Source organism: Mycobacteroides chelonae CCUG 47445 (assembly GCF_001632805.1).
In the GTDB taxonomy this organism is placed as follows: Bacteria; Actinomycetota; Actinomycetes; order Mycobacteriales; family Mycobacteriaceae; genus Mycobacterium; species Mycobacterium chelonae.
The window spans coordinates 4,939,727-5,029,817 of sequence record NZ_CP007220.1 but is presented as its reverse complement, the minus strand read 5'-3'; the positions used below and the strand labels follow the sequence as shown (position 1 = coordinate 5,029,817).

The 90,091-nt window shown below is 63.8% G+C and carries 86 protein-coding genes and 2 pseudogenes (1 of these 88 only partly in view); 48 read left to right on the top strand and 40 right to left on the bottom strand.

What is annotated here, in order from left to right:
* Window positions 1-75: 75 nt before the first annotated feature.
* Window positions 76-480 (bottom strand): annotated as a pseudogene (locus tag BB28_RS24850) (hypothetical protein).
* Window positions 481-553: 73 nt separating this feature from the next.
* Between BB28_RS24850 and rpmH the strand changes: the two are divergent.
* The 9 genes from rpmH to BB28_RS24275 all read left to right on the top strand — a co-directional run bounded on the left by rpmH (window position 554) and on the right by BB28_RS24275 (window position 6,810).
* Window positions 554-697 carry a 50S ribosomal protein L34 gene (gene rpmH, locus BB28_RS24845; protein ID WP_030097696.1) on the top strand — a complete coding sequence of 48 codons (144 nt, stop codon included), beginning with the start codon at window positions 554-556 and terminating at the stop codon, window positions 695-697.
* 24 nt (window positions 698-721) lie between these two features.
* The gene (gene rnpA / locus BB28_RS24840; protein WP_075874121.1) at window positions 722-1,105 is read left to right on the top strand and encodes a ribonuclease P protein component; all 384 of its coding nucleotides are present in this window, start codon (window positions 722-724) and stop codon (window positions 1,103-1,105) included.
* A complete protein-coding gene (gene yidD / locus BB28_RS24835) occupies window positions 1,102-1,386 on the top strand; it encodes a membrane protein insertion efficiency factor YidD (RefSeq protein WP_057980052.1) in 285 nt (94 codons plus the stop codon). Before rnpA ends, yidD begins: the two co-directional genes overlap by 4 nt.
* Window positions 1,379-2,464, top strand: a complete 1,086-nt coding sequence (yidC, locus tag BB28_RS24300; RefSeq protein ID WP_030097693.1) for a membrane protein insertase YidC — start codon at window positions 1,379-1,381, stop codon at window positions 2,462-2,464. Before yidD ends, yidC begins: the two co-directional genes overlap by 8 nt.
* Window positions 2,465-2,506: 42 nt before the next feature.
* On the top strand, window positions 2,507-3,052 hold the full coding sequence (locus BB28_RS24295; protein ID WP_030097692.1) for a Jag family protein: 546 nt from the start codon (window positions 2,507-2,509) through the stop codon (window positions 3,050-3,052).
* A gap of 49 nt (window positions 3,053-3,101) precedes the next feature.
* Entirely contained in the window at window positions 3,102-3,815 is a 714-nt protein-coding gene (rsmG, locus tag BB28_RS24290; RefSeq protein WP_046255392.1) for a 16S rRNA (guanine(527)-N(7))-methyltransferase RsmG, read from the top strand.
* Between the two features lie 22 nt (window positions 3,816-3,837).
* A complete protein-coding gene (locus tag BB28_RS24285) occupies window positions 3,838-4,782 on the top strand; it encodes a ParA family protein (protein WP_046256157.1) in 945 nt (314 codons plus the stop codon).
* A gap of 64 nt (window positions 4,783-4,846) precedes the next feature.
* Window positions 4,847-5,839, top strand: a complete 993-nt coding sequence (locus tag BB28_RS24280) for a ParB/RepB/Spo0J family partition protein (protein ID WP_046255391.1) — start codon at window positions 4,847-4,849, stop codon at window positions 5,837-5,839.
* A 254-nt stretch (window positions 5,840-6,093) separates the two neighbouring features.
* A complete protein-coding gene (locus tag BB28_RS24275) occupies window positions 6,094-6,810 on the top strand; it encodes a hypothetical protein (protein ID WP_046255390.1) in 717 nt (238 codons plus the stop codon).
* Between the two features lie 10 nt (window positions 6,811-6,820).
* Here BB28_RS24275 and BB28_RS24270 read toward each other — a convergent pair whose 3' ends face one another.
* Both BB28_RS24270 and BB28_RS24265 read right to left on the bottom strand, forming a co-directional pair.
* Window positions 6,821-7,732, bottom strand: coding sequence for an MBL fold metallo-hydrolase (locus BB28_RS24270; RefSeq protein ID WP_046255389.1), 912 nt, complete (start codon window positions 7,730-7,732; stop codon window positions 6,821-6,823).
* Window positions 7,733-7,770: 38 nt separating this feature from the next.
* Entirely contained in the window at window positions 7,771-8,412 is a 642-nt protein-coding gene (locus BB28_RS24265) for a TetR/AcrR family transcriptional regulator (protein ID WP_046255388.1), read from the bottom strand.
* Window positions 8,413-8,552: 140 nt separating this feature from the next.
* Between BB28_RS24265 and BB28_RS24260 the strand changes: the two genes are divergently transcribed.
* From BB28_RS24260 to BB28_RS24250, 3 genes are read left to right on the top strand one after another with little or no spacing between them, the layout of a single operon-like run.
* Window positions 8,553-9,401 (top strand): hypothetical protein, encoded by an 849-nt coding sequence (locus BB28_RS24260; protein WP_046255387.1) that lies wholly within the window; start codon window positions 8,553-8,555, stop codon window positions 9,399-9,401.
* Between the two features lie 29 nt (window positions 9,402-9,430).
* The gene (locus tag BB28_RS24255) at window positions 9,431-11,041 is read left to right on the top strand and encodes a cytochrome P450 (protein ID WP_081252423.1); all 1,611 of its coding nucleotides are present in this window, start codon (window positions 9,431-9,433) and stop codon (window positions 11,039-11,041) included.
* A 2-nt stretch (window positions 11,042-11,043) separates the two neighbouring features.
* The gene (locus tag BB28_RS24250; RefSeq protein ID WP_046256156.1) at window positions 11,044-11,265 is read left to right on the top strand and encodes a ferredoxin; all 222 of its coding nucleotides are present in this window, start codon (window positions 11,044-11,046) and stop codon (window positions 11,263-11,265) included.
* Here the strand turns inward: BB28_RS24250 and BB28_RS24245 are convergent.
* The 8 genes from BB28_RS24245 to BB28_RS24210 all read right to left on the bottom strand — a co-directional run bounded on the left by BB28_RS24245 (window position 11,262) and on the right by BB28_RS24210 (window position 22,441).
* Window positions 11,262-12,449 (bottom strand): N-acetylmuramoyl-L-alanine amidase, encoded by a 1,188-nt coding sequence (locus BB28_RS24245; protein WP_046255385.1) that lies wholly within the window; start codon window positions 12,447-12,449, stop codon window positions 11,262-11,264. The two genes, BB28_RS24250 and BB28_RS24245, sit on opposite strands and share 4 nt — an antisense overlap.
* Before the next feature lie 135 nt (window positions 12,450-12,584).
* Window positions 12,585-12,914, bottom strand: a complete 330-nt coding sequence (gene trxA / locus BB28_RS24240; RefSeq protein ID WP_046255384.1) for a thioredoxin — start codon at window positions 12,912-12,914, stop codon at window positions 12,585-12,587.
* A gap of 30 nt (window positions 12,915-12,944) precedes the next feature.
* On the bottom strand, window positions 12,945-13,922 hold the full coding sequence (gene trxB / locus BB28_RS24235; protein ID WP_046255383.1) for a thioredoxin-disulfide reductase: 978 nt from the start codon (window positions 13,920-13,922) through the stop codon (window positions 12,945-12,947).
* 152 nt (window positions 13,923-14,074) lie between these two features.
* Complete coding sequence (locus BB28_RS24230; protein ID WP_046255382.1) at window positions 14,075-14,974, bottom strand: hypothetical protein; 900 nt, start codon at window positions 14,972-14,974, stop codon at window positions 14,075-14,077.
* Between the two features lie 85 nt (window positions 14,975-15,059).
* Window positions 15,060-15,644, bottom strand: a complete 585-nt coding sequence (gene sigM / locus BB28_RS24225) for an RNA polymerase sigma factor SigM (RefSeq protein ID WP_064393611.1) — start codon at window positions 15,642-15,644, stop codon at window positions 15,060-15,062.
* Between the two features lie 250 nt (window positions 15,645-15,894).
* Window positions 15,895-19,332 (bottom strand): lipid II flippase MurJ, encoded by a 3,438-nt coding sequence (locus BB28_RS24220; RefSeq protein ID WP_075874123.1) that lies wholly within the window; start codon window positions 19,330-19,332, stop codon window positions 15,895-15,897.
* Complete coding sequence (locus tag BB28_RS24215; RefSeq protein ID WP_046255380.1) at window positions 19,320-21,635, bottom strand: DUF6049 family protein; 2,316 nt, start codon at window positions 21,633-21,635, stop codon at window positions 19,320-19,322. Before BB28_RS24215 ends, BB28_RS24220 begins: the two co-directional genes overlap by 13 nt.
* A complete protein-coding gene (locus BB28_RS24210) occupies window positions 21,632-22,441 on the bottom strand; it encodes an NUDIX hydrolase (protein WP_075874124.1) in 810 nt (269 codons plus the stop codon). Before BB28_RS24210 ends, BB28_RS24215 begins: the two co-directional genes overlap by 4 nt.
* 62 nt (window positions 22,442-22,503) lie before the next feature.
* On the opposite strand from BB28_RS24210, the gene BB28_RS24205 reads away from it, so the two are divergent.
* Window positions 22,504-23,940, top strand: a complete 1,437-nt coding sequence (locus BB28_RS24205; RefSeq protein WP_046255378.1) for a CCA tRNA nucleotidyltransferase — start codon at window positions 22,504-22,506, stop codon at window positions 23,938-23,940.
* 6 nt (window positions 23,941-23,946) lie between these two features.
* Here the strand turns inward: BB28_RS24205 and BB28_RS24200 are convergent, their stop codons facing one another.
* Entirely contained in the window at window positions 23,947-24,693 is a 747-nt protein-coding gene (locus BB28_RS24200; RefSeq protein WP_046256153.1) for a sulfite exporter TauE/SafE family protein, read from the bottom strand.
* A 168-nt stretch (window positions 24,694-24,861) separates the two neighbouring features.
* On the opposite strand from BB28_RS24200, the gene BB28_RS24195 reads away from it, so the two are divergent.
* A complete protein-coding gene (locus BB28_RS24195) occupies window positions 24,862-25,410 on the top strand; it encodes a hypothetical protein (RefSeq protein ID WP_046255377.1) in 549 nt (182 codons plus the stop codon).
* On the opposite strand, the gene BB28_RS24190 is transcribed toward BB28_RS24195, so the two are convergent.
* Genes BB28_RS24190 through BB28_RS24180 form a run of 3 tightly spaced genes read right to left on the bottom strand, consistent with a single transcriptional unit; the run spans window position 25,378 to window position 28,653 of the window.
* A complete protein-coding gene (locus BB28_RS24190; RefSeq protein WP_046256152.1) occupies window positions 25,378-26,532 on the bottom strand; it encodes a phthiocerol/phthiodiolone dimycocerosyl transferase family protein in 1,155 nt (384 codons plus the stop codon). The genes BB28_RS24195 and BB28_RS24190 overlap by 33 nt on opposite strands.
* A gap of 41 nt (window positions 26,533-26,573) precedes the next feature.
* Window positions 26,574-27,353: a TIGR03084 family metal-binding protein gene (locus BB28_RS24185; RefSeq protein WP_046255376.1), complete on the bottom strand. Its 780-nt coding sequence runs from the start codon at window positions 27,351-27,353 to the stop codon at window positions 26,574-26,576.
* Entirely contained in the window at window positions 27,337-28,653 is a 1,317-nt protein-coding gene (locus BB28_RS24180; protein ID WP_046255375.1) for an MFS transporter, read from the bottom strand. Before BB28_RS24180 ends, BB28_RS24185 begins: the two co-directional genes overlap by 17 nt.
* A gap of 127 nt (window positions 28,654-28,780) precedes the next feature.
* Between BB28_RS24180 and BB28_RS24175 the strand changes: the two genes are divergently transcribed.
* A complete protein-coding gene (locus BB28_RS24175) occupies window positions 28,781-29,407 on the top strand; it encodes a YqgE/AlgH family protein (RefSeq protein WP_046255374.1) in 627 nt (208 codons plus the stop codon).
* Window positions 29,408-29,409: 2 nt separating this feature from the next.
* On the opposite strand, the gene BB28_RS24170 is transcribed toward BB28_RS24175, so the two are convergent.
* From BB28_RS24170 to BB28_RS24155, 4 genes are all read right to left on the bottom strand, one after another.
* Window positions 29,410-30,246, bottom strand: a complete 837-nt coding sequence (locus BB28_RS24170; RefSeq protein WP_046255373.1) for a DUF4393 domain-containing protein — start codon at window positions 30,244-30,246, stop codon at window positions 29,410-29,412.
* 36 nt (window positions 30,247-30,282) lie between these two features.
* Window positions 30,283-31,659: a DUF445 domain-containing protein gene (locus BB28_RS24165; RefSeq protein ID WP_030097666.1), complete on the bottom strand. Its 1,377-nt coding sequence runs from the start codon at window positions 31,657-31,659 to the stop codon at window positions 30,283-30,285.
* A gap of 126 nt (window positions 31,660-31,785) precedes the next feature.
* The gene (locus BB28_RS24160; protein ID WP_052740352.1) at window positions 31,786-32,151 is read right to left on the bottom strand and encodes a hypothetical protein; all 366 of its coding nucleotides are present in this window, start codon (window positions 32,149-32,151) and stop codon (window positions 31,786-31,788) included.
* Between the two features lie 30 nt (window positions 32,152-32,181).
* The gene (locus BB28_RS24155) at window positions 32,182-33,165 is read right to left on the bottom strand and encodes an LpqN/LpqT family lipoprotein (protein ID WP_064393556.1); all 984 of its coding nucleotides are present in this window, start codon (window positions 33,163-33,165) and stop codon (window positions 32,182-32,184) included.
* A gap of 248 nt (window positions 33,166-33,413) precedes the next feature.
* Here BB28_RS24155 and leuS point away from each other — a divergent pair, with 248 nt between their 5' ends.
* Window positions 33,414-36,272, top strand: a complete 2,859-nt coding sequence (leuS, locus tag BB28_RS24150) for a leucine--tRNA ligase (RefSeq protein ID WP_046255370.1) — start codon at window positions 33,414-33,416, stop codon at window positions 36,270-36,272.
* On the opposite strand, the gene BB28_RS24145 is transcribed toward leuS, so the two are convergent.
* Window positions 36,269-36,934 (bottom strand): SDR family oxidoreductase, encoded by a 666-nt coding sequence (locus tag BB28_RS24145; protein WP_046255369.1) that lies wholly within the window; start codon window positions 36,932-36,934, stop codon window positions 36,269-36,271. The genes leuS and BB28_RS24145 overlap by 4 nt on opposite strands.
* A 120-nt stretch (window positions 36,935-37,054) precedes the next feature.
* On the opposite strand from BB28_RS24145, the gene ggh reads away from it, so the two are divergent.
* Window positions 37,055-38,395 (top strand): glucosylglycerate hydrolase, encoded by a 1,341-nt coding sequence (ggh, locus tag BB28_RS24140; protein ID WP_046255368.1) that lies wholly within the window; start codon window positions 37,055-37,057, stop codon window positions 38,393-38,395.
* Between the two features lie 4 nt (window positions 38,396-38,399).
* Here ggh and BB28_RS24135 read toward each other — a convergent pair whose 3' ends face one another.
* Window positions 38,400-38,873, bottom strand: a complete 474-nt coding sequence (locus tag BB28_RS24135; RefSeq protein ID WP_030097660.1) for an Lrp/AsnC family transcriptional regulator — start codon at window positions 38,871-38,873, stop codon at window positions 38,400-38,402.
* A gap of 163 nt (window positions 38,874-39,036) precedes the next feature.
* Between BB28_RS24135 and pdhA the strand changes: the two genes are divergently transcribed.
* From pdhA to BB28_RS24090, 9 genes are all read left to right on the top strand, one after another.
* Complete coding sequence (gene pdhA, locus BB28_RS24130) at window positions 39,037-40,116, top strand: pyruvate dehydrogenase (acetyl-transferring) E1 component subunit alpha (RefSeq protein ID WP_046255367.1); 1,080 nt, start codon at window positions 39,037-39,039, stop codon at window positions 40,114-40,116.
* An 11-nt stretch (window positions 40,117-40,127) separates the two neighbouring features.
* Window positions 40,128-41,096 (top strand): alpha-ketoacid dehydrogenase subunit beta, encoded by a 969-nt coding sequence (locus BB28_RS24125; RefSeq protein WP_081252422.1) that lies wholly within the window; start codon window positions 40,128-40,130, stop codon window positions 41,094-41,096.
* A 16-nt stretch (window positions 41,097-41,112) separates the two neighbouring features.
* The gene (locus BB28_RS24120; RefSeq protein ID WP_046255365.1) at window positions 41,113-42,363 is read left to right on the top strand and encodes a dihydrolipoamide acetyltransferase family protein; all 1,251 of its coding nucleotides are present in this window, start codon (window positions 41,113-41,115) and stop codon (window positions 42,361-42,363) included.
* A 108-nt stretch (window positions 42,364-42,471) separates the two neighbouring features.
* Complete coding sequence (locus BB28_RS24115) at window positions 42,472-43,101, top strand: sensor domain-containing protein (RefSeq protein WP_225421966.1); 630 nt, start codon at window positions 42,472-42,474, stop codon at window positions 43,099-43,101.
* Window positions 43,101-43,781 (top strand): sensor domain-containing protein, encoded by a 681-nt coding sequence (locus tag BB28_RS24110; RefSeq protein ID WP_046255364.1) that lies wholly within the window; start codon window positions 43,101-43,103, stop codon window positions 43,779-43,781. Before BB28_RS24115 ends, BB28_RS24110 begins: the two co-directional genes overlap by 1 nt.
* A gap of 77 nt (window positions 43,782-43,858) precedes the next feature.
* Entirely contained in the window at window positions 43,859-44,596 is a 738-nt protein-coding gene (locus tag BB28_RS24105) for an SDR family NAD(P)-dependent oxidoreductase (protein ID WP_046255363.1), read from the top strand.
* Window positions 44,593-45,258: a TetR/AcrR family transcriptional regulator gene (locus BB28_RS24100; protein WP_046255362.1), complete on the top strand. Its 666-nt coding sequence runs from the start codon at window positions 44,593-44,595 to the stop codon at window positions 45,256-45,258. The genes BB28_RS24105 and BB28_RS24100 overlap by 4 nt, the downstream gene beginning before the upstream one ends.
* Window position 45,259: 1 nt before the next feature.
* Window positions 45,260-46,549, top strand: coding sequence for an acyl-CoA dehydrogenase family protein (locus BB28_RS24095; protein WP_046255361.1), 1,290 nt, complete (start codon window positions 45,260-45,262; stop codon window positions 46,547-46,549).
* Window positions 46,549-47,598 (top strand): phosphotransferase family protein, encoded by a 1,050-nt coding sequence (locus tag BB28_RS24090; RefSeq protein ID WP_046255360.1) that lies wholly within the window; start codon window positions 46,549-46,551, stop codon window positions 47,596-47,598. The genes BB28_RS24095 and BB28_RS24090 overlap by 1 nt, the downstream gene beginning before the upstream one ends.
* On the opposite strand, the gene BB28_RS24085 is transcribed toward BB28_RS24090, so the two are convergent.
* Entirely contained in the window at window positions 47,588-48,973 is a 1,386-nt protein-coding gene (locus BB28_RS24085; RefSeq protein WP_075874125.1) for an amino acid permease, read from the bottom strand. The genes BB28_RS24090 and BB28_RS24085 overlap by 11 nt on opposite strands.
* 102 nt (window positions 48,974-49,075) lie before the next feature.
* Here BB28_RS24085 and BB28_RS24080 point away from each other — a divergent pair, with 102 nt between their 5' ends.
* On the top strand, window positions 49,076-49,906 hold the full coding sequence (locus tag BB28_RS24080; RefSeq protein WP_046256148.1) for an LLM class F420-dependent oxidoreductase: 831 nt from the start codon (window positions 49,076-49,078) through the stop codon (window positions 49,904-49,906).
* Window positions 49,907-49,960: 54 nt separating this feature from the next.
* On the opposite strand, the gene BB28_RS24075 is transcribed toward BB28_RS24080, so the two are convergent.
* The 5 genes from BB28_RS24075 to BB28_RS24055 form a co-directional block, all read right to left on the bottom strand.
* Window positions 49,961-51,052, bottom strand: a complete 1,092-nt coding sequence (locus tag BB28_RS24075; RefSeq protein ID WP_046256147.1) for an inositol-3-phosphate synthase — start codon at window positions 51,050-51,052, stop codon at window positions 49,961-49,963.
* Window positions 51,053-51,081: 29 nt separating this feature from the next.
* Window positions 51,082-51,627, bottom strand: a complete 546-nt coding sequence (locus BB28_RS24070; protein ID WP_046256146.1) for a PadR family transcriptional regulator — start codon at window positions 51,625-51,627, stop codon at window positions 51,082-51,084.
* Window positions 51,628-51,728: 101 nt separating this feature from the next.
* On the bottom strand, window positions 51,729-52,574 hold the full coding sequence (locus BB28_RS24065; protein WP_046255359.1) for a DUF1707 SHOCT-like domain-containing protein: 846 nt from the start codon (window positions 52,572-52,574) through the stop codon (window positions 51,729-51,731).
* 28 nt (window positions 52,575-52,602) lie between these two features.
* On the bottom strand, window positions 52,603-53,388 hold the full coding sequence (locus BB28_RS24060; protein ID WP_046255358.1) for a DUF1707 SHOCT-like domain-containing protein: 786 nt from the start codon (window positions 53,386-53,388) through the stop codon (window positions 52,603-52,605).
* 44 nt (window positions 53,389-53,432) lie between these two features.
* Window positions 53,433-53,807 (bottom strand): hypothetical protein, encoded by a 375-nt coding sequence (locus BB28_RS24055; protein ID WP_075874126.1) that lies wholly within the window; start codon window positions 53,805-53,807, stop codon window positions 53,433-53,435.
* A gap of 130 nt (window positions 53,808-53,937) precedes the next feature.
* Between BB28_RS24055 and BB28_RS24050 the strand changes: the two genes are divergently transcribed.
* The 8 genes from BB28_RS24050 to dnaB all read left to right on the top strand — a co-directional run bounded on the left by BB28_RS24050 (window position 53,938) and on the right by dnaB (window position 61,946).
* Entirely contained in the window at window positions 53,938-54,360 is a 423-nt protein-coding gene (locus tag BB28_RS24050) for a DUF5318 family protein (RefSeq protein WP_046256144.1), read from the top strand.
* A gap of 19 nt (window positions 54,361-54,379) precedes the next feature.
* A complete protein-coding gene (locus BB28_RS24045) occupies window positions 54,380-56,749 on the top strand; it encodes a transglycosylase domain-containing protein (RefSeq protein WP_046255357.1) in 2,370 nt (789 codons plus the stop codon).
* 28 nt (window positions 56,750-56,777) lie between these two features.
* Window positions 56,778-58,370 (top strand): glycosyltransferase family 87 protein, encoded by a 1,593-nt coding sequence (locus BB28_RS24040; RefSeq protein WP_046256143.1) that lies wholly within the window; start codon window positions 56,778-56,780, stop codon window positions 58,368-58,370.
* Between the two features lie 112 nt (window positions 58,371-58,482).
* A complete protein-coding gene (rpsF, locus tag BB28_RS24035) occupies window positions 58,483-58,773 on the top strand; it encodes a 30S ribosomal protein S6 (protein ID WP_030097640.1) in 291 nt (96 codons plus the stop codon).
* Between the two features lie 72 nt (window positions 58,774-58,845).
* Window positions 58,846-59,346, top strand: coding sequence for a single-stranded DNA-binding protein (locus BB28_RS24030; RefSeq protein WP_046255356.1), 501 nt, complete (start codon window positions 58,846-58,848; stop codon window positions 59,344-59,346).
* Window positions 59,347-59,390: 44 nt separating this feature from the next.
* Window positions 59,391-59,645 carry a 30S ribosomal protein S18 gene (rpsR, locus tag BB28_RS24025; protein WP_005064619.1) on the top strand — a complete coding sequence of 85 codons (255 nt, stop codon included), beginning with the start codon at window positions 59,391-59,393 and terminating at the stop codon, window positions 59,643-59,645.
* A gap of 17 nt (window positions 59,646-59,662) precedes the next feature.
* Window positions 59,663-60,118: a 50S ribosomal protein L9 gene (gene rplI / locus BB28_RS24020; protein WP_046255355.1), complete on the top strand. Its 456-nt coding sequence runs from the start codon at window positions 59,663-59,665 to the stop codon at window positions 60,116-60,118.
* Window positions 60,119-60,569: 451 nt separating this feature from the next.
* The gene (dnaB, locus tag BB28_RS24015) at window positions 60,570-61,946 is read left to right on the top strand and encodes a replicative DNA helicase (protein WP_030097637.1); all 1,377 of its coding nucleotides are present in this window, start codon (window positions 60,570-60,572) and stop codon (window positions 61,944-61,946) included.
* Between the two features lie 391 nt (window positions 61,947-62,337).
* Here dnaB and BB28_RS24010 read toward each other — a convergent pair whose 3' ends face one another.
* Together BB28_RS24010 and BB28_RS24005 are read right to left on the bottom strand one after the other, a co-directional pair.
* A complete protein-coding gene (locus tag BB28_RS24010; RefSeq protein ID WP_046253786.1) occupies window positions 62,338-62,946 on the bottom strand; it encodes a hypothetical protein in 609 nt (202 codons plus the stop codon).
* Window positions 62,947-63,384: 438 nt separating this feature from the next.
* Entirely contained in the window at window positions 63,385-64,824 is a 1,440-nt protein-coding gene (locus BB28_RS24005; RefSeq protein ID WP_126315450.1) for a hypothetical protein, read from the bottom strand.
* 956 nt (window positions 64,825-65,780) lie between these two features.
* Here BB28_RS24005 and BB28_RS23995 point away from each other — a divergent pair.
* Window positions 65,781-66,827, top strand: a complete 1,047-nt coding sequence (locus BB28_RS23995) for a hypothetical protein (RefSeq protein ID WP_046253789.1) — start codon at window positions 65,781-65,783, stop codon at window positions 66,825-66,827.
* 73 nt (window positions 66,828-66,900) lie between these two features.
* On the opposite strand, the gene BB28_RS25670 is transcribed toward BB28_RS23995, so the two are convergent.
* From BB28_RS25670 to BB28_RS23980, 4 genes are all read right to left on the bottom strand, one after another.
* Window positions 66,901-67,023 carry a hypothetical protein gene (locus BB28_RS25670; RefSeq protein WP_263854174.1) on the bottom strand — a complete coding sequence of 41 codons (123 nt, stop codon included), beginning with the start codon at window positions 67,021-67,023 and terminating at the stop codon, window positions 66,901-66,903.
* Between the two features lie 589 nt (window positions 67,024-67,612).
* The gene (locus BB28_RS23990) at window positions 67,613-69,268 is read right to left on the bottom strand and encodes a SulP family inorganic anion transporter (protein ID WP_046253790.1); all 1,656 of its coding nucleotides are present in this window, start codon (window positions 69,266-69,268) and stop codon (window positions 67,613-67,615) included.
* 61 nt (window positions 69,269-69,329) lie between these two features.
* The gene (locus BB28_RS23985) at window positions 69,330-71,204 is read right to left on the bottom strand and encodes a phosphoenolpyruvate carboxykinase (GTP) (RefSeq protein WP_263854236.1); all 1,875 of its coding nucleotides are present in this window, start codon (window positions 71,202-71,204) and stop codon (window positions 69,330-69,332) included.
* A 109-nt stretch (window positions 71,205-71,313) separates the two neighbouring features.
* The gene (locus BB28_RS23980) at window positions 71,314-71,682 is read right to left on the bottom strand and encodes an ArsR/SmtB family transcription factor (protein ID WP_046255805.1); all 369 of its coding nucleotides are present in this window, start codon (window positions 71,680-71,682) and stop codon (window positions 71,314-71,316) included.
* 219 nt (window positions 71,683-71,901) lie between these two features.
* Between BB28_RS23980 and BB28_RS23975 the strand changes: the two genes are divergently transcribed.
* From BB28_RS23975 to BB28_RS23965, 3 genes are all read left to right on the top strand, one after another.
* Complete coding sequence (locus BB28_RS23975; RefSeq protein ID WP_046253792.1) at window positions 71,902-72,318, top strand: DUF5313 domain-containing protein; 417 nt, start codon at window positions 71,902-71,904, stop codon at window positions 72,316-72,318.
* 16 nt (window positions 72,319-72,334) lie between these two features.
* Window positions 72,335-73,030, top strand: coding sequence for a carbonic anhydrase (locus tag BB28_RS23970; protein ID WP_046255806.1), 696 nt, complete (start codon window positions 72,335-72,337; stop codon window positions 73,028-73,030).
* Window positions 73,031-73,407: 377 nt separating this feature from the next.
* Entirely contained in the window at window positions 73,408-75,633 is a 2,226-nt protein-coding gene (locus BB28_RS23965; RefSeq protein ID WP_064393608.1) for a S9 family peptidase, read from the top strand.
* A 324-nt stretch (window positions 75,634-75,957) separates the two neighbouring features.
* Here the strand turns inward: BB28_RS23965 and bla are convergent, their stop codons facing one another.
* Entirely contained in the window at window positions 75,958-76,869 is a 912-nt protein-coding gene (gene bla / locus BB28_RS23960) for a class A beta-lactamase (protein WP_046255353.1), read from the bottom strand.
* A 151-nt stretch (window positions 76,870-77,020) separates the two neighbouring features.
* On the opposite strand from bla, the gene BB28_RS23955 reads away from it, so the two are divergent.
* Window positions 77,021-77,899 carry a LysR family transcriptional regulator gene (locus BB28_RS23955; RefSeq protein WP_064393554.1) on the top strand — a complete coding sequence of 293 codons (879 nt, stop codon included), beginning with the start codon at window positions 77,021-77,023 and terminating at the stop codon, window positions 77,897-77,899.
* A complete protein-coding gene (locus tag BB28_RS23950; RefSeq protein WP_046255352.1) occupies window positions 77,896-78,801 on the top strand; it encodes a serine hydrolase in 906 nt (301 codons plus the stop codon). The genes BB28_RS23955 and BB28_RS23950 overlap by 4 nt, the downstream gene beginning before the upstream one ends.
* 458 nt (window positions 78,802-79,259) lie before the next feature.
* On the opposite strand, the gene BB28_RS23945 is transcribed toward BB28_RS23950, so the two are convergent.
* Window positions 79,260-80,402 carry a glycoside hydrolase 5 family protein gene (locus BB28_RS23945; RefSeq protein WP_046255351.1) on the bottom strand — a complete coding sequence of 381 codons (1,143 nt, stop codon included), beginning with the start codon at window positions 80,400-80,402 and terminating at the stop codon, window positions 79,260-79,262.
* A gap of 3 nt (window positions 80,403-80,405) precedes the next feature.
* On the opposite strand from BB28_RS23945, the gene BB28_RS25215 reads away from it, so the two are divergent.
* Window positions 80,406-80,615 (top strand): hypothetical protein, encoded by a 210-nt coding sequence (locus BB28_RS25215; protein WP_109559292.1) that lies wholly within the window; start codon window positions 80,406-80,408, stop codon window positions 80,613-80,615.
* Here the strand turns inward: BB28_RS25215 and BB28_RS23940 are convergent.
* A complete protein-coding gene (locus tag BB28_RS23940) occupies window positions 80,583-81,197 on the bottom strand; it encodes a carbonic anhydrase (RefSeq protein ID WP_064393553.1) in 615 nt (204 codons plus the stop codon). The genes BB28_RS25215 and BB28_RS23940 overlap by 33 nt on opposite strands.
* 671 nt (window positions 81,198-81,868) lie before the next feature.
* Between BB28_RS23940 and BB28_RS23935 the strand changes: the two genes are divergently transcribed.
* A complete protein-coding gene (locus BB28_RS23935; protein ID WP_046255350.1) occupies window positions 81,869-82,957 on the top strand; it encodes an MlaD family protein in 1,089 nt (362 codons plus the stop codon).
* The gene (mug, locus tag BB28_RS23930; protein ID WP_046255349.1) at window positions 82,954-83,526 is read left to right on the top strand and encodes a G/U mismatch-specific DNA glycosylase; all 573 of its coding nucleotides are present in this window, start codon (window positions 82,954-82,956) and stop codon (window positions 83,524-83,526) included. The genes BB28_RS23935 and mug overlap by 4 nt, the downstream gene beginning before the upstream one ends.
* Here mug and BB28_RS23925 read toward each other — a convergent pair.
* The 3 genes from BB28_RS23925 to BB28_RS23915 all read right to left on the bottom strand — a co-directional run bounded on the left by BB28_RS23925 (window position 83,477) and on the right by BB28_RS23915 (window position 86,793).
* Window positions 83,477-84,289: a DUF1906 domain-containing protein gene (locus BB28_RS23925; RefSeq protein WP_046255348.1), complete on the bottom strand. Its 813-nt coding sequence runs from the start codon at window positions 84,287-84,289 to the stop codon at window positions 83,477-83,479. The genes mug and BB28_RS23925 overlap by 50 nt on opposite strands.
* Before the next feature lie 128 nt (window positions 84,290-84,417).
* A complete protein-coding gene (locus BB28_RS23920) occupies window positions 84,418-85,818 on the bottom strand; it encodes a serine hydrolase domain-containing protein (protein ID WP_046256141.1) in 1,401 nt (466 codons plus the stop codon).
* A gap of 78 nt (window positions 85,819-85,896) precedes the next feature.
* The gene (locus BB28_RS23915) at window positions 85,897-86,793 is read right to left on the bottom strand and encodes a LysR family transcriptional regulator (RefSeq protein WP_046255347.1); all 897 of its coding nucleotides are present in this window, start codon (window positions 86,791-86,793) and stop codon (window positions 85,897-85,899) included.
* A gap of 136 nt (window positions 86,794-86,929) precedes the next feature.
* On the opposite strand from BB28_RS23915, the gene BB28_RS23910 reads away from it, so the two are divergent.
* The 4 genes and pseudogenes from BB28_RS23910 (at window position 86,930) to BB28_RS23895 (ending at window position 90,014) form a co-directional block, all read left to right on the top strand.
* Window positions 86,930-87,847, top strand: a complete 918-nt coding sequence (locus tag BB28_RS23910; protein ID WP_046255346.1) for an alpha/beta hydrolase family protein — start codon at window positions 86,930-86,932, stop codon at window positions 87,845-87,847.
* A 143-nt stretch (window positions 87,848-87,990) separates the two neighbouring features.
* A pseudogene (locus BB28_RS23905) lies at window positions 87,991-88,803 on the top strand (LLM class F420-dependent oxidoreductase).
* Between the two features lie 49 nt (window positions 88,804-88,852).
* A complete protein-coding gene (locus BB28_RS23900; RefSeq protein WP_046255345.1) occupies window positions 88,853-89,662 on the top strand; it encodes an SDR family oxidoreductase in 810 nt (269 codons plus the stop codon).
* A gap of 19 nt (window positions 89,663-89,681) precedes the next feature.
* On the top strand, window positions 89,682-90,014 hold the full coding sequence (locus tag BB28_RS23895; RefSeq protein WP_046255344.1) for a hypothetical protein: 333 nt from the start codon (window positions 89,682-89,684) through the stop codon (window positions 90,012-90,014).
* A gap of 24 nt (window positions 90,015-90,038) precedes the next feature.
* On the opposite strand, the gene BB28_RS23890 is transcribed toward BB28_RS23895, so the two are convergent.
* Window positions 90,039-90,091, bottom strand: partial view of a helix-turn-helix transcriptional regulator gene (locus BB28_RS23890; RefSeq protein WP_081252324.1) — the final stretch only. The gene runs 802 nt beyond the window's last position; the window shows 53 of its 855 coding nt (coding positions 803-855); the start codon falls outside the window, past its right edge — the gene reads right to left on this strand; its stop codon occupies window positions 90,039-90,041.

Here is a 90,091-nt window from a genome sequence, read left to right as displayed (position 1 = left end):
TTTTCAATGATCGGTCGTGGGTTTCCACACGGTTATCCACACCTGTGGACAACAAAGCAGACCACCCCGTGGTGGTCAGTGTGCGCATACCAGGAGATCACGTTGGATCACCTGTTCCGGGGGACCGGCTAGTCGGTGTCCGACCGCGATCGGCATCGGCCCGCGTGGGTGGTTCCGATGCATTCGCCCGGTGGAAACGGCATTCGCAGAAGCTAACAGTTTTTGTGCCGCCCCGCCAACCTATCCCGTGACTGCGGTGACAACTTTCGTAAAGGTGACAGACTGCTGTGCAGAGGGGATACGCGTGTGACGGTTGGGATCAGTTTGACCGGCGACGAGCAGGTCAGTACCCTCAAACAGTCGCCCGAACGTTGGCGGCACGGCCGCGACCCGCACGTCATCAGGGGTGAAACCCAAGATTCCGTAGGCACCGCGCCGGTGGCGAGTGAGCAGTACCAACGGACTGATGCGTCTCAGCACATTGCATGCGTCGTGAACGGGCGGCGTGAGTGATGTCAGTTGAGCACGTGACGGACATAAAGGAGTAGTAGCGGTGGCAAAGGGCAAGCGGACCTTCCAGCCAAACAATCGGCGTCGCGCGCGTACCCACGGTTTCCGGTTGCGCATGCGCACCCGCGCCGGTCGCGCAATCATTGCGGTCCGGCGTCGTAAGGGCCGCAAGGAACTGACCGCCTGAGTTTCGGGCGCAGGTAGGTAGTCGGTGTTACCGACTCGACACCGGATGACCAAATCATCCGAATTCCGGCAGACCGTCAAGCGTGGAGTGCGAACTGCCCACGCGGACTTGGTGATTCATCTGCAACGTGGCTGTGTGGGTTCTACATCGGCCGACGTCGAGGGTCCCAAGGTCGGTTTGATCGTCGGGAAATCGGTAGGCGGCGCGGTAGTGCGCCATCGGGTGTCTCGTCGACTCCGGCATGTTGCCGCCGAGGTGCTCCCCACACTTGAACCCGTGGATCGCATGGTGATCAGAGCGCTGCCTAGTAGCAGCACTGCACTCTCGGCGAGTCTGCGTCAGCAATTGCGAGATGGAGTCCACCGGTCGATACACCGGTTGGAACCCGCACCAGAGCGGCAGCCATGAAAAGCCGTCCCGCACGCGCGGTGATCTTCCTGATTCGCCTGTATCAAACCTGGGTCTCGCCGATGCGTCTGCCCAGTTGCCGGTTTATGCCGACCTGCAGCCAGTACGCGGTCGAGGCATTGACCGTGCACGGACTGGTCCGCGGCGGATGGTTGGCCACGATCCGCCTACTGAAGTGCGGGCCCTGGCACCACGGTGGATGGGATCCGATTCCTGAACGCCATACCAAGCACGAAGACGTAGAGCACGTAAGCGTGCGGAGGAGTACAGCGGATGTTTGATTGGTTCAGTCTCGGGTTCATCTACTACCCCGTCTCGGCGATCATGTGGGTTTGGTACAAGCTGTTCGCGTACCTGCTGGGCCCCAAGAACTTCTTTGCGTGGGCGCTGTCGGTGATGTTCCTCGTGTTCACCCTCCGCGCGATTCTGTACAAGCCGTTCGTCCGCCAGATTCGGACCACCCGCCAGATGCAGGAGCTGCAGCCACAGATCAAAGCCCTGCAGAAGAAGTACAAGAACGATCGTCAGCGCATGGCGCTGGAGATGCAGAAGCTACAGCGCGAGCACGGTTTCAATCCGATCCTGGGCTGCCTGCCGATGCTGGCCCAGATTCCGGTGTTCCTAGGTCTGTTCCATGTACTGCGTTCGTTCAACAGAACTACCGGTGGCTTCGGTCAGGTGCATATGTCGGTGGAGGCGAATCGCGCCACGGGTAACTACATCTTCAGCGCCGGCGACGTGGCCAACTTCCTGGACGCGAACCTGTTCGGTGCGCCGCTGGGCGCCACGATGATTCAGACGACGGGTCTGGACGCGTTCACCGAATTCAACAGGTGGGCCGTCGCGGGTGTCTCGATACCGTTGATGGTCATCGCGGGTATCGCGACTTACTTCAACAGCCGGGCCTCCATCGCGCGGCAGAGTCCTGAGGCCCAGGCCAACCCGCAGACCCAGATCATGAACCGGCTGGCGCTGTACGTGTTCCCGCTCGGTGTGGTCGTGGGTGGTCCGTTCCTGCCGATCGCCATCATCCTGTACTGGGTGTCCAACAACATTTGGACGTTTGGTCAGCAGCACTACGTCTTCAACCACATCGCCAAGGAAGAAGAAGAGAAGAAGCAGGCGGATCTGGAGCGACGGGCCGCCAATGCCCCGAAGCCAGGTGCCAAGCCGACGCGCGGCGGGAAGAACCAGCCGGCGAAACAAGCAGACGAATCCGATAGCACCGAGATTGTCGAATCGGGTGGCACGGACGAGGACACCGGGGGACAGGCTTCCCCGGACTCCACCAATGGATCAGGTACGACGAGCCGCACCCCGAAGCCGGGTGCTCGGCCCGATCGTCGCCGCAAGCGCTAACCGCCCGCGATTCTGCACGGGCGTGACAGAGGGAGAAGAACGATGACCGATCTGGACACTCAAGCCGAAGAGACCACCACCGAGGTCGACGCCGCACCGGAGGGTGAGACGCGCACGGTGGATCTCGAGGAACGTCTGGTTGCCGAAGGTGAGATCGCCGGCGACTATCTCGAGGAGCTCCTCGACGTCCTGGACTTCGATGGCGACATCGACCTCGATGTCGAGGGAGACCGCGCGATTGTGAGCATCGACGGCGGCGGCGACCTGTCCAAGCTCGTGGGCCGCAAGGGCGAGGTGCTCGATGCGTTGCAGGAATTGACCCGGCTGGCGGTGCAGCAGAAGTCCGGTGAGCGCAGCCGCTTGATGCTGGATATTGCGAACTGGCGTGGCCGTCGTCGTGATGAGCTGGCGGCGCTGGGCACCAAGATCGCCAAGCAGGTGCTGGAGTCCGGTGAGCGCGAGGAGCTCGCGCCCATGACTCCTTTCGAGCGCAAGATTGTGCACGACGCCGTTGCAGCGATCGACGGTGTGCACAGCGAGAGCGAGGGCGTGGAGCCGTCGCGCCGTGTGGTCGTCCTGCACGACTGATCACCACCAAATCCCATCCATGTAATTCTGTGGCCGCGCTCCGGGAGGAATGTTTCACGTGAAACACGGCGAGACCCTCCCGGTGCCGGAGGCCGCAGCCGAGGTCTTCGGCGAGCGGCTGCCCGTGGCGGTCGACTACGTTGACGCGCTCGCGACGATTGGAGTGGAGCGCGGCCTGATCGGTCCGCGCGAGGCCGATCGATTATGGGAACGCCACATCCTTAACAGCGCCGTGCTGGGGGAGTTACTCGACTCCGGTGAGCGGGTGATCGATGTCGGAAGCGGCGCGGGTCTGCCGGGCGTCCCGCTAGGTATCGCACGCCCCGATGTCGATATCGTTCTGGTCGAGCCGATGCTGCGGCGCACCGACTTCCTCCGTGAAATGATCGAGCGGCTGGGACTCACCAACGTATCGGTGATGAGGGGCCGGGCGGAGCAGCCGAGTGTTATCGCGGAGGTTGGCGGGGCGGACGCGGTCACGTCGCGGGCCGTCGCGGCACTGGACAAGATCGGCCGCTGGTCCCTTCCGTTGGCGCGGATCGGCGGACGCATGTTGGCGATCAAAGGCGATCGCGCCGATGAAGAAGTGCAGCAGTACGGTAGCGCGCTGAGCCTGCTCGGCGCCGACGATGTGAGGGTGGTGCAGTGTGGCACGCGGTACCTCGATCCGCCCACCACGGTGGTGGTCGCGCGGCGGAAAGAATGCGACGGAGGCCGTCGACGGGGAAGCTCCCGTGGCGGTACGCGGAAGCGGAGCCGATGAGCATCCGATCAAGGAGACGACAGTGACTAGCGACGATGTTTCACGTGAAACCGGAGCAACGGGTGACGGCCACCGATCGCCCGCGAACTTCGAGGAGTCGGAGACTCCCATCGGTGCAGCCGCTCAGCGCGCCACCCAGATCAAGCAAGGATCGGTCCGTCTTCCGAAGCCGGCTCATCGCCGGATGCTGACGATCGCCAACCAGAAGGGTGGCGTCGGCAAGACCACGACTGCGGTGAACCTCGCCGCCGCGATGGCGATGCAGGGCCTGAATGTTCTGGTGATCGACCTCGATCCCCAGGGCAACGCAAGCACTGCCCTGGGCGCCGATCATCGGGCAGGCACCCCGTCGTCATACGAGGTCCTACTCGGCGAGATACCCATCAAGGACGCGATCCAGTCCAGCCCGCAGAGTGAGCATCTGTTCTGCGTTCCGGCGACGATCGACCTAGCCGGTGCCGAGATTGAATTGGTGTCGATGGTGGCTCGTGAAGGCCGGCTGCGCGGTGCAATCGCCGGGCTACCCGCCGACGATTTCGACTTCGTGTTCATCGACTGCCCGCCTTCGCTCGGCCTGTTGACGGTCAACGCACTCGTGGCGGCGAACGAGGTGCTGATCCCGATCCAGTGCGAGTACTACGCGCTGGAGGGCGTCGGTCAGCTGCTACGCAACATCGAACTTGTCCAGGCCCACCTGAATCCCGCGCTGCATGTGTCGACGATTCTGCTCACCATGTACGACGGCAGGACCAAGCTCGCCGACCAGGTGGCCGACGAAGTGCGTAGCCACTTCGGTCCGAAGGTGTTGGGGTCGGTCATCCCGCGCAGCGTCAAGGTCTCAGAGGCTCCGGGATACGGAACCAGCGTCCTCGAATACGACCCGGGTTCACGGGGAGCCCTGAGTTACTTGGATGCCGCGCGCGAACTCGCGCAGCGGCCGAGCCCGTCGGCGAGTGATCCACAATGAGCGTTGTGCACTGCGAGAAGATGATCATGTGCGTAAAGCGGATGCGAAAAGGGAGAAGTAACCGATGAGTCAGTCGCCATCATCACGGCGTAAGGGCGGACTCGGCCGCGGCCTGGCATCCCTGATCCCGACCGCACCGGTGGATGGTGCACCTACCCCTGCGGGCCCGCGCCTGGGTGACGCGGCCGCCGATGTGATCATCGGTGGCGGCCCAGCGGCTCCGGCTGCACCGGCTGCACCGGCCACCGATATCGGCGCGGTGTATCGCGAGATCGCGGTGACGGCCATCAAGCCCAATCCCAAGCAGCCGCGTCAGGTGTTCGACGAGGAGGCACTCGCGGAGTTGGTCCACTCCATCCGCGAGTTCGGCGTGATGCAGCCGATCGTGGTGCGTGCGGTCGAGGGCGGTGACTACCAACTCGTCATGGGGGAGCGGCGGTGGCGCGCTACCCAGGAGGCCGGTTTGGACACCATCCCGGCGATCGTCCGGGAGACGGCCGACGACAATCTGCTTCGAGACGCGTTGTTGGAGAACATCCACCGGGCACAGCTGAACCCCTTGGAAGAGGCGGCCGCGTACCAACAGCTTCTCGATGAGTTCGAAGTGACGCACGAAGAGTTGGCGTCCCGGATCGGTCGATCGCGCCCGGTGATCTCCAACATGATCCGACTGCTGCGCCTACCCATCGCGGTACAGCGCAGGGTCGCGGCGGGTGTGCTGTCGGCTGGTCATGCACGAGCGCTGCTCGCCCTTGAGGGTGGAGCCGAGGCGCAGGAGGAGCTTGCCGCCCGGATCGTGGCCGAGGGAATGTCGGTGCGTGCCGCAGAGGAAGCGGTGACGCTCGCGAACCGCAGCGACGCTCCCAAACCGGCGCCGCGGCGCAAGCCGATCCAGATGCCGGGTCTGCAGGATGTCGCCGAGCGACTGTCGGGCACCTTCGACACCCGCGTGACCGTGAGCCTGGGCAAGCGCAAGGGCAAAATCGTCGTCGAGTTCGGCTCGGTGGAAGATTTACAGCGAATTGTCGACATGATGTCCGGCGAAGCCACGTCCTAACCCACGGGGGAGAAACGTCACTGTGACGCGAAAACCCGCCAGACTCGGCTTCTGCGCGAAAACACTTGGCAAGTAAGAAGATTCGGCTCCACAGGGGAATCGTCGGCACGGTGACGGGTCCGGCCGTGGATTCCCGGTATCCCGGCAAGGTCGCCGGGTGCCAAACCAGAAATTTCGCATATCCTTGAAGGGTTGCCGGATGCCTGAGGCGTTCCGCGCACCATGTGGACCTGACGTGGAGGCGTACAAGACCAGTGTCGGCTCGGATCGTTCCTTTGCGGCTCGATGGTTTCGAGCAGCTGCCCAAGCACGCCCGGCGGTGTGTCTTCTGGGAAGTGGACCCCGCTACCGTCGGAGACAGCCAGCACCTGTCGGACCCAGAGTTCGAGAAGGAAGCGTGGCTGTCGATGGTCATGCTCGAGTGGGGGTCATGCGGTCAGGTCGCCATCGCCGGCCCACAGTCCCGACCCGCCACGGTGGGATACGCGTTGTATGCCCCGCCCGGGGTGGTGCCTCGTGCGCGGTTGTTCCCGACCGCCCCGGTCAGCGCGGATGCAGTCTTGCTGACGTCCTTGGGTGTGGAGCCGGGTCACGAGTCAGACGGATTGCCGCACAGCATCATCGCCAATGTGGTCGCCGAGTTGGTGCGCCGCGGTGTGCGCGCGCTGGAGGCGTTCGGCCGGACCAGTGAGGCGCTGGATCTCTGCGAAGGATCGTTGGTCAGGCATTCAGAAGCGGCAGATGTGCTGGGGGAGTGCACCATCGAGCAGTGCATGATCGATGTCGAATTCCTGAAGGATGTGGGCTTCACGGTGGTCGCACCGCACCAGCATTTCCCGCGACTGCGGTTGGAGCTTGATAGCGGGCTCGGCTGGAAGGCCGACGTGGAGGCCGCGTTGGAGCGACTCCTGGAGTCGGTGCGGATTCCGCAACCTGCAGGGGCCGGCCCGGTGGTGAGCGCGGCGTTCTAGCGGCAAGGGTTCATTGCCCGGTTGGAGGGTACGTCCATTCAAATGTGGTGCCGCTCCGGCGGACACCCATCGGTAGATGCTCGGGGAAGTGGGCGGTCACCAGGCGCAAGCCTTCGTCGGCGCAGCGTCCGAGCAGTGCGCGACGGGCAGCGGTACCCATGGCAGGATCGGCGTCCGCGAAAAAGGGCAGATCTGGAAACTGGGCCTGCATGGGGTGATGCAACGCGTCACCGGAGATGATCACACCGGTGCCCGGAGCACTGATTTCGATGGCGAGGTGCCCCGGCGTGTGCCCGGCCGTGTCCAGGGTGGTGATGCGGGTGGAGCCGTGCGCGTGGATTTGATGCCCCGGCGCGACGAAGCGGTGCGGAGAATGCTCAAGGACCGGAAGGACACTGTCCTGATAGACCCAGCCGCCGCCCTCGGCCCACTCACCTGCCGGAGACGACTCCCATTGTGCCTGAATGTATTTGAGCTCAGCGGCATGGAACAGGTACGTGGCGTTCGAAAAAGTGGGCTGCCAGGTGCCGTTGATTAGCCGGGTGTTCCATCCGCAATGGTCCAGATGGAGATGGGTATTGATGACGACGTCGACGTCCTCGGGATCAAATCCTGCGTGCTTGAGGTGATTCAGGTAGTCGGTATCGAGCATGTGGAGGTCTGGGAACAGGGGCCGGTTCTTGTGATTGCCCGAGCAGGTGTCGACTACCACGACGGTGTCGCCCAGCTCGATGAGGTAGTTGTGGATGGAGAAGATCAGATCAGCACCGTCTGTCGAGACGGCCGATGGTGCGTACGTGGCTCGGGCGAACGCGAGCTGTTGCTCGCTGATGGCTGGATACCAATCGTGCGGCGGGATCGGCCACACCGCGAGTTCGGTGAGCTGTGTGACGGTCGCATCACCGACGGTGAATGTGTTCACAGCGGCCGGAAACGCTCACCGGGAGCGGCGTATTCCCGCTACGGGGCGATCCCCCGGCAGACGAGGTCGGCGGTCGCGCGTACACGCGATGCGAGAACGTCCTGATCGGGGTCGTGCCCATAGCGGGCAAGTATCCCGAGCGGGATGCCCGCCACCGAATCGGCGACGGCCTCAACGTCGATACCCGGCCGGACATAACCAGATTCGATCCCATCACGTAATAGGCCGGCGAGAACCGAAGCACCGGCGTCGAACACCTGGCAGAACTGCGCAGTCATCTCCGCATCCACGGCCGCACCCTGTTGCAGCATCAAGCGCGACAGTCGAGGATCTGCCACCACCATCCCGATGTAGGCAAGCCCGAGATTCACTGCAAAATCGTGGAATTCGTCCAGCGACGTGATGCGGCCGGGCAGCGTGTGGCTGAGAGTTTCGACGGTGCGCTGGGTGGCGTGCTGAACCACGTGTTCGAGGATGTCGCGTTTGTTGGTGAAGTATCGATAGAACATCGAGTGACCGGTGCCGAGCCGTTCCGCGATGTGCGCAATCGATGTCTGGTGGTACCCGCGCTCGGAGAATTCCGCGAGGGCAGCCTCCACCACCTCTTCTTTGACGAGCTCGCTGCGTCGAGCGCGCTGCCGTTCTGCCATGCGGATCGGCGGCTCCGCGGGGTCCTCCATGCGGCTGAGAATAGTCGACGGCGCAGGCAATGGTCGAGGTGTGTCGTCTTGCGGAATGATTTGTCTTAAAATGATTGACTTATTCTCAAACCAGACATTACTGTCCGAAAGAACCGCTTACCGACGGCGAAAGGACACTTGTGACGACACGATGGAGCGCCGGTGCGCAGTGGGGTCCACCACCAGTCATTCACGGTGAGCCGTGGTGGGCGTGGACTGTTATTGCGATACTTGTTGCGTGCCTGGCGATTTCGCTGATCTGGGTGGGATGGATGACCCTGCGCAGGCACGAAGACGCACTGATGTACTGGCTGATCATGCTCAGCGGGGTGACAATCCTGCCGTACTTTGTCGAGCCGTGGCTCGACGTCATCGGCGCCACCACCTATATGACCAACGCCCTGCCCTACGTCACGATCGCCGACCGGCCCCTCCCGATCTTCGTTCCCCTGGTCTGGGTGGGCACGGCCCCGACGGCGCTACTCGTCTACGAGATGATCAAAAAGGGTTGGGCCGCATGGACACTCATCGTGTTTGCGGTGGTCTTCGGGATTGGCGAATGCATCGGCGAGATGGTCAACAGTCATTTCGGCCTGATGCGGTACTACAGCAACAACGCACTGGTCTACGGAGTGCCACTGCCCAGCCTCGTGCAGAATGGCGGATTCTTGGTGATGATCGCCTGGGTACTGGTAGTGATCCGACCGCATATGCGCGGATACCGTTGGGCGATAATCCCATTCGTCGCCCCTGGGGCGTATCTCGCCTACACCATCATCTGCACGCTGCCGAACTATTTCGCCATTCATCTGGGACTCGGGCCCGGACCGTCGTGGTCGATCGCCATCCTGTGCACGGCCCTCAACCTCTTGGCAGTCGTGATCGCGGCGTACTCACCTACGTGCCAGCGTTACCGCGATGCGGTCGGAGCCACGGTGTTGGGACCGGTCCGTGGCGCACCTACCAAACAGCCTGTGCCCGCGGCGTAGTCACACCTCTGGAAAGGAGACCGATGAGCATGCCGCAGCTCCCCACTACCGAGAACACGACAGAAGCCTGTCCATTCGAGGCTTCCGTTGGGACCCAATCCCGAGGTACTGCACCAGATGTGACGGTGCCACGTGAGCTGACAGGAGATTGGGGGCCATTGCCGATCAATCCGACAGTGCGCGAAGTCAACGAGATCGGCAGACGACACGGAGGATCCGCCTCCCGTAGGCATGACCCATGGAGGATCACCCGGGCAGGCATTCCGCTGGCGGCTAGCGCGGTCCGGGGAGTGGGGAGATCCGAGCTCACGCCACCGGGCCCCGTTGGCCGGCCCTTCGTCGGGAGCGTCCCGGAGATGAGGCGTGAACCCTTCGAGTTCTTCCGGCGCTGCGCCAAGGAGTTCGGGGACATCTACAGCGTTCCATTTCCGTTGGGCGGCAACATTGTTGTGGTGAACCATCCGGATTACGCCAGCCAGGTGATGGACGACCCTGTCGGCCGGTACAGCATGATCGGACCAGGGCAAGCGGCGATGGGCATGATCGGTGCCGCGATTCCGATGCTGGAAGGAGACAAGTTCCGGCAGCGGCGCCGGATGCTCATGCCAATGTTCGGACGCCGTCATCTGGCGCGGGTGGCAGAGGTGATCGCCGACGAATTCGTGAGCCGAGTCGATAGCTGGGAACGGTGGGCAGACACCGGTCAGGAGGTGGACTTGCAGCACGCCATCGCACAGGTGACCTTGCCCGCGTTCCTGCGCGCGATGTTTTCCTCGTCGATCACCGAGCAGGAGATCCACGAAACCGATGTGGACTTACGGACTTTCATGTCGCTGATGGCGTCGGTGACGCTGATGAGCCCGTTACCGAACCTGCTGCCGATGCCTGGGCGCGAGAGCGCGCCCAGGTCCATGTGGAGACTGTGGCGATTGACGAGGCGGCTGATCAAGGACCGCCGCAGGCACCCGGTCGAGACTCCGGATCTGTTGAGCCTGTTGTTGGAGGCCACCTATGATGACGGAAGTCCTTTGTCGGAGCGGGATCTCAGCATGGAACTGATGATCTTGATGGCGGGTGGGTACGAGACGGTGGTGGCGTCGCTTTCGTGGACACTCGCGCTATTGCTGGCACACCCGGATCACCTCAACCGACTGTACGCAGAGGTCGACGCGCTGCAGGGCGGAGTGCCGACCCCGGATGATCTCCCCAAGTTGTCCTGGGCGAAAGCATGTTTCGACGAGGGGCAGAGGCTTCAGGGCCACCCGCTCAATCCTCGATTCGCGATGGAAGACGACGTGATAGGCGGGTACTTCATCCCGCGGTACACCATCGTCGGTCCGTCGCTGTACTCGATGCACCGTGATCCACGCTGGTGGGTGAACCCAGACTCTTACGACCCGAATCGATTCATGGACCAGGCACTTGTCAGGGAGCGTCCCAGACTGGCATTCATGCCGTTTGGGTCGGGCAGACACCACTGCCTCGGCACCGGCATGGCGTACATGAACGCGCAGTTCTTGTTGGCGATCATTTTCCAGAGGTATCGGTTGACGCTTCCGCAGGGCTGGAAGCCCAAGCACCACTTCAACTTTTCGGTGACGCTCGAGGGTGGGCTGCCCGTTACCCTAACGAGGGCGTGACCATGGCCGAGGCCCACGCAGGGTTGAGGGTGATCGTCGACCAGGATCTGTGCATGGGGTCGGGATATTGTGTGGCGCAGCATCCGGAGTTGTTCAGTGCGGATGCGGATGGCACCGCCGTACCGAGGGCCGCTGGGGTGTTGAACGAGGACCAGGTGGCGAAGGCCGATGAGGCGGCGCACCTCTGCCCGGCGAGTGCGATCGAGGTGGTGAGCCGGGATTAGCTCCCGGCGGACAGCTCGTGGGCCAGCAGCTCGTCGAAAGTAAATGTGCCAGTGGGCCTGTCGTTCTTACCGAGCAGGTACACACGCTTGACCGCGGCCAGAATCGACTCGGCCACCACATCGCGATAGTGGGCGGCGCTCAGAATGGAGACATCGTTCGGCGAGGTGATGTACCCGATGTCCACCTGCACGGTGGGCATCCGGGTGAGGCGCAGCAAGTCCCACGTGCGGCCGTGCGCCCTGCAGTCACGTAATCCCGTGCGCGCAGCCACTTCTCGCTGAATAAAGTCGGCCAGCATGTGTCCGATGGTGGACACCGAGCCGTGCAGATTGCCGAAGTGATAGGACGCGACGCCGCTGGCGGCCACGGTGGGCTGCGAGTCGAAACGCAGGCTGATCATCAGATCGGCACCCACATTGTTGGCATAGGTGGCGCGGTCGATGTCGGTGGGGTTGTTCTGGATGGCGCGCGAGATATAGGTGTCCATGCCGATCGCGGTCATCCGCCCCTCGAGGCGACTGGCCAAGTCCCACAGGATGTCTGCTTCGCTGGTCGGGCCCTCGCGGCCCGGAACGATGACTCCGCGGTCGGCGCCGCCGAGACCGGGATCGATCACGATGCGCTTGCCGGACAGCTGCGGGCCGGCGTTACGGACATGTTCGGTCTCGCGTATCGCATGCGCAGACCCACCGGTGACGTGTCGACCCAACAACTGGAACGAGCGCAGGGTCTCCGGCCCACAAATGCCGTCCGCCGTCAGCCCGTACTCCCGCTGGTACGACATGAGCGAGTTGTAGGTCTGCAGCCCGAAGTTACCGTCGACCAGACCCGTGTAGAACCCGAGATCCTGCAGACGCTTCTGCAGAGTCGCCACATCGTCGCCGTACATGGGTGCGGAGAACTGGTGGAAAAGGGTGCGAGCCCCGAGCCGGTAGGAGGCTTCCTTGAGGGTGCGATAGGTCGCGGGTCCGACGACACCATCGACCAACAGGCCGCGGCGCTGTTGGAACGCGCGCACGGCGTCGTCCAACGTCGGGTCGAAGTGGTCCGGCATGACGTGCCGACCGGTCGCCAGCGTCTCATCGGGATCCTCCAGGAACCCGAGTGCGGTGAGCACCTCGCGTACCTCGCTGACGGCGGGGCCTCGATCGCCGTGGCGAATGTTCGACGCGCCTGTCGTCATACTCCGCCTTTCGCAAGAAACCGCACTGTCACCGACCGGACACGGGCTGCCCGTCGTCGGGACGGCACTATTGTCTCAGATGCCTAGGCGATGAGAGAAACTCCCGGCCTTGTCAACCGACCGGTGTCGAGCCGGTTAGACGACCCCGTCCAGCTCACGCAGCAACGCCGACTTGCTCTTGGCGCCGACGATACGCTTGGTTGCCTCACCGTTCTGGAAGAGGATCAGGGTGGGGATCGACGTCACCTGGAAGGCGCGCGCGGTCTCCGGGTTGGCATCGACATCAAGCTTGGCGATGGTTAGCGTTTCGCCATGGTCCTTGGCGATCTCCTCCAGCACGGGGGCCACCATCTTGCAGGGCCCACACCAGGTCGCCCAGAAATCCACCAGCACGGGCTTATTGCTGGAGACGACGTCCTCCTGGAAGGAGTCGTCGGTGACGGTAACGGTCGCGTGGTCGCTCATGGGTTCTCCTTGTGATGGGTGGCGGTGAGGCTAGGCCTCGACGAGGGTCTGGGAATGCGCCGTCTCGGCAAGCCAGCGCTCGGCGTCGATGGCTGCAGCACAACCACTTCCGGCGGCGGTGACGGCTTGCCGATAGGTTCGGTCAACGAGGTCGCCCGCGGCGAACACGCCTTCCAATGAGGTGTAGGTGCTTCTGTCGCGCACCAGCACGTACCCGTCTGAATCGACGTCGACGACATCCTTAACGAGTTCGCTGCGCGGATCGTGCCCGACGGCGACGAACATCCCGGTGACGGGCAGCTGCGAGGCTTCCCCGGTCACCGTGTTCTCGAGCTTGAGCCCGATCACCGAGTCGGTGCCTTCGACCCCGAGGATCTTGGTGTTGGTCAGGACGTTGATCTTGGGGTCCGCGTACGCGCGCTCCAGCATGATCTTGGACGCGCGGAACTCGTCACGGCGATGGATGAGTGTCACGCTGCGGGCAAACCGTGTGAGGAAGGTCGCCTCTTCCATCGCGGAATCGCCGCCGCCGATGACGGCGATGTCCTGATCCTTGAAGAAGAAACCGTCGCAGGTGGCACAGGAACTCACGCCCCGGCCCAGCAAGGTGTCCTCGCCCGGTACCCCGAGATACCGCGGAGCGGCGCCCATGGCCAGGATCACCGCGCGGGAACGAAAGATTTCGCCGCCCACCGTGACGGTCTTCACAGGGCCCTGCAGGGAGACCTCGTCGACATCCTCGGTGCGCAGGTCGGCACCGAAGCGGATGGCCTGCTCGCGCATCTGGTCCATCAGGTCGGGACCCATGATGCCCTCACGGAAACCCGGGTAGTTCTCGACCTCGGTGGTGGTCATGAGTGCGCCGCCGAACTGGGTGCCCTCGAAAACAATCGGCTTCAGCTGGGCACGGGCTGCGTAGACCGCCGCGGTGTATCCAGCGGGTCCTGAGCCGATGATGATGAGCTCGTGGATGTCCGATTCGGACTCGGTCGATACAACCTCCGACATGCGGTTCCCTTCTGATCCGATCTGAGTGCCTGTTGCAGACAAAGGCCATGCGAGTGCTGAAACAACAGCCTAGAGCGGGATGTTCCGCACTGGGCGGGCGGTGGGAGGTACAGCGGGCGGGCGGTGGGAGATATGGGGTGCGGTCCGGCCTTCTAGCGGCCGGGTGTCGCGCCGATTCGGGTCTGTGCGACCCGCTGGGGATCGGACTGGCTGCAGCCGGGCCGGACGGCCACCGCCAACAGTTCACCCGGCCGTTCGGCGGGTAGCACCATCAACACCGCGGGGCCGTCGACGTCGAGAGTCTGTGCTCCGAGCACGGGCGTTGAGGCGGAGAAGCCGAGGCCGGTGAGGCACGACGCGCGCAGTGCAGGGTCCTCGAGGGCGCCGAAGGTGGGGGTGCGACCGACGAGGGCGGCGATCTCGTTGCCAGAAATCGGGAAGGCGGTCTGGCCCAGGGCACCCTGCGGCGGCAATTCCGGCGCCATGGGGGCAGCGGTCTTCGGCGCGATGTACTGCGACAACGACGGGCCCGCCACGGTGGCGGTGGTCTCAGACGTGCGCTGGTTGTTCTGGGTGACCACGGTGATGGCCACCGCGATGCAGGCGGCCGCAGCCAACCCTGCGCCCGAGAATGCGAGCCAGCGGCGCTTTGCCGCGGGGCGCCGGCGATGGTCCAGCGGGACGGGGCCGGTCACCAGGTTGAGGCGCGGGTCTGCGGGCCGGACGGCATGCGCAGCTACCGCGGGCAACGTCGATTTGGCCGACTCGGCGTGCAATGCGGCAACGATGCCGTCGACGACGGACGCGGGCACATCGGGGGCAGGGCTTTCCATCCATGCCACCAGGTCGGCACGTACCTGGTCGAGGGCAGCGAGGGTCGTGCACGCGTCCGGATCCTGCTCTGCCCGTTGCCGAAGTACGTCGGCATCGCCTGCGTCATAGACGCCGGCGTGTAGGTCGGCCAGGACCTCAAGGGACAGCGGTACCTCGGCGAGGTTCACCTTGTCGAGGTTACCTTCGCCATCGGGGGTGTCCGGCGGATTGTTGACCATGTGAATTCATTGTTCCCGTACCCAGCTACCGCTGGCCACGCCTGTTGCCCAATTCGTAGGCGGATCGTGACACGGCGGTACACGGTTAGTAGTCGATGGTTTCCGGTTCGACGGAGCCGGCCTTGTCGAGATAGTGCAGGGCGACGGCCAGGCGTGCGCGGGCTCTCGCGCAGCGGCTCTTCACCGTGCCCTCGGGCACGCCGAGCAGCTCAGCGGCATCGGCCACCGAGTATCCGTGCATGTCGACGGCTATGACCGCGGCGCGCTGTTCGGCGGGCAGCCGGAGCAGGGCCTTCTGGATGACGATCGAGGTGTCGACACTGGTCGAGGGATCCTCGAGGGTGTAGACGTCCTCTTCGAGTTCGATCGGGCTGTGTGCCTTGGTACGACGCAGACGGTCAAGACAGGCATTCACGACAATGCGGTAAAGCCAGCTGGTGACGGCGGCGTCGTTACGGAAATTGGCGGCACCACGGTGCGCCGACAGCATCGCTTCCTGCAAGGCATCGGCGGCATCCTCGGGGGTGCGGCTGGTGGCCCGAGCGAGCCGGTAGAGGCGACGGTGATGACGGCGGAATAGCTCCTCGAAAGCGGAAGGGTCGCCGGCGACGTGGGCAGCCAACAGCTCGGCGTCCGAGTGTTGAGGAGTCGTGAGAACCCCCTGAACCATGCCCACACGCGCACAGTAATCAAAAACGGGGGGTGGCGTCGACCACAGGATCACCCCACAGCAAACTGTTATACAACTTTCAACAACCTGTAACGGCAATATGCGTAACTGAACGGCATGAACCGCAGCTCAACGAGCAATTTTGAGGTTGCCATCGGGTTTCAACTACTGCGAAAAATATAGGGGTGAAAATTGTGGAGCGATACTGAAAGCCGTTCGATAACCGCTCGACTGCCAGGCGATCCCGCAGCTAGGAAGCAGTCGTGACAGTGATTTCGCCGATCTCCGCATGGTGATCACCGTTGGTGGAACCCAGCTTGTTGATCCACACCAGCACATGAGAGACCGGAGAACTGCTGGTGATCGGGATCGTTGTTTTGCCGGGCTGCAACGTCGTGGAAGCGGAGATTTCCTTGGTGTCGTTGACGGAGCCAGGCGTGGCCGAGTCGGCAGAACGAATCTGTACTTGCGTTCCGACACTGTGAGATTCGATCGTGACGCTGCTCAGAGCACTGGCGGACTGGAGATCGAGCAGTAGGCCAACCCCTGGTTTGAAGATCACCGGGAAGGGATCAGCATCGGTGTAGGTGTCGGTCGACCATGACGTGGAAGCGTTGCCGTCCACCGCCAGATTCGCCTTGCCGGGTTGATCGGCGTCCGGGCCCGGAGGGAACACGGTCGCCTGCACGATCTTGGCCGGGCTACCGGGCTTGGCGGTGTCACCGTTGGCGGACTGGGTGGGCAATCCGATACCGATGTTGATCTTGTCCAACGGGCCGACATCGCCGAAGATCCGCGTGACCCAGACGCCCAGCGCGATGCACAGCGAGATGACCAGGACACCGACCACGCCGAGCCCGATCAGGAAGATCTTCCGGTGCCGGGCCGCTTCCTCGGGGTCCTCGTCGTCGTCGACATCGTCGTAATCGTCATCGTCCGCGGGGTCCCCGGAATCCTGGAAACCCTGGGGGCGGCCGATGCTGAACGACTGCGTGGGTGCTGCGGCGGCAGGCTCCAGCATGGTGGTGTGATCGACGCTCGCGATGGCCGATTCCAGGCCATCGAGCAGCTCGGCGGCAGAACCGGGATCATCGCTGAGCGCGCGGGAGGCGACGTCCGAGATCTCCGCGGGGATGGTCGGGACGATCACTCGTGGCTCGACGGGGCGACCGTCGGGTGCGCGATTTGCGCCGGGCAGCCCACTTGGCTGGCCAGTTTCAGCTAGCGGCCAGCGGCGGGTGGTGAGTGCGTACAGGGCGGCGCCGAGGCCATGGACGTCCTCGTGCGCGCTGGCCGAGGAGAGTGTGGCGGGGAACGCGAGCACGGCATCCCCATCGATGCTGATGCGTACGCGATCGGGGTGGTCGATACTCAGCGCCGACCCGGCCTCGAAAGCAGCATCGGCGGCCTCGGCCAGGGAACGGACGGCCCGGCTGGCGCCTACGGCAGAGGGTTGGGTGTCGGCAACTTCGCGCAGCGAACCGCCGCGGACCCACTGCGCGACGATGATGCCGCCGGTTCCTTCGCGTACGGCGTCCAGCACACGCGCTAGGCCAGAGGACCCAATCTTACTGAGCCGCAAGGTATTCGACAGGATATCCTGCACCTGATCGGAGGTGAAGGTGGCGCCGTCGATGATGGTGAGCGCTACCGGGCGATTCAGCTCGGTATCGGTGGCCTGCCAGAACTGCAGCCCGTCCGGGCCCCCGTGTGAGGTGAGCAGACGGTAACGGCCGTCCGCGATGCTGGCACCCGGCATCACGGAGGTGGGGACTGCGCCCCCGGAGGGGGACTCGGTGGAAACAGACCGGGTCGATGACCCTGGGGTGTCTGTCACGGCCCTGCCCTTTCTCGTATCAGCGCCGCCCCCGTGCACTGATTTGTTTGCGGTTGTCAGGCCGACAGCGTCGCCGCCGCCGACTCGATCACCCGAATCAGGGTACGGCAGGGATGGCGGCGGGGAGTTGCCCATGACCGAAGCGTGATCTTGGATGCCGATGCCGAGCCGGCTGCCCAGGCGGCGCTGCAGCAGCGAGACGATGCTCAGTGCCTCGGGAAGCTTGACCGCCACCATGGCCGCGAAGGTGACGGTGAGCATCACGGTACCGAGGATGACCAGCCGCAGAATCGAACCGAGGCCGCCGCCTGCCCGGGTGAGCAGATCCAGGTCGAACCCGCGGTCGATGCCGAGGCCGACGGCCGCCGCCGTACCCGAGGCGGCGAGGGTGATCAGCACCGTACGGACCACGCCCGGACCGATGAGCGGTCCGGCCGCGCGCCCGATGCTTCGGCGCAACAGCAGATACCCACACACGGCGCCCGCCACGAACCCGAGTCCGTTGGCGGCACCGAGATAACCGGCGACCAGGCTGGGGTCGTCGGTGAGGTGCGGGGCAATCACCGAGCAGACAATCTTCACCGCAGTGATCACGATGATCATCAGCGTGGGCGTCCACGCCTCATGGCGCGCATAGAACACCCGAAGCTGAAGCAGCACAAGGGCATACGCAATGAGAGTGAAGGAGGAAAGTGAAATCGAGAGCCCGAGGTAGTGGGCGTTACCGAGGGTGAAGTGCCCGTACGCGGAGAGCGCCGGGCCCATCGCCGGACCGGCGACGGTCATGACAGCAACGACCGGGATCAGGACAACCATCGTCAGCCGCGTGGCCAGAGATATGTCGGCCACCACCGCGGAGGTGTCCTCGGCCGCGGCGTTGCGGCTGAGCCGCGGCATGATCGCCGTCAGGATGGTCACCCCGACTACCCCGTAGGGCAGCTGCAGGATCATCCAGGTCTGGTTGTAGATGATGGGACCGGAATCGGCTGCGCCGGCGGCGATCCGGTTGGTGATGACGAACCCGAGCTGGCTGATGGCCACGTACGCGAACATGGCCGCGGCCATACCGGCGAACTGCTTGAGCCGGTCGTCAACTCCCCACAGGGGTCGCAGGGGGATCCCCTGGCGACGAATGGCGGGAATCAGCACCGTGGCCTGGGTGACCACGCCGAGCGTGGTGCCGATGCCCAGCACCAGGAGTTTGGGATCGCTCATCCGGGTCGGATCGAGGGTGAGTTCCCCGGGCATCAGCCAGAACAGAATCAGGGCGGCGATCGCGACAACGTTGTTCCACACCGGAGCCCACGCGGGTGGTCCGAACACATTGCGGGTGTTCAGGATCGCCATGAACACCGAGGACAGTCCGTAGAACAGGATCTGCGGGAGCAGTAGGTACGCCAGCGCGGTGGTCAGCGGCGTGCTGACCTTCGGGTCATCGCCGAGCATCAGCGCGGCCAGCAATGGCGCGGCCAGCACCGACAGCACCGTCGTCACCACCAACACCGATGTGGCGATGGTCAGCAGCTTGCGCATGAATGCCTGACCGCCGTCGGCATCCTCCCGCTCGGCGCGCGTGAGTACGGGGATGAATATGGCGGTGAAGGTGGCCTCGAGTACCAGTGCGGCAATGATGTTGGGCAGCTGGTTGGCGGTCGAGAATGCACTGGCGGACGCGGCACCGAGCGCAGCGGTGATCAACAACAGCTTGATGAATCCGGTGATCCGGCTGACCAGGGTGGCCACCGCCATCGAGCCGGAATGCGCTACGACGGCCGCGTCCGAGAGCTCTTCGATGGTGTCGTCGGATTCCGGATCGGGTAGCGGGTCCAGCGGCTTTCTCACGGTTGCCACTGGCTGCCCCTCCCGCCGGCGGAAAGCTCGTTCTCGCGGTCGAGATCGGCGCGGTCGGGCTGGCCGCGGAAGCGATGCCACAGGCGCCGGCCCGTCAGCGCGAAGAGCACCGTGGCCGCGCCGATGGTGATGAAGAACAGCGGCTTTCCGTATGCGTTGGAGTGCACCGACAGACGTACCGGATCACCCAAGGGCAGACCATCGGGGGTGTGCAGGGTTACATCGACAGCCATGCGCTGGGAGACATTGACCTCCACGGGCACCTTCACCGGCAGGAACCCGGGCGGAATCTCTTGAACGCCAACATCTGTGGCACTCATACCGGCCGGTGTTTCGACCCGCAGAGCGACCCGGATAGGCACCGGAAGCTCGTTGCGCAGCACCAGCGGTAGCGGGCTGTGTTCGGTGGCCAGGGTGTAGGAGCCACCCGGATTGACGACGGTGACGGCGTTGAACAGGTCACCGACAGTGCGGCGGATGGCCGAGAGCCGTTCCTGGGCGGTGTCGTCGCGAGCGTCGGGCGGAACGCTCTGGCTCACCGCCCGCAGGGCGTCCTGGCGCAACGGATCGGTGTACTGAACACCGGTGAGTCCGGTGCGGGCATCCACGGTCAGCGCTGCGGTGAGCCCCCATAGCCGCCGGACCTCGTCGCCCAGCCCGAGCGACACCCCATCGTCCACGGCGCCCGGCGAATCCACTCCGAACGCGGTGTCCACCGGGTTGGGCTGGGCACCGGCGCGCGCTTCGCCGATGACGGTCGGCAGCGGGCGCGGTATGGCGAGTCCGGCGTGCAGAAGCGTGGACGTGGTGGAAAGGATGGCGCGGGCCTCGCCGTCGGACAGATCCCAGGTGGCGTCCGGCAGCAGAATCGTCTGACGGGGAGTCTGCTGGGGTGTCAGCGCCTGCCAGGCCATCGCCCCGAGCGCGTCCTGCATCCGCGCTACGCGCGAATCATGTTGCAGGGTAAAGCGAAGCGACCGGGGCACGTACTCGGGCGTGGTGGGGGTGCGCCCGGCGGCGCTCAGTGCGGCGCCCACCGATGGGTCGAAAGGTGCCGCCACGACGGTGTCGGACACCCGGCGCGGGTTGAAGTCGGGCGGTGTCTCCTGATCCGCGGGCAGGGCCGACACCGCGACGGTGGGGCCCTGTCCGGTGAGCAGACCTATGCCCGCCTTCGAGAGATGACCGTCGCCGAGGAGGGTGGCACCGCGCAGGCTGTTGATTCCTAGAATCTGGTCGAGCACATCTGCGGTGCCGGTGGTGGCTTGATGGGCCAGACCCTCATCGGCCATCTGAGCAACAGCATCCAGACCGGCCTGTGCGTAGGGCAGCGGTGTGACGCAGGTGCGTTTGGCCAACGCGCGCAGCCTGTCGAGCCAGGCCGCCGCGAGCCCCTGCCCGGTGCCGGGGTGCACCGGACCGGCGGGATCGGCCGAATTGTCGAGAACCTGGTAACCGAGTGTCATCTCGTTGACCGTCACCAGCAGATCGGGGTCGACAGCCAGGCAGACTGTGCGGGCCAAATCCGCCTTGGGGTCGACGACCGGCTCGGTCGCGAACTCCAGGGCTCCCAGCAGCGCGTCCAACCGGCCTCCGGGTGACAGGGAGCGTTCGAGCTGATCGTCGAGCAGCCGCACCGGCGCCGGCCCACCGGGCTGACCGGGCGCCAGCCGCGGGCGGTCGGCCAACGGCCACAACAGCGTTAGACCCACGGGGCGAGAGGTGTCGGGTGCGACCTCGGGTTCGGAGGCAGCACCGGCGGGGGGCGGAACCCCGAGAACCGGGAGCAGGAAGCGCGCGTCATCGAGCCGGGCAGCGGCCCCGTAGTCGGGGGTGCCGTTGACGTTCACCAGGGCGGGATACACCCCGGGCGTGGAGATGTTCCACGTTGGTCCGGTGCCGCCGCGCAGCGGGAAGGCGAGGGTGAAGGGGCGCTGCTGACCCTGCTCGAGAGTGCCTGCGAGAGTGACAAAATCACCGATGGGCTGGTACTGGTCGTGGCGGCCATGAAGATTGGCGCGTAACTCGGCGCTGGTCGCGACTGCCTCGGCACGCTCCAGCCGAACGACCACGTCGGTCACCGGGCGATCGCCGACGTTGACCACCGTTCCCCGCACCGTCACGGTCGAATCGACGGTGGTGACGGTTTGTGGGGTGACCTCGTCCAGGACGACCTTGAGGAACTGCCCGTCCCGATAGGCGTGGGCGCGGGGTGCGGCCCAGGGAGCACCCAGCAGGACAAGTGCGAGGACGGCGAGTACCGCCGCCACACGCGTCGCGTTGCGAAGCGTGATTCGAGTCATTGCTGTGGTCCACGCCCGGTTCGTCGGCCCGGTGTCCTATGGGTGCTGGAGTGCGTCTGCGGGCGGCGTCTCGGGGTGGACGGAGGTAAGGGGGGCAGCGATTCGGGCCCGTCGGTGTGCAGTTTGTCGATGAGGTCGCCGGCCACTTGGGCCAGCCGCCGCTCATCGGCGTACGCCAGCCGGGTGGGCAGTTCCTCGAGGGGGACCCAGGCGACCTCGGTGACTTCGACATCGTCATCGGAGAGCTCTCCGCCCAGCGAGCGCATCAGATAGTGGTGCACGGTCTTGTGCACTCGGCGGCCCTCGGTGACGAACCAGTAGTCGATGCTGCCGAGTGCGGCCAGCACGCTTCCGCGGATACCGGTCTCCTCGGCGACCTCGCGGATGGCGGTCTGCTCGGCGGTCTCGCCCTGTTCGATGTGGCCCTTGGGCAGCGACCACAGCATTCGGCCACGCCGGTCCGTCCGTCCAATGAGGGCGGCCACCTGGCCGTCCTTGGGACCGTCGATGCCGGCGATGACCAGGCCACCGGCGGAGGTCTCACGGACGGTGCGCAACGAGGTTCCTGTGGCGCCGCCTTTCGGGCGCCCGCGCCCGCGGCCTTTTGCACCCGCAGCACCGGTTCCGTCGGTTCCGTGAGGAGTGCCCGCGGCAGGGGAGGCCGCCGGAGTGCCAGCGCCTTGCGCCCGGCCCTGCGATCGGTTGCGCCGACCGCGTCGCGACCCCCTGCCGCGCGCTGAGGCGGGGTCCGAGCCGGGTTCATCCGACGACCCACCCGTGCGGGAACCGCCGGAGGAGTCAGACACCCATGTGATAGTAGTTCCCGCTACTGAGAGCTCCCGCGATACGCGCCGGTAGGCTGCCCGACGTGCCCGAATCGATACCGTCCGCCGAGCTGCTGGCCACCGCCGCAGTGACCCTGAACCGGCACAAGAAGATGCTGTCGGAACTGGGTGCACTCTTCGATTCGGCAGGCTTTGACCTGTATCTGGTGGGCGGTACCGTCCGCGACGCCTTGTTGGGCAAGTCGGGCACCGATCTGGACTTCACCACCGATGCCCGTCCCGGGCAGGTGCAGGAATTGGTGGCAGGCTGGGCCGAGGCCATCTGGGATGCCGGTATCGCCTTCGGCACTCTCGGCGTGGTGCGCAAGGGGCAGCGGGTGGAAATCACCACATACCGCAGCGACAGCTATGACCAGCAGTCGCGCAACCCCGAAGTGGTGTTCGGCGACAGCCTCGAGGGCGACCTGGTGCGCAGGGACTTCACCGTCAACGCGATGGCGGTGAAAATCGGGCCGGACGGGCCGGGAGAGTTCTGTGATCCGCTGAACGGACTGGAGGCCTTGCGTGTTGGGGTGCTGGACACCCCGTCGGCTCCGGAGATCTCCTTCGGTGACGATCCGTTGCGCATGCTGCGCGCGGCTCGCTTCGTTTCTCAGCTGGGTTTCACGGTGGCGCCCCGGGTGTTGAAGGCGCTGGACGCGATGGCCGGCCAGTTGGGGCGGATCACTGCCGAGCGGGTGCAGGTAGAGCTGGACAAGCTGATCGTGGGTGCCAATCCGGTCGCCGGAATCGATTTGTTGGTGGAGAGCGGCCTCGGCGCGGTGGTGCTGCCCGAGGTCGGTGAGATGCAGCTGACCATCGACGAACATCACCAGCACAAGGACGTCTACCGGCACTCGCTGACGGTGTTGGAGCAGGCGATCGATCTCGAAGACGATGGCCCGGATCTGGTGCTGCGGTGGGCGGCGCTGCTGCACGACATCGGCAAGCCGGCCACCCGTCGGCACGAGGACGGCGGCGGGGTGAGCTTTCACCACCACGAGGTTGTCGGGGCCAAGATGGTGCGCAAGCGGATGCGTGCCCTCAAGTACTCCAAGCAGATGGTCGACGACGTGTCGCAGCTGGTGTACCTGCATTTGCGGTTCCACGGCTACGGGGACGGCAAGTGGACCGATTCGGCGGTACGCCGGTATGTCACCGATGCCGGCCCCATGTTGCCGCGGCTGCACAAGCTGGTGCGCGCAGACTGCACCACGCGGAACAAGCGGCGCGCGGCCCGGCTGCAGGCCAACTATGACGGGCTTGAGGAGCGCATCGCCGAACTGACCGCCAAGGAGGATCTGGCGCGGGTGCGGCCCGACCTCGACGGCAACGAGATCATGGAGCTGTTGGGCGTTCCGGCCGGGCCGATCATCGGCCAGGCGTGGCGGTTCCTGAAGGAGCTGCGGCTGGAGCGGGGACCGCTCGATCACGACGAGGCGGTTGAGGCGCTGCGCGAATGGTGGGCGAGTCGTACCTGAGCGCGCTCAGCCGATCATGTCGTAGCCGAGCTTGCCGACCATGACCACGACGACCACCAGCAACACCACGCGGACAAATCCCGCGCCGCGCCCGAGTGCCATGTGTGCGCCAAGCTGAGCTCCCGCGATGTTCGCGACACCGAGTGACAGGCCCAGAAGCCAGAGCACGTGACCCTGCGACGCGAAGACGATGAGAGCCCCGACATTGGTTCCGGAGTTGAGCACCTTGGCGGTGGCCGAGCTTTCGAGGAAGGTCATTCCCGCGATGGCCGTCAGGGTGATGATCATGAACGTTCCGGTGCCCGGGCCCATGATGCCGTCGTAGAACGCGATCAGGATGGCCGCGACGGCGAGCGCGGCAACAGTGGTGGCCCTGGTGCGCGCGGTGCCCTGCGTCGCGGTGCCGAACTGTGGACGGGTCGCGACGAACACTCCGACGGCCACCAGCAGCACGAGCACCACGGGTTTGAAGACAGCTACCGGTAGCCGCGAGGCGGTGTAGGCGCCGGCGCTGGAGCAGGCCGCGGCGAGCACGAATGCCCCCAGGAGCGCGCGCCAGTTCAACGGGGTGCGGGGGAAGAGCCGGACGGCGGCCGAGGATGTACCGGCCAGCGCGGCGAGTTTGTTGGTTCCCAGCGCGGTCGCGGGAGTCATCCCGGGAAAGACGAGCAGCAGCACGGGAATGAGGACGAGCCCGCCACCACCCACCACCGCATCGACCCAGCCCGCGGCGGCCGCCGCACTGAGAAGCAGCGTGAGCGTAGGGGCATCCACGGGGTCAGAGATTACGGACGGAACCGATTGACCTCGAATCCCCTCCTACGTTATGTGAACCGATATCGACGCAGTTTCTGCCTCCGTGGTTATCCACATGCCCCAAGAAGGCGGAACGCCCGGCGTCGTCGCGGCCTCGTATCGGGTATGGACTACTGCTTTGGTACCGGGGACGGGAGCGTCACCGCCTGGGACGTACCACCCAACGCCGATCTGGACGGCGATGGAGTCATGGACGCGGTGCGTCTGGATTTCGACGGCGACGGGTTGTTCGACGACGTGATGTGGGATGCGGACGGTGATGGCTCGGCGGACCACAGCGTCCTCGACGTGGACAACGACGGCAGGCCGGAGACGTACTTCACCGATGATGGCTTGGGCACCTGGGCGTTTCACGTGGAACGAAGCGGATCCATCAGCTGGTTCGGTCTTGATGGGATTGAACATGCCGGTGGCGCAGCAGATATCGATGGGGATGGGAAACCCGAGCAGCTGGTCGATGCGGACAACGACGGAAATGCTGAAAGAGCTTTCCGGACAACCGATTCAGGTACTTCCGTGTATGCGGACACCACGGGTGACGGCCGCTGGGATGTCGAACTCACCGACACGGACGGCGACGGGACTGCCGATGCGGCCCGGCCCCTCGGACCGCCGCGCCCGTCAGCTCAGAATGCGGTCGAAGGCGCGCCCTAGCGCCTCCGCCCACGCGATAGTGGGGTCGGACTCGTCGGCAACCCACGCGGGATGGTCGATGCTGAGCCGTCCGTCACAGGTGGTGATGAAGAAGCTCGGTGGAAGTGTCGTGGCGCGTAACCCAATGTGTCGACCGCGCACGGTGGCGCGGAAGTCGTGTACGCGCAGCCCCTCCGGCAGAGGCAGCGTCGGTATCGGCCCCCAGTTCGTGACCATGAGTGGATTCTCGACGCACTGTTGCTGTAGCGGCGGTTGGTGCAGAAATACCTGGTGCACAGTGTGATCCGCGAGGCCGGCGACCAGAGAATCCAGTACGGCACGAGCCAGGCGCAGCGGGTCATCATCGGGTAGGACAGCCAGAATCGCGGTGTCGGCTCCCTGGATCACCGTCCCTTGCGCCGCGGCGATGGGAGCCTCTGTTCGCGTGCGCAGGTCCACCGATGATGTCAGGCTAAACGTGACCGGGCCCTGCGACGGTGAAAGTGAATGAGCGGCCAGCAGAACCGCAGCACACGCGACTCCGTGCACGGTGAGGGAGGCCGCGCGGGCCGCATCGAACAACCGCGTGGTCTGCTCGCGCCCGAGCCGGGTGCGCCCATGCCGAACCACGACCGCCGCGTCGACTGTCGTTTCTGCGCGTTGCGCCGGGGGCGCGCCGGCCTCGGGTATGACGTATCCGCGTGCGGCAAGGAACTGCTCAAGGGAGAGGGCGAGTGGATGCGAGCGGATGGGCCCGGCCGACCCCGTCTCGACCACACGGGTGTAATACGCGCACAACACTTCCAGATAGCGCAGCGCGGCCCCCGCGTCGGCGATGCTGTGGTGGGTCAGCAGCGTCAACCGAAAGTCATTGCCGGCCTGCGCCACGTCGATGGCACAGACCGCGTCGGGGTGGACGACGGTGAACCCTGCCCGGGGTAGAGCCGTGCATGCACCGATCTGCAGCGCGGGCGGATGGGGAGAGTATTGAAGCGCGTACCCGTGTCCAGCAGGCACGACCTGCGTGGAAAGTATCGGGTAGCTCGTCAACAGCGCACGGAAAGCCGTTGTCAGAGCATCAATTTTGAGAGTGCCGGTGCCGAACGCCGAGTACGCCACGGTGCTGCGGTTGCCCGCGAACATCGCTTCCGAGGGATACAGCGGGCGAATCGTGGTCCCGGTGTTCACCCCCGGCCGGTGCCGGGCGGGCCGGCGAAGGCCTGTGCGATGGAGAGCCACTTCTCTGCGTCCTCGCCGTTGGCCTGCAGATCCAGCTCGGCGCGCGGACGGCGTTGGGTAACCAGGTAGCAGAAGTGCAGTGCCGATCCGGTGACGCGCTGGGCGGCGTCGTCGGGGCCCCAGGTCCACGTATCGCCGTCGGGGCCGGTCAGCTCGACGCGGAACGGCTCAGCGGGAGCAGACAGTGCGTGCACGGAATACGCGTAGTCACGGGTCCGAACACCCAGGTGTGCAATCGATTTCAGGCGCGCGGTAGGCGCCGGGACCACGCCGAGCGCGTCCGCGACATCAAGGGCATGGGCCCACGTCTCCATGAGGCGTGCGGTGCCCATCGAAGCGGAGCTCATGGGAGGCCCGTACCAGGGGATCTTCACGCCATCGGGCACCGCGCGCAGCGCCGCATGCAGTTGGTTACGGGTATCGCGCCAGTGGGCCAGCAGCTCGGCCGGGGGAGTCTGGGCAGTCTCCTCGGCCGCCTTGTCTACGAACCCGAAGGGATCGGCCATCGCCTTGGGCAGCTCGTTGGCGAAGCCTTCAGGATCGGTGACCGCCAGTAGGGACTGCGCGTCGGTCCAATGCAGATGGGCGATCTGATGGGCGATGGTCCACCCGGCGGCCGGGGTGTCGCGGGCCCAGCCCTCTGCGGAAAGCGGAGCTACCAGTGTGTCGAGTCCATCGCTCTCGTCGCGCAGGTCATCGATCACAGCGTCAGCGGTCGAGGTCACGGGCGTGTCCTTCCGGGTCGGGTTGGCTGGATTCGGCCGGGCTGGGCCAAAGAGTTCGGGTCATGTGCACGATCAGGCCGATCAAGTAGACCACTGCCCCGGCGAAGGCCAGCCAGTGCGACTGCGTGATGAACGCGGCGGCCACGCTCATCGCCCCGGTGAAGGTGACCCAGAACAGCGAGTCCTGCACGGCGAAGACGTGTCCCCGCAGCGCGTCATCGACATCGGTCTGCATGCCGACGTCGGCGCACAGCTTGATCACCTGCCCGGCCAGCCCGAGTCCGAACGCGGCAACGAGCACGATCGGTACATACAAACTCGAGGCGATCAGCTGCAGCACGACGGCGCTGCCGAGTGCCATCCCGAGGGTGCGACCGCGGCCGAAGCGCCGGAGCAAGGCAGGGGTGGAGACCGTTCCGAGGAATGAGCCGATGCCGGTGCACGCCAGGAACAATGCCGCGGCCCCGATCCCCGCGAACAGGGAGGCGTTGTCGCGCACCAGCACCAGGACCAGCAACGTGTTGATACCGAAAACCATGCGGTGTGCCGCTAGACCGATGAGCGCGTCGAACACCGAGGGCGTGCCGACAATGGTGCGTGCACCATGTAGCCACCCGGTGGCTACCGCATAGAAGGCCGAGCCGTGCACGGCGCGCACACTGTCGTCGGGACCCAATCGATCGCCCGGAAAGCCGGTGGCCACCCATGCCGCGGCGAGGGTCGGCACGATCACCAGGAAAATGACTGTGGCAGAACCCAAGTCCCCCGCCCCGAAGACGGCCCGCAGCATCAGCATGAAGTTGGCGCCGACGAAGGTGGCGGTGGCACCCACCGCCGTGGCCACCGAGTTCATGGTCGCGACCTGGTCGCGGGGCACCACATGGGGGAGTGCCGCCGAGAGACCCGATGTCACGAACCGGGTGACCCCGTTGACGATCAGCGCGCCCAGCAGCAGCACCACGTCGTCGGCGCTGAAGGCCAGCTCGATACCGACGAGGGCCACCAGCAGGACGCGGATCAGGTTGGCACAGATCAACACCGTGCGCCGGTCCCAGCGGTCCAGTAGCGCACCGGCGAAGGGACCGATCGCGGAGTACGGCAGGAACAGCACCGCGAACGCACCGGCGATGGCCCACGGCTCGGCCTCACGTTCGGGGTTGAACAGCAATGCTCCGGCTAGTCCGGCCTGGAAGAGACCATCACTGAACTGGGTGAGCAGCCGCACCCAGACCAGCCGCCCGAAGTCGGGGAGATCGTGGATTGCGTGCCACAGGCTCAGCGGCGAGTGGCGCGCAGTCATGTGAGTCGCTTTCGTATGTCTGGATCGAGCTACGGGAAATAGGCGGAGCGCTTACGCCCACACTACAAATGTGTAGCGGTTGGCCGAGCACAAGTCATGAAACGGCAAACGGTGTCATGATGTTCAGGTGGCGCACGGGGACGAGCCCGATGAGGGCGAGGCATATGGCGAGGGTTATATGGCGCCGCCCGCACACCGTCTGCGGGCGGGCACCTTGCTGGTCGCCAACACCAATCTGTTTGAGCCCACGTTTCGGCGCAGCGTGATCTTCATCGTGGAGCACAACGACGGTGGCACCTTGGGCGTGGTGCTCAACCGCCCGAGCGAAACCGCCGTGTACAACGTGCTGCCGCAATGGGCCAAGCTCGCCGTCAAGCCGAAGACGATGTTCATTGGCGGGCCGGTCAAACGCGATGCGGCCCTGTGCCTGGCGACCCTGCGGGCCGGTGTCAGCATCGACGGTGCGAAGGGTCTGCGTCACGTGGCGGGCCGCATGGCCATGGTTGATCTGGATGCCGAGCCCGAAGACATCGCCCCGCTGGTGGAGGGCATCCGGGTCTTCGCGGGCTATTCGGGGTGGACGATCGGTCAGCTCGAGGGTGAAGTCGAGCGCGACGACTGGATCGTGTTGTCCGCGCTGCCGTCCGATGTGCTCACCGATGCGAGTGGTGACCTGTGGGCGAAGGTGCTGCGTCGTCAGCCGCTGCCGTTGTCGCTGTTGGCGACGCACCCCATCGACGTGAGCCGAAACTAGGCCTACAGGTCGTCGCCCACCGACGGATCGGATGGGATGACCGCCCGGCAGAAGTCCTCACCGAACGGCGTCAGGTGGATGCTGCGGCGAACGGTCTTATGCGCGCGGCCCGCGCGGCGGCAGGCCGCCACCACGTCCGGCTGCACCTCCAACACTTGATAACGCTCGGCAGCAACTGATTCCGGAGACGCCCGGACCAGGCCGAGCCGTACCAGGTTGTTGGTGTAGGCGTTGTTGCGGTCGGTGTAGCGGCAGCCGGAGCGCTCGGCCACCATCGAGAGACCCTCGGCGATCATCTCCGAGCCGACGTCGAACGGGCGGCTGGTGCGGACGTCCACCACCGGTTGCGCGCCGTGCGCGGCCAGGAACCGCAGGATGCGCGCCTCATCGGGTGCCAGCTGATTGATAATCCGGGCGTAGGCAGGATGGGTGTCCTCTACGTCGGTGACATCGGCTGAACGCCGCAGCAATTCGGCACCGCGTCGGCGCAGTTCATCGCAGTCGGCGGAGCCGGACTCGGTGATGTCGATGGTGACCCGTGACGGGGCGGGCCGTTGCGGCTTGGCGAGGGTGAGCCCTGCGGAATCGTTGGCCGGCAGCTGCAGCGCGTCGCGGACGGCGCCCAGCACATGCTCGGTGGCCGACAGGGCTATGTCGGTGGCCGAGCGGCCCGCGCGCACGTCGTCGATGATCTTGGTGCCGGTGGTGGTGGCGATATCGGCCGACCACTTCACCCCGCGCCACCAGGTTTTCGCGGCCAGCATCGCGACCCCTTGGACCACGCGATCGGGCCGGAGCTCACGATTGTTGTGCGCGGGAACGGGCGTGTTATCGGTCATCGGGCATCATCTTGTCAGGTCGATTCGGGTCACGTGTCACCCCGCTGGCGGGAAGATCAGCAGGTGCGCCAGGCCGCCGGCCGCGCCAAGGACCGCGCCGTGTACGAACAGCAACCACTCGTCCTGTTTGACCGCCGAGCGCAGCAACTCGTTGAAATCGTCGAGTGAGAGTTTGTGCATCTGGGTCGAGACGAAGGCGCCGATCTTGCCTTGGCGTTGCTTGTTGAACTCGGGATCGGAAAACGCAAGGGGCGCAAAGCCGGTTGCCTCGATGGTGACCGATTCGGTGATCTGGTCGTATTGACGCCGGCCCACGGCTACCCGGATAGCACGCCGTGCGGGCCCGAGTGCTTGCTCCAGTGCGGGCCGGATACCGTCGGCCAGCATTTGTCTGGTGCGGTCCGACCGTGGCCCGTTGAGCATCTCGTTGCCGATGTTTTCCAGGGTGATGACGTTCTCGGAGATGGTGCGCGCGTACTCCTCGGAGATCTCCGACTTGCGCTTGATGAACAGACCCTGGCGCCACGGCACCCACTTGTTGGGATGGACGGGTTCGAAAATCATGGTGATGCCGAGGTAGTTGACGATGTACCCGATGATGATGCCGCCGAGCGGCAGCACGATCCACGGAGTCCACCAGTGATGCGGAACCGAGTGCAGGATCGCGACGAGTACGAAGCCCATGGGATAGCCGAAGTAGAAGCCGAAGTTCTGCATGAACTGCAGCTCCTTGTGCCCCATGGTCCGGAAGATGTCGTTGAGCAACTTGGGATGAGCGGTGAGGTACCGGATGATCATCAGCTTGGCGTCGACGAGCTGCCCGATGTTCTCGCCGATCTGATCGGTCATGTTCTTGACGATCTGCGGCAGCTGATTCTCGATGCGCTTGAACATCATCTCCCGCAAGGCCGGCGGCAGGTTGTGCCACAGCTGCGGGTCCTCGCGCTCCATGATTTTCGTGATGACGCTGCGAATCTCTGATTTGGCAATCAGTGCAAGGTGATTGGCAATGAGGTCCGGTTCGAGCTGTTCGTAGAAGTCCGAGATGCTACCGAGCTTGGCGAGGCTCTTGTCGACGGCGATGCTGGCCATCTTCTCCGCGCGCGATGGCACGATGCCCTGCCACCCGAATCGCCCGTCGGAGGTGATGGCGGGGATTACCTGTACTCGCCGGGGCAGGAACGCGTACAGGGTGCGCAGCCCGGGAATGCGCCAGCCGTAGAAACGCAAGGGTGCGAACAGCATCAGCACGCCGGTCCAGTTGGTGATGTAGCCGATGATGCCGGTGAACAAGGGCACCGTGAGCAGGTCCACGATCAGCTGGTCGTCGCGATAGATGTACGCGGCGATAGCGGAGGCGAGCGTGAGAACACCAACGAGGATGAACTTCACCATCTGCTTGGTGTCTTTCACGGCTCCCTTTCTGACCACGCCTGTCTACGAGTGCCCGGGAACATAACACCAAAAAATGGGTCGACATGGGCGAATACGGATCACATTCAGATGAGGTAGCGCCGATGTGTCTAAAGATTGGACACGTCAGGGCCGAGCGCACACCGAGGAGTCGGCACGTCCCGCGCTAGGGCATCCGCCGCAGGAACTGCCGCATCCGCCGCCCGAGGACGACATCTGTTGTGCAGCGGTGGTGTAGCGCGCCACCTGCCATGCGGCCGCACCCACCGTCACGATGGCGGCAGCGCCGCACACCATCAGTCCCACCAAACCGATTGCGGTGGAACCGAATAAGGCCGCGAGTGCGCCCGCCGCGAGGATCAGCGCGGCGGTGGCCTGCGCAGGCGCGAGCATGCGCTGAGGGCTGCCGTGCGGTGCCCGTAGAAAAGCCGCCGCCGACAGCGCACCCAGTAGCCCGGCGAGGGCAATGGTCACGATGGCGGCGATCAGCACCCGCTCAGTTTAAGCGGGCTGCGAGTGCGCTTACGCCGCGGGCGGTGCCGGTGGCACCAGCGGAGGCAGGGTGGGCAGCGGTGGCAGCCCCGGGACTGCCGGCGCCGGTGCAGCCGGAGCGTTGGGGTCGGTGCCCGGAGCAGGCGTTACGGGTGCCGCGGGCAGCGCATCCGGATCGGCGAGCGCGTTGGGGTCGGCTACCGGGGCGGTAACCGGGGCGCCCTCACCGAAGCGCAAGCCGTTGACGATGAGGTCGGTGGCGGGAGCCTCGGCGATGGCGTTGCCGACTGTCGTGGTGACGGCCAGCTGAACCAGGTACCGGTCCTTGCCCTGCGTGATGATCACGGAGCGGCGCGAGGTGTTGAGGGTTTCACCGTCTTGACGGAAGGTGCCTTCCACAATCGAAGACGGGAAGCCCTGATAGGCAACCAGCGAGGCATCGGTCGGCTGCCAGCCCTGCAGTGCCTTGACCTCGACGGGGCCGTGCGAGATGGCCTCATTGGTGTCGAACTCACCGACGAGCTTGCTCATCGTGACCTGCGCGTTGGACTGGTACAGCCCGGTGCCGTTGGCCTTGCTCACGATCACCTGGTACGCGTTGGGAACGTTGGGATCCGGCACGTTCGCCCAGTTCGCCGGAATCGGGACGCTGACGCGCGGTGCCCCATGGCTGTTCTTGGTCAGCGGCTCCAGCTTGACGTTCTTGGAAGCGAAGAACTCCGTCAGCGTGCCGTCGGTGGCGGGTGCGACCCCATTGATCGGTGGGGCGGGCTGGAGGGGGTTCGTCGACGCGGTGGGTGCGGTCGCCGGAACGGCGGCGGCGTTCGGGGTGGCGGGGGCGTTGGGGGCCGCCGCCGGTGCGACGGGAGCCGAGGTGGCGGCGTTCGGAGTGGCCACCGGTGCTGGAGGCGCCGGCTGGGGGTCCGCCAGTGCGATGGCGGTGGTCCCGGCGAGCAGTGCCGCGACGGAGGCCGTGGCCGCCGCGAACCTGACTGAATACCGTGTGGTCGTCACCTTCTCTGTCCTTCCGGCTCTGTCTGATGCGTGGTGTGTGAGTTGTGGACGACAACCGCGAGCGCGGGCACGCCGACCGCTATGTCGACAGGTGGGCTCTCGGTTGTAGCGGTCCCGAAGTTAATAAGCGCAGCTGAGAAAGCACCCCGGACACCCCCGGAAGTGGCCGGATTGTGACCAGAGTGATTAACTCTCGTCGCCAAACCGGCGATTTCTGTTCGCTGAGCTGCCGCATTTACCCTTGATGCGTGACTGAAGCCCAGCAAGACGCCACCGATACCCCCGAGCATCGCTACACCGCGCAGCTCGCCGGGCAGATCGAGCGTCGTTGGCAACAGAGCTGGGCCGACCGCGGCACGTTCCACGTCCCGAATCCTGTGGGCTCACTCGCGCCGACCGATGGCACGCCGATTCCCGCTGACAAGATGTTTGTGCAGGACATGTTCCCGTATCCCTCGGGTGACGGGCTGCACGTCGGACATCCGCTGGGTTATATCGCGACGGACGTATATGCCCGCTTCCACCGGATGCGCGGCGCCAACGTGCTGCACGCGCTCGGGTTCGACGCGTTCGGTCTGCCCGCCGAGCAGTACGCGGTGCAGACCGGCACCCACCCGCGGGTCCGTACCGAGGCCAACATCGTCAACTACAAGCGGCAGCTTGGGCGGCTCGGATTGGGCCACGACTCGCGCCGCAGCTTCGCGACGACCGACGTCGACTTCTACAAGTGGACACAGTGGATTTTCCTGCAGATCTACAACGCCTGGTACGACGTCGAGGCCCAACGTGCCCGCCGGATCGATGAGCTGGTGGCCGAGTTCGATTCCGGTGCGCGTACGCCGGCCGACGGCACGGTGTGGGGGGAGCTGAGCGACGGCGCGCGTGCCGATCTGATTGACTCGTATCGTCTGGTTTACCAATCGGATTCGGTGGTCAACTGGTGTCCGGGACTGGGTACCGTGCTGGCCAATGAGGAGGTCACCTCGGACGGTCGCAGCGAGCGCGGTAACTTTCCGGTCTTCCGTAAGCGGTTGCGGCAGTGGATGATGCGGATCACCGCGTACTCCGACAGGCTGATCGACGATCTTGAATTCCTGGATTGGCCCGACAAGGTCAAGACCATGCAGCGCAACTGGATCGGTCGATCGCAGGGCGCGTCGGTGTTGTTCGCCGTCCCCGGTGCGGGCGATATCGAGGTGTTCACCACCCGGCCCGACACGCTTTTCGGCGCCACCTACATGGTGCTGGCGCCCGAGCATCCGCTGGTCGACGCGCTGACCGGTGACACCTGGCCGGAGGGAACGGACGAGCGCTGGACCGGCGGGCAGGATTCGCCGCGCGCGGCGATCGAGCAGTATCGCCGCTCCATCGCCGCCAAGAGCGACCTGGAACGTCAAGAGAACAAAGAGAAGACGGGTGTATTCACCGGCGCGTACGCCACCAACCCGGTAAGCGGCAAGCCAGTGCCGGTCTTCATCGCCGACTATGTGCTGTTCGGTTACGGCACCGGGGCCATCATGGCGGTGCCCGGCCATGACCAGCGTGACTGGGACTTCGCGCATGCGTTCGGTTTGCCTGTGCAGCAGGTCATTTCCGGTGGCGATATCACCGAGGCCGCGTACACGGGCGACGGTGCGCTGGTGAACTCCGATTACCTGAATGGGTTGGATATCGCCGCTGCCAAGACCGAGGTGACGCGTCGGCTGGTGCAGGACGGCCGCGGTGAACCGCGCATCGAATACAAGCTTCGCGATTGGCTTTTCGCACGCCAGCGCTATTGGGGCGAGCCGTTCCCGATCGTCTACGGCGAGGACGGGCGACCTCGCGCGCTGGGTGAGGGTGCGCTCCCCGTCGAGCTGCCGGAGGTCGAGGACTACGCACCGGTGTCCTTCGATCCCGATGACGCATCGAGCGTGCCGTCGCCGCCGCTGTCGAAGGCCACCGATTGGGTCAACGTTGAGCTGGATCTGGGCGATGGACTCAAGCGGTACACGCGCGACACCAACGTGATGCCGCAGTGGGCGGGTAGCTCGTGGTACGAGCTGCGCTACGCCGACCCCGATAATGCGGATGCGTTCTGCGACAAGGAGAACGAGGCCTACTGGCTGGGCCCGCGCCCGGCCGAGCACGGCCCGGATGATCCCGGGGGCGTTGACCTGTATGTCGGCGGCATGGAGCACGCCGTGCTGCACCTGCTGTACTCGAGGTTCTGGCACAAGGTTCTCTACGACCTCGGACATGTCAGCTCCCGCGAGCCGTACCGGCGGTTGCTCAACCAGGGCTACATCCAGGCGTACGCCTATACGGATGCGCGCGGTATGTACGTGCCCGCCGCCGAGGTGGTCGAGGAGAACGGAACGTTCTTCTGGCCCGGTCCCGACGGGAAAGTCGAGGTGAAGCAGGAGTTCGGCAAGATCGGCAAGAGCCTCAAGAACTCGATCTCGCCGGACGACATCTGTGACAACTACGGTGCGGACACCCTGCGGGTGTATGAGATGTCCATGGGCCCACTGGAGTTGTCGCGGCCGTGGGCAACAAAGGATGTCGTTGGCGCGCACCGGTTCCTGCAGCGGGTGTGGCGCGTGGTGGTCGACGAGGAGACCGGCAAGATCCGTGTCACCGAAGACGACTTGACGAGCGAGGACACGCTGCGGGCGTTGCACAAGACGATCGCCGGTGTCACCGAAGACTATGCGGCCCTGCGCAATAACACCGCAGCGGCCAAGTTGATCGAGTACACCAACCACCTCACCAAGGAGTACCCGGAGGGTGCCCCGCGGGCCGCGGTGGAACCGCTGGTGCTGCTACTGGCTCCGCTGGCGCCGCACCTGGCCGAGGAGCTGTGGAGCCAGCTCGGACGCGATGAGACCCTGGCTCACGGCCCCTTCCCGGGATTCGATGAGCGATGGCTGGTGGCCGACACCGTCGAATACCCGATTCAGGTCAACGGCAAGGTGCGCGGCCGGATCACGGTGGCTGCCGATGCACCGGCGGCCGATATCGAGGCGGCGGCCCTTGCCGAGGAGAAGGTGCTGGAGTTCCTGGCGGGCGTTACCCCGAAGAAGGTCATCGTGGTGCCCGGGCGCATGGTGAATCTGGTCGTCTAGTTCTGGCGCACCACAATTTGGTGCACCCGAGCGTCGCGCGGCAGCCGCACGGCATCGACGATCAGCTGCGCGACGGACTCGGGACGCATGTACTCATCCGGGTTGTAGACGCGCCCTTCATGTTCGGTGAGTTCCTGCTGCATCGGGGTGCTGATCCGGCCGGGATGCACCGAGGTCACCCGCAGCTGTGGCTCCTCTGCCCGCAGCACATCGGCCACGCCGCGCAGTGCGAACTTGCTCGCCGAGTACGAGCCGATGCCCGGGTGTGCGTTGATCCCAGCTCCGGAGTTGACGAACACCACGTCACCCTGTGCCGCGCGGAGAGCGGGAAGCAGGGCCTTGGTCAGTGCCACCGGCGCTAAGACGTTGACATCAAAGGTCTTACGCCAGTCGGCCAACTGCGAGTCGGTGATCGTCGCCGGATAGGACACCCCGGCGTTGTGCACCAGCACATCGAGTGCGTCGATGCCGGCGGTGGCCGCCAGCAGTGCGCTCTCATCGCCCAGGTCCACCGGCCATGCGGTGGCCTGCAGTTCATCGGCCAGTGCATCCAGTCGCGGGGACGGGCGGCCTCCCAGCAGGAGTGCATGGGTGGGGGCCAGGGCACGTGCGATGGCAGCACCGAGACCGCCGCTTGCGCCGGTGATGAGAGCGAGGGGCATGCGCGCCAGGCTAGCCGCCTTCCGTCGAATGTCGACTTTTGGCGGCGTCTACTCGTACTTTCACACCAAAAGTCGACTTTCGACGAGAGGGAATGGCCGGGTACGCCGCACAATGGACGGATGCCGTCCCACCCGATGTTCACCCCCACGCAGTTGGCCGCACGTGCGGCATACCTGCTGAGGGGAAATGACAGGGGGACGATGACCAGTGCCGCCCCCAAGTTGTACCCACATATGTGGAGCTGGGACGCGGCTTTCGTGGCGGTCGGCCTGGCGCCGCTGAGTGTCGAGCGCGCCGTCACCGAATTGGACACTCTGCTTTCCGCGCAATGGGCCAACGGGATGATCCCGCACATCGTCTTCGCCAACGGGGTCGACGGCTACTTTCCCGGACCCGCGCGTTGGCGCACCTCGGAACTGGCGGTGAACGCGCCGTCGAACTACCAGACATCGGGCATCACCCAGCCGCCGGTGCATGCCATAGCGGTGCAACGCATCTTGGATCACGCGCGCCGCCGTGGCCGGAGTGCGCGCGGTATCGCGGAAGCCTTCCTGGACCGGCGCTGGGCAGACCTCATGCGGTGGCATCGGTGGCTCGCCGAGTCCCGCGATCAGAACCAGCACGGGCGCATCACCCTCTATCACGGGTGGGAATCGGGAATGGACAACTCGCCGCGCTGGGATGGCGCGTACGCCAATGTTGTTCCCGGAGAGCTGCCGCCGTATGTGCGGGAGGACACCGCAATCATCACCGACGCCTCGCAGCGCCCCAAGGACGCCGAGTATGACGTCTATCTGTGGCTGCTGGAAGAGATGAAGTCGGTGGGGTACGACGACGCCCGGTTGCCGGACGTCATGAGTTTCGTCATGGAAGATGTGTTCGTCTCGGCAATCTTCGCGGTGGCCTGCGAGGTACTGGCCACTATTGGTGAGGAGCACGCGCGCCCGCGAGCCGATGTGCGTGAGCTGCACGGTTGGGCCGAGCGGTTCCGTGCCGGGGTAATCGACACCACCGAAGAACGTACCGGTGCGGCAAGGGATTTCGATGTCAAGACCGGCAAGTGGGTGGCGACGGACACGGTGGCCATGTTCGCCCCGCTGCTGTCCGGGGGGCTGCCGCGTCCGCAGGAGTTGGCGCTGCTGCGACTGCTGGAAGGACCACGCTTCTGCGGCCACCCCGATCTGCGGTACGCACTGGTGCCGTCGACGTCGCCGGTGTCCCGGGACTTTCGTCCGCGCGAGTACTGGCGTGGCCCGGTGTGGCCGGTGCTCACCTGGCTGTTCTGTTGGGCGTTCGAGCGGCGTGGATGGAGCGAACGTGCGTTCCTGCTCCGGCAGGAGGGTTTACGGCAGGCGGGCGACGGCTCCTTTGCCGAGTACTACGAACCATTTACCGGTGCACCGCTGGGCAGCATGCAGCAATCCTGGACTGCCGCAGCGGTTCTGGACTGGCTGGGCTGAGCACTCAGTCTTGTCCGGCGAGGCGCCTCAGCAGTGGGGTCATCCGGAATGCCACCAACTCGTGCATGGCAATCGCGATCGACGTGCGAGTGATGCCGGGGATATCGAGGATGTTCCCGGCGATTCGGTATAGGTCGTCGCTGTCGACGGCCACCACCTTGATCATCAGATCGTCGGCGCCCGCCAAGCCGTGCACCTGCACCACCTCCGGCACATCGGCAAGCGCCACGCCTATCCCCTTGAGCTGATGTTGGTCGATGCGCGCGGTGACGTAGGCCGTCATGGGATAGCCCATCGCGCGCGGCACGATCTGGTGGTCGATACCGGCCAGCGCCTCGTGCTGGTCCCAGCGGGTCAGCCGGGCCTGCACGGTGTTGCGGGACAGATTCAGTCGCTGCGCCAGCTCCACGCCGGACGCGCGGGGTGTTTGCGTGAGCGCGAGTAACAACTTCGCATCAGTGGCGTCCAGAGTGGTCATAGAGCGCAGTATCGCACAGAATTGATCGACAAATATGGGCACTATGCACAATGCAACACGCATCGGTTGCGCAGTATGACTATCTGATGCACTGTGAAGCAAGACACACCTCTGTGGTGACGGTCAGGCATGGACAGCGCATCAGATGGTTAGCGAGGCGGGTATGGAAACCATCCAGCTCCTGGATCCGGAAGGCAACCGGGTCGAGGATCCGGCGTACGGGCCGCTGGTCGCGGATATCGACGACCAGCAGCTTCTCGCGCTGTATGAGGACATGGTGGTGGTCCGCCGCATCGACACCGAGGCCACGGCGTTGCAGCGTCAGGGTGAGCTCGCGCTCTGGGCGCCGCTGCTGGGTCAGGAGGCCGCTCAGGTCGGCTCCGCGCGTGCGCTGGCATCCGATGACTTCGCCTTTACCAGTTTTCGTGAGCACGGCGTCGCCTACTGTCGCGGTGTCGAACCCACCGCCATGCTCCAATTCTGGCGCGGCTCAACACAGTCCGGCTGGAATCCGCGTGACCACAACGTCACCGCACCCGCGATCATCGTCGGAGCGCAGTCGCTGCACGCCACCGGATATGCGATGGGTGTCAAGTTCGACGGAGCCGATTCCGCGGTCATCGCGTACTTCGGCGATGGGGCGACCAGTCAGGGCGACGTGTCGGAGGCTTTCGCCTTCGCATCGAGTTTCGGTGCGCCCGTGGTCTTCTTCTGTCAGAACAACCAGTGGGCCATCAGCGAGCCGGTGCGGGTGCAAAGCCATCTGCCGCTGGCCGCGCGCGGCACCGGATTCGGTGTGCCGGGAATCCAGGTGGATGGCAACGACGTGCTCGCGGTGATGGCGGTGACCCGTGCGGCCCTGCGGCGCGCGCGTGAGGGTAGCGGGCCCACCCTCGTCGAAGCGGTCACCTACAGGATGGGGCCGCACACCACCTCCGATGATCCGACCAAGTACCGCAATTCCGCGGAGCTTGAGGAATGGCGTGCCAAAGACCCGCTGTCGCGGGTGGAGAAGTACTTGGAAAGACTTGGCATGCTGACAGATTCGGAGAAGCAGCGCGTCGTGGCCAAGGCCGACGCGGTGGCCGCCGAAATGCGCGCGGGATGTCTCGGCACCATCGAGCCGACGGCCGCCGACATGTTCAATCACGTGTACGCAGAACCGCATTCGCTTGTCGCTGCGGAACGGCGCGACTATTTGGAATATCTTGCGGGCTTTGAGGATGAAGGGATCGCATCATGACCAGAATGACGATGTCCGGCGCCCTGAACGCGGGTCTGCGTGCATCCCTGGAAGACGACGACAAGGTGATCGTCATGGGGGAGGATGTTGGCAAGCTCGGCGGGGTCTTCCGAGTCACCGACGGGCTGCAGAAAGACTTCGGCGACCATCGAGTCATCGATACACCGCTGGCCGAATCCGGAATCATCGGCACGGCGGTGGGTTTGGCCATGCGTGGATATCGCCCCGTGTGTGAGATCCAATTCGACGGCTTCGTGTACCCGGCCTTCGATCAGATCGTCAGTCAGGTGGCCAAGCTGCACTACCGCACCAAGGGGGCGGTGGGCATGCCGCTCACCATCCGCATCCCGTTCGGCGGTGGCATCGGTGCGGTGGAGCACCATTCGGAATCGCCTGAGGCCTACTTCGCCCACACGGCGGGCCTTCGGGTGGTGGCGTGTGGATCGCCGCAGGATGCCTACGACATGATCCGCCAGTCCGTGGCGTGTGATGACCCGGTCATCTTCTTCGAGCCCAAGCGGCGCTACTGGGAGAAGGGTGAGGTGAACCTGGAAGACACGGCGGCCACAGCCCTTTCCCTGTCGTCCGCCCGCATCGTCCGGTCTGGTACCGCGGCCACGGTGGCCGCATATGGCCCGATGGTCGCCGTCGCCACCGCGGCGGCGGAAATGGCCGCGGCCGAGGGGATGTCGATCGAGGTAGTCGATCTACGCTCCCTTTCGCCGGTTGACTTTGAGACGCTGGAGGCCTCGGTACGCAAGACGGGCCGGCTGGTGGTGGTCCACGAGGCATCGGTGTTCATGGGATTGGGGGCCGAGATCGCAGCACGCATTACCGAGCGGTGCTTCTACCACCTGGAGGCGCCGGTGCTACGGGTCGGCGGTTTCGCCCTTCCGTACCCCGCCAACAAGGTGGAGCATCACTTCCTGCCCGATGCGGAGCGGGTGATGGACGCCGTCGACCGCGCTATCGCCGCATAGGAGAGGTGCGAAATCCATGGCAGTCAAACAGTTTCTGCTTCCGGATCTCGGTGAGGGACTCACCGAAGCCGACCTGATCTCCTGGAAGGTGAAGGTCGGCGACGAGGTGAAGCTCAACCAGGTGCTCGCCGATGTGGAGACCGCGAAGGCGATGGTCGAGCTGCCGTCGCCTTACGAAGGAACGGTGGTGGCCCTGGAGGCGGCGGAGAACTCGACCCTCGCGGTCGGGTCGCCGCTAATCTCGATCGAGGTCGCCGGTGCCGAACCTGACGAGCCCGCCAACCTGGTCGGTTACGGCCCGTCGGAGACGACGGGCCAGACCCGCCGCCGGCGTCGCGCGGGCGTGGGCTCGGCCGCTCTCGCCCTCGTCGAACCCGAAGTGCCGGTTGCCCCACCGGAACCGGTGCGAACCGCCGCGAAACCATCGGTGCGCAAACTGGCCGCCGAACTGGGCGTGGCCCTCGACCTGATCAGCGGCACGGGGATCGGGGGCAGCGTCACCCGGCAGGATGTGGAGGCTTACACCCGCAGCCTCACGGCGCGTGCTCCGCAGGCTGAGCCGGTGGCCCCGGTGGGTGGGGACACGCGGATTCCCATTGCGGGCGTCCGCAAGCACACGGCGGCCGCCATGGTTCGCAGCGCCTTCACCGCGCCCCATGTCACCGAGTTCCTCACGGTCGATGTGACCGCGACGATGGAGCTACTTGCCGAGCTGAAGTCGAAATACCCCGACCTCAAACTCACGCCCATGACGCTGGTCGCGCGGATGGTGCTGTTGACTCTGCGGTCGCATCCCTCACTCAATTCCAGCTGGGATGAACAAGCCGGCGAGATCGTCATCAAGCATTACGTGAATCTCGGTGTGGCGGCGGCGACCGAGCGGGGACTGGTGGTCCCGAACGTGAAGAACGCCAACGGGATGTCGCTGCGTGAACTGGCGATTGCTTTCGCGCAGTTGGTGACTACCGCACGCGAGGGAAAGACAGCGCCCGCCGATATGGCCGGGGGAACGTTCACACTGACCAACATCGGAGTGTTCGGCGTCGATGCGGGCACCCCGATCATCAATCCGGGCGAAGCGGCCATCCTGGCATTGGGCTCGATTGCCAAACGTCCCTGGGTGGTGCACGGAGAACTCGCCGTCCGCGACGTCACCACGCTTGCGCTGTCCTTCGACCACCGACTGGTCGACGGCGAACAGGGGTCCAAGTTCCTCGCGGATCTGGGTGCGCTGCTTACCGACCCGCGCATGGCACTGGTGGTGTAGCTTCGCTTCTAGCAAACCTCGAGTGGGAATGCTGGGACAGGGGGTGCAGCGGTGCGGGCGGCGGCGGTGTTGTTCTGCGTGATGGTTGCCTGCGGCGGCTGCTCCCGCGTGGCTGACGGACTCGCCACCTCGCCGCCCGAACGTGCCGGCCTTTATCCAGAACTGCGTGCGATCGGAGACAAGCTTCCCGGTGGCGTGTTGCTTACAGGGTCGGAGATGCGCGAGATATCGGAGTTGCCACGGCTAGAGCCGGGGCAGGCGGTGGACGCGATGTTCCGCTCGACCACCGACGCCACCGTGTGTGCGGCTGGCTACTCACTGGCCGAGATCGCTTCATACGAGAAGTACGAGGCGGCACGCATCGAGCTGTATGTGGAGGAGAGCGATGTCGCGCGGCTGCACACGGTGGGAAACGCGGTGGTGACCTTCTCCGACGATGCCACGGCTCGACAACAGTTCCAGCGGTTCAACGGTCTGATGGCCAGGTGCGACGCGATCACGAGCGCCACGCATACACAGCGCGATCCCTCCTCATGGAAGCTGAGCATCACCAGTGCCGACACCGCCGACGAGGTGGCGTGGACGCGCAGCGTGGTCGACTCGAGCTGGACCTGTTACATGGCTGCACGACAGCGGGCCAACTTTGTGGCATCGTCGATGTTCTGCACCCATGGTTCGGACAACAAGGCGGGCGATGTGCTGGACCGATTGACGCTGAAGCTCTCGGGGGCACGGTAATGCGCGGGGCGCCAATCGTTTTACTGACAGTCGCCGCGATGTTGGCCTCGTGCACGCATGCGGTTGAGGGCGACGCGGCGGCCCCCGCCAGGCCGGAGCAGTTGTATCCGGTGCTGCCGCCCAGGCAGGCTGACCTCGAAGATCGCCTTCTGTCGGCGTCGGATATCCGTGCGGCAGTGGGCCTTCCGGATATCAAGACAATTCCCGCTGTCGAAACTGTGCTCTCGACGGCCAACACGGTGTCCGATTGTGCCTACGGATACTCGTTGGCCACGCGGCAGCAGTACCTGAGCTTCGGTGCGGCGCGGATCCAGGCGTATTCCGAGACCGTCGGAAGGGTTCGCCGGCACACCGTCGGGTCAGCGCTGATTGTCTTCGAGACCGCTACCTCGGCAAGTCAGCAGTTCGAGCAATTCGCCCAGCGCATGTCCAGATGCGATGGAGTACATGGGGTTACCTCGGTCAACGGCATCGCGGAGAATTGGACGCTCAGCATCGGGCACAGTGGTCAAGACGAGGTGAACTGGACGCGAACCACCGACCGTTCACCGTGGTCGTGCCGCCTGGTGGCGCGCCAGCGCGCGAACTACGTCGCCTCGGTGATGTTCTGCCGACGCGACCCCAGCGATGACAAGACCGAAGCGATGTTCACGCTGCTGCTGGACAAGCTCGCCCGCTGATCCAGCCCACGGACTCTTGCGCTATCGGCATCGCTTCTTTAATGTATCGATCGCCACATTAATCAGGGAGGCGCTGGATGCTGCAGGACAAGGTCGTTGTCGTCACCGGTGGTAGCCGTGGGCTGGGCCGGGCGATGGTGCAGGCGTTCGCCGCTCACGGTGCCGATGTGGTGATCGCGAGTCGCAAGATCGACTCCTGTAAAGAGCTGGCCGCCAAGGTGGAGGCCGAACACGGCCGCCGTGCGCTCCCGGTGGCCTGCAATGTCAGCTCCTGGGAGCAATGCGATGAGCTGGTCGACACTGTGTATCGGGAGTTCGGGCGGGTGGACGTCCTGGTCAACAACGCCGGACTGTCCCCGCTGTATCCCAGCCTGGACCAGGTCTCGGAAGCATTGTTCGACAAGGTCATTGGGGTCAATCTGAAGGGACCGTTCCGGTTGTCGGCCCTGATCGCCACGAAGATGGCGGCAGGAGCCGGCGGTTCGATCATCAACATCAGCTCGATCGAAGCGGTGCGACCCGACGCCACCGCGTTGCCGTACGCAGCGGCAAAGGCCGGTTTGAATGCGCTGACCCTTGGCCTCTCGCACGGCTTTGGGCCGACCGTGCGCACCAACACCATTCAATGTGGACTATTCAACACGGATATCGCGGCGGCCTGGCCGGAAGGATTCGCCGAGGCGCTCATTCCCAGCATTCCGTTGCGCCGCGTGGGCGAACCGGAAGACATCGTCGGCGCGGCGCTGTATCTCGCGAGTGAAGCATCGGCCTACTGCACGGGGACGACGATTCGTTTGGACGGCGGCATCCTGTGACCGAGGCCGGTGCCAAGCCCCGTCGGGGCCGTCCGCCCGCGACCGATGGCGATGCCGCGGCGACACGCCGGCGGATCATGGATGTAGCGACGGAACTATTCGCCGAGAAGGGATTTCACGCCACCGGTGTCGCCGAGATCGGCGCCGCGGCCGGTGTCCGGGGTGGCGCGCTGTATTACCACATCGGGTCCAAGGAAGAGCTTCTCTGGGAGATCCTGCGCAGCTACATCGACGAAATGCTCACCGAGGCCGCCCACATCGCGGGCATGAATACCCCGCCCGCCAAGCGTCTGCGCACTCTCATCGGCTCCTACGTCATCCTTATCGTCAAGTACCGCAAGCAGGTTGCCATCCAGGTCCGCGATGGTTCCGCGCTGACCGGCGAGCGGGCCGCCGAGTTGCAGGGAATGCGTGATGAGTTGCAGCGCTGCTGGCAACGGGTTCTCGACGAGGGGCACGAGGCCGGGGTGTTTCGCACGAGCGATCACCTGATCACCAACGCGATCCTCGGGATGCTGAACATGGTGGCGGTCTGGTACCGCGCCGACGGCAAGAGCCCGGCGCAGATCGCCAAACGCATCGCCGACATGGTGGTGGACGGTGTGCATACAGACCGTCCGCATGAACTTCTCATTGAACCCGAACCGACAGGAAGTAACTGACATGGCATGGGATTTCGAGACCGACCCCGAATACCAGGAGCTGCTGGACTGGGCCGAGGAATTTGTCCGCACCGAGGTGGAACCGCTCGATTACGTGTTCCCCAACCCGTACGACAAGTCCGACACCGAGGCCATGGACTACGTGCGACCGCTCAAGGAAGAGGTCAAGCGCCGCGGGCTGTGGGCCTGTCACCTCGGCCCCGAGCTGGGCGGTCCGGGCTTCGGGCAGCTCAAGCTCGCGCTGCTCAACGAGATTCTGGGGCGCTCGGTGTGGGCCCCCTCGATCTTCGGATGCCAGGCTCCCGATACCGGCAATGCCGAGATCCTCGCGCACTACGGCACCGAGGCGCAGAAGGCGAAGTATCTGCAGCCGCTGATGGACGGCGACATCGGGTCCTGTTATGTCATGACGGAGCCGCAGGGCGGGTCCGATCCGACGCTGTTCAAGACAACCGCGGTGCGTGACGGTGATGAGTGGATCCTTAACGGGGAGAAGTGGTTCAACTCCGAGGCGCGGCACGCTGCCTTCTGGATCGTCATGGCCGTCACCAATCCGGATGTCAGCCCGTATCAGGGAATGTCGATGTTCATCGTCGATCCGAACGCGCCCGGGGTGGAGATCGTCAGAAATATCACCGTGCATGGGTTCAGCGAGGACGAGGCCTACACCCGCTTCACCAATGCCCGGATCCCCGCCGAGAACATGCTGGGTGCCGAAGGCGCCGCGTTCGTGATCGCGCAGACTCGCCTCGGCGGTGGTCGCGTGCATCATGCGATGCGGACGGTGGCCCAGGTGCGTAAGGCATTCGACATGATGTGCGAGCGTGTCATCAGCCGGGAAGCGCGCGGCGGCACCATCGCCAAGTTGCAGATGACGCAGGAGCGCATCGCCGACAGCTGGATCGAGATGGAGTCATTCCGTCTGCTGGTGCTCCGGACCGCCTGGCTGATCGACAAGCACCAGGACTACCTCAAGGTGCGCAAGGACATTGCGGCCATCAAGGCCGCCATGCCGAAGGTCATGCATGACGTCGCCCAGCGTGCGCTGCATCTGCATGGCTCACTCGGTGTCTCCGAAGAGATGCCGTTGGCCAAGATGTTCCTGTACTCGGAGGTGATGGGTCTGGTCGATGGCCCCACCGAGGTGCACAAGGTCACCATCGCCAAGGAAGTCCTCAAGGACTACACCCCGTATGAGGGTCTGTTCCCGCCGAGTCACATCCCGGCGTTGACGGAGAAGGCCAGGGCACATGTGGCGGCCCGCCTCGAGCACCGGGTGGGCAACCTGTAATGGCGGCTCCGCAGCATGTCGACCCGAAAAGCGTTGATTTCGGTGTTGTTTCGCGCTGGATGGATGAGCAGGGACTTCCGGCGGGTGAGGTGGCGGACGTCTCGGCGATCACGGGCGGCACGCAGAACATCATGGTGCGGTTCACCCGGGGCGGCCGCGAGTATGTGTTGCGCCGGCCCCCGAAGCATCTACGTGAGGCCAGTAACAATGTCATCCGCCGGGAGTCGCGATTGCTGGGAGCGTTACGCGGACAGGGAGTTCCCGCTCCCGAGCTCATCGCGGCGTGCACCGACGAGACGGTGCTGGGCGGCGCGGTCTTCTATCTGATGGAGCCGGTCGACGGATTCAATGCCTCGGTCACCCTGCCGGAGCTGCATGCGAGCAGTCCGCAGATTCGGCACCAGATGGGGCTGGAGGCGGTCAGCGGTATCGCCGCCCTGGGGGCACTGGACTATCAGGCGCTGGGACTGGACGGGTACGGCAATCCCGACGGCTTCCTGGAGCGTCAGGTACCGCGTTGGCTCAAAGAGCTCGACTCGTTCAGCAAGCACGAGGGGTACCCGGGCCCGGACATCCCGGGTCTGCAATCCGTCGCCGATTGGCTTGAGCAGCATCGGCCGTCGCAGTGGAAGCCCGGGATCATGCATGGTGATTTCCACCTGGCGAACATGATGTTCCGCAATGACGGTCCTGAGCTCGCCGCCATCGTGGACTGGGAGATGTCGACGATCGGTGACCCGCTGCTGGACTTGGGCTGGCTGTTGGCGACGTGGCCCTCGGATGGCGACGATGCTTCACTGGGTGGAGCACTGGTGCAGGCCGGAGGTCTGCCCACGCCCGAGGAGCTCGTCGCGCACTACGCGGAACGCACGGACCGTGATCTCAGCGCGATCCACTGGTACACCGTGCTCGCCTGTTTCAAGTTGGGCATCATCTTGGAGGGCACGCACGCTCGCGCCTTCGCCGGGAAAGCGCCTGTGGCGGTGGGTGATTACCTGCACGGTCTCACGCTGCAGCTGTTCCGGCGGGCCAGGGCGATTACCGGGTAACCGGTTCGTCGGGCACCGGTGCGCGGCGCCGGGTCAGCCGGAGTGCCACGAAGGCGAGGAGGATCACCGCCCAGGACAGCAGGCTGGTCCACAGCTGCGAGCGGGTGCCGTCCTGAAAGCCCATCGCGACCAGAATCGCGACGATCGCACCGGCGGTGAGGATCGTCAACACCGGATAACCCCACATCTTGACGATCAGCTTCTCCGGGGGTGTGCGGGGCCTGAGTACCAGCTGCGATACCGCAATCATGAAGTACACAAACAGGATTACCGCGCCGGAGGAGTTGAGCAGGAAGAGAAAGACGGTATCTTCGGCGACGTATGCCAGCACCACGCAGACGAATCCGATGAATGAGGACGCCAAGATGGCGTGCACGGGAACACCGCGCGAGTTGACGCGCAGCCAGCTGCGCGGTGCCTCGCCCCGGCCTGCCAAGACGAACAGCATGCGGGAGGCGGTGTACATCGCCGAGTTGAGACAGGACAACACGGCGGTAAGCACGACTATCCGCATGATGTTGTCGGCGTGCGGAATTCCCATGGTCTTGAATGCGGTGACGAAGGGCGAGGTGCCCAGAGTGGGGCTATCCCACGGCACGATCACCGCGATCAGGAAGATGGAGCCCACGAAGAAGAGCCCGATTCGGTAGATGACCGAGTTGGTGGCCCTGCTGATGGCCCGCGCGGGGTCCTTGGATTCGGCGGCCGCGATGGTCGCGATTTCCGGGCCGACCATCGAAAACACCACGACCACGATGGCGGAGAAGATCGCACCGGTGCCATTGGGAGCGAACCCGCTCTTGGTGAGGTTGGAGAAGTCCATGTGCTTACCCGGCCACCAGCCCAGTACGAACATCGTGCCGAGGACGAGAAATGCAATGATGGCAAGTACTTTCACACTGGCGAACCAGTATTCGAACTCGCCGTAGGACCGCACCGAGAAGAGGTTGGTGGCGGTCATGGCCACCATGAGGACAAGAGCGATGAGCCACAACGGAAAGTGCGGCCACCAATCTTGGACGATCTTGCCGCCGGCGACTGCCTCGAACCCCACGACGATTACCCAGAAGTACCAGTAGAGCCAGCCGACAGAGAATCCTGCCCAGTCGCCGAGGGCGCGGCGGCTGTAGTCGGCGAAGGAGCCCGTCGACGGATTCGCCACGGCCATCTCGCCGAGCATGCGCATCACCAGCACGATGAGCACACCGGTGATGGCATAGGTGAGGAAGGCCGCCGGGCCAGCCGCCTTGATCGTCGCACCGGACCCCACGAACAGGCCGGCGCCGATGACGCCACCGATCGCGATCATCGTCAGGTGGCGCTTCTGCAACGAATGCTGCAGGCCGCCCTCGCTGGACGATTCCGTGGTCGCCATGGATTCTCCTTACAGCCGGGTAGGTCGATGTTGCACCCCGCAATCAGATCGTGCAGCGCGTTGCCAGGAATTTCGGTGGCGCCCGGGTGGTTCCTGGAGGTCATGACCGGCTTCGGTATCTCTACCTCATCGGCCGACGGATACGTGGCCCCCGACGTGCTCGCTCGCGCTGTCGAGGAGCGGGGCTTCGACTGGCTGCTCTTCGACGACCATTCCTACTTTCCGGTCGACACGCCCGATGACATCGATCCGGAGTTCCGGGCGCGGCTCCCGTTGATACGAGATCTTCCGGTGGTGCTCGCCTACGCCGCCGCGGCCACCGAGCATTTGGTGGTCGGGTCCGGGGTCGCGCTGCTACCTCAGCGCGATGTGCTGCACACCGCCAAGGCCTGGGCGACGCTGGCGACACTGTCGGGTGGCCGCGCCGTGCTGGGAGTCGGCGTCGGATGGAATCTGGGCGAGCTGCGCAACCACGGCACCGATCCGACGCTGCGCGGTGCGAAACTCGACGAACAATTGGTCGCCCTCAAGCAGCTGTGGACCGAGGATGTGGCGGAATTCCATGGCGAGCACCTCGATTTCGGGCCCGTCGCCGCGAGCCCGCGTCCACCGACGCCCATTCCGGTGTACGTGGGTGGTCCGAGCCGGGCCGCTCAATCACGGGCGGTGCGGTTGGGTGATGGGTGGTTGCCGTACGCGGCGACGTCTACCCCCGAGGATGTGCGGGTGGCGCGCCGCCGGTTCGCCGAGCAGGGACGCGCGGATCTGCCGGTCGGTGTGAGCGGTGTGTCCGGGGAGCGGGCTGCCGCCGCATATCTGGATGCCGGCGTGGAGCGTGTGCTCTTTCATCTGGATCCGTTGCGCGAGGACGAGACCCTTGCCGCGCTCGATCAGCTAGCCGCAGTCGCGAATCGGTGGCGGGCCAACAAATAACACCGAGGGCACACCTGACGGTGTGCCCTCGGTGGGTAGAACGACGAAACAGGCTCAGCCTTCGATGAACTGCTCCAGCTGGGTGCGCGCGATGTCGTCGGCGAGTTGCTTCGGCGGGCTCTTCATCAGGTAGGCCGAGGCCGGAAGAATCGGGCCACCGAGTCCGCGGTCGAGCGCGATCTTCGCCGCACGCACCGCGTCGATAATGATGCCGGCCGAGTTGGGGGAGTCCCAGACTTCGAGCTTGTATTCGAGGTTCAGCGGCACATCGCCAAAGGCACGGCCTTCCAGGCGCACATAGGCCCACTTGCGGTCATCGAGCCACGCGACGTAGTCGGACGGGCCGATGTGCACGTTCTTGTCGTACACCTTGTCGGCCAGCGAGCCGTTGAGGTTCGACGTCACGGCCTGGGTCTTGGAGACCTTCTTGGACTCCAGGCGCTCGCGCTCGAGCATGTTCTTGAAGTCCATGTTGCCGCCGACGTTGAGCTGGTAGGTGCGGTCCAGGGTGACACCGCGGTCCTCGAACAGCTTGGCCATCACGCGGTGGGTGATGGTGGCACCCACCTGGCTCTTGATGTCATCGCCGACGATCGGGACGCCGGCGTCCTCGAACTTCTTGGCCCACACTGGGTCCGAGGCGATGAACACCGGCAGCGCGTTGACGAACGCGACCTTGGCGTCGATGGCGCACTGGGCGTAGAACTTGTCGGCTTCTTCCGAACCCACCGGAAGGTAGGAGACCAGGACGTCAACGTTGTTGTCCTTCAGCACCTTCACGACGTCGACAGGGTCCGAGTCGGAGACCTCGATGGTCTCGGCGTAGTACTTGCCGATGCCGTCCAGGGTCGGGCCGCGCTGCACGATCACATCGGTCGGGGGCACGTCGGCGATCTTGATGGTGTTGTTCTCGGAGGCGGCAATCGCCTCGGAGAGGTCGAAGCCGACCTTCTTGGCGTCCACGTCGAAGGCGGCGACGAACTTCACGTCGCGCACGTGGTACTGGCCGAACTTGACGTGCATCAGGCCAGGCACGTTCGAGTTCTCGTCCGCATCCTGGTAGTACTGCACGCCCTGGACCAGCGAGGACGCGCAGTTGCCGACGCCGACAATGGCGACCCGCACCTCAGATGATGTGTTGGACATGGACGGTTCTCCTTTACCGATGGACATACTTAACGCTCGTCGACTCGTGCCTGCGCGGTGCGCTCGGCGGCGATCAAGTCGTTGAGCCACTTCACTTCTCGTTCGCTGGATTCCAGACCAAGCTGGTGCAGCTGCTTGGTGTACCGATCGAACGAGCTACTTGCCCGGGCGATGGCCTCACGCAGCCCTTCCCGGCGTTCCTCTACCTGACGGCGGCGGCCTTCGAGGATCCGCATCCGGGCCTCGGCCGGGGTGCGGTTGAAGAACGCGAGGTGCACACCGAAGCCGTCGTCGGTGTAGTTCTGCGGGCCGGTGTCGGCCACCAGCTCGCTGAACCGGGCCCGGCCGGCGGCAGTCATTCGATAGACCCGCTTGCCGCGCAGCAGCACCGTGGTCCCGGCCGGAGCAGAGTCCTCTTCGATGAGCCCGTCGGCCTGCATCCGGCGTAGCGCCGGATACAGCGAGCCGTACGAAAACGCCCGAAAGGCGCCCAATAGGCCGGTCAGGCGCTTGCGCAGCTCGTAGCCGTGCATGGGTGATTCAAGCAGCAAGCCAAGGATGGCCAGTTCGAGCATGAAGTCACCTCCCACCACCGAATATGACGCCGGAGCATCTCTCGTGCACCGATCGGGTCATAGTATCGCCGCGATATATGCGGGCGCCACACGGGGGAGGTTTAGTTCCCGGAGGGGTACATGGTCCGAATGGGTGTGCCGTCGGGATTGACGTAGATCGAGCCGTTCTGGAACTCGCCGCTGATCGAAATGTCGATCTGAACGGTGTCCGGCGGTGCGGTCTTGTCCTCGCTCGGCTTGATGAACAGGTACGTGTTCTTGACCTCGCTCGGTTTGATACCGAGGGTCTCGGGCGCGCCGCGCATGATGCCGATGATGGTCTTGACGTCGAACTTCGCGAGGTCAACCGTGCGGTCGGCGTGGCTGCCCGACGAGTCGTCGGGATGGTCCCAGCCGCCCTCGTAGCGGTACCGCAGCGTGCGGCGCGGTTCGCCGGGATCGGGTCGGGTGAGTAGGGCGTACTCCCCGTAGATGTTCAGCTCATATCCGGTGGTGTCACCGAATTTTTGGCGCATCTGCTCAAACAGTCCCGTCAAACCTCCGAGTGACATCAGTTGGCGTGGCGGGGTCAGCACGATGGGTGCCACCCCGTCCGGTTTCGCGCCGGGATCTGCGGTGAAGTCCAACGGGGAGCTGGTGTTTCCGTAGGCGCCCCACCCGATGAGGACACCAAGGAGGACCAGGGCGGCGGCCACACCGGCGGGCGCGTACCACCGTCGCCACCAGGGGCGATGCGGACCCTTCAGCACCGGCATGTGGGCGGCCGCTTTGGCGTTCTGCAGATCCGAGACCAGCGAGCTGAGCTGTCCCAGCGTCGAGGCGGTCGTGGCCGAGGCAACGCGTTCGCGGTGCTCCTCCATGGACAGCTGTCCGTCACTCAGCGCGTCGTCGAGCAGCTTGCAGGTGTCGTTGCGGTCGCTGTCCTTGGCCCGGGTGCCTGTCGCCATGCGAGGAATCGTAGAGCGATCTTGATGGTCAGGATGCGGGCACGACCTCTTTGGGCTCGCCGTTACCCGCGACGACCATTCGCCCTGTCCGGTCCCGCTCCGAGACGGTGATGGTGATGTCGACGCCCTCGTCGTTGGGCTTGATCACCATGACGGTGCCGCCCTCGCCGGCGCCGGGCACATTCAGGGTGTCGGGTGCTCCACGAAGAACCCCGATGATTTTGACCGGATCGAATCGGCTGAGGTCTCCGATCCGAACGTTGCGCCAGGTACCGGGCATCGCGCCGCCATCACGAAACCCGCCCTGATACGGGTACGTGATGGGCAGGTTCGGATCGGTGGATTCGATGCGGACCAGCGCCGCGTTGTTGGAGCGGACCGTCAGTTCGATGCCGACGGTGTCGCCGAACTTTGCGCGCATCTGGTCCAGCAGGCCGGACAGTCCCGGGACGGAGAACAACTTCGTCGGGGCGATCATGACGGGAGCGATGCCGTCGGCGGCTGCCCCCGGGTCCGGCGGCACCGGCCGCGTGACATAGGCACTCACCCCGGCGCCGAGGGCGGCGGCAACGACAGCGGTGACGACGATGGCCGGCCAGCGGCGCCGCTGCGGCGGGGGAATGGGTACCTGGGCCGGGAGGGCGGCGATTTGCAGATCGGAGACCACGCCGTTGAGCTCGCCGAGAGTCTGTGCACGGGTGGCGACGGCGATCCGCTGACGGTGTTCCTCCGAGGAGAGCTGGCCGTCGCCGAAGGCGGCGTCGAGCGCCTTGCACGTGACGTCTCGGTCGGAATCCTTGGCACGGGTCGCCATGCGAGGAATCGTAGAGCGACTCGGTCCCTCGGGGCCCGGGTGCGTCAGCCCCAGTACGCGAACTCGCAGACCGGGTTCGGCTCGCTCTTGAACGACACCAGCATGTCGCCCATGGTGATCGTGCAGCCGGTGGCACCGGCCCCGCTGGCCCGGACTTCGGAGTTCGCTTCCTCGACGACGTCGATGGTGTGCTCCCAGGGCAGCGCGGCATCCTTCTCGACGTGGGCCGCGCCGCCGTTCTCTTTCCAGGTCACGGTCGCCGTCCCGCTGCCGATCACTTTCAGGACTGCCGTTCCGACAATCTTTCCGGTGCCAACCGGTGGGGCGGCGGTTGCCGCGGGAGGGTCGATGGCTACGGATGCGATGACGGCCAAGGCCGCAAAGCCGCCGAGCACCGGTGATAGTCGACGGAATGTCATATGTCCCCCTCTTCCTGACAGCCGCCCCATCGTAACGAGCGGAACGCGGACAGAGATCGGCTTCGCAAAGTACGTGCTGTCTGTGTGGCCCGGGCTCGGCCAGCGCGTAATCGGACGTACTCTGGTTACCGTGCGATTGCAGAGACAGGTGGTGGATTACGCGCTCAAGCGGCGATCCCTGCTGGCTGAGGTCTATTCCGGGCGTACCGGCGTGGCCGAAGTCTGCGACGCGAACCCGTATCTGCTCCGTGCGGCCAAGTTCCACGGCAAATCGAGTGCGGTGGTCTGCCCGATCTGTCGCAAGGAGCAACTGACGCTGGTGTCGTGGGTTTTCGGCGAGCATCTGGGCGCGGTATCCGGCTCGGCCCGTACGGCCGAGGAACTGGTGCTGCTGGCCACGCGGTACTCGGAGTTCGCCGTGCACGTTGTCGAGGTATGCCGGACCTGCAGTTGGAATCATTTGGTGAAGTCGTATGTCATGGGCGCCCTCCCGGCGCCGAAGGGGACCACCCCACGTCAGCGAACAACTCGTGCCCGGACGGCCAGTGAATAGGCCACAGGGTGAGGGCGGCGTGGTTGGCGGACAGAATCCGGTAGCTTCCGGCGGCTCGGATTCACCGCGCACCCCCAGCATGGACGATCGGCCGACGTCGATCCTCGACCCCGTCGAGGATCTGCCGCTGTACCGGCGCGATGAGGACGCCGTGGCCGCGGCTCGCGCCGCGCTGGAACGTGATGACGAGGGCAATGGACATGAGCCGCCGCCCCCATCCAGCAGGCCGGGTGGTTCGTCGCGTCCGCCACAGCGTCGCCGTAGGCGAAAGAGCAACGGCTGGAAAATCTTCCGTCGCGTGATGATTGCCCTGGTGCTGTTGGCCATCGTCATCCCGCTGGCGACGTTCGCACTGGCGTATTCGGTGGTAGACATCCCGAAGCCGGGCGATATCCGTACCAGTCAGGTGTCCACCATCTTGGCCAGCGACGGCACCACCGAACTGGCCAAAGTTGTTCCACCGGACGGAAACCGGGTCGACATCAAGATCGACCAGGTGCCCCAGCACGTGCGCGCGGCGGTGATGGCCGCCGAGGATCGCGATTTCTACGGCAACCCGGGCTTCTCCTTCTCGGGTCTGCTGCGCGCGGTCAAGAACAACATGTTCGGCGGCGATACCCAGGGTGGTTCCACGATCACCCAGCAGTACGTGAAGAACGCGATGGTGGGTGCGCAGCGCGCCGGCCTCGGCGGTCTGACCCGTAAGGCCAAAGAGATCGTCATCTCCACGAAGATGTCGCAGTCCTGGTCCAAGGATCAGGTGCTGGAGGCCTACCTCAACATCATCTATTTCGGACGTGGCGCCTATGGCATCTCGGCGGCGTCGAAGGCCTACTTCGACAAGCCCGTTGAACAGCTCACGGTGTCCGAGGGTGCCTTGTTGGCCGCGCTGATCCAACGGCCGTCGCGCCTGGATCCCGCGGTGGATCTGCCCGAGTCGACAAACCGCTGGAACTGGGTGCTCGACGGCATGGTCACCATTGGCGCATTGTCCGCCCAGGATCGGGCCGGGCAGGTGTACCCGGCAACGGTGCCGCCCGAGCAAGCCGCGGCGCAGAACGCGACGACGGGCCCCAACGGCCTCATCAAACGTCAGGTGATGGCCGAGCTCACCGATCTGTTCAACATCGACGAGCAGACCTTGAACACCGAGGGCCTGCAGATCACCACGACCATCGACACTAAGGCGCAGCAGGCCGCCGAGAACGCGGTCAACAGCACCTTGCAGGGCGAGAACGCGGACCTGCGAACGGCGGTGGTGTCCGTGGACCCGCGCACAGGTGCGGTCAAGGCGTACTACGGGGGCTCCAACGCGCAGGGCCTGGACTATGCGCAGCAGGGCCTGCAGACCGGTTCGTCGTTCAAGGTGTTCGCCTTGGTGGCGGCGCTGCAGCAGGGAATCGGACTGGGCTACCAGCTGGACAGCTCGGAGCTGACCTATCAGGGCATCACCATCAAGAACAGCGAAGACGCTTCGTGCGGAACGTGTTCGGTGGCCGAGGCGCTGAAGCGCTCGCTGAACACCAGCTTCTACCGGCTCATGCTGAAGCTGAAGAACGGGCCCGACGATGTGGCTACGGCCGCGCATGCCGCCGGTATCGCCGAGAACTTCCCCGGTGTCTCGCACACCCTGTCCGAGGACGGTCAGGGCGGTCCGCCGAATAACGGTGTGGTGCTGGGCCAGTACCAGACACGGGTGATCGATATGGCCTCGGCGTACGCGACCTTGGCGGCGTCCGGGACCTACCGCAAGCCACATTTCATCCAGAAGGTCGTGAACGCGGACGGCCAGGTGCTTTTCGACGCGGGTTCCTCCGACAACACGGGCGAGAAGCGTTTCTCTGATGATGTTGCGAACAACGCGATCTCGGCGATGAAACCGATCGCAGCCTACTCACGCGGGCATGGCCTGGCGGGTGGACGAGAGTCGGCCGCCAAGACCGGTACCGCGCAGCTGGGCGACACCAAGGACAACAAGGACGCCTGGATGGTCGGCTTCACCCCGTCGCTCTCGACCGCGGTGTGGATAGGGACCGACGACGGCAAGCCGATCAGAAACAGCTGGGGTGGACCGATTTACGGCTCCGGACTGCCGTCGGATATCTGGCAGAAGACCATGAATGGCGCGTTGGACGGCTCCACCAAGGAGACCTTCCCCAAGCCGGGCGCCATCGGCGGATACGCCGGTGTGCCGGTCTACGTGCCGCCGCCGCCGGCTCCGAACGGTCCGCCGGCGCCCGCGCCGGGCGGTGGCGGCGAGGTGACGGTCATCCAGCCGACCATCGAGATCGCACCGGGTATCACCATTCCGGTGGGACCGCCGACGACGATTCCGGTGGGCCCGGCGGCGCCACCGGCGGGTGACGCGCCGCCGCCTCCGGGGCAGTAGGCAGGTGCCGGCCGAATCCCGTGCGACGGTGTCTCCCGAGAAGCTCGCCGATGACCTGCGCAGTGCCGACGATCGCGACTTCCCTAGTCGCACCGATGCGATGGGTGCCGAGCTATCCGAGGTGATCGGCGGGCCCCTGGGTGGGCACGCCCTGGTCGGGCGCCAGCCGTTCTGGACACCGCTGCGGGTGGTGTTCATCATCGCGTTGGGCTTTCTCATCCTGGGGTGGACTAGTAAGGCGCCCTGCCTGCAGCAGAGTGGTTCGGGCAATGGCGCTCAGCGCGTGGCCAATTGGGACAACAACCGGGCCTACTACCAGTTGTGCTACTCGGACACCGTGCCGCTCTACGGCGCGGAGCTGTTGAATCAGGGGCGCTTCCCGTACAAGTCCAGCTGGCTGGAGACCGACTCGGGCGGGCATCAGAAGATTCAGTACGACGGCACTCCGGCGGTCCGGTACATGGAGTATCCGGTGGTGACCGGGGTGTATCAGTACACCGCGATGGCGCTGGCCAAGACCTACACCCAGGCCAGCGATCTACTGGGGCTGCCCATCGTCGCCGAAGTGGTGATGTTCTTCAACATCGTGGCTTTCGGATTGGCGCTTGCGTGGCTGGTAACCATCTGGGCCAGTGCGGGATTGAGCCCGCGCACCCGCCCATGGGATGTGGTGATGATCGCAGCATCTCCGATCGTGATCTTCCAGATCTTCACGAATTTCGATGCTCTTGCAACGGCTTTCAGCATGACGGCACTGTGGGCGTGGGCTCGCAGGAAACCGTGGCTGGCGGGTGTGCTGATAGGGCTGGGCGTGGCCGCCAAGCTCTATCCGGTGCTGCTGCTGTTTCCGCTGCTGTTGGTGAGCCTGCGCGGCGGCAAGATGCACGAGTTCTCCAAGACGGCCGCGGCCGCACTGGCCAGTTGGGTTGTGGTGAACGCGCCGGTGGCGATGCTCTTCCCGCGCGGATGGGGGGAGTTCTTTCGGCTCAACACCCGCCGCGGCGACGACATGGACTCGCTGTACAACGTCTTCAAGTCCTTCACGGGATGGCAGGGTTTCGACGGCCCGCTGGGCTTCTGGGAGCCCCCGGTCGTGCTGAACGCGATATCGGCCGTTCTGTTCGGGATCTGCTGCCTGGGCATCGGATACGTGGCGCTGACGGCTCCGCGGCGCCCGCGTGTGGCGCAGTTGGCTTTCCTGGTGGTGGCGGTGTTCCTGCTGACCAACAAGGTGTGGAGCCCGCAGTTCTCGCTATGGCTGGTGCCACTTGCCGTGGTGGCGTTGCCGCATCGCCGAATCCTGCTGGCGTGGATGACCGTCGACGCGTTGGTGTGGGTTCCGCGGATGTACTACCTGCTGGGCTTGGAGAACAAGGGGTTGCCCGAGCAGTGGTTCACCGGCACGGTGCTGGTGCGCGATATCGCGGTGATCGGGTTGTGCGCCTTGGTGCTGCGCCAGATCTATCACCCCAGCGAGGACCTGGTGCGCGCACATAGTGATGACACGGACGATCCGGCGGGCGGGCCGTGCGATGGGGTTGCCGACAATCCTCCGGCCTGGGTGCCGTCGTGGCTGCGCGCGCGTAAGCCCACACCGCATATCGCTCGCGCGTCTGTCTGATTTCGCCGGTCAGGGGGCTGTGCGGTAGCCTTGGCCGGTTGCCGACGCAGGCGACTCTCCTGCCACGGATACGCCGTGGCCGCACTAGACCACAGGAGGTGATGAGTTTCTCATGCGTCAGTACGAAATCATGGTCATTCTCGACCCCACTCTTGACGAGCGCACCGTAGCTCCATCGCTGGATACGTTTCTGAACGTCATCCGCGGTGACGGTGGAACCGTCTCGAAGGTGGAGGTTTGGGGTAAGCGCCGTCTTGCCTACGAGATCGCCAAGCATGCCGAGGGCATCTACGCGGTGATCGACGTGGTCGCGGAGCCCGCCACCGTCTCGGAGCTGGATCGCCAGCTGGGCCTGAACGAGTCCGTGCTGCGGACCAAGGTCCTGCGTACCGGAGCCCGCTGAGGTCCTACGGAAGTCAGTTGACTTCCGTAGGCTGCCGTTAACCACGCCAGCTGACAGACACGAGGAGGAACCGTGGCAGGTGACACCACCATCACGGTCGTCGGAAACTTGACCGCCGATCCAGAACTGCGCTTCACACCGTCCGGGGCTGCCGTCGCCAACTTCACTGTGGCGTCGACTCCCCGCATCTTCGACCGACAGAGTTCGGAGTGGAAGGACGGAGAGGCGCTGTTCCTGCGGTGCAATATCTGGCGTGAGGCCGCCGAGAACGTGGCCGAGAGCCTGACCCGCGGGTCCCGTGTCATTGTCACTGGCCGGCTCAAGCAGCGCTCCTTCGAAACCCGCGAGGGCGAGAAGCGCACCGTCATGGAGGTCGAGGTCGACGAGATCGGCCCGTCTCTGCGGTACGCGACCGCCAAGGTCAACAAGGCCTCGCGCGGTGGTGGCGGCGGTGGAGGTTTCGGCGGCGGCGGTGGCGGCGGGGGTTCCCGCTCCAGCGAGCCTGCCGACGATCCGTGGGGCAGTGCCCCGGCTTCCGGTTCCACCGCAGCCGACGACGAACCGCCCTTCTGATCTGGGCGATACAACTTATCTAGCTAGAAAGAAAGAGATTCACCATGGCCAAGACGACTAAGCGCCGTCCTGCCCCGGAAAAGCCGGTCAAGACACGTAAGTGCGCGTTCTGCACCAAGAAGGCGCTGAACATCGATTACAAGGACACCAACCTGCTGCGCACGTACATCAGTGAGCGCGGCAAGATTCGTGCCCGCCGGGTTACCGGAAACTGCGTTCAGCACCAGCGCGACATCGCGATCGCGGTGAAGAACGCTCGCGAGGTAGCCCTGCTGCCGTTCAGCTCGGCGACGCGGTAGGACCGGAGGGACATCTGATGAAGCTGATTCTGACGACCGAGGTCGAGCACCTCGGCACTGCCGGTGACACCGTTGAGGTCCGGGACGGTTACGGACGTAACTACCTGCTGCCGCGCGGGCTGGCGATTGTCGCCACCCGTGGTGCGGAGCGCCAGGCGACCGACATCCGTCGTGCCCGTGAGGCCAAGGAGATCCGTGGTGTCGAACACGCCAACGAGATCAAGCAGGCTATCGAGGGCCTGGGTGCTGTTCAGCTGACGGTGAAGACCGCTGGCGAGGGCAAGCTGTTCGGCTCGGTGACTGCCGCTGACGTGGTGGGTGCCATCAAGGCCGCCGGTGGACCGAACCTGGACAAGCGCACCGTTACCCTGCCGAAGGCGCATATCAAGCAGATCGGTTCCTACGCGCTGGATGTGCACCTGCACGCCGGTGTGGCAACCAAGGTCACCGTGGATGTAGTCGCCGCAGGCTGACCAATCCGAAATACTGCCGGGTCAACGGCGTCGCGGGTTTCCGCGGCGCCGTTGCCGTATCTGCTGGCGAACGTATTGTACGCGTGTGCCACTCCAGCGAAGCTACCTCTAGTTAACCTAGAGGGTTGAGAGGGGTAACAGAACACGCCCGAGCACGCAACCTGATGCGACACGCCGGACAGATTCCCATCCACAGTCCTGTCAATTAGTTCACCGGCTGCCAACTGGGAAAAGTGCAGGAATGTAGGTAGCTATCCCCAGGTTGTCCCCAACCCCCTAACACCGGGTTGGACAGTAGTCCACACCCCATGCCCAGGCTCATCCACAGGGGTGCTTGGCAGGGTCGCCAGCAACATCTAACGTCTACCGCGGCGCGCGGGCTGAACTGTACTTGTCAGACCTCGCCGCGATCATGTGTTCGACTTGATGTGATTAGGAGGACCAGCGCGCCGTGGCGATAGTCGACGATCTGGGCCAGTCCGGCCCAGTTGCCCCTCCCGAGGAGGAGTTCGGCCGTCAACCACCCCAGGATGTGGCTGCCGAGCAGTCCGTGCTGGGCGGGATGCTGCTGTCCAAGGACGCCATCGCCGACGTGCTGGAGAAGCTGCGGCCGCACGACTTCTATCGGCCCAATCACCAGAGCGTGTATGAGGCCATCCTCGACCTGTACGGCAGGGGAGAACCCGCTGATGCGGTGACGGTGGCCGCCGAGCTGGACCGCCGCGGGCAGCTGCGCCGGGTGGGCGGTGCTCCGTATCTGCACACGCTCATCTCCACCGTGCCGACCGCCGCCAACGCCGGGTTCTATGCCGGGATCGTGGCCGAGAAGGCGCTGCTGCGCCGTCTCGTGGAGGCCGGGACCCGCGTGGTGCAGTACGGGTACGCCGGGGCCGAGGGTGCCGACGTCGCCGAAGTGGTGGACCGCGCACAGGCCGAGGTCTACGACGTCACCGACCGGCGGATGTCGGAAGACTATGTGCCCCTCGAAGAGCTGCTGCAGCCCACGATGGACGAGATCGATGCAATCGCGTCGGCCGGCGGCATGTCCAAGGGTGTGCCGACGGGCTTCACCGATCTGGACGAGATCACCAATGGGCTGCATCCGGGCCAGATGATCATCGTGGCGGCCCGGCCGGGTGTCGGTAAGTCGACCCTCGGTCTGGATTTCATGCGGTCGTGCTCGATCAAGCACCAGCTGCCCAGCGTGATTTTTTCACTGGAAATGAGCAAGACCGAGATCGTCATGCGACTGCTCTCGGCCGAAGCGAAGATCAAACTGGGCGATATGCGCTCGGGCCGGATGAGCGATGACGACTGGACCCGGCTGGCGCGGCGGATGAGCGAGATCAGTGAGGCGCCGCTGTACATCGACGACTCCCCGAACCTGACCATGATGGAGATCCGCGCCAAGGCGCGACGGCTCAACCAGAAGGCCGGGCTCAAGCTGGTGGTCGTGGACTACCTGCAGCTGATGACCTCCGGTAAGAAGCACGAATCCCGCCAGCAGGAAGTCTCGGAGTTCTCCCGAAACCTGAAGCTGTTGGCCAAGGAGCTTGAGGTTCCGGTCATCGCGATCAGCCAGCTGAACCGTGGTCCCGAGCAGCGCACCGACAAGCGGCCGCAGGTCTCGGACCTTCGTGAATCCGGCTCGCTGGAACAGGATGCCGACATGGTGATCCTGCTGCACCGCCCCGATGCGTTCGAGCGTGATGATCCGCGCGGTGGTGAGGCCGACCTGATTCTCGGCAAGCACCGTAACGGTCCAACGGCCACCATCACTGTGGCGCACCAGCTGCACCTGTCGCGTTTCACCAACATGGCGCGGTAACTACATCGGTTTGTCGAGATGCAGCGAAGATTAGCGAGCAGAACCGGCTTGTTTAACAAGCTGCGTGGATGGCAGCAGCGGCATTAACGGGTGGTGTGCCCCTCCGAGCGGAGTGCGCGTGGCCTTGTCGGGCGCACGCCAGCTTCCTCGGCATGCGAGCATCTGGCAGCGGTTGAGTGCCGGTCCGCCGCCGTGGAATGCGTTGCGAAAGTTACGGATTCAGTCGCCAATTTCAACGTTGGATGTCGCAGCGTTCGTGCTACAGGAAAATATCGGCTTCCAGCTCGAGCCCTATAGATCGATCGGTTCAGCCCGGCTGTTGGGCGAAGAGCCAGACAGCAGGAAGGGCCTATATCTATGACGGGGTACACGCCAACTCCCGTCCTTGCCCTCACGAATTCTCTCGTTTCCCTGCATCATCGGACGCCATCGGTGTGGATCCAAGCCCCTGGTTGCGGGCGCACGAGCATGCACGGGTCCTAAGGCCGTCGCCAGCATATGCAGCCTCTTCGCTGTGGAGGCGATCACGCTCACGTTCCAGGTGCTCACGGCTGCTACGGAGTGACAATCCGACGAGAGCCCACAGAGGCTCTGCGGTGTTTCGCGCCCAGTCCCAGTGAGGGTTTCGCTTGGCTAGGACTAGCACCGCCCAGACAGTGACGGGAGCAGGGGTCAGTAAGGCTGTGAGCGACAGAGCTTGGACCCACTCTCCGTAGAGCCACCCAAGCACCAAAACAATTGCCACCAACAGCAAGTGAGCAATTTCGAACGCAAACGGTTTGATGTCGAGTTGCCAGCGCATCTTCTCGCTGCTGTAGGCAGAGTATTGCCAGACCTTCCAGTAACCGATCAGTACGCCGAAAATAGCCGCGTAGAGAACATGCGCAAGAAGTAGCACAAACAGCATCCAGGACAGTTGGATTGGGCGGTGCTGAACCCACTGGTGGGTGACTACTGTGACCAGGAACAGGCCGAAACACAACGTGCTGACCGTAGCCACTGAATTCTTACTCGGGCGCGAATTCACACCAGAATCCTTTGTCGACGACCAAATCGCGAACGGCTGGTACGGAAAAACTGGAGAGAAGGAACAAGCGCTCGCGCGCCTCCGTGCGGTCTTCGAGGCCTACGGAAGCTGATCCGGGCGACTATTACAGCGCGCACTCGCCGGACACTCGGACGAGAACGAGGATTGGATTCCTGCAGGCGCTGTCCGGGTGCCCATTTCATCGACAGCATGATGGGGCAAATAGCAACAGTGGGTCCTTTCGAGTGGAGCTTGTCGGGGCTGACGCGCCTGACCTCGCTGCGCTCACTCGTGACGTCGTGCACCCGCACACATGCCTTCCAAGCCGCGGGTCGGCGCTCGGGCAGGTCGACCTTGCCGTGTCCGCCGATCGGGTGAGACTGTCTAGCTCGCGACATCGCAGACCTCTTGTCAGGCCTCAGTCGTGTTCGTTGTTTCTAGTGCGTAGTCGTCTTGGACTTGGTCGTACCAGCTGGGGCGCCATTGCGTTGTGCGCGAGGCGAATTCACGGATGAGTTCGTGTCGCTGGCTGACTGCCGTTAGTTCTTCTACAGAGAACCATGGCGGCCAGTGGTCGTACACGCGCTCGATGTCTATATGACCGTCAGCCATCGTCATCTTGAAGAACATCCAAGTACCGTGTTCGGGGTGGCGCTCTTGCTCCCATAACTGGCGTAGGACTGTGAAGATGTCAGCCTGTGCCATTACGTGCTGCGGCGGGCCGTCCTGCCAGGAATCGTTGGCGTCGGCAGGGGATAAGTCAGGCAGAAAATCCTCTGCTGAGTCGTCGGACAGCGACATGCTTCTTTCGGTCATTCTCGCTTTGAAAATAAAGTTGTTTCGCCCAGGGTAAGCGGCCTTCACTGCATCGATGACCTTGTCGAGGGTTGGCGATATCGGTGCCGGTGTGCGCGGTATCTCCGGTGAAGCCAATAGCCAATCGAGAACTTGTGCGCCGTGCTGTTTTTCGGTGAGTCTTCTGCGTTTTCTTACGCCACTAAACGGTTCTGGCTCGGGCTCGTGCGGGGTGACAGAGCCACACAACACCCCGCAGGCCGCGAGCCAGCGCGCGGCCACAGTGGTGTCGGAGCGCCCTTTGATCGCGGCAACACGCTCAAGCACCTCAACCGTGACCTCGTAGACCTCGGCCTGCTCGAACAACTCCCCCAAGGGCTCGTACTCATCACCGTACTGCGGGGCTGGCTCGACCGTGTTCCAGTCCAGGTTTATCCAATGCTCATCAACATGTTCAGGCCCAGATTCGTCAGATTCGGCTTCGTTCCACGGCGCTTGGGTGGACTCGCAATCTGCAGCGTTTAACTGGTTGCCATACTCCCACAACGCATTAACGAAGTTCTCGGCGCTGGTGAATCCTTCGAACAGCCCATTCCATTGCGTATCCGTCACCGTTGGTGAGCGGTGGTGGTGTCCACGCTCCTCCCAATGAAAGATTGTCACATCGTGCGCGAGGACCCTCGGTGATAGCTCGGCGATCGGTGCCCACGCTGGCGCGTGCGCCAGCAGGTCCAGACAGTACGGCAGATCGCTGATGACGAATTCATCAAACCGCGAGGCTCCGAGCATCAGCGCGCGATCGTTGGCGTATCGGACGAGTTCGAACCAGTCTCCGTCCTGGGGATCGAACATCATCCTGCCGCCAGTGAGAACACCCGGGCCTGACTCATCGCTGAATGGGTCTGCCGGGTCCTCATCCCACAGTAGATAGACGGCTTTCATAGCCGCAACTCGTGCCCACAACGACAACGGGCCCGGCAACGGCACATCGACGACTCTCATCCGCACGTCCCCACAAGCAGCTGGATCATCATCCGCCGATACAACGGAGGGCATTGGTTCTCCCCTCGAGAAGTGCCCCCACACATCGGAGTCGTGTGCAACCGGGCGATCAGTTCATCAAACGCAGTCATCGTTCACTTTCCGAGTTACATGTTGTAGGCATCGACTAGGCGATCCAGCGAGCATTCCATGAGGGTTCGATTCAGCACCTTGTCCGTTGGTGTGAACGGCAAGTTTGGCCACTACGCCGGCAGTGGGTGGCGATGATGGGGGAAGGGGTGGGGCCGTCCGGAATTTGGAACCACTGCGGCGCTGGACGCGATCGTCCAAGCCGGACCCCTTGGCTTAATAGACATCGGCGATGCAGTCGATGTCGGATCGTCGGAGTGGTCGGCCGCTGCAGACGCGAATCGCGTAACGCGATATCCACAAGACGTTGGCGCACGACGCGTGTAGTGGCTTGTTTCGATTACGTGTGTGATCACACTTGCTGCGCCCTATCTGGTGGATGCATCATGGCGCTGTGAGTGGGTTTGCTGCCGGGCATCCGCGCGATGATTGCATTGGGATGTGTTGTGTGATTCATAGCCCTAGTGAACATCACATGCGTGAGTGGCCGCTGCGGTGGCGATCTAACGGTGTTTTGGACCGTATTTGTGTGCACGGGCAGGCTCACCCGGATCCGGATCAGTTTGCGTTGTGGGTTGCTCGGGGTTGGGAGAGGTTCGCGGTGCATGAGTGTGATAAATGCTGCGCGTACGAGGGGTGCGTACAGATCGGCCACCGCACCGCAGCTGACATCGAGTCCGAGCTATCTCTGCTGAAGACGGTGCGGGAAGTCCTCGCAAGCCGCGGCGCCGTTGTCCCCGGAATTCAGTTGGAGAAACGCTGCGTAGTGAACTCAGGCGCTTGCAAGACCCGGCCGAAGATCGCTAGCGGCTCTCTCGGTATCGCACTGTGCGAGAGCGAGCGCAGACCAGGAAACGCCATCGAGATTGGAGAATGTCTGGATGCGTGATGAGCCCGTGATTCCCGCGACGATTGGTCGAGGCAAGTTTGAGGCGGCTGTGGTGGCTGCGCGGATCATTTCGTTGGCCGAGATCGTGATGATGCCCGGGTTTGCAGATTTGATGATGGAGCAGAACCGGCGTGTGGCGTTCACGCCGATGAATCTTCAGTGGGTGTCTCGGCCTGTGTATTGGATGCAGCGTGGCCGCAGCGCGGCAACACTGCGGGGGGTCAGTCGCGAGTATCAGATTGAGCAGGTGCAGATGGAGGACAGGGTGCGCTCCGAGTTGCGCCACATCATCGCCGCCGCCGCGGCGGGTGATGACCGGTTACTTGACGAACTGGAGTTTGGGGCGCCGTCACCAGCGTCAAACTTGGCCAAGCTCGACGAACTCCTCGGCGTCGGGTACGGCCCTGTCGCGGTGCTGGATTCACCGGTCGTCGATATGGCGGGGCCTCTGGGAGCTATCGCGGCATCAGCCGATCCAGCGCAGCGTGTGCAGCTGGCATTGGCGCGGTGGAATCCCGATTTTCTGGAGATGATTCCGGGGTTCGCTGCCGCACTGCACAGCCGCCTGCGTGATGTGCGGGTGTGTTATTGGCGTGATGAAGGCCCGGCGCTGCTCTACTTCGTTGAGGCCGCCGACGGTGAGGTGGTGGTTTGGGTTGGCTGGGACCCACGAACCTTCACCGGGCCGACGCCGCCGTTGTGGCAGACTTTGCCGACGCCGGCGCGCGGGTTCCTTCGTGATGTGCATCCCGGGTTCACCATCCTCGATGGGGAATCGTTTGGCCTGGCCCAACCCTCGTACATGTCCACTTTCGCGGCCTGGGCGGGCTGGCCCACTGGTATCCCGGACTGGGACCGCCCCGAGGTCATCGCCTCCACCGACATGTTGTGGCTGACCACCAACGGGGGCGACACCGCTTTCTGTACCTCACCGCATCTAGCAGTCGGTCAGGTAGCGGTGCTCTTCGAAAACGACATCGACATCTCAGACCTCGGCACCGAACTTGACCAACTAATGCTCCACCCCCTGCGTCTCTAAGTCGAGCCAATGGAGCGGAAAGTAGTTGCCCTGCCGTACTTTCCAAGCACGGACGACGGTCTGCAGCGTGTTGCTATCCGACTTTCTGCCAGGGCTGGCAGCCGGGGGTTTCGAATGCGTAGTCGCTGGGCTTGATCTGCACCGTCGCCGGCCCTTCGTCGACGGTGCCCGTAGCGAGGGTGGTTTTCATCGTCATTTCAGGGCCGGACAGTCATATCACGTGCAGTGCTGATGGCTACCGGGTCGAGTGCCTTCGGTGCGGATCCACCCGGTGAGAATACCGATGGGGGAACGGTCTCCGGTTATACGGAAGGTGCCGTAGCACTTGGGTGTTTCTTGCTGACGGCAGTCCGGCAGGACTGTATTCGCTTGAATGGGATTCGGCGATTGGACTACGCAGTGCCGGGACCGTCGGCAGGTACGAATCGGTGTGTGCGGTGCTATAACGCCTAGCTTGAACAGGCCGTTACGGGTAAGTGAGCGGATTTGTCCAGTGTGGTCGCCCGGATCCTCGGTAGGTAGGTCTGCCTGTTGGTTTCTTGGATGTGCCAGTGCACTGCGAGTAGACATGCCCCACCCCAAGGCCCTCCATGAGGATCTTGGCGTGCGCCGAGTCATGGGCGTAGCTCACCGGTACGGCCCTTCCGCCTTCAAGGCGTTGTCGGGCAGTCTTATACGAGGTTTGCGTGTTTAGCGCTGCAATTTCCAGACTGTGAATACGGTTGCGCTCATGAGCGCAATAAGTACGGCGATGGATATCCACGAATGCATGTGAGGCTTTCCTGTCAGGTGTTTGTGGGGTGGGTGCCGCCGGCGTGGGTGCGGGCGTGCGTGATGGCGTCTTCGAGGGTGTCGACGAGGTGGTTTTCGTGGCGTAGGGATTCGATGACGCCGACGTTGGTGAGAAGCTTAAGATGTTCGGGCTGTACACCTTTGATGATGACGGTGATGCCGCGGTATTCGAGTTCTTCGGCGATCTGTGCCAGGGTGTGTGCGCCGGTGGCATCGAGCATGCCGAGCTGGGACATGCGGATGATCACGACCTTGACGTTGGGGTGATCGGCATCGGTGATGGTGTTCGAGATGCGTTCGGCTGCACCAAAGAACATGGATCCGTCCAAGCGTAGCAGTGCGATGTTCTCGTCGCCAGGTAGAGGTGGGCCGGGTAGTTCTTCGCGGGTGACGCTGCTCCTTCTGGCCACGACGCGCAGGGCGAAGAAGGCTGCCACTACGATGCCGATTTCCACGGCCTCGATCAGATCGAAACAGATCGTGACGACGGCGGTGAGAACAAAGGTGAGGGCATCTGAGCGGGTTGAGCGCAGGATCGTGACCGCGGTACGCGCTGAGATCATCCGAAAGGAGGTGACCATCAGAACCGCCGAGAGCGCAGCCAAAGGTATTTCGGCCACTGGCCCGCTGACCAGGTACACCACCGCGAGCAGCAGCACCGAGTGCGTGATCGCTGCAACGCGGGTGCGGGCACCGGAGCGGACGTTGACGGCGGTGCGGGCGATCGCACCGGTGGCCGGCATCCCGCCGAACACCCCGGAGGCGATCGAGGCCAGGCCCTGCCCGACCAGTTCGCGGTTCGGGTCGTAGGGGCCGGTGGGTGACATGGTGGCCGCGACCCGCGCCGACAGCAGCGACTCGATCGCGGCCAAGGCGGCGATCGCTACCGCAGCACCCAAAAGGGCCTGCAGGGCCGCCAGATCAGCGTGCGGCAGCAGCGGCGCGGACAGATGCGAGGGCAGCTCGCCGGTGACCGCCACCGATAACCCTGTGGCGGTCACCAGCACAGTCGCGGCCACTATCGCAGTCAAGGATTCGGGAATCGCGCGGTGCAGCCGCGGCAGCCCGACCATCAACACCGCCACCACTGCGACCACCAACAACGGCGGCGCGGCGACGCTCCAGCGGGCATGTGCGAGAACGTCTATCGCGGCGGCAAGCGGTGGATGGCCCTGGGGCGCCGGTTGGCCGAGGGCGGCGGGGACCTGCTGTAGGAAGATGATGGCCGCGATTCCCAGGGTGAAGCCCTCGATGACTGGCCATGGAATGAAGGTGACTGCACGCCCCACACCGGTAGCGCCGGCGGCGACCACGATGACTCCGGCCAGTACGGTGACCAATGCCAAACTGCTGGAGCCATAGTGCGCCACGATCGGCGCCAACACCACGGCCATGGCTCCGGTGGGTCCGGACACCTGCACGTGCGAGCCACCGAATACTGCGGCGACCATCCCGGCGATCACCGCGGTGATCAGGCCGGCGGCGGCCCCGGCACCCGAGCTGATGCCGAATGCCAAGGCCAGCGGCAGCGCCACGACCCCGACGGTGATCCCGGCCAGGATGTCGCGGCGCCACGAACCGCGCAGACCCGCATAATCGTTGCGCTGTGGCAGCAGCCGAGCCACCGCGCCGATACCGGCGGCACCCATCACCGGATCCTGTGATCGATCGGGCCCCGCCGCGGCGCGAGGCCCTTATTTAGGTTGGTGGTCACGGTGATTCGGTGACCGAGCCGGCGCATCCCTGTCGGGCTTGGGCCAGTCTCGTCCGCAGGGCACCCAGCTCGATCCGCAGGTCATCGGGTAGCCGGTTGCCGCCGATGCTGGCATACCAGTAGTCGATGGATTCGGTCTCGGTGATCCATTCGTCGATGTTGACCGCCAGTGCGGCTTCGAGGTCCTGGTCGCTGATGTCCAGGCCGGTGCGATCGAGTGCATCACTGGTGGGTAGGTAGCCGATTGGGGTTGCGACCGCGTCAGCGGCAGCGTCGAGGCGCTCGAGCGCCCATTTGAGGACGCGGGCGTTGTCTCCGAATCCGGGCCACAGGAACTTGCCGTCGGCGCTGCGGCGGAACCAGTTGACGTAGAAGATCTTCGGCAGCAGGTCTGGGTCGCTGCGGTTGCCGATATTGAGCCAGTGCTGGAAGTAGTCGCCGACGTGGTACCCGAGGAAGGGGCGCATCGCCATGGGGTCGCGGCGCAGCACGCCGACTTCGCCGGCTGCGGCTGCGGTGGTTTCCGAGGACAGTGTGGAGGCTAGGAACACCCCGTGGCGCCAGTTGCGGGATTCGGTGATCAGCGGGACGGTGCTGGCGCGCCGGCCGCCGAAGAAGATCGCCGAGATCGGCACCCCGGTGGGGTCATCCCACTCGGGGGCAACGGTCGGACACTGTGCGATCGGGGTGCAATACCGCGAATTCGGGTGCGCGGCAGGCTCGGTGGATGCAGGCGTCCAGTGCTGACCGCGCCAGTCAGTTAAGTGTTCGGGCGGGGTGTCGGTGGCACCTTCCCACCAGACATCTCCGTCGTTGGTCAGTGCGGTGTTGGTGAAGATTGAGTTGCCCAACTCGATGGTGTCCATCGCGTGCGGGTTGGTGGCGCGCCCGGTGCCGGGCGCGACCCCGAAGAATCCGGCTTCGGGATTGACCGCGTACAGGCGTCCGTCAGCCCCGATCCGCATCCAGGCGATGTCATCGCCGATCGTTTCGGCCGTCCATCCCGCCAATGTGGGTTGCAGCATCGCCATATTGGTTTTACCGCATGAGGATGGGAACGCCGCGGCCACATACTTCACGACACCTTCGGGCGAGGTGAGTTTGAGGATCAGCATGTGTTCGGCCAGCCAGCCCTCATCGCGCGCCATCACCGAGGCGATCCGCAACGCGAAACACTTCTTACCCAACAACGCATTACCGCCATACCCGGAGCCGTAACTCCAGATGGTGCGGGTGGCCGGGAAATGGGAAATGTATTTGGTCTCATCACAAGGCCACGGCACATCAGCTTGCCCCGGCGCGAGTGGAGCACCCACCGAGTGCACACATTTGACGAACCGGCCGCGCAGCCCCAGGCGATCCCACACCTGCGCGCCAGAGCGGGTCATGATCTGCATCGAGACCGCCACGTACTCCGAATCGGTCACCTGCACACCGAACTTCGGGTCATCAGAGCCCAGCGGGCCCATGCAGAACGCGATCACATACATCGTGCGCCCCGCCATCGCACCCCGGTACTCCTCGGTCATAATCGTGGTCATATCCACCGGATCCATCCAGTTGTTGGTCGGACCGGCATCGGCCGCATTGTCCGAGCAGATGAATGTGCGGTCCTCAACCCGCGCCACATCCGCCGGATCCGACGCAGCCCAAAAAGAATTCGGCTTACCCCGCAACGGCACAAACGTGCCCTTGGCCACCAGTTGCTTGGTCAGGCGATCCCACTCGGCGCGCGACCCGTCACACCACAGCACCTTGTCTGGGCCCAACAACTCAGCCATCTCCGACACCCACAACAACACCCCCGCATGGGTGGTCGGCGCAGGCGCCAGACCCTGGACTGTCGTACCCACCGCGTCCACCGAATTCACCACAACCGCTCCTCACCAGCTCTTCAGAATCTAACTATCAACAAAGCACGCTAATTAAGAAAACAAGCAACTAGAGGGCGCTAGCCGGAGGTAACGGCCCTACCTCCGGCTAGCGCCGGGCCCGCGTCACCCGCGCAGGCCCCACAGAGACCGGGGCGGCACCATCAAGCCATTCGGCTTGATCGGCATTCACCCCAGTCAAAATCCGCCGCGCGGTGGCCAACAGCTCGGCCACCTGCGGAGAAGTCAACGTGTACAGCACCGACAAGCCTTCGCGCCGCGCGGTCACCAAGCCAGCACGGCGCAGCACTGCCAACTGCTGGGACAGATTCGCTGCTTCGATCCCGACTTCGGGGAGCATCTCCGAGACCGCCTGATCGCGCTCACTGAGCAACTCCAACACCCTGATCCGCACCGGATGCCCCAGCGTCTTGAAGAAATCCGCCTTCATCCGGTACAGCGGCTGACGTGCATCCACCACCAAGACCACCTCACTGAACGACAACATGCAAAGATTAGCAACCCGGCAATAACGCTGGACAAGCGCCCATCTATAGTTCGGTTTGGCTCTCACCGGGGCTACCTGTACTCATCAGAACTGCCTGATGCCCGCATCCGGTGAGAGCCACCCTCCAATACTCGGACCGGGGTGGCTCGCCCGAGCACACGCACCGGAAGTAACACCCAGGAGTTGTCGATGGCCACCGACCGCCCTACCCGATGGCAATACGTCACCTATTGCTACGGCAAGCGCCTGCCCGACAGCATGAGCGATTGGGTCGCCAACGATCTGGCAGGCCCAGGAGCCGTCCGGCGGCACATGATCCGTTACGTGATCCCGCCGCACTTCATCTTGGCCCCGTTCTGGCTGCTACCGGGCGGGCTGCTGCTGCATACCGCGATCACACTGCCGATCTATGTGTGGGCGATTCTGATGACCCACGCTCTCAACAAGATCTGGCGTCGCCACCGCCTGGCCACACACGGGCTAGATCCCAAACTCGCCGACAACGTCAACCGCGAAAAGAACGCACGCAAACACCAGGCGTACGCGCAACGCTACGGCGAGCGACCGCAAACAACCGACAGCTACTCAAGCAGCGACCCCATCTAAGGCCATGAGCACGCCGATGAATCGGAGAGCACTGCTGCTGACAGGACTCACGGTCATGGCCACCGCCGCGTGTGAGCAGGGCGCGCCAACGCCGGTCGTCACCTCCTCCGTGGCCGAGCACAGCGATCCGCTCGAAGTTCTCAAAGCGGGCAACGCCCGTTTTGCCAGCGGACAGATGTCCCATCCCCATCAATCCCCGCAGCGGCGTGCCGACCTGGCCAGCGATCAGGATCCCCTAGCAATCGTGTTCAGCTGCATCGACTCCCGGGTCCCACCGGAAATCGTCTTCGACCAAGGCCTCGGCGATCTATTCGTCGTACGCACCGGCGCACAGGATTACGACGCACTCATCGAGGGCAGCATCGAATACGGCGCCGTCATGGACCACACCCCGCTGATGGTGGTTCTGGGCCACCAACGCTGCGGCGCAGTGACCGCGGCCGTGAAATCCCTGGAGCAACACACTCCCGCACCCGCACACCTCGCCGAAGTGGCCGAGGCACTCAAACCCGCCTACCTGCAAGCAAAACAGACCCCATCAAAATCCCTCGATGACCTCATCGAAACAACCATTCGCGCCCAAATCCACTTAACAGTCAACGCGTTACGCGCGGACCCGCCGTTGGCATCGAGAACCCAAAACAAAGATCTACGAATCATCGGCGCCTACTACTCACTCGACACCGGCATCATCACCTGGCTAAACCAATAGATGCTGACCACCCACCTAAGTGAATATCGCAGTTCTCGTCGGGACCACGATGAGGAAACCGCGCTCTGCGTTCCTAACGCTGGGCCTTACGCGCATCACCTCGCAAAGGACCCTGGGTTACAACCGCACATGCGCCACTGACCCCGACGAACCCTCTGATTAGGTCACGAAAACCCTGTGGCATCCAGTGCTTTCGGGCGCGGACCGGTATCAATGGCAGCGCTACTGCCAAAACATCGTTGCCGAGGAAGCTCAGGGAATGCGAATCCAGTTAGGTGGCAGCGATGAACGGCATTGCTTCACCAAACGCTGTGCCGCTGCGGCATGGTCAAGTCGCTGTTGACTGTGCCGTTACGTCCGCGTGTTGGATGCCTGGTGTGACGACATTGTTGAGCGATTCCGATTACGCGCGTGCCGAGCAGATGCTTTTCCCACACCGATCCCGGCGCGTGCCGGGCACTGTGCTGACACCGCAGTGGTTCGCTTACGGTGCCCGATTCTGGTACCGGATCGGAACCCGCTACGTCGCGGTCGATCCCGATGTGAAGACGCGTCGGGCCGCCTTCGACCACGACGCGTTGGCCGCCGCACTGTCGGCGGCGGCCGGGCAGGCGGTGACCGGTGCCGATCTACCGATTGTGGCCGTAGATGTCCGCGCGGATGACACGGTGCTGTTCAGCGCGTTCGACCGTAATTGGAAATGGGCGGAAGGCGCCTGCACCGAATCTGACACCGCCGCAACTATTCCGGGCGCGATCCCGTCTCCCGATGAGCGGTGGGATGCGTTCCGCCGCGAGGGCAATATCTGGGTCCGCAGCCGGGCTGATGGCACCGAACAGGCCCTCACTGATGACGCTGAACCCTACTTCGATTACGGCGGCCTGCCAGACACCACCGGTGCACGCGCACTGACCCGTGCACTGGGTATTCCGGCGCCGATGATCCTGCACTGGTCGCCCGATTCCACCCGAATCCTGGTTGCGCGCATCGATCAACGTGAGGTGCCCGAACTAGTGCTCGTCGAATCCAGCCCTGCCGACGGCGGCCGGCCCGTGGAACACCGCACCCGCTACTCGATGCCCGGCGAGGACACCGTGGCAACGATGACCTGGAACGTGCTCGACGTCGAGCAACGCACGATCGTACGGCAGCAGACCGAAGCGATACCGATCATGCACAATGTCGCACTCGTCTACGCCTGGTGGAGCGGTGACGACGTGTACTTCCTGCACCAGTCACGCGATGCGCGCACCCTGGCATTGCGTCGCCTCGACCCGTCGACCGGCGCGGTCAGCACGCTGATCACCGAAACGGGCCAGACCCGGGTCGACCCGACCGTGCTGCTTGGCGACCCGCACATGGTGCACGTGCTGGACACCGGCGAGATCCTATGGTGGTCGCAACGCGACGGCTGGGGCCACTTGTACCTCTATTCGGCTGACGGAGACCGGGTCACCCAGATAACCACCGGGCCGTGGCTGGTGAGCAGCCTGTTATGGGTCGATGAGAAGGCTCGACAGGTGTACTTCACGGCCAACGGCCTGGTCGAGGCCGACCCGTACCTGCGGCAACTCTGCCGAATCGGACTGGACGGCAACGGGTTCACCCGACTCACAGATGACGATCTAGATCATGACGCGGTGAGCCCGCCGCAGGGCGGCTACCTGGTGGACCGGGCCTCAAGCCCGAGCCAGCCGCCACGCTCAGTGGTACTCGACAGCGACGGTCAGGTGGTAGTGGAGTTGGAGACACCCGACACCGAAGACCTCAAGATTTTGGGCTGGCAACCCCCGGAGCGATTCCGCGCGACCGCCGCGGACGGAAAGACCCCCATCTACGGTCTGCTCTGGCGACCGCACGATCTGGACCCGGAGCGCACGTACCCGATCATCGAACACATCTATCCGGGGCCGCAGCTCTACCGCGCCGGACCGATGTTCAACCCGCCGCACTATGGCGAACCGGAGGCATTCGCCGCGCTCGGGTTCGCGGTGGTGGCCGTCGACGGTCGTGGAAGCGCGGGACGTAGCAAGGCATTTCATGACCACTCCTATAGGGATCTCGGCAATGCCGGCGCCCTAGACGACCATATCGCCGCAATCCGCGAACTCGGACAGCGGTATTCGTGGCTGGACACCGCCCGGGTCGGGATTACGGGACAGTCCGCGGGCGCATTCGCCGCGGCGCGTGCCGTGCTGCGATACCCTGACTTCTACTCGGTGGCCGTCGCGGTTTCGGGTAATCATGACAACGCCCTCAACCTGGCGATGTGGGCCGAGCACTACCACGGCGATCTGAGCGCCGAAGGCAAAGCGGCGATCTCGAACACCACGCTGGCCGCCAACCTGAAAGGCAAGCTGCTGCTCATTCACGGTGAACTCGACGACAACGCACACCCGTACATGACGATGCGGCTGGCCGATGGACTCATCAAGGCGGACAAAGACTTCGACCTGATCATGATTCCTGGCGCCGAGCACTCACTGTACGGTTGGCTGCACTACTCGCTACGTCGCACCTGGGACTACTTTGTGCGCCATCTACACGGCACCGAACCACCCAGTTACCGACTGCAGCCATTGCTGCTACCCTCCCTCGGCTAACCGGCACTTGGAGCACCGTAGGCCGAGGCGGCGCCGTTCCGAGCATCATTGATCGGTAGGCCCATCTTGTTGGACGGCAGTATATTTCCTGCTGCTACGACCGATGCCACTTTCTTTGGTGGACGCAGAATCCGTTGACGTGTGCTCCCATCCGCAGTGGGGTGGCGGGGCCCTCGGGCACCGTCGACCAAATAGCCGCTAGTGAGGGAATGGTCGAGATCGTCGTGGCTACAGCATCTACCTTGTCTGCTACGTAGGCCGCCGACACTGGCAGGGCAGTGAGGTACGAGGAAAGATACTGTGCGCCTGTGTATCTGATTCCCATTACTCTTGGGTATGGCGTAGGCGCATCAGCGTTACCCGGATGGCTCCGGCGATGGCTTCGTTGAAGGGTGGAGCGTCTTGTGTGTCATCGCGCGAGCGTGTCATCACAGCCACTACTACACGTTGACCGGCAGGGCCTATCAAGAGCCCAGCGTCGTTGGTTGATCCGTAGTCACCAGCCCCGGTTTTGTCCGCACTGGTCCAGCCCGGCGGCAAGCCTGCGCGGAAACGTTTGGAAGAGGTGACATTCGATCTCATCCACGTGAGCAGGCGGTCGCGGGCCTGGATTGCCAAGACGTCAGCTGTGAGGATCTGACGGTACCCAGTGCATAGGGCTCTGGGGGTGGTGGTGTCTCTTGGATCTGCCGGTACGGCTGTATTTAAGTCGGGTTCCCAACGATCCAGCCGAGAGTGCGAGTCCCCGATGGATTGCGCGAAGGCGGTGATAGCAGTGGGCCCTCCGATGGTACGCAGCATGATGTTGCCTGCCGTGTTGTCACTGTGAATCAGGGCTGCGGCACAGATGTCGCCGAGAGACATCGATGAGCCAGCCTCTCCTCGGGTGATGGGGGAATCAACGACAATCTCGTCGCTTGCAATGGCCACTTTGGTATTCAGGTCGATCGCGCCTGCATCAGCAAGCTGTAAGAGCCGTGCCGCTGCATATGTTTTGAATGTCGAACACATCGAGAACTGGTCGTCGGCTCGGTGCTCAATAGTCGTCAACGAGTTCAAGTCGATGGCATAGAGGCCGATTCTTGCTTTGTACCAGTCCTCCAATGCCGTGTATCCGTTGGCGTCGACGTTTGTCGCGCTCGTAGTGCTAGTCGGCGGTGAGGTTCTGCAGCCTGCTAACAGACCTGCTGCGGCGAATATCGCGATGAGTTCCCGGCGGCTTAGGCGTGCGCTCATGGGTTTAACGAACCATGTCCCGGACGCTGATCACCAAGTAGCCACGCCGCAGGACACGATAGGCACGACGAATCAGCGCTGCTACAAGAGGTAAAAACGAAGAATCATTGGTTGCTAGCCAAGGCCGGTGCGGTGGTGTTGGATCACAGGAATGGACTTGGTTCGAGACTTGCAGTACTTCGTGGCTGTCGCCGAGCACCGTCACTTCGGCGAGGCCGCAGCAAGCCTTCGAGTAACGCAGCCGTCCGTTTCTCAGGGCGTTCGAAGGCTCGAGAAGCACCTCGGACTCACCCTGATCCAGCGCACGTCCAATGGTGCTGCGGTCACGCCCGAGGGTGCCGAGCTCTTTTCTCGCGCCCGCTCGATCGTTGACGACTCCACTCGGCTACTCGATGAGGCGCGTCATCTTCATGGGCGCGTACAGGGCTTGCGCTGGGGCGTCATTCCGCAACTCGATGATGAATACGTCGCGCGTTGTGTTCATGCGCTTCGAAACCGGATGCCGTCCAATGCGGCGCTCCACACGCTCACTGCCGGAACTACTCAGCTGCTCGCAGAACTACGTCGCGGAGCAATCCATGTGGCAGTGATACAGCATCCCGCTGTATTGGACGGGTTAGAGGGCGGTCCGGTAATCACGCTGGAACGCAACATAGTTTTCCCCGCAGGACATGCAATAGGCGCGTCGAAGTCTCCGCGCGCGCAGTTACTCCAAGGACTGGACCTTGCGACGGTACCGCGCGAGGACAACCCGGCAGGACATGACCTGCTGATCGATAACTTCCGCCGCCGCGGTATAGATCCCGAGATTCGTTCTGCATCGACACACAGGGATGTCAGCGTCGCTGCGGCATCTGGCGAGTGTTTCGGGCTGGCAACCTTAAATGCACCGGTACTCAGCGGGACTACCCATCGTCGGATGCTGGTCGAGGACATCGCACTTCGCGTACGCATCGTTGCCGCGCCAGGGCGTGATCTCGACGACTTCACCTACGCGCTCGACCGCGAGTTGCTACGGACGGTTACATGAGCACCCAACTCATCGGCGGGGCCGCCGAGCAGATCCGCGCGGTGTTTCTTGACGCCGGCTGCCGTGGAACGCTACGTGCCGAACGAGTCGGCACGCTTACGCCTGTCGTGGACGTCGACGGTGACCGACCTGCGGTCTCCGCGTCGGTCTACAAGATTTTTGTACTCATCGCGGCCGCACGTGCCTTCGACTCCAGAACTCTGGACCCAGACGCCACGGTTCGAGTCGTCCCAGCCGACTGCACTCCCGGGCCGACCGGCATCAGCACCTTCAGTAACCCCGTCGTCCTATCATGGCTCGATCTTGCCCGGCTCATGATCACCCACTCAGACAACACAGCAGCCGATGTCCTCCTGGCTGCTGTCGGCCTGGATACAGTCAACGAAATCACCGAAGAGCTTGGGCTCGGCAGCACCAGAATCATTGGTGGCACTTCGGCGCTACAACAGCAGCTTATTCATGATACGGGCACACTGACTCTGGATGAAGCAATCGGAATTCTCGCCAGTAACAACGAGATTGAAGAAAGCTTGGCCTTCGATCCCGCGTACACAACATCCACCAGCGCTGTCGACACCGCCCGGGCGCTCAGCGCGATATGGACCGGTGCCGCCGCAAGTCCCCAGAGCTCCGAGATGATGAGACACATTCTTGCGCAGCAGATATGGCAGCACAGGATACGATCCGCCTTTCCGCATCGAGATGTTATCGTCGCCGGAAAGACTGGCACTATTGGACCCATCCGCAATGAGGTAGCCGTCATAGTGTTTCCGGGTGAACCACCCATGACCGTTTCAGTCTTCACCCGAGCTGCACGTGCCGATGCATATCTGCCTAATGTCGACCGCGCCATCGGCGAAGCCGCCCGAATCGCCATCACCGCACTACGCAATCATCCTTAGAGCGGTATACCCGTAGGAGGCTGCGCGTTCGTTGGAAGCTGACCGAAATAGGGCCAGCTGCCAGCTCTACCGGTGCCCTGCGTCAGCTATCGCCGCTATTTTGTGACCACCAGAGCGGTCTGCTCCGCACATCAACGACTCCATTGGGTGACGCATCGGCGGGACGAGGAGGGTCGAGTTCTGAGCAGTGCTGTTGTCGCTGTGGTGCGAGGCGACAGATCGACGCCGCACGCAATGAAGGGGTGAAGAATCTGAAGCCACCAGCCCAACGTCGTCCTCCGGACCGCTCTGACCTGGTCTTATGCACGCTAGCTTAAGAAGCCTCCGCGACACGCCCCCATTTTTGTCAAAGTAGGCAGGCGTGTCTTGTCAATCCTCGTTGCATCTCGACATCGGTTTCATCCCGGCCCGGCATTTCTCGAATCATCCAGATTGTGAACAAAGTCGGTCGACATGTTTTACACGCGCGTAGTCAGCTTTCGCAGCGTCTGATACTCGGCATCGCGATACGGCCGCCCGTCTGGCTGTAGTAGATCGCTGAACCACACGTCCGGGATCTTGGTGTAAGGCTTGTCCCAGGAATCCCACGGGAAGTAGGTCTGGGTCTTGCCTGCCACCAACCCCCAGCTGTACGCACCGACGTTGTGCCGCTTCGCAACTGGGAGCACGCCCTCGACTGTGCTGCCCTGGTCGCGGGCCAGGTACTCGGTGCACAGGATCGGTCGGCCCAGCGGGGCGAGCTCGTTGATGCGGGCCTCGAACTCGGTGGGGCCTGCATACGAGTGGAACGAGATGACATCGGAGTTGTCGAGTTGGAAACCGGCCATCTCACTACGGCTTCCGCGATCCCAGCTGCCCTGCCACACACCACTGGTCAACGGCTGCACTGGATTGACCGAACGCGCCCAGCTGAATACCTGCGGAAGCAGCCCACTGACGGCATCGATCTTGTCTTTGCGCTCCACCTTGCGGTACTGCTTGGCCGGGTTGTCCGGCTCATTCCACAGGTCCCAGCCCAGGATCCGGTCGTCATTGCGAAACTGGCTCATGACGCCCACCACGTAATCTTTCAGCATCCCGCGGTAGCGCGGGTCGTCGATGCGGTGCGCCCCTGGGCTCTGTACCCAGCCCGAGTTGTGCACGCCCGGCGTCGGCGCCCGCTGGGCACCGAGCTGAGGATTTGGATCCCAGCACGAGTCGAAGAAGACGAACAGTGGCTTGATGCCCTGGCGCGCGGCGATCCCGACGAATTGCGACAGCCGGTTTTGGAATCCGGCGCGGTCCTGCGCCCACAGCAGATCGTGCAGGAACACCCGTACGGTGTTGAACCCCAATAGCCGGCACGCCCCCAACTCGCTGTCGATGCGCCGCGCGTCGTAGGTGCCCGGCGCGAACATCTCGAGCTGGTTGATCGCGTTCGAGGTGATGAAGTTGGTGCCGACCAGCCAACCCTGCGCCTGGTACCACGCATTGGCGCGTTCAACCGGCCATTGGCCTGGCGCGGCGGTCGCCCGCGGGATGACCGAAAGAGGAGCCAGTACCTGGGGGAGAGTCGCTACTGCCAGCACCAGTGGAATCTTCAGAGCCGTTCGACGGTGCACTCAGTGAACATAGTGGCGCCCAGTGAGTACGCAGGCCCACGTATCGCATTGCAACCACTGAGGTTTCATATCGTTATCAACTTGAAGCGCCCGGGTTTGGTGGCAGGTCAATGGCGGCCGCTGAGTGTGCTGCCAACACCGCAGATCTACGGCCGATCGGCCACCGGCAAGCCGCAGTCTTTACTCGCCGATGTCGCCGACGTGGCCGTGTAAAACGATGCGTCCGTCGGCCAGTTTGTAGGTCAGATACACGATGGCGAGCTTGTTGGCCTTGACGGCATCGGCGACCACCTGCGAGCGCTGTAACAACTTGATGCCCGTCTCTTCGACGTGGCGGGCCTCGAACTCATCGATGCGTGATAGTCCGTCCTTGCGGCCACTGAGGATCGAGGGCATCACCCGCACCACCAAGTCCCGGATGTACCCACCGGGCACCTCACCGGTGTCCAGGGCGGCCACCGTGGCCCCTACCGCGCCGCAGGAGTCATGTCCCAGGATCGCGATCAACGGCACACCCAGTACCGCCACCGCATACTCGATGGAGCCCAGGACGGCGGAGTCGATCACCTGGCCGGCGGTACGCACGATGAACATGTCGCCCAGGCCCTGATCGAAAATGATCTCCGCGGCCACCCGGCTGTCCGAGCAGCCGAACAACAGCACATCAGGACTCTGGCCATTAGCCAGCTCAGTACGCCGCGCGATGCTTTGGCTCGGATGCTGCGGAAGACCACCCACAAAACGCTCGTTGCCCTCTTTGAGTGCCTTCCAGGCGGACTTCGGATCAGCTGTCATATGCGCATTGTGCATTACGGGGGTATCGTATGCAGCGCATGTGAGCGTGGACACATGCGTCATGAACAAGCAGCCGCTCAGTTGTGCGTATGTGTTGCCCCGCATATCGATTCACGGCCCAGATCGAGCAGCCAAACTCTCCTGAACCCATCTTCGGTTCACGGTGTCGATCCGGCTTGTCGAAGTCGCACGGACCACCGCCCGCGGACCTTCTCTAAACTGTGGCAAATTCATTGCCTGAACAATCAGTATTGCTTGGGTAGAGTGCCCGCCATCGGGCGGTGAAGAGAGTCTTCGGCGCCTCACAGAACCGAAGAATGCATCTGCGTAGCAAACTATGGACCACTCTTCGTGACCTGCAAGCTGCGCGCCCCTGCCCTCAGCGACGTCCCGGTCCCGATTCGTTCGTTGAACGCGTCGAGTCAAATCCGTCACCCGATGCAGGCCCGTGACGATGCTCATCTGATGCCCCGTCATGTAGTGGAGATCACTGGCTTTCACGAGATAGCGAAGCACTTTCGCCCAATTTCTCTTGATACGGTTGCGCGATGGCATGGGACGCGCATTCCCAGGTAAATTCTGGTACGGTTGTGCCCATCCACTTAACGGCGACATGGGCGTCACGTCGCGTTCGTACAGTCGTTCAAGCCACTGCGGCAGCCTTACTGGCAATGACAGTGGCCGCCTGCGATCCGCCGACACTGGAGAGTCTCGACCTGCCGGCGCCAAGCATCGGTTCCGACGCGTATGCGGTCACCGCAAAGTTTGCCAATGCCTTGAATCTGCCAGATTTGGCAAAAGTACGCCTCAAGGGCGCTGATATCGGCGAGGTCGAATCCATCGAGGCGATCGACGATGTAGCCGTCGTCAAGCTTCGGATACTCAGGGGTGTGCGCCTACCGGTCGGATCCACCGCCCAGCTGCGCAGTGCGACTCCGTTGGGTGACGTGTTCGTAGCCCTCGAGCCCCCCGATCAGCCATCCGGGGAACTCCTGAAGGACGGCGACGTTCTCGACTTACAGACCACGTCGTCGGCTGCCTCCGTGGAAGGTGTGCTCAGTTCAGCCGCGGTGTTGGTCAACGGTGGTGTGGTGCGTAACTTGACCCATCTGGTCAACGGGCTCGGCAAGGCTTCAGCAGACAATGGTCAAACCCTGGGGGACATTGTGGGGCAATCGAATCAGCTGCTGGACACCCTCAATAAGCGTTCGGCACAGATTCAAAACTCATTGGACAAGACGTCCCAACTGGCCGCCTCGATATCGTCGCGAGAGAAGACGATCAATGATCTGCTCGCGGCATCGGGCCCGGGCGTGCGAGCGATCGATGCTAACCAGATCGGTGACCTGGCCAACAAGAGCGGGCAGATCAGCGATCAACTTGCGAAGTTCCCGTCGATCCAGGGCACCGATGGCCGCAGCACACTCGCCGACCTCAACTCGATCTCGCGCGGCTTCAACGACATCGCGGTGAGTCCCGACACCAGCCTGGTCGCACTCAATCGGCTGATACCCATGCTCATTAAGGCGAACGCGGGTAGTGCGCAAGCGCATGACGTCAACATCGCCAAGCTCGCATTGGGCAACATCGACGACGCGGGCTACAAGGGCTCCAGCGATTACCACGGACCCAAGCAGGCCGACTGGGCCTACTTTGTCGGTAGCTTCAAGTACACTCTGTACCGGCTTCAGGAGCGCATCGTTGGGCAAGGCCCGAACCCTCCAGCCCCCCAGGATAGTTCGGTACCGCCGGGCCGGTGAGCCATGAGAACCTACCTGTTGTGGGCCAGTACTCTCCCGATATTCTCGCTGCCGGGCTCGACGTAATTTTCTGTGGAATCAATCCTGCCGCTACCGCGGTGGCCGATGGACACAACTTCTCGAACCGAAGCAACCGTTTCTGGGAAGTGCTCTATCGGGCCGGCTTCACCGACATTCGCCTGCGTCCGGAGGACGAGCGTCAACTGCTGACGTTCGGGTGCGGTATCACCGCTGCTGTCGGTCGCGCAACGCCGCGGGCCGACGACATCACGGCTAGCGAATTCCGTTCGGCACGGCCAGATTTCGAGGAGAAGATGCGCCGCTTGGAACCTCGGGCGCTGGCATTTCTCGGAAAGCGTGCGGTGGTATCCATGCTCGAGGCCCCACACATCGCATTTGGAGTGCAGCCATTCCGCTTCGCGGAGGTCACGACGTGGGTGCTGCCGAATCCCAGCGGTCTCAACCGGCGGTTCACGCTCGACGCACTCGTCGACGCCTACACCGAACTCAGGGTGTCCCTCACTGGTGAAAGTTCCACTGGCCGACATCCTGGGCCAGGGCGTCACTGACGTCGACGTCGAGTCCGCCGACCACCGGGCCGGGATTGGACGTGGTGCTCACGATGCGTTGGTAGAGAACCGCACCGGGGAAGACCTGGCCGCGTGACCATGACCGGGTCTGCCAGGCCCACACGTGGCCGGGTGAGCGCGAATTGCCGATCACGCCGTCGGCGGCGGCCCACTGGCACGGATTGACACCGCCGTAGATGCCGGTGCGCTGTACCCCGAGCACCGAGTTGATGCCCTTAAACCATTGCAGTGCAACGTTGTTCCAGGTATCACGGTTGATGTCGTCGTCGACGGAGAAGAAGACCGGCGCACTTTGGCCGCCACCGGCGGCGGTGTGCAGCTGCCAGGCGGTACGAGCGTCCTCGACGCCACCGGCGAATCCGCGTGTGAAGTCCGATGGCGCTGTGCCGCCGGGCTTTCCGTATTGGAAATTGCTGACGATCACCAGCCCGGCCGCGGTGAGCGCCTGGGCATACGGCCGGGTGATCGGCTTGGCGCCCATGGACGATCCGGGGCGTGAGGTGGAGACGTAGTTGATCACTCCCGAGTGTCCAGCGGCCTTGATGTCCTCTGCCGGAATCTGGCGCATGGCGAAATCGATCAACGTGGGCGCGGCGGCAGACGCCGTCGGCGTGCCGGCAGCGGCTGATGCCGCACCGAGCCCGGCGAGTGCGGACAGGGCTGTGGCGTAGCGCAGTGCGTCACGTCGGGTCACCGAACGTGAAGGGCGCAGAGGGTCGTTGGTCCCCGACGAATCGTGCATCGCAGGAAGTTAACAATGTGGCTGTTGTTAAAGGTGTTGCCTCGCCGAAACGGCCGATAACGTTCTGGCATCAGGGTGGAGAATCTCGTGATCGACAGGGGCGCAGTGGTTCTCGGCCGAACAACCGTTTAATTGCTGTAGAGATGTAGAACCTGGGCTGCCGTGGTGGCGATATCGCCGCTCAGCCCCACAATGGGTGGGCCGCCGCGCTGATGGATAACGTTCGCCAGGACCACCACGTACGTGTCCGATGCTGCGTCAATCCACACCGTCACCCCGGTGAAGCCGGAGTGGCCGACGCTGCCGATGGGAAAGAGCATTCCACGCGGTTTGGATAGTTCCGTATCGATATCCCAGCCGAAACCGCGCAGACTCTGTCCCGCTATCGCCGGATAGTGCGGCGCAAGTAGGGGATCGGTGGGATTCGGACGCTCCTGGATCGCCTGGCGGCTGGCGTTGTTGGCGGCTTCGAGTTGTGTGGCCGTGTGGCCTGGCTGCTGCGGTGTCGTCATCAGTTCCAGGGTGGATCGTTTCAGCGGGAACAGGCTCGGCCGCCCGGCGAGCCGATCGAGAAGTGCCTGGGAGTACCGGCCGACGTCATCGGCGGTCGAGAACACGCCGGCACTGCCGACCGCGCCACCCATTCGGCGCGCGGTGGGGTCGTGCACGGTGCCGCGAAGCAGATTGTCGTAGTTGGGATTGAGACCGGGGGCGTCCTCATCGCGAGCTGTCGGTGCGATGCGTGTCAACAGATCGGTGTTCCAGGTGCCCGCCGGGCAAGGAGCATGCGTGGCGGCCAGCTTGTCGAAAGAAACTGCCGTACCGATGATTTGGTGAGGTCCACATGCCTTGGCCGGGGGTAGGTAACGCGTGTCGGACATGTCCAGTGGCGCAAAAACGTTCTCCTGCACGTAAACATCCAAAGACTCGCCGGTGATCTTCTCGATGAGCACGCCGAGGATGATGAAGTTGATATCGGAGTAGTGGAATGTCTTACCCGGATCCAATGCCAATGGAGCGGTGAGTGCCCGATGTACACCGTCCGTCTTGTCCGCCGCCGTCACTCCCCAAGGCCCCTGATGGCTCAGGTCGCCTCCGATGCCCGAGGTGTGTGTCAACAGCATGCGAAGTGTCACCTGTGCGCGTCGCGGGTCGTTGTCGGGGTTGAAATCCGGCAGGTATGTCTGCACGGGCTCGTCGATCCGAACCAGGCTCCTTTCGTACAGCTGAAGGAGGGCCACACTCGTCGCGAGAGGTTTGGTCAACGACGCCAGGTCGAAGATCGTGTCGTCGGTCATCGGTTCGGCAGGTGTGGGCCACCCGTCTAGTCCCGGTTCATCGGGGAGCTTGCGCCAGCCGAAGGCCTGCCGGAACACGACCTTGCCGGCGTGCCCGATGTGCACTACCGCTCCAGGCAGCCGAGGCGCTGCAACCGCGTCGTTGACGAGGCGGATGACGGGAGCGAAAGGACCTTCGGGCTCCACGCTCGGCGCGGTGATCGGATTCGCTGCGTGCCCGCATGCCGGCATCCCGCCCAGAACGAGCAGGGCTGTGGCGATGGCGCAGACCCGAGCTCGCGACGCCTTCACCAGATCAACGGTAGAGGCTCAGGTATGGGTAAGTGCATCCCGGACGGCTGATTGGGTGTGGGGCAGCCAGATTGCCTGGATGGGCGCCTGCGGCGGGTCGGTGATTTCGACGACGACGACTTGGCCCGCCAGGCATGGACCGGTGGGGGCGGTGACGAACGCGACGCCGTCGTTGTCGAGGACCGCGGTCACCGGCGGGGTCCCCTGAACACGGTTGATGGTGAATGCGGGTTCGAACCCGGCGGACCGGCAGGTGCTGAGGATGTAGTCCGTGTAGTTGGAGAATCCCGGAGGTGCCCACACGATGATCCGTTCGTTCCGTAGATCACGTAGAGCCACCGAATCACGTTCTGCCAGAGGGTGATCGCTGGGTACCGCGACGCGCAGCGCGTGATATCCGATCACGCGTGATGCGAGGTTCCTCGGTGTTGAGATTCCCCGCCGAAGCGCGATGTCGGCCGATCCGCAGATGATCGCGGGCTCGAGGGCACTGGGGAACATCTGCAGCGCGGTGATTGATATGTCGGGCAGTGCCGATCGAACCGGAACGAGGAGCTGATGGACTTCTTCGGCGGTGATCGCCGGGGTGTGTGCGACCACGAACGGTTGAGGTGCATCGGATGCGGTGTTCTGTACCTGGCGCACCAACGTCTGCGCGGCGGCCAGCAGTACGACGGATCCGTCGCGCAGAACCTCCCCGGCGGGGGTCAACTCGATATGGCGGCCGCTGCGGTCGAACATCTTCGCGCCGAGCTGCTTTTCGAGGTTCGCCATTGACTGGCTGATGGCTTGTTGCGTCAGTCTCAGTTGGCTGGCTGCCCGGGAGAAACTCGCATATTCCGCCACGGAGAGGAATTGCTGGAGACGTCGGAGATCGATCGGATCGTCTCCCGTTTCCGTTGGCCGAGAAGTCATGAATAGCACTATATGCCCAAGTAAAAGTTGTAGATCTTGAATAATTTTTTGTTTTCGCCTTGTGCTCGGTGCCTCTAGCGTGGAGTCGTCAGGGCTTTACTGACGAATGAGTCGCGTAAATGAAAGGTGCTGCCCCATGCCAGACGATGTGGACCAGCTTGTTAAGCAGCTTGCCGAAACGTTCGGACGCCCGATCCGCTCGCCGATTCTGCATTGGCCGGACGAATATGGTCTGGAGTACGAGTCGGTGACCTTCCCGTCGGAGGACGGTGTACCGCTGGATGCCTGGTTCATTCCCTGTAAGGGCTCCAAGAAGATCGCGATCGCCAATCACCCGATATGGCACAACCGCTATGGGTTGCCCGCCCACCTGGAGCCGTGGAAGCAGATCGGCGGCGCCGGTGGTAACGACTTCGAGGTCAACTTCATGGCCGACTACAAGAACCTGCATGACGCCGGATACAACGTACTCACCTACGACATGCGCAACTTCGGACACAGCGGAATTGGCAACGGTGGCATCGGCAGCAACGGAATCTTTGAGTCCCGGGACGTCATCGGTTCAATTCAATACGTGCGCTCGCGGCCCGATACCAGGGACATGACCGTCGTGCTGTTCAGCCGCTGCTGCGGCATGAACGCCACCTTCATCGCCCATGACCGGCGACCGGAGGTGTTCGAAGGCATTCCGGCCATCGTGTCTCCGCAGCCGGTCTCACTACGCCCGTTCTATGAGCGCATCACCGAGATCTTGGGTATCACAGATCGTTTGGACGATATTGAGCGTGAGATCCAGCTGATCACCAGCTTCAAGCTCGACGACATGTCGCCGATCCCTTACGCCAAGAGCATGGACATCCCCACCTTCTTGGTTCAGGTGCGCAATGACGCGCTCACCCGGGAAAGCGATGTTCAGACGATCTTCGACAGCATGCCGGTGACGGACAAGAAGCTGTTCTGGATCGAGAACTCCACCAGAAGGTGGGACGGGTACAACTACTTCCCGAACAACCCAGAGCAGTTGATCGACTGGTTCGACACCCACACCTCCTAGCGGGGTACGGGGGCCACCTCGACGGGGGGTGGCCCCCAGCCTGTCGGTTTGGCGACCCGATTCGGAGCTGCACCGCGTATCAGATCGAGGGATCCTTGGATGGCAATGCGTTTCGATATCAAGACGGCTAATCATCACACGCGCTGGCCGTGTGGAAGGAAGCCGACGGCATCGAAATCTTTCATACCGCCTGGCTTTTCGATCATTTCTATCCCATCGCGTCGTCATCGGAACCCGAGCCGGATCTGGGTGGCCCATGCCTGGAAGGATGGACACTGTTGGCGGCCCTGGCTCGGGAGACAACTCGCCTGCGGATCGGGACATTGGTCACGGGCACCCACTACCGCCACCCCGCGGTGCTGGCGAATATGGTCGCGACGGTCGACATCATTTCCGGCGGGCGGCTCGAACTAGGTCTCGGAGCGGGCTGGAATGAGGACGAATCCAATGCTTACGGCATCGATCTCGGCTCAGTCAGTCAGCGTTTCGATCGGTTTGAAGAGGCCTGCGAGGTGATCGTCGGGCTGTTATCGCAGCGGTTCACCTATTTTTCCGGGAACTACTACACGATCACCGGCGCGTACTGCGAGCCCAAAGGTCCTCAACGGCCCTATCCACCAATACTTATCGGCGGCAACGGAGAGAAACGCACGCTACCCCTGGTAGCCCGGTTCGCTCAGCACTGGAATTTCCCTAACGGCACACCCGAGGAGTTCGCACGGAAGCTCGACATCTTGCACGCCCGATGCACCGATATCGGCCGGGATCCGTCAGAGATCGTGACCTCTGCGCACATCTGGCTCAAATCTGGTTCACACGAAGATATTTCATGACTGGTAGATGAGATCGCGGCGTTCCAGAACGTGGGCCTTGAGGCTGCGGTTATCTATCTGCCCTTACCACTGGATCCCCGGGTGCTCCCACCATTGGCGGTGGAACTCGGCACGCTCCTCTAGCCGTCCACAGCAGTACTTCCAGAAATGTAACGAGAGAGGACAACAGATCATGGTGAATATTCCTGATTCAATCGAGACGGTGCAGCCGTACCGACCGGTGGACCGGCCGCTCTCCGGGAAGGTGGCCGTAGTGACCGGGGCCTCGGCGAATATGGGTGCTGCGCTTGCCCGGACGCTTGCGCACGACGGCGCCCGGGTTGTTGTGCACTACCGCAGTGACTCCAAGAAGGACAAGGCCGCGCAGGTGGTGCGGGAAATCCAGGACGCCGGCGGCGAAGCAGTCAGTTATCAGGCGGATCTGGTGGTCCCGGAGAACTGCACCAAGCTTGTGGACTTCGCATTCGAGGCATTCGGCCGCTGGGACATCCTCGTCAACACCGCCGGAATGATTGTGCGAAAGCCTTTGGCGGACATCACCGAGGACGAATACGACGCTGTGTTCAACACCAACGCCAAGACGGTGTTCTTCATGATGCGCGAGGCTGCGCGCCGGATGGCCGATGACGGCCGGATCCTCAGCTTCATCACGGCCATGGTTGGCGCGCTGGCTCCGACATACAGTGCCTATGCCGGGTCGAAGGCTCCGGTGGAGCACTTCAGCAAGGCGTTGGCCAAAGAGGTGGGTGGTCGCGGGATTACCGTGAACTGTATTGCGCCGGGCCCACTACAGACGAGCTTCTTCTATCCCGCGGAGTCCGACGAGAACATCGCCTGGCTGCAGTCGATGAGTATCAATGGGCAGATCGGCCGAGGGGACGACATATTGCCGGTCGCCAGACTGTTGGTTCTTCCTGAAGGTCGATGGACCACCGCCCAGACCATCTTTGTCAACGGCGGAATCCTCTCCACCATCAACTAGTGCCCGCAAGGAGGCTGTTATGCCATCTCCGACGAAAGATCTAGGCCTTGTCACCGAGCCCGCAGTACGGGATGCGGTCACCGCTTGGCAGAGTAAAGACAGCGAGCACTGGCTGGCCGCGTTTATCGCCGAGCCCGGGCTCACCGATGATGGCGCGCCACGTGATTTCAGTGCGTTCAGCGCCGAAATCGGTCACGAGTACTTCACCCGGATAGAGCGGGTCAGCCCGGACGGACACACCGTCATCGGCCAGTTTCATAGCGAGACATGGGGAAATTTCCGGACGTTCTTCCGATTCATTCCCGGTGGGCCGGATGGAAAATTTACCAAGCTTGAGATTGGCCAGGCCTGAGCTGCCTACCTTCGCATGCGGGATTCAGGTGTTGTCGCGATAGGCGCGGGGGGTCGTGCCGACGTGATCCTCGAATG

Bases quoted from the DNA above. Each gene is read 5' to 3' on its own strand.
- yidD (WP_057980052.1), top strand. From the start codon at position 1,102: ATGAAAAGCCGTCCCGCACGCGCGGTGATCTTCCTGATTCGCCTGTAT.
- yidC (WP_030097693.1), top strand. From the start codon at position 1,379: ATGTTTGATTGGTTCAGTCTCGGGTTCATCTACTACCCCGTCTCGGCG.
- BB28_RS24295 (WP_030097692.1), top strand. From the start codon at position 2,507: ATGACCGATCTGGACACTCAAGCCGAAGAGACCACCACCGAGGTCGAC.
- rsmG (WP_046255392.1), top strand. From the start codon at position 3,102: ATGTTTCACGTGAAACACGGCGAGACCCTCCCGGTGCCGGAGGCCGCA.
- BB28_RS24280 (WP_046255391.1), top strand. From the start codon at position 4,847: ATGAGTCAGTCGCCATCATCACGGCGTAAGGGCGGACTCGGCCGCGGC.
- BB28_RS24265 (WP_046255388.1), bottom strand. From the start codon at position 8,412: ATGGAGGACCCCGCGGAGCCGCCGATCCGCATGGCAGAACGGCAGCGC.
- BB28_RS24255 (WP_081252423.1), top strand. From the start codon at position 9,431: ATGCCGCAGCTCCCCACTACCGAGAACACGACAGAAGCCTGTCCATTC.
- BB28_RS24250 (WP_046256156.1), top strand. From the start codon at position 11,044: ATGGCCGAGGCCCACGCAGGGTTGAGGGTGATCGTCGACCAGGATCTG.
- BB28_RS24245 (WP_046255385.1), bottom strand. From the start codon at position 12,449: ATGACGACAGGCGCGTCGAACATTCGCCACGGCGATCGAGGCCCCGCC.
- trxA (WP_046255384.1), bottom strand. From the start codon at position 12,914: ATGAGCGACCACGCGACCGTTACCGTCACCGACGACTCCTTCCAGGAG.
- trxB (WP_046255383.1), bottom strand. From the start codon at position 13,922: ATGTCGGAGGTTGTATCGACCGAGTCCGAATCGGACATCCACGAGCTC.
- BB28_RS24230 (WP_046255382.1), bottom strand. From the start codon at position 14,974: ATGGTCAACAATCCGCCGGACACCCCCGATGGCGAAGGTAACCTCGAC.
- sigM (WP_064393611.1), bottom strand. From the start codon at position 15,644: ATGGTTCAGGGGGTTCTCACGACTCCTCAACACTCGGACGCCGAGCTG.
- BB28_RS24215 (WP_046255380.1), bottom strand. From the start codon at position 21,635: ATGACTCGAATCACGCTTCGCAACGCGACGCGTGTGGCGGCGGTACTC.
- BB28_RS24195 (WP_046255377.1), top strand. From the start codon at position 24,862: ATGGACTACTGCTTTGGTACCGGGGACGGGAGCGTCACCGCCTGGGAC.
- BB28_RS24190 (WP_046256152.1), bottom strand. From the start codon at position 26,532: ATGTTCGCGGGCAACCGCAGCACCGTGGCGTACTCGGCGTTCGGCACC.
- BB28_RS24180 (WP_046255375.1), bottom strand. From the start codon at position 28,653: ATGACTGCGCGCCACTCGCCGCTGAGCCTGTGGCACGCAATCCACGAT.
- BB28_RS24170 (WP_046255373.1), bottom strand. From the start codon at position 30,246: ATGACCGATAACACGCCCGTTCCCGCGCACAACAATCGTGAGCTCCGG.
- BB28_RS24145 (WP_046255369.1), bottom strand. From the start codon at position 36,934: ATGCCCCTCGCTCTCATCACCGGCGCAAGCGGCGGTCTCGGTGCTGCC.
- ggh (WP_046255368.1), top strand. From the start codon at position 37,055: ATGCCGTCCCACCCGATGTTCACCCCCACGCAGTTGGCCGCACGTGCG.
- BB28_RS24135 (WP_030097660.1), bottom strand. From the start codon at position 38,873: ATGACCACTCTGGACGCCACTGATGCGAAGTTGTTACTCGCGCTCACG.
- pdhA (WP_046255367.1), top strand. From the start codon at position 39,037: ATGGAAACCATCCAGCTCCTGGATCCGGAAGGCAACCGGGTCGAGGAT.
- BB28_RS24125 (WP_081252422.1), top strand. From the start codon at position 40,128: ATGTCCGGCGCCCTGAACGCGGGTCTGCGTGCATCCCTGGAAGACGAC.
- BB28_RS24120 (WP_046255365.1), top strand. From the start codon at position 41,113: ATGGCAGTCAAACAGTTTCTGCTTCCGGATCTCGGTGAGGGACTCACC.
- BB28_RS24110 (WP_046255364.1), top strand. From the start codon at position 43,101: ATGCGCGGGGCGCCAATCGTTTTACTGACAGTCGCCGCGATGTTGGCC.
- BB28_RS24105 (WP_046255363.1), top strand. From the start codon at position 43,859: ATGCTGCAGGACAAGGTCGTTGTCGTCACCGGTGGTAGCCGTGGGCTG.
- BB28_RS24095 (WP_046255361.1), top strand. From the start codon at position 45,260: ATGGCATGGGATTTCGAGACCGACCCCGAATACCAGGAGCTGCTGGAC.
- BB28_RS24090 (WP_046255360.1), top strand. From the start codon at position 46,549: ATGGCGGCTCCGCAGCATGTCGACCCGAAAAGCGTTGATTTCGGTGTT.
- BB28_RS24085 (WP_075874125.1), bottom strand. From the start codon at position 48,973: ATGGCGACCACGGAATCGTCCAGCGAGGGCGGCCTGCAGCATTCGTTG.
- BB28_RS24080 (WP_046256148.1), top strand. From the start codon at position 49,076: ATGACCGGCTTCGGTATCTCTACCTCATCGGCCGACGGATACGTGGCC.
- BB28_RS24075 (WP_046256147.1), bottom strand. From the start codon at position 51,052: ATGTCCAACACATCATCTGAGGTGCGGGTCGCCATTGTCGGCGTCGGC.
- BB28_RS24070 (WP_046256146.1), bottom strand. From the start codon at position 51,627: ATGCTCGAACTGGCCATCCTTGGCTTGCTGCTTGAATCACCCATGCAC.
- BB28_RS24065 (WP_046255359.1), bottom strand. From the start codon at position 52,574: ATGGCGACAGGCACCCGGGCCAAGGACAGCGACCGCAACGACACCTGC.
- BB28_RS24060 (WP_046255358.1), bottom strand. From the start codon at position 53,388: ATGGCGACCCGTGCCAAGGATTCCGACCGAGACGTCACGTGCAAGGCG.
- BB28_RS24055 (WP_075874126.1), bottom strand. From the start codon at position 53,807: ATGACATTCCGTCGACTATCACCGGTGCTCGGCGGCTTTGCGGCCTTG.
- rpsF (WP_030097640.1), top strand. From the start codon at position 58,483: ATGCGTCAGTACGAAATCATGGTCATTCTCGACCCCACTCTTGACGAG.
- rpsR (WP_005064619.1), top strand. From the start codon at position 59,391: ATGGCCAAGACGACTAAGCGCCGTCCTGCCCCGGAAAAGCCGGTCAAG.
- rplI (WP_046255355.1), top strand. From the start codon at position 59,663: ATGAAGCTGATTCTGACGACCGAGGTCGAGCACCTCGGCACTGCCGGT.
- BB28_RS24005 (WP_126315450.1), bottom strand. From the start codon at position 64,824: ATGCCCTCCGTTGTATCGGCGGATGATGATCCAGCTGCTTGTGGGGAC.
- BB28_RS23995 (WP_046253789.1), top strand. From the start codon at position 65,781: ATGCGTGATGAGCCCGTGATTCCCGCGACGATTGGTCGAGGCAAGTTT.
- BB28_RS25670 (WP_263854174.1), bottom strand. From the start codon at position 67,023: ATGACGATGAAAACCACCCTCGCTACGGGCACCGTCGACGAAGGGCCG.
- BB28_RS23990 (WP_046253790.1), bottom strand. From the start codon at position 69,268: ATGGGTGCCGCCGGTATCGGCGCGGTGGCTCGGCTGCTGCCACAGCGC.
- BB28_RS23975 (WP_046253792.1), top strand. From the start codon at position 71,902: ATGGCCACCGACCGCCCTACCCGATGGCAATACGTCACCTATTGCTAC.
- BB28_RS23970 (WP_046255806.1), top strand. From the start codon at position 72,335: ATGAATCGGAGAGCACTGCTGCTGACAGGACTCACGGTCATGGCCACC.
- bla (WP_046255353.1), bottom strand. From the start codon at position 76,869: ATGAGCGCACGCCTAAGCCGCCGGGAACTCATCGCGATATTCGCCGCA.
- BB28_RS23955 (WP_064393554.1), top strand. From the start codon at position 77,021: ATGGACTTGGTTCGAGACTTGCAGTACTTCGTGGCTGTCGCCGAGCAC.
- BB28_RS23950 (WP_046255352.1), top strand. From the start codon at position 77,896: ATGAGCACCCAACTCATCGGCGGGGCCGCCGAGCAGATCCGCGCGGTG.
- BB28_RS23940 (WP_064393553.1), bottom strand. From the start codon at position 81,197: ATGACAGCTGATCCGAAGTCCGCCTGGAAGGCACTCAAAGAGGGCAAC.
- BB28_RS23935 (WP_046255350.1), top strand. From the start codon at position 81,869: ATGACAGTGGCCGCCTGCGATCCGCCGACACTGGAGAGTCTCGACCTG.
- BB28_RS23925 (WP_046255348.1), bottom strand. From the start codon at position 84,289: ATGCACGATTCGTCGGGGACCAACGACCCTCTGCGCCCTTCACGTTCG.
- BB28_RS23920 (WP_046256141.1), bottom strand. From the start codon at position 85,818: ATGCCGGCATGCGGGCACGCAGCGAATCCGATCACCGCGCCGAGCGTG.
- BB28_RS23915 (WP_046255347.1), bottom strand. From the start codon at position 86,793: ATGACTTCTCGGCCAACGGAAACGGGAGACGATCCGATCGATCTCCGA.
- BB28_RS23910 (WP_046255346.1), top strand. From the start codon at position 86,930: ATGCCAGACGATGTGGACCAGCTTGTTAAGCAGCTTGCCGAAACGTTC.
- BB28_RS23900 (WP_046255345.1), top strand. From the start codon at position 88,853: ATGGTGAATATTCCTGATTCAATCGAGACGGTGCAGCCGTACCGACCG.
- BB28_RS23895 (WP_046255344.1), top strand. From the start codon at position 89,682: ATGCCATCTCCGACGAAAGATCTAGGCCTTGTCACCGAGCCCGCAGTA.